The 86,256-nt window shown below is 40.9% G+C and carries 111 protein-coding genes, 2 tRNA genes and 1 pseudogene; 112 read left to right on the forward strand and 2 right to left on the reverse strand.

Features of this window, described 5'->3' with window-relative positions; translation table 11 throughout:
- Positions 1 to 113 precede the first annotated feature (113 nt).
- Positions 114 to 953: a DegV family protein gene (locus G5B11_RS00545; RefSeq protein WP_158420664.1), complete on the forward strand. Its 840-nt coding sequence runs from the start codon at positions 114 to 116 to the stop codon at positions 951 to 953.
- Between the two features lie 84 nt (positions 954 to 1,037).
- The gene (locus G5B11_RS00550) at positions 1,038 to 1,298 is read left to right on the forward strand and encodes a hypothetical protein (protein ID WP_158420665.1); all 261 of its coding nucleotides are present in this window, start codon (positions 1,038 to 1,040) and stop codon (positions 1,296 to 1,298) included.
- 296 nt (positions 1,299 to 1,594) lie between these two features.
- Here the strand turns inward: G5B11_RS00550 and G5B11_RS00555 are convergent, their stop codons facing one another.
- Complete coding sequence (locus G5B11_RS00555; protein WP_008705499.1) at positions 1,595 to 1,795, reverse strand: cold-shock protein; 201 nt, start codon at positions 1,793 to 1,795, stop codon at positions 1,595 to 1,597.
- Positions 1,796 to 2,190: 395 nt separating this feature from the next.
- Here G5B11_RS00555 and G5B11_RS00560 point away from each other — a divergent pair, with 395 nt between their 5' ends.
- The 4 genes from G5B11_RS00560 to G5B11_RS00575 all read left to right on the forward strand — a co-directional run bounded on the left by G5B11_RS00560 (position 2,191) and on the right by G5B11_RS00575 (position 4,029).
- Entirely contained in the window at positions 2,191 to 2,634 is a 444-nt protein-coding gene (locus tag G5B11_RS00560) for a hypothetical protein (protein WP_173726464.1), read from the forward strand.
- 149 nt (positions 2,635 to 2,783) lie between these two features.
- Positions 2,784 to 3,098 carry a DUF6431 domain-containing protein gene (locus tag G5B11_RS00565; RefSeq protein ID WP_173726465.1) on the forward strand — a complete coding sequence of 105 codons (315 nt, stop codon included), beginning with the start codon at positions 2,784 to 2,786 and terminating at the stop codon, positions 3,096 to 3,098.
- Between the two features lie 106 nt (positions 3,099 to 3,204).
- A complete protein-coding gene (locus G5B11_RS00570) occupies positions 3,205 to 3,642 on the forward strand; it encodes a hypothetical protein (RefSeq protein ID WP_330603020.1) in 438 nt (145 codons plus the stop codon).
- Between the two features lie 51 nt (positions 3,643 to 3,693).
- A complete protein-coding gene (locus G5B11_RS00575; RefSeq protein WP_173726466.1) occupies positions 3,694 to 4,029 on the forward strand; it encodes a hypothetical protein in 336 nt (111 codons plus the stop codon).
- 52 nt (positions 4,030 to 4,081) lie between these two features.
- Here the strand turns inward: G5B11_RS00575 and G5B11_RS00580 are convergent, their stop codons facing one another.
- A complete protein-coding gene (locus G5B11_RS00580; protein ID WP_173726467.1) occupies positions 4,082 to 4,258 on the reverse strand; it encodes a hypothetical protein in 177 nt (58 codons plus the stop codon).
- A 157-nt stretch (positions 4,259 to 4,415) separates the two neighbouring features.
- Here G5B11_RS00580 and G5B11_RS00585 point away from each other — a divergent pair, with 157 nt between their 5' ends.
- The 106 genes and pseudogenes from G5B11_RS00585 to G5B11_RS01110 form a co-directional block, all read left to right on the forward strand.
- On the forward strand, positions 4,416 to 4,658 hold the full coding sequence (locus G5B11_RS00585; RefSeq protein ID WP_173726468.1) for a hypothetical protein: 243 nt from the start codon (positions 4,416 to 4,418) through the stop codon (positions 4,656 to 4,658).
- 110 nt (positions 4,659 to 4,768) lie between these two features.
- A complete protein-coding gene (locus G5B11_RS00590) occupies positions 4,769 to 4,981 on the forward strand; it encodes a hypothetical protein (protein WP_173726469.1) in 213 nt (70 codons plus the stop codon).
- A 49-nt stretch (positions 4,982 to 5,030) separates the two neighbouring features.
- Complete coding sequence (locus tag G5B11_RS00595) at positions 5,031 to 5,393, forward strand: hypothetical protein (RefSeq protein WP_173726470.1); 363 nt, start codon at positions 5,031 to 5,033, stop codon at positions 5,391 to 5,393.
- A 60-nt stretch (positions 5,394 to 5,453) separates the two neighbouring features.
- A complete protein-coding gene (locus G5B11_RS00600) occupies positions 5,454 to 5,813 on the forward strand; it encodes a hypothetical protein (RefSeq protein WP_173726471.1) in 360 nt (119 codons plus the stop codon).
- 51 nt (positions 5,814 to 5,864) lie between these two features.
- Positions 5,865 to 6,089 (forward strand): hypothetical protein, encoded by a 225-nt coding sequence (locus G5B11_RS00605; RefSeq protein WP_173726472.1) that lies wholly within the window; start codon positions 5,865 to 5,867, stop codon positions 6,087 to 6,089.
- Positions 6,090 to 6,167: 78 nt separating this feature from the next.
- Positions 6,168 to 6,587 (forward strand): hypothetical protein, encoded by a 420-nt coding sequence (locus G5B11_RS00610; protein ID WP_173726473.1) that lies wholly within the window; start codon positions 6,168 to 6,170, stop codon positions 6,585 to 6,587.
- A gap of 546 nt (positions 6,588 to 7,133) precedes the next feature.
- On the forward strand, positions 7,134 to 7,382 hold the full coding sequence (locus tag G5B11_RS00615; RefSeq protein ID WP_173726474.1) for a hypothetical protein: 249 nt from the start codon (positions 7,134 to 7,136) through the stop codon (positions 7,380 to 7,382).
- 69 nt (positions 7,383 to 7,451) lie between these two features.
- Positions 7,452 to 7,528, forward strand: a tRNA-OTHER gene (locus G5B11_RS00620).
- Between the two features lie 38 nt (positions 7,529 to 7,566).
- Entirely contained in the window at positions 7,567 to 8,331 is a 765-nt protein-coding gene (locus G5B11_RS00625) for a DUF6353 family protein (RefSeq protein WP_173726475.1), read from the forward strand.
- Positions 8,332 to 8,345: 14 nt separating this feature from the next.
- A complete protein-coding gene (locus tag G5B11_RS00630; protein ID WP_173726476.1) occupies positions 8,346 to 8,501 on the forward strand; it encodes a hypothetical protein in 156 nt (51 codons plus the stop codon).
- Entirely contained in the window at positions 8,498 to 9,328 is an 831-nt protein-coding gene (locus G5B11_RS00635; RefSeq protein WP_244092873.1) for a DUF6353 family protein, read from the forward strand. The genes G5B11_RS00630 and G5B11_RS00635 overlap by 4 nt, the downstream gene beginning before the upstream one ends.
- Positions 9,329 to 9,390: 62 nt before the next feature.
- Entirely contained in the window at positions 9,391 to 9,627 is a 237-nt protein-coding gene (locus tag G5B11_RS00640) for a hypothetical protein (RefSeq protein ID WP_173726477.1), read from the forward strand.
- Positions 9,628 to 9,695: 68 nt separating this feature from the next.
- The gene (locus G5B11_RS00645) at positions 9,696 to 9,887 is read left to right on the forward strand and encodes a hypothetical protein (RefSeq protein WP_173726478.1); all 192 of its coding nucleotides are present in this window, start codon (positions 9,696 to 9,698) and stop codon (positions 9,885 to 9,887) included.
- A 10-nt stretch (positions 9,888 to 9,897) separates the two neighbouring features.
- A complete protein-coding gene (locus G5B11_RS00650; RefSeq protein WP_173726479.1) occupies positions 9,898 to 10,509 on the forward strand; it encodes a hypothetical protein in 612 nt (203 codons plus the stop codon).
- A 9-nt stretch (positions 10,510 to 10,518) separates the two neighbouring features.
- Positions 10,519 to 10,869, forward strand: coding sequence for a hypothetical protein (locus G5B11_RS00655; protein WP_173726480.1), 351 nt, complete (start codon positions 10,519 to 10,521; stop codon positions 10,867 to 10,869).
- A gap of 2 nt (positions 10,870 to 10,871) precedes the next feature.
- A complete protein-coding gene (locus tag G5B11_RS00660) occupies positions 10,872 to 11,810 on the forward strand; it encodes a DUF6353 family protein (RefSeq protein WP_173726481.1) in 939 nt (312 codons plus the stop codon).
- A 92-nt stretch (positions 11,811 to 11,902) separates the two neighbouring features.
- Positions 11,903 to 12,445 carry a hypothetical protein gene (locus G5B11_RS00665; RefSeq protein WP_173726482.1) on the forward strand — a complete coding sequence of 181 codons (543 nt, stop codon included), beginning with the start codon at positions 11,903 to 11,905 and terminating at the stop codon, positions 12,443 to 12,445.
- A 10-nt stretch (positions 12,446 to 12,455) separates the two neighbouring features.
- Positions 12,456 to 12,689, forward strand: coding sequence for a helix-turn-helix domain-containing protein (locus tag G5B11_RS00670; protein WP_173726483.1), 234 nt, complete (start codon positions 12,456 to 12,458; stop codon positions 12,687 to 12,689).
- Positions 12,683 to 13,216: a hypothetical protein gene (locus tag G5B11_RS00675; protein ID WP_173726484.1), complete on the forward strand. Its 534-nt coding sequence runs from the start codon at positions 12,683 to 12,685 to the stop codon at positions 13,214 to 13,216. Before G5B11_RS00670 ends, G5B11_RS00675 begins: the two co-directional genes overlap by 7 nt.
- Complete coding sequence (locus G5B11_RS00680) at positions 13,216 to 13,779, forward strand: hypothetical protein (protein ID WP_173726485.1); 564 nt, start codon at positions 13,216 to 13,218, stop codon at positions 13,777 to 13,779. The genes G5B11_RS00675 and G5B11_RS00680 overlap by 1 nt, the downstream gene beginning before the upstream one ends.
- Before the next feature lie 21 nt (positions 13,780 to 13,800).
- Positions 13,801 to 17,994: a DUF5906 domain-containing protein gene (locus tag G5B11_RS00685; protein ID WP_173726486.1), complete on the forward strand. Its 4,194-nt coding sequence runs from the start codon at positions 13,801 to 13,803 to the stop codon at positions 17,992 to 17,994.
- 40 nt (positions 17,995 to 18,034) lie between these two features.
- Entirely contained in the window at positions 18,035 to 18,514 is a 480-nt protein-coding gene (locus tag G5B11_RS00690) for a hypothetical protein (RefSeq protein WP_173726487.1), read from the forward strand.
- 2 nt (positions 18,515 to 18,516) lie between these two features.
- Positions 18,517 to 18,786, forward strand: coding sequence for a hypothetical protein (locus G5B11_RS00695; protein WP_173726488.1), 270 nt, complete (start codon positions 18,517 to 18,519; stop codon positions 18,784 to 18,786).
- Positions 18,787 to 18,850: 64 nt separating this feature from the next.
- Positions 18,851 to 19,135 (forward strand): hypothetical protein, encoded by a 285-nt coding sequence (locus tag G5B11_RS00700; protein ID WP_173726489.1) that lies wholly within the window; start codon positions 18,851 to 18,853, stop codon positions 19,133 to 19,135.
- A 212-nt stretch (positions 19,136 to 19,347) separates the two neighbouring features.
- On the forward strand, positions 19,348 to 19,593 hold the full coding sequence (locus G5B11_RS00705) for a hypothetical protein (protein ID WP_173726490.1): 246 nt from the start codon (positions 19,348 to 19,350) through the stop codon (positions 19,591 to 19,593).
- A gap of 52 nt (positions 19,594 to 19,645) precedes the next feature.
- Entirely contained in the window at positions 19,646 to 20,158 is a 513-nt protein-coding gene (locus G5B11_RS18990) for an LPD11 domain-containing protein (protein WP_244092874.1), read from the forward strand.
- A gap of 11 nt (positions 20,159 to 20,169) precedes the next feature.
- Positions 20,170 to 20,448: a hypothetical protein gene (locus tag G5B11_RS00715; RefSeq protein WP_173726491.1), complete on the forward strand. Its 279-nt coding sequence runs from the start codon at positions 20,170 to 20,172 to the stop codon at positions 20,446 to 20,448.
- Between the two features lie 54 nt (positions 20,449 to 20,502).
- Positions 20,503 to 20,697 (forward strand): hypothetical protein, encoded by a 195-nt coding sequence (locus G5B11_RS00720; protein ID WP_173726492.1) that lies wholly within the window; start codon positions 20,503 to 20,505, stop codon positions 20,695 to 20,697.
- A gap of 13 nt (positions 20,698 to 20,710) precedes the next feature.
- Positions 20,711 to 20,923 (forward strand): hypothetical protein, encoded by a 213-nt coding sequence (locus G5B11_RS00725; RefSeq protein ID WP_173726493.1) that lies wholly within the window; start codon positions 20,711 to 20,713, stop codon positions 20,921 to 20,923.
- A 6-nt stretch (positions 20,924 to 20,929) separates the two neighbouring features.
- Complete coding sequence (locus tag G5B11_RS00730) at positions 20,930 to 21,202, forward strand: DUF2829 domain-containing protein (RefSeq protein ID WP_173726494.1); 273 nt, start codon at positions 20,930 to 20,932, stop codon at positions 21,200 to 21,202.
- A gap of 17 nt (positions 21,203 to 21,219) precedes the next feature.
- Entirely contained in the window at positions 21,220 to 21,363 is a 144-nt protein-coding gene (locus G5B11_RS00735; protein WP_173726495.1) for a hypothetical protein, read from the forward strand.
- Positions 21,364 to 21,365: 2 nt separating this feature from the next.
- The gene (locus G5B11_RS00740) at positions 21,366 to 21,848 is read left to right on the forward strand and encodes a hypothetical protein (RefSeq protein WP_173726496.1); all 483 of its coding nucleotides are present in this window, start codon (positions 21,366 to 21,368) and stop codon (positions 21,846 to 21,848) included.
- Positions 21,832 to 22,014 (forward strand): hypothetical protein, encoded by a 183-nt coding sequence (locus G5B11_RS00745; RefSeq protein ID WP_173726497.1) that lies wholly within the window; start codon positions 21,832 to 21,834, stop codon positions 22,012 to 22,014. Before G5B11_RS00740 ends, G5B11_RS00745 begins: the two co-directional genes overlap by 17 nt.
- Positions 22,007 to 23,239 (forward strand): hypothetical protein, encoded by a 1,233-nt coding sequence (locus G5B11_RS00750; RefSeq protein ID WP_173726498.1) that lies wholly within the window; start codon positions 22,007 to 22,009, stop codon positions 23,237 to 23,239. The genes G5B11_RS00745 and G5B11_RS00750 overlap by 8 nt, the downstream gene beginning before the upstream one ends.
- A gap of 115 nt (positions 23,240 to 23,354) precedes the next feature.
- On the forward strand, positions 23,355 to 23,609 hold the full coding sequence (locus G5B11_RS00755) for a hypothetical protein (protein WP_173726499.1): 255 nt from the start codon (positions 23,355 to 23,357) through the stop codon (positions 23,607 to 23,609).
- Between the two features lie 74 nt (positions 23,610 to 23,683).
- A complete protein-coding gene (locus G5B11_RS00760) occupies positions 23,684 to 23,839 on the forward strand; it encodes a hypothetical protein (protein ID WP_173726500.1) in 156 nt (51 codons plus the stop codon).
- 391 nt (positions 23,840 to 24,230) lie between these two features.
- Positions 24,231 to 24,566 carry a hypothetical protein gene (locus tag G5B11_RS00765; protein ID WP_173726501.1) on the forward strand — a complete coding sequence of 112 codons (336 nt, stop codon included), beginning with the start codon at positions 24,231 to 24,233 and terminating at the stop codon, positions 24,564 to 24,566.
- Positions 24,550 to 25,074: a DUF5662 family protein gene (locus G5B11_RS00770; protein ID WP_173726502.1), complete on the forward strand. Its 525-nt coding sequence runs from the start codon at positions 24,550 to 24,552 to the stop codon at positions 25,072 to 25,074. The genes G5B11_RS00765 and G5B11_RS00770 overlap by 17 nt, the downstream gene beginning before the upstream one ends.
- Before the next feature lie 72 nt (positions 25,075 to 25,146).
- Positions 25,147 to 25,473 carry a hypothetical protein gene (locus G5B11_RS00775; RefSeq protein ID WP_173726503.1) on the forward strand — a complete coding sequence of 109 codons (327 nt, stop codon included), beginning with the start codon at positions 25,147 to 25,149 and terminating at the stop codon, positions 25,471 to 25,473.
- 249 nt (positions 25,474 to 25,722) lie between these two features.
- Positions 25,723 to 26,040, forward strand: coding sequence for a hypothetical protein (locus G5B11_RS00780; protein ID WP_173726504.1), 318 nt, complete (start codon positions 25,723 to 25,725; stop codon positions 26,038 to 26,040).
- Positions 26,037 to 26,288 carry a hypothetical protein gene (locus G5B11_RS00785; protein ID WP_173726505.1) on the forward strand — a complete coding sequence of 84 codons (252 nt, stop codon included), beginning with the start codon at positions 26,037 to 26,039 and terminating at the stop codon, positions 26,286 to 26,288. The genes G5B11_RS00780 and G5B11_RS00785 overlap by 4 nt, the downstream gene beginning before the upstream one ends.
- Positions 26,285 to 26,587, forward strand: a complete 303-nt coding sequence (locus tag G5B11_RS00790) for a hypothetical protein (RefSeq protein WP_173726506.1) — start codon at positions 26,285 to 26,287, stop codon at positions 26,585 to 26,587. The genes G5B11_RS00785 and G5B11_RS00790 overlap by 4 nt, the downstream gene beginning before the upstream one ends.
- A gap of 555 nt (positions 26,588 to 27,142) precedes the next feature.
- On the forward strand, positions 27,143 to 27,331 hold the full coding sequence (locus G5B11_RS00795; RefSeq protein ID WP_173726507.1) for a hypothetical protein: 189 nt from the start codon (positions 27,143 to 27,145) through the stop codon (positions 27,329 to 27,331).
- A gap of 191 nt (positions 27,332 to 27,522) precedes the next feature.
- Positions 27,523 to 27,936: pseudogene (locus tag G5B11_RS00800) on the forward strand (hypothetical protein); the annotation flags it as partial.
- Between the two features lie 406 nt (positions 27,937 to 28,342).
- Entirely contained in the window at positions 28,343 to 28,498 is a 156-nt protein-coding gene (locus G5B11_RS00805) for a hypothetical protein (protein WP_173726508.1), read from the forward strand.
- A gap of 82 nt (positions 28,499 to 28,580) precedes the next feature.
- On the forward strand, positions 28,581 to 29,150 hold the full coding sequence (locus G5B11_RS00810) for a DUF5688 family protein (RefSeq protein WP_173726509.1): 570 nt from the start codon (positions 28,581 to 28,583) through the stop codon (positions 29,148 to 29,150).
- 81 nt (positions 29,151 to 29,231) lie between these two features.
- Positions 29,232 to 29,438 carry a hypothetical protein gene (locus G5B11_RS00815; protein ID WP_173726510.1) on the forward strand — a complete coding sequence of 69 codons (207 nt, stop codon included), beginning with the start codon at positions 29,232 to 29,234 and terminating at the stop codon, positions 29,436 to 29,438.
- 76 nt (positions 29,439 to 29,514) lie between these two features.
- Positions 29,515 to 29,886 carry a hypothetical protein gene (locus tag G5B11_RS00820; RefSeq protein WP_173726511.1) on the forward strand — a complete coding sequence of 124 codons (372 nt, stop codon included), beginning with the start codon at positions 29,515 to 29,517 and terminating at the stop codon, positions 29,884 to 29,886.
- Positions 29,887 to 29,889: 3 nt separating this feature from the next.
- A complete protein-coding gene (locus G5B11_RS00825) occupies positions 29,890 to 30,090 on the forward strand; it encodes a hypothetical protein (protein WP_173726512.1) in 201 nt (66 codons plus the stop codon).
- A gap of 3 nt (positions 30,091 to 30,093) precedes the next feature.
- Positions 30,094 to 30,297 carry a hypothetical protein gene (locus G5B11_RS00830; protein ID WP_173726513.1) on the forward strand — a complete coding sequence of 68 codons (204 nt, stop codon included), beginning with the start codon at positions 30,094 to 30,096 and terminating at the stop codon, positions 30,295 to 30,297.
- A 1-nt stretch (position 30,298) separates the two neighbouring features.
- Entirely contained in the window at positions 30,299 to 30,565 is a 267-nt protein-coding gene (locus G5B11_RS00835) for a hypothetical protein (protein ID WP_173726514.1), read from the forward strand.
- A 229-nt stretch (positions 30,566 to 30,794) separates the two neighbouring features.
- On the forward strand, positions 30,795 to 31,037 hold the full coding sequence (locus tag G5B11_RS00840; protein ID WP_173726515.1) for a helix-turn-helix domain-containing protein: 243 nt from the start codon (positions 30,795 to 30,797) through the stop codon (positions 31,035 to 31,037).
- 73 nt (positions 31,038 to 31,110) lie between these two features.
- Positions 31,111 to 31,491 carry a hypothetical protein gene (locus G5B11_RS00845; protein ID WP_173726516.1) on the forward strand — a complete coding sequence of 127 codons (381 nt, stop codon included), beginning with the start codon at positions 31,111 to 31,113 and terminating at the stop codon, positions 31,489 to 31,491.
- A gap of 144 nt (positions 31,492 to 31,635) precedes the next feature.
- A tRNA-Ile gene (locus G5B11_RS00850) sits at positions 31,636 to 31,709 on the forward strand.
- A gap of 21 nt (positions 31,710 to 31,730) precedes the next feature.
- Complete coding sequence (locus tag G5B11_RS00855) at positions 31,731 to 32,021, forward strand: hypothetical protein (protein WP_173726517.1); 291 nt, start codon at positions 31,731 to 31,733, stop codon at positions 32,019 to 32,021.
- Positions 31,993 to 32,547, forward strand: coding sequence for a DUF2800 domain-containing protein (locus G5B11_RS00860; RefSeq protein WP_173726518.1), 555 nt, complete (start codon positions 31,993 to 31,995; stop codon positions 32,545 to 32,547). The genes G5B11_RS00855 and G5B11_RS00860 overlap by 29 nt, the downstream gene beginning before the upstream one ends.
- A gap of 2 nt (positions 32,548 to 32,549) precedes the next feature.
- Complete coding sequence (locus G5B11_RS00865; RefSeq protein ID WP_173726519.1) at positions 32,550 to 35,462, forward strand: helix-turn-helix domain-containing protein; 2,913 nt, start codon at positions 32,550 to 32,552, stop codon at positions 35,460 to 35,462.
- Positions 35,463 to 35,464: 2 nt separating this feature from the next.
- Positions 35,465 to 35,734, forward strand: coding sequence for a hypothetical protein (locus G5B11_RS00870; RefSeq protein WP_173726520.1), 270 nt, complete (start codon positions 35,465 to 35,467; stop codon positions 35,732 to 35,734).
- A gap of 311 nt (positions 35,735 to 36,045) precedes the next feature.
- Entirely contained in the window at positions 36,046 to 36,369 is a 324-nt protein-coding gene (locus G5B11_RS00875) for a hypothetical protein (protein WP_173726521.1), read from the forward strand.
- A complete protein-coding gene (locus G5B11_RS00880) occupies positions 36,362 to 36,784 on the forward strand; it encodes a hypothetical protein (protein WP_244092875.1) in 423 nt (140 codons plus the stop codon). Before G5B11_RS00875 ends, G5B11_RS00880 begins: the two co-directional genes overlap by 8 nt.
- A 20-nt stretch (positions 36,785 to 36,804) precedes the next feature.
- Positions 36,805 to 37,140, forward strand: a complete 336-nt coding sequence (locus G5B11_RS00885) for a phage head-tail connector protein (RefSeq protein WP_173726523.1) — start codon at positions 36,805 to 36,807, stop codon at positions 37,138 to 37,140.
- Between the two features lie 13 nt (positions 37,141 to 37,153).
- The gene (locus tag G5B11_RS00890; protein WP_173726524.1) at positions 37,154 to 38,074 is read left to right on the forward strand and encodes a hypothetical protein; all 921 of its coding nucleotides are present in this window, start codon (positions 37,154 to 37,156) and stop codon (positions 38,072 to 38,074) included.
- Positions 38,075 to 38,076: 2 nt separating this feature from the next.
- The gene (locus G5B11_RS00895; protein ID WP_173726525.1) at positions 38,077 to 39,840 is read left to right on the forward strand and encodes a terminase TerL endonuclease subunit; all 1,764 of its coding nucleotides are present in this window, start codon (positions 38,077 to 38,079) and stop codon (positions 39,838 to 39,840) included.
- An 18-nt stretch (positions 39,841 to 39,858) separates the two neighbouring features.
- Positions 39,859 to 40,365 carry a DUF7211 domain-containing protein gene (locus G5B11_RS00900; protein ID WP_173726526.1) on the forward strand — a complete coding sequence of 169 codons (507 nt, stop codon included), beginning with the start codon at positions 39,859 to 39,861 and terminating at the stop codon, positions 40,363 to 40,365.
- Positions 40,366 to 40,400: 35 nt separating this feature from the next.
- Positions 40,401 to 41,663 carry a phage portal protein gene (locus G5B11_RS00905; protein WP_173726527.1) on the forward strand — a complete coding sequence of 421 codons (1,263 nt, stop codon included), beginning with the start codon at positions 40,401 to 40,403 and terminating at the stop codon, positions 41,661 to 41,663.
- Positions 41,644 to 43,452 carry a caudovirus prohead protease gene (locus G5B11_RS00910; RefSeq protein ID WP_173726528.1) on the forward strand — a complete coding sequence of 603 codons (1,809 nt, stop codon included), beginning with the start codon at positions 41,644 to 41,646 and terminating at the stop codon, positions 43,450 to 43,452. Before G5B11_RS00905 ends, G5B11_RS00910 begins: the two co-directional genes overlap by 20 nt.
- A gap of 19 nt (positions 43,453 to 43,471) precedes the next feature.
- Entirely contained in the window at positions 43,472 to 43,777 is a 306-nt protein-coding gene (locus G5B11_RS00915; protein WP_173726529.1) for a hypothetical protein, read from the forward strand.
- Positions 43,778 to 43,792: 15 nt separating this feature from the next.
- The gene (locus G5B11_RS00920; RefSeq protein ID WP_173726530.1) at positions 43,793 to 44,131 is read left to right on the forward strand and encodes a DUF7253 family protein; all 339 of its coding nucleotides are present in this window, start codon (positions 43,793 to 43,795) and stop codon (positions 44,129 to 44,131) included.
- On the forward strand, positions 44,103 to 44,408 hold the full coding sequence (locus G5B11_RS00925) for a hypothetical protein (protein WP_173726531.1): 306 nt from the start codon (positions 44,103 to 44,105) through the stop codon (positions 44,406 to 44,408). Before G5B11_RS00920 ends, G5B11_RS00925 begins: the two co-directional genes overlap by 29 nt.
- Positions 44,409 to 44,421: 13 nt before the next feature.
- Positions 44,422 to 45,120 (forward strand): hypothetical protein, encoded by a 699-nt coding sequence (locus G5B11_RS00930; RefSeq protein ID WP_173726532.1) that lies wholly within the window; start codon positions 44,422 to 44,424, stop codon positions 45,118 to 45,120.
- Between the two features lie 80 nt (positions 45,121 to 45,200).
- On the forward strand, positions 45,201 to 45,641 hold the full coding sequence (locus G5B11_RS00935; RefSeq protein WP_173726533.1) for a hypothetical protein: 441 nt from the start codon (positions 45,201 to 45,203) through the stop codon (positions 45,639 to 45,641).
- 26 nt (positions 45,642 to 45,667) lie between these two features.
- Positions 45,668 to 46,225, forward strand: coding sequence for a hypothetical protein (locus tag G5B11_RS00940; protein WP_173726534.1), 558 nt, complete (start codon positions 45,668 to 45,670; stop codon positions 46,223 to 46,225).
- Between the two features lie 4 nt (positions 46,226 to 46,229).
- Positions 46,230 to 47,786: a GH25 family lysozyme gene (locus G5B11_RS00945; protein WP_173726535.1), complete on the forward strand. Its 1,557-nt coding sequence runs from the start codon at positions 46,230 to 46,232 to the stop codon at positions 47,784 to 47,786.
- A gap of 11 nt (positions 47,787 to 47,797) precedes the next feature.
- Complete coding sequence (locus G5B11_RS00950; RefSeq protein ID WP_173726536.1) at positions 47,798 to 48,175, forward strand: HK97 gp10 family phage protein; 378 nt, start codon at positions 47,798 to 47,800, stop codon at positions 48,173 to 48,175.
- Positions 48,172 to 55,413, forward strand: coding sequence for a peptidoglycan-binding protein (locus tag G5B11_RS00955; protein WP_173726537.1), 7,242 nt, complete (start codon positions 48,172 to 48,174; stop codon positions 55,411 to 55,413). Before G5B11_RS00950 ends, G5B11_RS00955 begins: the two co-directional genes overlap by 4 nt.
- A 2-nt stretch (positions 55,414 to 55,415) precedes the next feature.
- On the forward strand, positions 55,416 to 57,824 hold the full coding sequence (locus G5B11_RS00960) for a fibronectin type III domain-containing protein (protein WP_173726538.1): 2,409 nt from the start codon (positions 55,416 to 55,418) through the stop codon (positions 57,822 to 57,824).
- Between the two features lies 1 nt (position 57,825).
- Positions 57,826 to 58,914 (forward strand): hypothetical protein, encoded by a 1,089-nt coding sequence (locus G5B11_RS00965; RefSeq protein WP_173726539.1) that lies wholly within the window; start codon positions 57,826 to 57,828, stop codon positions 58,912 to 58,914.
- A gap of 6 nt (positions 58,915 to 58,920) precedes the next feature.
- On the forward strand, positions 58,921 to 60,789 hold the full coding sequence (locus tag G5B11_RS00970; protein WP_173726540.1) for a hypothetical protein: 1,869 nt from the start codon (positions 58,921 to 58,923) through the stop codon (positions 60,787 to 60,789).
- Between the two features lie 16 nt (positions 60,790 to 60,805).
- The gene (gene pilV / locus G5B11_RS00975; protein ID WP_173726541.1) at positions 60,806 to 63,319 is read left to right on the forward strand and encodes a shufflon system plasmid conjugative transfer pilus tip adhesin PilV; all 2,514 of its coding nucleotides are present in this window, start codon (positions 60,806 to 60,808) and stop codon (positions 63,317 to 63,319) included.
- 2 nt (positions 63,320 to 63,321) lie between these two features.
- Positions 63,322 to 63,585: a hypothetical protein gene (locus G5B11_RS00980; RefSeq protein WP_173726542.1), complete on the forward strand. Its 264-nt coding sequence runs from the start codon at positions 63,322 to 63,324 to the stop codon at positions 63,583 to 63,585.
- 2 nt (positions 63,586 to 63,587) lie between these two features.
- Complete coding sequence (locus G5B11_RS00985; RefSeq protein WP_173726543.1) at positions 63,588 to 63,893, forward strand: phage holin family protein; 306 nt, start codon at positions 63,588 to 63,590, stop codon at positions 63,891 to 63,893.
- The gene (locus G5B11_RS00990; protein ID WP_173726544.1) at positions 63,871 to 64,170 is read left to right on the forward strand and encodes a hypothetical protein; all 300 of its coding nucleotides are present in this window, start codon (positions 63,871 to 63,873) and stop codon (positions 64,168 to 64,170) included. The genes G5B11_RS00985 and G5B11_RS00990 overlap by 23 nt, the downstream gene beginning before the upstream one ends.
- Positions 64,171 to 64,302: 132 nt before the next feature.
- A complete protein-coding gene (locus G5B11_RS00995) occupies positions 64,303 to 64,485 on the forward strand; it encodes an excisionase (RefSeq protein ID WP_173726545.1) in 183 nt (60 codons plus the stop codon).
- A gap of 79 nt (positions 64,486 to 64,564) precedes the next feature.
- The gene (locus G5B11_RS01000; RefSeq protein ID WP_173726546.1) at positions 64,565 to 65,800 is read left to right on the forward strand and encodes a tyrosine-type recombinase/integrase; all 1,236 of its coding nucleotides are present in this window, start codon (positions 64,565 to 64,567) and stop codon (positions 65,798 to 65,800) included.
- A 241-nt stretch (positions 65,801 to 66,041) separates the two neighbouring features.
- The gene (locus tag G5B11_RS01005) at positions 66,042 to 67,337 is read left to right on the forward strand and encodes a dihydroorotase (protein WP_158420666.1); all 1,296 of its coding nucleotides are present in this window, start codon (positions 66,042 to 66,044) and stop codon (positions 67,335 to 67,337) included.
- On the forward strand, positions 67,330 to 68,259 hold the full coding sequence (gene pyrF, locus G5B11_RS01010; protein WP_158420667.1) for an orotidine-5'-phosphate decarboxylase: 930 nt from the start codon (positions 67,330 to 67,332) through the stop codon (positions 68,257 to 68,259). Before G5B11_RS01005 ends, pyrF begins: the two co-directional genes overlap by 8 nt.
- A 10-nt stretch (positions 68,260 to 68,269) precedes the next feature.
- On the forward strand, positions 68,270 to 69,052 hold the full coding sequence (locus G5B11_RS01015) for a dihydroorotate dehydrogenase electron transfer subunit (protein WP_173726547.1): 783 nt from the start codon (positions 68,270 to 68,272) through the stop codon (positions 69,050 to 69,052).
- The gene (locus G5B11_RS01020; protein ID WP_173726548.1) at positions 69,049 to 69,954 is read left to right on the forward strand and encodes a dihydroorotate dehydrogenase; all 906 of its coding nucleotides are present in this window, start codon (positions 69,049 to 69,051) and stop codon (positions 69,952 to 69,954) included. The genes G5B11_RS01015 and G5B11_RS01020 overlap by 4 nt, the downstream gene beginning before the upstream one ends.
- Before the next feature lie 20 nt (positions 69,955 to 69,974).
- Positions 69,975 to 70,649 carry an orotate phosphoribosyltransferase gene (pyrE, locus tag G5B11_RS01025; protein ID WP_173726549.1) on the forward strand — a complete coding sequence of 225 codons (675 nt, stop codon included), beginning with the start codon at positions 69,975 to 69,977 and terminating at the stop codon, positions 70,647 to 70,649.
- A gap of 15 nt (positions 70,650 to 70,664) precedes the next feature.
- On the forward strand, positions 70,665 to 70,817 hold the full coding sequence (locus G5B11_RS01030; RefSeq protein ID WP_173726550.1) for a hypothetical protein: 153 nt from the start codon (positions 70,665 to 70,667) through the stop codon (positions 70,815 to 70,817).
- Between the two features lie 38 nt (positions 70,818 to 70,855).
- Positions 70,856 to 71,329 (forward strand): VanZ family protein, encoded by a 474-nt coding sequence (locus tag G5B11_RS01035; protein WP_173726551.1) that lies wholly within the window; start codon positions 70,856 to 70,858, stop codon positions 71,327 to 71,329.
- Positions 71,313 to 71,627: a hypothetical protein gene (locus G5B11_RS01040; RefSeq protein ID WP_158420672.1), complete on the forward strand. Its 315-nt coding sequence runs from the start codon at positions 71,313 to 71,315 to the stop codon at positions 71,625 to 71,627. Before G5B11_RS01035 ends, G5B11_RS01040 begins: the two co-directional genes overlap by 17 nt.
- Positions 71,627 to 72,232 carry an HD domain-containing protein gene (locus G5B11_RS01045; protein ID WP_158420673.1) on the forward strand — a complete coding sequence of 202 codons (606 nt, stop codon included), beginning with the start codon at positions 71,627 to 71,629 and terminating at the stop codon, positions 72,230 to 72,232. The genes G5B11_RS01040 and G5B11_RS01045 overlap by 1 nt, the downstream gene beginning before the upstream one ends.
- A gap of 15 nt (positions 72,233 to 72,247) precedes the next feature.
- Complete coding sequence (locus G5B11_RS01050) at positions 72,248 to 74,266, forward strand: aminopeptidase (protein WP_173726572.1); 2,019 nt, start codon at positions 72,248 to 72,250, stop codon at positions 74,264 to 74,266.
- Positions 74,267 to 74,352: 86 nt separating this feature from the next.
- Positions 74,353 to 74,853, forward strand: a complete 501-nt coding sequence (gene purE, locus G5B11_RS01055) for a 5-(carboxyamino)imidazole ribonucleotide mutase (protein WP_173726552.1) — start codon at positions 74,353 to 74,355, stop codon at positions 74,851 to 74,853.
- An 18-nt stretch (positions 74,854 to 74,871) separates the two neighbouring features.
- Positions 74,872 to 75,897 (forward strand): phosphoribosylformylglycinamidine cyclo-ligase, encoded by a 1,026-nt coding sequence (purM, locus tag G5B11_RS01060; RefSeq protein ID WP_173726553.1) that lies wholly within the window; start codon positions 74,872 to 74,874, stop codon positions 75,895 to 75,897.
- The gene (purN, locus tag G5B11_RS01065; RefSeq protein ID WP_173726554.1) at positions 75,891 to 76,517 is read left to right on the forward strand and encodes a phosphoribosylglycinamide formyltransferase; all 627 of its coding nucleotides are present in this window, start codon (positions 75,891 to 75,893) and stop codon (positions 76,515 to 76,517) included. Before purM ends, purN begins: the two co-directional genes overlap by 7 nt.
- Positions 76,518 to 76,565: 48 nt before the next feature.
- Complete coding sequence (gene purD, locus G5B11_RS01070) at positions 76,566 to 77,840, forward strand: phosphoribosylamine--glycine ligase (protein ID WP_173726555.1); 1,275 nt, start codon at positions 76,566 to 76,568, stop codon at positions 77,838 to 77,840.
- Between the two features lie 14 nt (positions 77,841 to 77,854).
- Positions 77,855 to 79,048, forward strand: a complete 1,194-nt coding sequence (locus G5B11_RS01075; protein ID WP_173726556.1) for an FprA family A-type flavoprotein — start codon at positions 77,855 to 77,857, stop codon at positions 79,046 to 79,048.
- A 34-nt stretch (positions 79,049 to 79,082) separates the two neighbouring features.
- Positions 79,083 to 79,847 carry an SseB family protein gene (locus G5B11_RS01080; protein WP_173726557.1) on the forward strand — a complete coding sequence of 255 codons (765 nt, stop codon included), beginning with the start codon at positions 79,083 to 79,085 and terminating at the stop codon, positions 79,845 to 79,847.
- Positions 79,848 to 79,962: 115 nt separating this feature from the next.
- Positions 79,963 to 80,331: a GntR family transcriptional regulator gene (locus G5B11_RS01085; protein ID WP_158420680.1), complete on the forward strand. Its 369-nt coding sequence runs from the start codon at positions 79,963 to 79,965 to the stop codon at positions 80,329 to 80,331.
- A gap of 16 nt (positions 80,332 to 80,347) precedes the next feature.
- Entirely contained in the window at positions 80,348 to 82,810 is a 2,463-nt protein-coding gene (locus G5B11_RS01090) for an ATP-dependent Clp protease ATP-binding subunit (RefSeq protein WP_173726558.1), read from the forward strand.
- A gap of 118 nt (positions 82,811 to 82,928) precedes the next feature.
- Entirely contained in the window at positions 82,929 to 83,342 is a 414-nt protein-coding gene (locus tag G5B11_RS01095; protein WP_173726559.1) for an endosialidase, read from the forward strand.
- An 80-nt stretch (positions 83,343 to 83,422) separates the two neighbouring features.
- The gene (radA, locus tag G5B11_RS01100; RefSeq protein ID WP_173726560.1) at positions 83,423 to 84,796 is read left to right on the forward strand and encodes a DNA repair protein RadA; all 1,374 of its coding nucleotides are present in this window, start codon (positions 83,423 to 83,425) and stop codon (positions 84,794 to 84,796) included.
- Positions 84,797 to 84,912: 116 nt separating this feature from the next.
- Positions 84,913 to 85,167, forward strand: a complete 255-nt coding sequence (locus tag G5B11_RS19710; RefSeq protein ID WP_173726561.1) for a helix-turn-helix transcriptional regulator — start codon at positions 84,913 to 84,915, stop codon at positions 85,165 to 85,167.
- A gap of 273 nt (positions 85,168 to 85,440) precedes the next feature.
- Positions 85,441 to 86,256: RNA-guided endonuclease InsQ/TnpB family protein (locus G5B11_RS01110; RefSeq protein WP_173726562.1), on the forward strand; the 816-nt coding region annotated here is incomplete at its 3' end.

The following is an 86,256-nucleotide window of genomic DNA, read 5'->3' on the forward strand; positions in this document are numbered from 1 at the left end:
GAAAATAAAAAAAAAGGATAGAGTTTTCTAAAAAGACTTTTCAAATACAATATGATATGCTAATATAGATGTGGTATTCAATACTACATATTATGGAAAAGAGGACGATATAATTGAGCTATAAGATTGTGATAGATAGTTGCGGAGAACTTTTAGATGAATGGAAGCAGGATACCAGATTTGAATCTGTCCCTCTTACTTTGACTGTTGGAAATGAGAATATCATAGATGATAGTACTTTTGACCAGGCGGATTTTCTGAAAAAGGTGGCTGATTGTCCGGAATGTCCAAAGTCAGCCTGCCCATCACCGGAACGATACAGGAAGGCTTTCGACTGTGATGCGGATCATGTGTATTGCGTTACTTTATCAGCTGAGCTGAGCGGATCCTATAACAGTGCAATGCTGGGAAGAAGTCTGGTGGAAGAAAAACATCCAGGCAAGAAGATTCATATATTTAATTCTTGTTCTGCATCGGTTGGAGAAACCCTGATCGCATTAAAAATCCAGGAATGTGAAGAAAAGGGGATGGACTATAAGCAAACGATCGATACGGTAGAACATTATATTTCACAGCAGAATACTTTTTTTGTACTTGAGAATCTTGAAACTCTTCGTAAGAACGGGCGTCTTAGCAGGGTGAAGGCATTGGTTGCATCAGCACTGAAGATCAAACCTGTGATGGGTGCTACTCAGGAAGGTACCATATGTCAGCTTGACCAGGCAAGAGGTATGAATAAGGCTCTTGTGAAGATGGTAGAACACATTCAGGAAGTAACCACAGACAGTGTAAATCGCACATTGGCTATTTCTCATTGCAACTGTGCACAGCGTGCCCAGATGCTGAAGGAGGCTCTTGAGGAAAAAATGAACCTTAAGAAGATCCTGGTTCTGGATACTGCGGGAGTCAGCAGTATGTATGCCAATGATGGCGGGATTATTGTTGTTGTATAAGGTTTGAGGCTTTTCTTTTCTTTAAGAATGTGCTATAATATGCAGAAATAATATTTTGCAGTGAGCATATAAAGGAGATAGATTATGAGCCAGAAAAAAGTGGATGCTTACAAAGCTGAAAAAGCGAACCGTGAAAAAATCATGAAAAAAGAAAAAAGGGTTCTTCGTCTTGAGAAGCTGATTGCCCTTGCGTTTTGTATAGTTGCAGTTGTATGGATCGGATTTTCTGTATACAGCAAGGTAAATGAAGGCAAAGAAGAAGTAGTGGTAAATACTGAGATGGATACTTCCGCTCTGGATGATTACCTTTCCGGGATCGCTACTGACGCTGCTGATGCAGAATGATAATTGCCTGCTGATCGGATAGCAGCAATACCAGCAGAGCTTTGATACAGGCTGTAATGCGAATAAAGTTTTAATTGTGAAAGTACTGAACAATTACGAAATTATAAAGGATAGTGGATATGACAGAGATTTCTGCCGATTCCACTATCCTTTTTGGCTTTTATGCAATATATTTTTTGTATCCCGGACAACAAAAAGTCTCCGGAAATCCGGAGACTTTTGCTGCTATCAGAAAATATTAAAATTCTCTTTCTGCTGTTGGTCAGTACTCAATAGTATACAGGGTACAAAATTAATTATAATTTTGTAACGTTAGCAGCCTGCATTCCACGAGCTCCCTCGGTAAGATCATAAGTTACAGCCTGACCCTCTTCAAGAGATTTGAAGCCTTCACCGTTGATTGCGGAAAAATGTACAAATACATCAGCACCGTCTTCACCTGTGATGAATCCGTAACCTTTTTCAGCGTTGAACCATTTTACAGTTCCCTTGTTCATCTTGTTACCTCCATAAAAATAAAAAGTTAAAAGCAGTTCTGGCGAAAAAAATCACCAGATTTTACAGACTATATCATGTAATCATATAATCTCTAAAAACTAGTGATGATTTTACATTAATAATCCCTGACATGGTTTGATTATATATCCGGTTTTTCTAAATGTCAAGGATTAATAAGAAAAAGGGCTTTATTAAATGGTATTTTTCGTGTATTATGCAAAATTAATGATCGAAAAGCCTGTAAAAATAGGGATATTCATGATGCGAAAAGCTTCGTCAAAATGGTTTTACGAATTATTTACGAATTATATGCTCCGAATGCGTATTTTGCCAATTGAAATAGCCAGATGATAATAGTATAATATTAATAAAAATATTCAAGGAGGAATATGAAATGAAGAAAAGAATGATGTTTGCAGCTGCTGTTTTATCTATCGGTTTAATGGCCACTCCGATCAGTGCCGAAGACGTAACTGCAGGATTGGATTTAGACTCTATGAGTGTAGAAGACTTGGTGTTACTTAGAGACGCTGTCAATCAGAAGATTGGTGAAAAGGGTGGAGATAATATTTTACCAGAGGGAACATATGAGGTTGGGGTAGATATAAAACCGGGACATTATAAAGCATACTGTTGTCCGGGATATGATTTGGCTAATTTTAATGTTTATGAATCAAAAGAAGCATGTCAGGCAACTGATAATCCGATTCAGGATTCTGTAGGTATCGACGACCAGGATGCAGCTATGATAAATTTAGATGAGGGAGAATGGCTGACTGTTACGTGGGGTTCCGCCATAATTGAAGAAGTCAACGCTTCCTGGGCACCGGAAGAATAAAAATCAAATATTCCAAAGGACTTACATTCGTGTAGGTCCTTTTTTAATGCCTAAAATTATTACCAATATTTACCGGTTGAATATCATTTTTCTTCTTTTTATCATTATTTGCAGATAATATCTAAAATTATTTGCAGGAGGAACACAATATGGTAAATATTGGAAAAATATGCAACAACTGTAACTGTGAGTTGAAAAAGTACGATAAGGTATATCGTACCATTCGTGTGAAAGGCGGAGTTAAGATGAAAGTCAAAATCCAAAGGTATCAATGTCCAAAATGTAAACATATTTATCGAGAATTACCAGAGGATTTATACCCGCATAAACAATATGAATCAGAAATAATAGACGGTGTCGTAGAAGGACTGATTGATTCATCCACGCTAGGATTCGAGGATTACCCATGCGAAATGACGATGAAACGATGGCGAAAAGAGCATGAAGAATCTGAAGATGAATAATGGAAAAAATTACCACCGTAGTTGTTTTTTAATATTTCGATGTTCGTAATAGAATGAGCCTTGAAGGGAGGTACAAAAGAAATGATTATGAAACAGCTGAATCAAAATGAAAGGGGTGGTAAGGTTGGGAACTAGGATACGACCGGAAATTTCCAAGAAAAATCCTTATTGGCTAGAGAAGCACAGATACTATGAGTTGAAGCATTTCTGCCAGCAGTATCCAGAATGGCAAAAGATTTATGGAAATATTAATGGTTTATCTGCTTTTCCGAGAGATATGTCGATGGGGTCAAAATGGAAAAACATATCCAATCCGACGGAAAGAATTGCTATTATGCGAACTTATTATATGGATCGAATGGATATGGTGAAAGTCACGGCAGAGAAAACTGATCCAATCCTGGCTAAGTATATTTCTTTCGGCGTAATTAATGGATGGTCTTATGACGTGCTCAAAGCTAGATTAAATATTCCGTGTTGTAAGGATATTTACTACGAGATGTATAGAAAATTCTTTTGGCTGTTGGACAAGGAGCGGGAATGATTCGCACAAAAAACATTTGCTATTATGACTAAAAAAAAGGAGGTCGTAATTATGAATTACGAGTTGTTAGTTGATGACGTGAGAACGGCATCTAAAGAAGAATTGAAGAAACTTTTTTTTAAGGTCTGCGAGGCATCGAACGAGCGTTTTAAGAAGATCAACGATGATTTTCTGGAACGTATGGATCAGCTGGTTCGTGACTACAGAGCAGAAAATTTGGTGCTTCAAGAAGAGACTGATCATAGGTTTAAGAAGATCAACGAAGACTACGAGAAACGTTTAAATGCGGTACTTGCGGATCGGGAGAAAGAAACTTTGATCCTTCTGAAAGATCAGCAGTTCTTTGCTAATCTACTAATTAATGCGTTGAAAGAATACGACAAATAATAAGTCAGCCTTGAGGGAAACCGCATTATGCGGAATCCCTCTTTGGTTTTCTTTAGCGGTTTAATACAGTTCCTATTATTTTTGCCATTTTTGAATGTGCAGACTGGCGATCTGCAATAGCCTCTTCGAGAGTCTTATCTCCATACACATCTCTTACCTGGTCTTCGGTCCATATATCACCGAACTCTTCCATTTTCTCAATAAAGGTATTGATTTCAATCTGATTCATAATGCTTTTACCATCCTTCCTTATTTGGTGAGACAAATCATAACACCATAAAGTGTGTTTTGCAAGGGATATTTTTAATCTAGGTTAGCTTTTGGCTCGCATAAATTACATCTCCTGTTATAGAGATAAATAAAACTAATTTAAGGAGGATTTCAAAATGATTAATTTAAAAGCGATGCTAAATGCAGCAAACAGTAAATACTCAGCGTTGTTGGATACGCTGTACGGACAGAAAGCCGAGTCGGAGTCTAATGGAGATTACGATAAGGCCATACGTCTTGTACATAGTATGTACAACGACCAGGTAGAACTGTTAGCTCAATTGAGTGAGGCTGAAAAAGAAAATGAGAGAAAGGAGATGGAAGGCTTACAAATAGTTAGTTTTGTCAACAGAGATTGAGTCCTGGTCAAGGACTCTTTCTTTTTTTTTCTTCGTAAACAGTACGGAGGTTACGATTAAGGAAGCTATATTTATATAATAAAAATTTTTTATAAAGGAGGAAACAAAACATGTATTATCTTATTTTCTTAGGAGGAGTAATCCTTGGAACCATCCTCACAAACGCACTTTTCTACATGAAGTGCGGAAGAGGATATTTTACAGTAATTCCTTATGATGAAGACGACACCGGGTTTTATAAGGTGAATATTCGTATTCCATCAGATCAGGATTTGCTAAAAAAAGACAAGATCATCCTTGCAAAAGAAAATTCGCAGGATTAACAGTCTCTATTGTGGAACTATTGACTGAATTGAAAAGGAGGATTTCAAAATGGAAGAAGAAAAGACTTTGAAAGAAAAGCTGGAGGAGCAGTGGGTAAGAGAACTTACAGTGTTGGATGCGATGGACATCAATGACGAATGCTATGACATTCAGATGTCGAGGGTCGAGAATCTTGAGAAACTTATGGCTGATTTGGATAAGGCCGAAATGGAAGCTTCTACAAAAATGGAGCAACTGGAATCGGACAAGTCTGAACAGAAACGTAAGGGTAAACTTGAGATATTCAAAACCTCGGCACCGATCGTCGCGGCAGTCGTTATGGGGTTCGTGTCTATGGTGTGGGAGAAAACTGACACAATTACCTCTACAGCTGGGAAGTTGAGCCTTAGAGATTCGATTAGATTCAGATAGGTTCAGGACTAGGGGCTCGTTACATACGGGTCCTTTTAGTTTTGCTTTGAAGAGGATTTTATGAGATACCATTACGACAAGCCAGATCATTACACATCTATGTATGGACAGATTTATATTTGCAATCATCCGGTGTATAGCAGATGCACTTTGTATAAAATTGGCGACGATGGTCTGGCTGTTATTCAGCAAAGGTATGATACAAGGTCAAAATGTACATGGTGGACAGAAATAGATCCGTGGTTGGTGGATACTTTATATTTACATTCCGGATTCAAGAAGTTTTTTGATGAAAGATCTGGCGAATGCGAAGAAGGGTTATATCCAACAGTGAGTATCCGACAGATTATGTGGGCTTTGAAGATGAAACCAATTCCAAGAGAACGCTGGGAAACCTGTTTTGACCGTAGGGATATTTAGCGTGAAATACAGCTGCTATTATGAAAAAAAAAAGTTTATGGAGGATCTATCATGAAGAAAAATACATTAATGACACCGGAGACGATCAAAGAAATTGAGAGTTTAATTCCGGATCACGGAGAAGCACTTATACGATGGGGAGCTCAGTTACACCGAGACGGCATTGTAAAAGGAGGTATTGGCGCCGTAATTGGAATGGCAATAGGCTTGATCGCGGTGTCTGTAAAAGATTCATGGAAAAAAATCGATAACAACGAGGAGGAGGAGGAGTCCTAACAAGGGCTCTTTCTTTTTCGCTAAAATTACAACTCCTTTAATGAAAACAAACACGTTTAAATAAAGGAGGATTTTGTTATGTTGAAGAGAATGGTAATTATGATGGTAGCTGTTATTACAGTGGTTTTCGGAGCAATTGAGGTTAGCGCCGATGCTAGTGATATGACAGAGGCGAAATTGTTACTAATCGATGAGACAAAAAATGAGATCGAGAGATCTAATCGTGTTATTGAAGAGAAGGAACTGGATGATTCAAAGTATTATTCAGAACTGGGAGATATTGAGGAACGTTTTGACGGACTCGAAATCGACATTGAGCAGAAACTGGTTGTCAACGGTGATCTGTATATAATCGAATATGTATGCTCATACGACTACGATAATGTGGCGTATGATGTAGACAAAGTTTGGTTATACAGTGAACGGGATGATAAGTGGTTTTCTGACGATGACGATTTTGTGGATGTCGTCAACGCCAGATATCCCGAGATCTGGTAATATTTGGGAACTTCGGTTCCCTTTTCTTTTTCTTTTCGCATATTTTACATCTTCTTTAATGGAACAATAAAAAAGGAAAGGAGGTATAAAGATGATACTACTTATGACACTATTGATAGCGTTACTAATTGCAGCGGTTATTATCATCGCCGGTTTAGGTTTAGCCGGTGGGGTAACAATCGTGCTGTTTAGTGACGTAATCGTGTGTGTCGGATTGATAGTATTAGTCATCCGACACTTCATGAAAAAGTAGTTCTAAGCGGAGCCAACGTTGGCTCTTGCTTTTCGCATATTTTACAATTGCTTTAATGAAAACAATATTGAAGAAGGAGGTACAAAAAATGGCAGTAACGATTGCATTTCTTGCAGGGCTGTTAGTCTATTCATTATTGAAGTATTTTGAGTAGGCGACGGTTTTAGCAGATAGTATGTCGAGAGAGGTCAGAAATGGCCTCTTTCTTTTATTTTGTTTATTCGCAAAAATTACACTTACTATAATGGAACAATAGTGGTCTAAAAATAAAACGAATTAGGAGGATAAGGACTATGTTAAAAGAGACAAAAGAATTATGTGGAGTAATCGATGAGATTATGGACGTACTGAAAGGTGAATTTGATTTTGATACCGTTTGTGCTATGAACGATACAGATCTCAAATTTCTTCAGTTATCTGTCAAACTTATCGAGGCAACCAAGAATTTCTATATGGCTCAGGGACAGGAATTATGCAACATTTCGACAAGGTTAGATCAGCTGTTACCAGCCCGGGAGGCATCAAGCCCGGATGAAATTTGATGCAAAAAGGAGGGGTCGAACATCGACTCTTCCATTTTATTCGCTAAATTTACAATTCCTATAATGAGAGAAACAGACAGCTCAGCAGGTACGAGCGGTCAGACTTCGGTCTGAATGGTCGTGGGTTCGATTCCCACTCTGTTTCTTTTGCTTTTTATATTTTCACACGAAAAGGAGGATATTTATGAAAATTGCTGCAAAACGAAAGTCGGCTACTTTATTGACGATCTTCGGAGTGGTGGGATTGGTTGCTACTGCTGTATCTAGTGCCAGAGCAGCGCCAAAAGCTATCAAACTTCTCGAAGAAAAAGGGCTGAATAAAGAAACGTCTTTACTCGAGAAAGTGAAAATCGCAGCACCTGTTTATATTCCAACAGTTGCGATTGGCGTTTCGTCAGCTTTATGCATTTTCGGATCCAATATATTAAATAAGCGAGCGCAGGCTGGATTAATTGGTGCATACACGCTGATTGAGCAGACGCATCGTAGTTACCGGAGAAAAGTGCGGGAATTATATGGAGACGAAGCTGATCAAAAAATCGTAGAAGAATTAGCTATCGAACGAGCTGATAAAATATATGTTTCCGGTGCATATATAGGTCAGACTTGTGATTTATCGCTTGATGAATCTACGGGAAATCTTGTATTGTTCTACGATAACTATTCAAAACGATATTTTGAATCTACGGTGGAACAGGTCATTAATGCAGAATACCATCTCAACAGAAATTATATTTTACGAGGGTATTCGGTTTTGAATGAACTATACGATTTCCTTGGCTTAGAGCCAGTGGAGTTCGGAAATGACATGGGTTGGGCACCTACTGATGAGGGTGAGTATTGGATTGATTTCAATCATCGTAGAAGCACTCTTCCGAATGGGAAAGAGTTTTATATTTTGGAAATGCCATTTGGACCAAGATTAAACTATGACGATTATGATTGTTAAGGAGGATTATATTTATGAAAAACAGTAAGACTTTATTTACAGTGGTGAAATGGGCAGCGTGGATTGGAGCGGCTGTTTGTGGTCTTCTTGCAGATTGGGCTACAGACAAAGAATGTAAAGCAGAGTTTAATGACAGGATTGAAGAAATTGTATCCGAGGAGGAAGAATGATGGGAAAGGTAAATATTGGATCAATCTTTAGAAACTTTAGGAGAAAAGCGGCTAAACATAGTCCAGCGATTCTCACTGGTTTCGGTATTGCCGGCATGATCACAACAACAGTATTGGCAGTGAAGGCGACACCAAAAGCTTTATCTTTGCTTGATGAGGAGCGATACAGACAGAAAAGAGAGCTCGTCGACGAGGGTGTTGATGTAAAAGATCTCGAAGGGTTTAAATTAAAACCGGTTGATACTGTTAAGGTGGCATGGAAATGTTATATTCCAGCCGTAGTTTCTGGTTTCGCATCCACAGCTTGTCTGATAGGAGCAAATTCAGTACATACGAGACGGAATACAGCGTTGCTCACCGCTTATAATTTGGTTCAAACCACTTTCTCCGAATACAAAGATAAGGTAGTTGAAGAGATTGGCGAGAAAAAAGAGAAGACTGTCCGGAATAAAATCAATCAGGAACGAATCAAAAATGATCCACCGGTATCAAAGACTGTGATTGTATCCGGTAAAGGAGAACAGTTATGTAGGGATGGAGTGTCTGGAAGATACTTCTATTCCGACATTGATACAATCAAACGAGCGATAAATGCTATCAATCGTGAGATGACTTACGAAATGTATGTGTCATTGAGTGATTTTTATGACCAGATTAATCTACCGCATACGGACGTGAGTGATTATCTTGGATGGAATCTCGACGATGGTTTGGTGGATATTGATTTTGGGACATGCTTAGCTGATGATGAAGAGCATACAGGAGTACCATGCATCACTTTGGATTATTTAGTTGCGCCAAGGTACGATTATTCAAAGTTGATGTAATTCGCAAAAATTACATGGTGTTTAATGGGAAATACTAAAACATTCCAAAGGAGGATGAAAAAATGGAAAACGAAAAGATTATTGACATGGTAGAAGATGGAGAAATCGTGGAAACAAAATTCTCAAAGGTAAAGAGTTACATCAAAGGCAATTGGAAGAAGATCGCGGTAGCGGTCGGGGCAGTTGCAGTAGGTGCAATTGGATACACGTTTGGCAAGAATTCTGAAACGATTGTTTACGATCTTCCGCCAGTCGACGAATCCGATGACGTTGAAAATGCATCAACGCCTGAAGAATGAGATTATTTCTAAGAGAGGGATGCCTTTAACAAGGTGTCTCTCTTTTTTCTTTTCTAAGGGGTGATTGGATGACTAGATATGTATATGACGGACCGGTTATGGAGTTTGATACTTTACTTACCGACCGTTGGCATGGAGAGACAGTCGCAAAAACGAAAACCAAGGCAATGAGTAATTTAGCTTATCAGTTCAAGAAAAATCACGGTCGTCTTGCGACTGCAAAAATTACTTTGCCGGGGCAGATTAAAGAAGCATGTTAGGAGGAAGCTAATGGACGATTATACGCCAAATTCAAATCGCTTTAAAGAGCAGCAGAAAGAAAACGCTACACTTCCGGAGAAAAAAATCCAGCAGATCACTACTGGGAAAGTGCGAGTGAAAAAGAAATCAGAGATGAGTAAGTTTAAGGACGTTTTTATCTCTGAGGATGTATCTAACGTGAAGAGTTATATTTTCATGGATGTACTCGTACCAGCAGTGAAGAAAGCTATATCAGATATCGTGAGAGATGGTATCGATATGATTTTGTACGGAGATACCAAACGAGGCAATCGTAGCTCAAACGCATCTTATGTATCATATCGTGATTACTCTCGTGATCGCAGAGATGATTGCCGTAGTGGCAGTCGGAATAGATCCGGATATAGTTACGACGATATTATTCTCGAGACTCGTGGAGAAGCCGAGGATGTACTCACTCGTATGGACGAACTGATTGAGACTTACGGTGTTGTCAGTGTGGCTGACATGTACGATCTGGTAGGCAAGACCTGTAATTATACGGACAATAAATACGGATGGAAGAATATTCGCACAGCAGAACCGATCAGAGTTCGTGACGGATATATGCTTAAACTTCCAAAAGCCGGGCCAATTGATTAAGGAGGCAATATGGAATCTGTAGATTCTTATGTAAGTAATATTTTAAAAACTGAATATAGTGAAAAATTTGATGACATTAGGAGAAAGCTTGTCCTGCAGAGTTTCTTCAAGTATGGGAAAGCTTCTCAGAATTTTAAGGGCGGATACGTCGATGCAATCGGATCCTTAAAAAAATGTATCGCAAAATTTGAGGAAACTGGAAATCTCGAATATCTTGCCGATGCAGCAAATTACTGCATGTTTAGATATATGTTTCCGCAGGGAACTGAATATTTCAAGCACACTGATTCCGACGGCTCAGCTGGGATCGTTGGAATGTCCGTAAAAGAAATCGAAGAATTTAAAAAGGAGAACAAATAATAATGAAAAAATTTGATATTTTGACAAAGGCAAGCAGAAAACTTAACAAAACAACTTTCAGACTTCAGAAGCATAGCCCAGAGATCCTGGCTGTTGTTGGCGTAGTTGGAACAGTTGCAAGTATGATTATGGCTTGTAAGGCTACTACGAAGCTTAGCGAAATTCTCGATGAATCAAAAGATGCGGTCGATGCAATTCATAATGTTATCGAGCATCCGGATATTGTAAGCGATGAATATACCGAGGCTGACAGTAAAAATGATCTGGTTATTGTATACGCACAGACGGCAGTTAAGCTTGTTAAGCTGTATGCTCCATCTGTGATTCTTGGTGGCCTGAGTATTACTGCCATGCTCACATCTAATAATATTCTTAGAAAACGCAACATTGCTCTGGCTGCAGCATATACGGCGGTTGACAAAAGCTTTAAAGAATATCGTGGACGAGTAGTAGAGCGATTCGGGAAAGATTTAGATCACGAACTTAGATATAACGTAAAGGCGAAAGAAATCGAGGAGAAGATTACTGACGAAAAAGGCAAAGAAAAGACTGTGAAAAATACGGTTGATGTCATCGACGACGCTGGATTATTGGGAAGCCCTTATGCGAAGTTTTATGATGATGGATGCCTTGGTTGGACAAAGGATCCAGAATTAAATTTGATGTTTCTTCGTCGTCAGCAGGATGCAGCAAACGAAATCCTTAAAGATAAGGGACATATGTTTCTAAATGAGGTTTATGACATGCTTGGAATCCATAGAACATCAGCAGGTCAAATTGTCGGTTGGATCTACGATGAGAAAAATCCGATTGGTGATAACTATATTGACTTCGGTATTTATGATGTTAATAAGCCAAAGAATCGTGACTTTGTAAATGGAATTGAGAGGTCTATTCTTCTCGACTTCAATGTTGACGGAGTTATTTATAACTTGATATGAGGAATGGACGGAATTGGTACAGGTAATCTGTATAGAGATATATATGATTACCCTGAACTTTATTCATTATTAGAATTAGGAGGATATTTAGGATGTCAAATGATTTGGTAGGAACAATCATCGGAATTATCGGAGCTGCAGTCGGCCTTATTGGAATCGGGTATGGAATGTCCAAACGTGATAAAATGAATGACATTGCGAAGAAAATCGATAAATCTATCGATGATATTTCCGATGACCTTGACGTTTCTATTCCGGACGCCATTATCAACAAAGCTGTTGAAAAAGCAGCCGATAGAGAAGTTGAACGGAGAGTTAAAATCGCTGTGGCTTCCATCGAAAAAGACATGGAAAACAAAGTGACAAATGCAGTTAAGTCTCAGTTCAATGACATTAACCATAAAGTTAGCAAGAAGATTGCCATTCAGGTATCTAATCTTGATATGGGTGATCTCGAAAGACAGATTAGAAAAGATGCCAAAAAGAAAATTGCTGAGAAGTTTGACGACAAACTTGATGATATTTTAGAGGAATTCAACGATAACTTAGAAAATATTTCTAAAATATATTCAAGCATTGGCAATCGGGTGACGTCGTCAAATAATGATCGAGATATTAAAATCCGATTAGTTTAAGGAGGGTGCTATGACTGGGCGAGAGTTAATTATATTTATTATGGAGAATCATCTGGAAGACACGATTATATTTGACAGTGACGTTCTCCCTTGTCTCATGACGATCGATGAAGCAGCCATTGCATTAAACACGGGACGAAACACAGTCAAAGCCTTGTATGAAATTGGTCGTCTTCCGGGAGTTAAGATCGGAGACGAAACGTATATCGTCAAGTGTGATAATAAAAAGGAGAAAACATGCTGAAAAATTTATTGATATTTGCTGCGGGGGCCGTTATTGGCTCCGTGGCAACATGGAAACTTACGAAGGATAAATACAAAGCAATTGCTGATGAAGAAATCGAGTCAGTTAAAGAAACGTTTGCAAAGCGGAAGAAAAAAGAAGATATTGAAACTCCGGAACCAAAGTTTTCAGACGCAGATCTGAAAAAACTAAAGCAAACGATAACAACGAATGGATATAGAAATTATTCAAATATTGCAAAGGAGGAAGAACCTATTATGGCAAAACCTTATGTTATTTCACCAGAAGAATTCGGTGAGGCAGATTACCCAACCGAGAGCTTAACTTATTATGCTGATGGCATACTTACAGACGATCGCAACAATATTATTGAAGACGTAGAGCGAATGGTTGGTATGGAATCTTTAAATCATTTCGGAGAATATGAGGATGATTCTGTATTTGTAAGAAATGATGAACTTAGAACCGATTACGAAATTCTTTTAGATAATCAGCGGTTTTATGATACCGACGGAACGGAGGATTAATGAATGATCGTGATTTAATTGAAAATGATTATTTCAATTGGTTGAAAAACAAAGTGGCAAAAGATAAATTCTCATCCAAGATTTCATTCGACAAATTATTATTTCGCCTGCATTGTGTTCCATTCAAATGGACAATCGAACGTGATGAAAATCGAGCTAATGATGGAATTGCTTTACGATGGCGGTATGCGTGCGATGATGAAAATCGAAGTTACAAGGAAAGAATGCGTATAGACGATTTACTTTCCAGCAATCCATGTTCAATTCTCGAAATGATGATCGCTTTAGCAATCAGATGCGAAGAGCAAATTATGGACAACCCGAAATATGGAGATAGGACCGGACAATGGTTTTGGGGAATGATCATAAGTCTCGGACTTGGAAATATGGATAATCGTAACTTCGACATCAAGTATGTGAATGATATTCTGGAGAATTTTATTCATCACAGATATGATCCAACAGGTAAGGGCGGTTTATTTACCGTCCGAGACACTCGTTATGATATGCGTAGAATGGAAATTTGGAGGCAGCTTTGTTTATATTTGGACAACATAGGCTGATGAAAGGAGAATCAAAATGTAATGATTGATTTTATGAGGATCTCGACGCGGTCAAAGAAACAGGGCGTTGTCGAAATCTATCCAAATTTCATAATGACCAGATCATCAGATCTTATGATCAGAGGTGGTGATTTCTATGCGATTTGGATTGAAGAACGTGGGTTATGGTCAACCGACGAACAAGACGTTATCGACATGATTGACCGCGAGCTTCATGATTTTACAGATAACTATGCGAAAACACACATGGATACGTCATTTCATACTTTATATATGTGGGATGCCACGTCTGGTATGATTGACGATTGGCACAAATACTGTCAAAAGCAGTTGCGTGACAATTATCATCCACTTGATGAGGAATTGATATTTTCCAATGTGGTGACAAAGAAGACAGATTACGCTAGCAAAAAACTGTCATATCCTTTGGAGAAAGGAGACATATCATCATACGATAAGCTTCTTTCAACTTTATATTCTCCAGAAGAGAGACATAAGATCGAATGGGCTATTGGGGCTGTTGTGACTGGCGATTCAAAAAACATTCAAAAGTTCATGGTCCTTTATGGTGCTGCTGGAACAGGCAAATCAACGGTCTTAAATATTATACAAGCATTATTTGAGGGTTACTATGCGACTTTCGATGCCAAAGGGCTGGGTCAAAGTAGTAACTCTTTTGCGTTGGAATCTTTTAAGACTAATCCACTTGTCGCCATTCAGCATGATGGAGATTTATCAAGGATTGATGATAATACAAGATTAAACAGCTTGGTTTCTCACGAGCTTATGACAGTAAATGAGAAATTCAAATCGGCATATTCGACCAGATTTAATGCTTTCTTATTTGTCGGAACGAATAAACCAGTGAAGATTACGGACGGTAAGTCGGGTCTGATACGAAGGCTTATTGATGTATCTCCATCCGGAAATAAACTCACTCAGCGAGAATACAAAAACGCTATCGAACACATAAAATTTGAGCTTGGAGCTATTGCGTATCATTGTAGGGAAGTATATTTAGACGATCCTGGTAGGTACGACAATTACGTTCCGGTTATCATGCTTGGAGCATCTAACGATTTTTACAATTTTGTGATCGATAGTTTCAGCGTATTCAAGACAAATGATGGTACAAGTCTGAAGGCAGCCTGGGAAATGTACAAAGTTTATTGCGAAGAAGCCAAAGTCCTTTATCCATTTTCTCAACGCACATTTAAGGAAGAATTAAAAAACTACTTCCGTGAATTCGTTGAGAAGATAGATGGAGATTCGAGGATAAAGAATGAATACAAAGGTTTTCGCATTGATATTTTTGAAAAAGATATGAAAGGGATGAAAAACGAAAGTGATAAAACCAAGAATCAATGGCTTGTACTTGGAGAGTATGAATCGATATTCGACAAAGAGTCCGGGGAGTGTCCTGCACAATACGCAAAAGCAGACGAAACTCCGTCCAAACCCTGGGACAAAGTCACAACCAAACTCAAAGACATTGATACATCGAAACTTCATTATGTCAAGGTTCCAGAGAATCATATAGTCATTGATTTTGACTTAAAAGATGAATCTGGTAACAAATCACTTGAAAGAAATCTTGAGGCGGCGAGTAAATGGCCTCCAACTTATGCCGAGGTGAGCAAAGGTGGAGCCGGAATACATCTTCATTATTTATATTCTGGAGATTCATCAAAGCTTAGCAGAGTATATGAGGACGGTATTGAGATCAAAGTCTTTTCAGGCAAAAGCTCTCTGAGGAGAAAATTGACTTTGTGCACCGCCTTAGCAATCGCTACCCTCAGTTCTGGATTACCTTTGAAAGGAGAAAAAATGATAAGTTCGGATATTGTCCAAACCGAGAAGGGTATAAGGACAACGATCAAGAAATGTATCAGTAAGGATGTGCATCCTGGAACAAAACCCAACGTGGATTTCATATACAAGATATTGAATGATGCGTATGAATCCGGGATACACTATGATGTTTCGGACATGAAGAATGCAATATACGCATTTGCGGCAAGCAGCACCAACCAGGCTGATTATTGTATCAAATTGGTTGGAAAAATGAAATTCAAATCAGAAGAGAATATATCATCAATAGAAAGTTCGGAGAGTCCTTTAGTCTTCTTTGACTGTGAGGTTTTTCCGAACTTATTTCTTGTAAACTGGAAAGTTCAAGGTGAAGGAAATCCTATTGTCAGGATGATTAATCCAAGACCACAGGACATTGAAGAGCTTATTCGCTTCCGATTAGTCGGATTCAACTGTAGACGATATGATAACCATATGCTTTACGCATGTCTTATGGGATATAACAACGAACAGTTGTACAACCTATCTCAGAAGATTGTAAACACTAAAAAAGGAGACAGTCTCAAAGTTTTATTTGGAGAGGCTTACAATCTTTCTTATACGGATGTTTACGATTTTGCGTCTGCTGGAAACAAAAAGAGTTTGAAAAAACTTGAGATTGAAATGTCGTCAAAAGCGAATGATCCTACATCCAAGATGGATGACAGTCTCAGGAGAATGCTGAAATCCATAAAACACCATGAGCTTGGTCTGCCGTGGGATCAACCAGTTCCAAAAGAATTGTGGCAGAAAGTAGCTGAGTATTGTGACGATGACGTTATCGCAACTGAGGCGGCGTTCAATTACCTTGAATCCGATTGGATAGCCAGACAGATTCTTGCCGACCTTGCGGGTTTAACAGTCAACGACACCACTAACACACTTACTACCAAATTTATATTTGGTAACAACAAAAAGCCACAAGATCAGTTTCATTATCGGAATCTGGCTGCACCTGTCACTGAGATGGACGAGGATACGTACCAATTCTTATCTGAGGCATGTCCAGTAATGATGAGTCAGACCCATGGTGATGCTGGTTCATATCTTCCATATTTTCCAGGATACAAATATGAAAATGGCATATCTATCTATCGAGGCGAAGAAGTTGGAGAGGGTGGTTATGTATATGCCGAACCCGGTATGTATGGAAATGTGGCTCTTCTTGATGTTTCTTCAATGCACCCACACAGCACAATTGCAGAATGCTTGTTCGGGATAAAGTACACGAGAGCATATCGAGATATTGTTGAGGGACGAGTGTCAATCAAGCATGAGGCTTGGGACGAAGTAAATCATATGCTTGATGGTAAACTCACACCTTATATTCAGAAAGTAATTGATGGAGAAATGAGTTCTAAGGATCTTGCAAATGCATTGAAAACAGCCATTAACTCAGTATATGGTCTTACGTCAGCTAACTTCGATAATCCATTCCGTGATATTCGGAACAAGGATAATATCGTTGCGAAACGTGGTGCATTATTCATGATCGATCTGAAATATGAGGTACAGAAGAGAGGGTTTAAAGTTGCCCACATCAAGACAGACTCGATTAAAATTCCAGATGCGACGCCTGAGATTATCAAGTTCGTTATGGATTTTGGACAGAAGTATGGATATACATTTGAACATGAGGCTACATACGATCGTATGTGCTTAGTGAACAACGCTGTTTATATTGCAAAGTATAAAGATCCAGCTGGATGTGAAGCACTGTATGGTTATATTCCAGGTGATAACAAAAAGCATTCTGACGATCCATGGACAGCTACTGGTAAACAGTTTGCGGTTCCGTATGTATTCAAGACCCTTTTCAGCAGAGAGCCCGTTAGCATCAATGATATGAAAGAGACATTCTCTGTAAAATCCGCTTTATATTTAGACATGAATGAAACATTGCCAGATGTAAGCGCGTATGAAAAGGAAATGGATAAGTTAGAGAGCGATTACAAGAAAGGAAAGATATCCGATACGATATTTGAACCAAAAGCACTGGAATTGAGGAATAAGATTGTAGAGGGGCATGATTACAAATTCGTAGGAAAGGTCGGTGAATTTTGCCCAATCAAACCTGGCAATGGTGGAGGTATTCTGGTTCGAGAGCAGAACGGAAAATATTATGCTGCCACTGGTACGACTGGATTCAGGTGGCTTGAGTCTGAAATCGCAGCAACGTCAGGAAACGAAGAGTTTATTGATCGGTCATATTACGACAAGCTTGTGGACGATGCTGTTGATGCAATCTCTCAATATGGAGATTTTGAATGGTTTGTTTCAGATGACCCGTATGTATCACCACCACGGTTTGACGATTTTATGAATATCCCGGAGGGGTACGATGAAGAAATGCCGTTTATGTAATGGCAATTAATTTATATTTTAATGAAAAGGAGATAACATTATGAAACTTACATTTGCACCAAAAGGAATTTTACAGATTGACGACGCTAGAATCGCATATAGAAACTTTAGAGGAGAGGCAGGAAAGTATAATCGGGAGGGGGATCGCAACTTCTCTCTCATTATTCCAAATGAAGAAATGGCTGATGCTCTTGCTGAGAAAGGGTGGAATGTTAAAATCAAACCACCGAGAGATGAAGAGGATAGTGCGTTTATCACTCTTCCAATAAAAGTTAATTTTAATGACAAAGGTCCTCGTGTATATTTAAAAACCGGCGATCGTGTGAACAGACTGGATGAGGAATCGGTCGGTATGCTTGACGATATTGATATTTCCAGCGTAAGTATGGATGTAAGTCCGTATCACTGGGAGGTAAATGGGAAGACAGGAACCACAGCATATTTGCGGTCTATCGAGGTTGTTCAGGAGATTGATCGCTTTGCGGAGAGATATGCAGAAGAAGAGATTCCGGAGGAGTAAACATGGTGACAATGACAATAGAACACGAATTAAGACCGTGCTATGTGGTCGTTAAAAGAAATAAAAAAGAAAAAGGATTATTTCATGGATGGAATTTTGTAAGTAATGTTGTTGGACCTTCATTAATGATCGGTGGACATCCAGGCGGAGTCATTTCATATTGTACAGGACTTGTTGAACTTGAAGATGGTAGAGTTGTCGAGGTATTACCAACAAATTTAATTTTTGTAAAAGGGAGGTTTAATGATTACATTTGGGATGATGAGGAGTAATCGCATAAATTACAGCTCCTTTAATGGTACAAACCAATTATTTATATTTTAAAGGAGGAATAAGATGAATAATCAAATGGTGGTTTATACGGCAACAAAAGTGTTTAGAACAGCATTTAAAGGAGCTTTTGCAGCGGGCATGGGGTTTACTATCGGTAAAACTTTTGGCGGTTTTTGTACTGCCATCCTGGATGAAGGAGTATATAAAAGCGTCTTAAAGTTTTTGGCAGAAAAAGGTAATAAGCACGCACAAAACATCTGTAATGAGACAAAGATAAAGTATGCTAGTAAACAACCAGATGTTTCATCAGAAACAAGTAACAAAATTGGATTTACTGTAAATAATTAGTAGAAGGAGGGCTTCGAGGAAACTCGTTGCTCTCTTTCTTTTATGTTTATGAAAGTGGGTGCGATTGGTATGACGAATTGTGAAGCAGCTGATATTCTTAAATTTATGTTAAATCAATTTGTTTTTCCCAGGGGATGCGGTAAAACCCTGACACTTGCAATGTATCACGAAGCTATATTAAAGGCTATTTCTGTTTTGGAGGAAAAGAAGAGATGAGGCAGTTAGTTATATTTACCGATGAAGATTTGGACAATATGTTGAATCATCACGGAGTGATTCATATGAAAGCCAACAATGGGGAGGATTTTGAATTTATGTCTGAAAAACAGTATGAACGAATGCATCCTAAAGATCCAAAATGCCCATATAGCGATGTATTAAGGAAAAATAGTGATATTTGTGGGCTCATGGAATTCTGCAACGGTTGCGAATGGTGGAAAGATTTTATACAAAGATAAAAGAAGTTGTTAATCATGGAAGAGTTAGGTGTGATTTGAAAAAGGAGGGCATATGGATTTTAAAAGCTGGCTATATAAACGGGCAGTTGCTTATATTGGAAAATGCAATAAGAGATGGGAAGGCGAGGATGTTAGTTCCCATCTAAAAAACCTTAGGAGATTGACGTATCGGGATTACGACGGAAAGGCATATCTGAGTTATGGTGCTGATGCAGAATGGCAAAACTTTTCAAGGCATGAGGTACTCGATTACGCTATACAGAAATTAGCTATGTATGAAGATCGAAAGGAATTAATGCCCACTAAAAGGAGACGATTAACAATGGAAGACTGGTCTAAGAAAGAACCGAAATTCCGTTATATGTTATTGGACAGATTAAGACAAGATTGTGATTTCTACTTGCGAGTTGGAGGGTCAGCTAATTGCCTTTGGGCGGATAGTGAGAAAGAGCAGATTCAAACCATGATTTATATTTGGAATAGTTTCCCAGATGGCGATAAACCTGAATGGCTAACTATGGAACAGATTAAAGAGTTCGCTCAGAAGATGGGCGTTGATATTTGAAAGGAGAAAATATGAAGTATAAAACAAAACCAGTAGAAATTGAAGCTATTCAGTGGACTGGGTTAAATCTCGAAGAGATAAAGGCTTTTGTTGGAGAGTCGTTAATCTATAATATCATCGATACAGCATGGGAAGTTGGAAAAGGTAGACCTCATGTGCTTATGAAGATAAAAACATTAGAGGGCGACATGACTGCATCTGACGGAGATTATATCATCAAAGGCCTCAGAGGCGAATTCTATCCATGCAAGCCAGATGTCTTTGAAAAGAAATATGAATTAATAAACTAAACAACTAATGGATTGAAATATCCGTAGAGGAATATGAAAAAAGGAGAGCTGCTAGTGAGAGCTGACATTCACACATCAGTAAAACACGAAGAGTATACTCGACGTGATCCTAAAATTCAATGGCGTTTTGATATTCGGACAGCCAAAGAACTTTGTTATCCAAAAGAAGTAATCAAACGACTTGAGAATGAGCCGAGCCAATACAAACGACAAAATATTTTAACGGACGCTAGAAGAAGATTGCGTTGAGGAGGAATTGAATATGTCACAGCATGATGAATACGATAGAAACATTTTAAGAGCTCTACAGAAAATCGGAAAGCACCTTGAGAGCATTGATAAAAAACTTTCCATTCCAATTCTAAGAACTCTACAGAAAATCGAAAAACACTCTGAGAGCATGGATAAAGAACTTTCCATTTCACCAGAAAAGGTAGATTACGATGACAAAGAAAAATGCGTTGAGGAGGAATAAAAATATATGGATTTTGGACAGGCACTTAAAAAAGTAAAAAATGGAGAAAAAATTTTCCGTCATGGATGGAACGGTAAAGGAATGTTTGTAGTGTATCAGAAAGGATATCCGTCCGGCATTCCATGTAATCAGCAAACAGCTAAAGCTTGGGGACTTAATGAAGGAGATCTGTTTAAATGCGAACCATATCTGCAGATCAAAATGACTAATGGTAGCCATGCAATGTGGGTACCGAGTATCAATGATATTCTCGCTGAGGATTGGGAATATATTCACTGATTAGAGGAGTGATATTTATGAGTGACGGAACAAAAATTGTTATAGCCGGAATCATGGCTTATACGATATATAGAGTCGCGGGAAAGTGTACGGACGCTAGGATTGCAATTGCTGCAATGAAATGCGGAGTCACTATGAAATTGGAAGAAAAGGAGAAATGATTATGAAAGTTTATTGTTATTCATGTGCAAATAAAGACTGTAAGGAAACGTGCAGAACTTGTGTTAATGGTATCATTCACATGACAACAGACGGAGCTGAATATAGTTTGCCTTCGAATTACTCATGCGTTTATAAGCCTGTGCCAAAAGAATTACGGCAGAAGGTAGCGGAGTATTGTGACAACGATGTCCTGGCAACTAAAGTTGCGTTCAACAAATTATTCGGAACGGGCCTTACGGTATCACCACACCAGAAGGTCATGTCCAAAATCAAAAACGTTATCTTCAATGATCCGGCTACAATTGTATTTTGGAATGATGGCACTAAGACCGTTGTAAAATGCGGTAAGGATGACACATTTGATCCGGAGAAAGGTCTGGCTATGGCGATTTCTAAATACTTCTTTGATAATGCCGGATATTTCAATGATGTATTTAAGAAATGGATTCCAAAGAAAGGAGAAAGCGATGGAAAAGACCAGTGATTCATTAATTATAGGTTTTGATTCATCGGCGGGTAAGGACGGCACAGTTTTAATCGTGGGGCGTAAAAAACCCCGCGAAGCCGTCTATATTATAAATGCTTTCGATGGAGAAGAAGCTATTGAACTTTATAAAAAGTTGATTACACCAAAGGCGAAAAATGAGTAAAGATTTTCTCAGGGATTATCAGATGGACGCTGTGGATAAAATGTGTAATGGCTGTATCTTAAACGGAGGGGTCGGCTCTGGTAAATCCAGGACCGGCCTTTATTACTACTTCAAAGAGAATGGCGGTAGTTTTGTCAATCAGGATTTTGTGCCGATGAAGAATCCTAAAGACCTTTATATTATCACCACGGCTATGAAACGAGACTCTCACGAATGGGATGGTGAGCTTGCTAATTACCGCATGTCCACAGATCCTAATAAGAATGAATTATATCCTAGACAGACGGTCGTAATAGATTCCTGGAATAACATAAAGAAGTATGCCGACGTGACGGGTGCTTTCTTTATATTTGATGAGGATAGAGTCTGTGGCTCGGGAGCATGGGTAAAAGCATTCTTAAAAATTGCTCGGGGGAATAATTGGATAATTCTTTCCGCTACTCCTGGCGATTGTTGGGCTGATTATATTCCGGTGTTTGTGGCAAATGGTTTCTACAAAAACAAGACTGAGTTTTGTAGGGAGCACGTTGTATATTCTCGTTTCACGAAATGGCCACAAATTGAGAAGTATCTTAATACCGGTAGACTGATCCGATTACGGAATAAGATACTTATCGACATGGATTTTGTCAGGCATACGGTAGCACATCACATGGATGTATATACGAAATATGATATTTCAAAATATAAGGAAATTATCAGAAATCGTTGGAATCCATATATGAATGAACCAATCCAGCAGGCTTCACAGCTTTGTTATATTTTGAGGCGTGTGGTGAACGAGGATGAATCCAGAATCGTAGCACTGATGGAGATACTGGAGAATACACCTCGGGCTATTATATTTTACAACTTCGACTATGAACGAGAAATGCTTCTACATCTGTTTAGCGATGATGAGTATGTTGGATATGAGATTGCAGAATGGTCTGGACACGCACATATGCCTGTGCCGGATACAAAACGTTGGATTTACTTAGTTCAATATACGGCTGGTTGCGAGGGATGGAATTGCATCAAGACCGATACAATTATATTCTTCTCACAGAATTACAGCTATAAAGTTACTGAGCAGGCTTGTGGCAGAATAGACAGACTTAATAGTCCGTTTAAAGATTTATATTACTACCACCTCAAATCCAGGAGTGGAATTGACCTGGCTATAAGTAAGGCACTTGATAAAAAGAAGAAATTCAATGAAAGGAAGTTTGTAGGATGGACATGATGACAACACCTATGCTTGTGATTCTGGGATGGGCTTTAGGAATGATTGCTATGATATATTTTAAATCGCATAAATAACATCCACTATTATGAGAAAATCATAAGGAGGATGAAACATGTTAGACTATGAATATCTATTCTCCACCAATTTGCATACAAAATTAAAGGAGCGGATCCAAGGAGGAATTTTCGTTAAAGTTAATTGGGACGATGTTCTGGTTGTTAAGATCAAAAGACATGATGAAAACAACTTTGAATATTCGTTTCCAAACTTTAGCAGTAAAATCCTTAATGGGTTCACTACCGATTACGCAGCGTATGAGGTGGAAAGTGAATATCGGAGATTTGTTTTAAAACAATTCTTCAGATGATATTTTCGAGCAAGAGACTTAGCGAACAATACGTTGAGTCTTTTGCTTTTTCTTTTGATAAGGAGAAAAAACTTATGGAATACGAATACAAAGAGGTTTACTTTCACGAGTATTGTAAGACTTGTAAATATAGAGATGTACCGGACGTAAAGGATCCATGTAACGAATGTTTGGATCATCCGGCAAATCTGCACTCACACAAACCTGTTATGTGGGAAGAAGCGGATTGATATTTTAATTTGTTGGTAAGTGGTGGCACACTTTCCATATATGTAAAAGCTACTGTGTTCGCTGAGTTTAAACATTGATTATGGATGTATTATTGTTCCTCGGACTGTTTGACCTATATGCTAGAGAACCGCACTGGAATGTGGTATCTCTATCATATTTGGCACTGATGTAATGCATAAAGCAATAACAGACTCCGGCAACAATGATAGAAAGATTTAATGTTTTGGACGATGGTATATAAGGAATAAAACGATTCTGAGTGACGACGGGGTCGTTGGTTAAATTATTATTCATGGGCAAATACCTCCTTTGAAATAATACAGTAGCTTTTACGTTTGAATATTATCGCAATGCGTGTGAAAATGCAACACTTTTTCAGGAGGAAAACATATGAAACGCAAAACCTTTGAGGATGGACTTCAGAGTAATTTGAAACTCGATCCCGCTAAGCGATACGAGATTATTCATCAATCAGTTAAAAGTGATCCATGGAAATTGAAATGTATGATTTGCGTGGAAGAGCTTGCTGAATTGCAGCAGCGTATTAGCAAACAGGTTAGAGAATTTGACGATAAGGTTGGTCTTATGGAAGAAATGGCGGATGTTTATATTTGCCTGAGCTTCCTTGAGCAGATATTCAACATCAAACCTGATGAAATGCAGAAAGCAATTGACGTGAAATTATTAAGAGAAAAAGGGAGATTGGAAGATGAGTTTTCAGTATGATCAGTATTTAGAGCAGCACAGAGGGAATGTTCGTAGAGCATACGAATGGATATGCGAAAATTTACCCGAACTTTCGAATGGTGATTTATCAGCAAATTTCCAAATTCAATTCGAGCACGACGCATCGAAAAATAATTCTGATGAATACGACGCTTACGATGCATATTTTTATGGAAACAATCGTTCTTATCGGGTCATGAAGGATTACCAGGTAGCTTGGTTGTTACATCTTCACCGTAATCCACATCATTGGCAGTATTGGGTATTGATCAATGATGATCCTAAAGAAGGCGAAGTCATTCTTGAAATGCCATACTATTATATTCTTGAGATGATTTGTGATTGGTGGTCATTCAGTTGGTCACAGGGAAAATTAGACGAGATATTTAACTGGTACGATGAGCATTCTAAGTATATGAAGCTGGCGCCTAAAACGAGAAAGACTGTTGAGAATATATTATCGCGTATCAAAGAAAAATTGGACGAGATCGAGCATGAAACTAGATAATTATACTCGCTATTTTCACAAACCCTTTAATGAAACCTAATGACAAAGTCCAAAAATGAAAGGAGAATAATTATGGGCTATTTGGAGGAAAAAAGTAAATTGAAACAACGTATAAAAGAAACCGAGAAACAGCTTAACGAGCTTCACGAACTTGAAATGTGGATGGAGTATAAAAGCGATATCCCGTTTTACTTGTTGAGCGAAAATGCTGAATACATGAGAATCATGGAAGAGCAGAAAAAACTTAACAATGAAATATCGGGATACAAGAAAACTCTGTCCGATCTTGAAGAGAAGCGGAAGGCTGAGCATTCGGTTGATCCGTATGTTCCAATGGATTTGGTTGACCTTGAAATAACTATAAAGGTCAAAGGAAATATTGGCGGTCATTTGATTTAGGAGCAGAAGACTCAGCGTAGAAATTACGTTGGGTCTTTTTGTTTTTATATTTAAGGAGGATATTTTAAATGTTCAAAATCGTAGATGACACTATGTTAAGATGTCAGATGTGTCCAAACTTTATTCCCATAATGGACACGACAGTTTGTTATACCGATGACAAAGCATTAAAGACTTACGTTAAGGTAAGGTGTGAGCATCATGAATTGTGTAGGAGTATTGAAAAATATTTACTGGAGGACTGTAAATATGGAAGAGAATAAGCTTGATACTCTCGATGAGATGATCGGTAAAATATACTCGGATGTTGTGGAGACATATGAAGAATTTATATTTCAGACTGTGAATAACTGGCTGTCAAAAAATTACATGACGGTTGTCAGCAAGAAAGAATTAATAGGTGCTGTAACCTTATACAGGACTATTAATGAATACGGTCTTGATATTGATCAATTAATGATCTCTGCCAACGCATATGTCGATGGTTATTCGGCAGGTCGTAAAATTGGACGTCAAGAAGTTATTAAAAAAATGACTGATATATTTAAGGAGGATACCTGCAAATGATCTTATACGTAGTTCATGGAAATACCTATTACGACGGATACGGATATATTGAAAATATATTCGGTATCTATACGAAAAAGGATGAGGCGGAATCCGCTAAAGATCTAATAATCAAAGAACTTTATGAAAAAGAAATTGCAAGGGGCTGGATGTCCGTCGTTGAGGATGTATCTGATATTGAAGTGGAAATCCGGGAGATCGAAGCTAACAAAATTGTAAATATCGAATTGGGAGGGTATTGCGAATGATTAAATTAGAAAATGTGGTTCTGGCGAGCCCGGAGCAGATGGAGTTTATTATTCAAGGTATGAGAAATCCGATGAATAGCTGGGAGAAGAGTGATAGTGAAACTTGGATTGATGCTTTTAATAATGGTGGATATTCTATGCCAACGGCAACTGCAGTAGATGAAAACATTCCAATGTTTAAATTAGGTTCAAATGACCACTCTCTCATGCAGCGGCTCTCCAACGCAGGTACGGAACATCGAAAGTATATGAGAATGATGCCGGTGTATGTGAGAATTACGGCACCATTGTATTGGTAGTTCTTTCTGCCAATGAAACACTTTGCCTAGTTATCGCTAGGGGTCACATTTTGTGGCTAACGGGGAACCACCCATTGGAATCCCGTGGGAAACATTTCAAAAATATATTTAGCGAAAAAAGCATCTCCTATAATGAAAGGAGTGATTTATATGAGTAACAAACCAATATACGACACTTTGGATTGTATGAGACTTATAAAAAAGAAATATCCGTGGATACCTATATGTATTATACGAAGAGTTCTTTTTGCAGAGGAATTATACATGCACAAGATCGGAATAATTGATTGGTTGCCAGATTTAAATGCTTGGCATTATAAGAAGAAATAAAGATTAAAGGCTCAGAGTAAAATCTGAGTCTTTCTCTTTTATATTTTTGAAATGAACCTGTAGAGGCTATCCCCTATGCCTTCTGGGCGGGGGAGTAGGGCTACTATTGATACGTAGCTGGGTTTTAGGAAACGAAGCCCATGAAAATCGAAATGGTGTCCTATTGTTTTATATTTGTGTGTTAGCGAAAAATGCATATCCTTTAATGAAAGGATGGTGATATTTATGGCAAGAAAATATATTGTTAAAGCGACTAAGTACGGAAGAGACTGGAAGAAAATAGGAGAGGGCATTGAATTTTTAGAAGATAATAAAAAATATCGACTAGAATTTCATGCTGATGGATTAATCCAGGCTATCCGAGCAAAAATAGCGTTTAAACAAAATAAAAGATTTAAATATTACACTTATTGAGAGAGAGAGGGGGGCTCAGCATTATTGCTGAGTCTTTTCTCTTTTATATTTGTGTGCGAAAAATATGGTGGATTTATATTTTACAGAAAGGGAGTGATAAGATGGTTAATGCATATTTAAGGGCAGACCTTTAAATAACTGTTTAAAACACACAAAAAAAAAACAATAGTAAAAGATAGTCCATTAATGGGAAAGAATTTGATACTTACAAAGTTGGTACTGTTGCAAACTCTTGCAGTACGATGCACAAGATTGCGGAGAAAGAATTTACGCTGGAGGATTTTAGTTGTGAGCATTTAACTAAAGAAAACGATGTACACCATATTGATATGGTAGCCTGGCTCCAGAAACAAATTGATTTTTTGAATGTATGGAGAAGAACCTATCTTGACGTAAAAGACTCTAAAGTTAGTGCATCCTCTGCTAAAAAATACTGGTGGCAGATGATTCAGCTTCTCCCGAGCAGTTATAACCAGACCCGTAATGTTATGATGAATTATGAGGTGCTGGCGAATATTTACAAACAGCGGCATAGTCATAAGCTGGACGAGTGGAGAGAGTTCTGTAAATGGATTGAGAGTCTTCCGTATAGTGAGGTGATTATTGGATTCAAAGAATACGACACTGTTGAGTATGCTAAGGAGCATCCGGATTTTGCAGATCGCATTAAAGATGCTGTGGACAAAATGACAAAAAGTGTCCATTGCGAAAACAAATCAGAAGAGGACGAAAATAATGTTTGAGTTGATAATGAGATGGGTATTGATATTTGGTTTTTGTATGGAATTTCTAAATGCATATGGTTATGCCAAATCGAAAGACCATGACCGTGTAATCATAGCCTGCACTCTTATGATAGTCATTGTGCTTGGTATTATACGGATGGATTTATTGTAAGATATTTAATTAATCGCGAAATAAACTTGGCCTATAATGAAAGAGTAGTGTATAATGTTTATATATTAGCTCTTATCATAAAAGAAAGGGCTTGCTCGAAAAGGAGGCAGGTAAATGGAAAGTGACATGAGAGAATTTGTTGCATTCAGTAGGAAACTTTTAAGGAGTCTTAAAGAGATTCGTGAGTTGCTGAGTAAAGGAGATAAAGAAACTGCTTTACGAAAACTCGATGAATTGATTGATGACACTCAGAAGGATATTGAAGCGTAACGGAAACCTATTTCACCGGAAAGGACCTGTGGTCTAAAGACTGCAGGCTCTTTCTTTTTTTTTATGAAAAGGAGGATTAACGATGAAAAACGTATTCGACAATTACGAAGCTGCTAGACCGTATATAAGAAGATTTATATTTGACCCTGATTTACGACCGGAATTTTTGAAGAATAGACTGGCGATATCCAGACATGGTAAATTGTGTGCGATCTATATAATTTATATTCCGCATCCAGAAGATGATACCACTTCATTGCAATGCATCAGTGAACGTATGTTGAAGAGATGGGATATTTCTTTAGACACATTAATTAAGGACGTATGCGATTCCGAACTTGAACAGGTTCATATTTTCAACGGAATTTCTTTTGGTGAAAATTTATATTACTACAGTAAAAAGTTTGACGATTGGGATATACTGTGCCTGACAAATACGGATAAGCAGTTTGGAGCGAGCTTGATATTAAATAAAGCGATTCGCCAGGGAATTGGGGAGATTGTTGGTGGACATTTTATTGTGCTTCCGTCATCGGTCCACGAGGTAATGATCATAAGAGATGCAAATGAAGATCTTGATTATTTTTATGACATGCTTGCGGAGTTCAATGCAAACCCAATGATTGTTAAGCCCGAAAGATGTTTTATGTAATACACCTTTTTGGTGTAGTAAAGATGGTGAAATGATGATGGATTTAAAACTTGCAAAAGAAGATATTGAGGAGGATTAATTATGGATTTTTCAGATTTCTGTTTATATGCAGCATTGTGTGTATTGAGATTTATTCTTGTATACGGTTTTGCGATGAGTATTCTAAATCGTATCTGCGAATGTGTAGAGCATTGTGCGGACGCCAAAGCGTTTGGTGCAGCCGTAATAAAAGATAAAATCAATAAAATCGAAGCATCCGGCGGAACTGTAATTAAAGAGGATTGTTGATATTTTTACTTGTGGGTCATGGCATTATGCTGTGGCCCCTTTTATTTTTGTTTTATCTTGATCGGAGGTATTGGCGATGGGACGGGCAGAATTACGCAGGGCTGAAAGAGAGAAGAGAAAATCTGAGACAGTTACATATAACTTAACAAGGGCACAATTAGACGCTTTTGTCCAGGAACAGATTGGATATAGGATAAAAGAAGCTAAAGAAGAGGCTACGTCTGAAGCTATTAATCAAGCAATAGCTTTGCTACTTACATTGCCATTGGAAGTATTGATGGATCATTATTGGCCGAAATCGTATGCGAAACGATTGCCGGGGTTTGTGGATAAGGTGATTGAGTATTATGAGATGTGGCAGGACGGAAAACTTGATATGGATAAAATGAAAGAAGATTTATGGCAGTACGGCGGAGTACGTTTAGAGCCGGAGAAAGTGGAGGGTTGAGATATGGCAGCAGCAATGAAGTGCGATAGATGTGGAAAATATTATGACGATAATGAGGCAACAAGGCAGGGAATAACAAATATCAGTGATAGTACAATAATCGCAATAAAGTATGTATATCGTAATATATCTGTTAGACGATTTGATTTATGCGATGATTGCGTACGAAAACTGAAGGATTTCATGATGATGAAAGAGGGTTGAGATATGGGTAAGCATAGAAATAAGAATAAAGAAGGATACGATGATCCGACCGCAAACTTTGCTGTATACAGAGCAGATAAAGATATTGCTTATAAAAGATTCAAGAAGACAATGAAGGATCTTCGTGATATTTGTGCGATGAACGGATTTGCGTTGGAGGGACGAGTGGTTCTCCGGGATAAAACCAACGGTCGTGTTTGGAGATAACATGCAGAAAAAGAGAGGTAGACCGAAGAAGATTGATAGTAAAACTGATGGATATCGGCTGAGAATGAGTAAAGAAGAACGCTATTTGCTTGAGAAAATATGCCAAAATGAGGGCTTATCGAAAGCAGATGTGTTCCGAGCACTCATAAAAATTGGGTACGATATGTCAAAAAATGGGTCATTTATTGGATATCCAGAAAATCGAAATGACGATTATGGAATTATTGGATATCCAGAAAATAGGGACGATTTTGAAGATGACCTTTAATTATTGGATATCCAAAAATAAAAGTGTGAATTATTGGATATCCAAAAAATCGGGTAAAAACGCCTATTTTGGCGATTTTTGGGCTATTTTGAGGTAAAAATTGATATTTTGTGTGATACGGATGTACACCCCCTTATTGTTAATACGCGAAAAAATATATAATTATATATATTAATAATGGTAGGGTGTACACCTGTGTCACATCTACAAGAACGGAGATAAAATGCAAATGAAAGATGTTATAAGCGAAGTTGAGTTTATTGATATTTTTGCGGATAATTTAAGAGACATTATGAAAGATGCAAAAATTGGTCAAAGAGAGTTGGCAGAAGAAGCACATCTTACAAGAGAAACAATTAACCGATATTTAAACAAGAAAACGATGCCGTCATTACGAGCACTGATAAATATCTGTTATGTTCTCAATTGCGATTTGTACGATATTTTACCAGCTTGCAACATGATTAAGTAGATGTTTATATTTTCAAAAATTATGTGGGCGCTTGGTTTACAGGCGCTCTTTCTTTTGTGGAGGAATAGCAAATATGTCCAATAATTTTTGTACAAAAAGAAATGGGGTTCCAGTTGTGATATTTGAAACGGGAGAAGAATTTAATTCCATACAGGCATGTGCTGATTATATTAATGCTGATCCAAAATGGGTCGGTAAAGTGGCAAGAGGTGAACCAGGTTACAATACATGTCATGGATACCATATAGTTGCGATCGATAGACTTCCAGAGTTTCGAGCATCTATTGATATTTTAGGACGACCGGGAACATCTGTAAAAATTTTAGAATCTGGAGAAGAGTTCCGATCAGCAAGAGAGTGTGCGAGGTCTATAAATGGAGATCATAAAAGTGTGTTGAATGCCGCACGAAAAAAGAGACGGTATAAAGAAAGACATTTCAGGATTATTTCATGATATTTTTAGAATTCCCCAAAAGATTACGGGCGAAAATTACATAGACTGTTATAGGGGAAGAGACAGAACGGTTTTAAAAACTGATTCTGTCTTCTTTTTATATTTGGAACGTACCAGAATGCTTTTCGAACTTCTGGCTTTCTCGGATCTTTAGCTCAGTTGGTTAGAGCGACCGGCTCATAACCGGTAGGTCGTTGGATCGTACCCAACAGGATCCATCTCTATGACAGGAGGATGTTATGAAAGAGAACAAGTTTCAGTCTGATCTGAAAAAAGAAATCAAGAAGAGGTTTCCTGGATGCATAGTTACCAAACTTGACTCCTCTGATATTCAGGGGATTCCAGATCTACTGGTATTATACAAAAACAAATGGGCAGCACTCGAAGTTAAAAAAGATGCAAGTGCCAGTAAAAGACCAAACCAGGAATATTATGTTGCACGCATGAATGAAATGTCATTTTCAAAATTTATATTTCCAGAGAATAAGGAGGATGTGTTAAATGAACTTCAACAAGCATTCGATACTTGAAGGAACTCACGCCCCATTCGGAGCGAGTCAGTCAAGTTGGCTGAGGTATTCAGATGACAAGGCTTTGGATGTATACAAGAATCTGCAGGCAAAGATGATGGGAACGAGACTTCATGCTTGGGCTAAAGAAACTATTGATTTAGGTATAAAGCAACCTAGATCAAAGAAAACGTTGTATGCATATGTGAATGATGCAATCGGGTTCAAGATGGACACCGAGGTTGTTTTATATTATTCAGACAACTTCTTCGGAACTGCTGATAGTATTTCATTCCGAGATAACTTTTTAAGAATACATGATTTGAAAACTGGGAAGACGCCAGTCCACATGGAGCAGCTTGAAATATATGCTGCTCTTTTTTGTTTGGAGTATAAAGTTCGTCCAGGCGATATTGATATGGAATTGAGAATTTATCAAAACGACGAAGTGATTGTTTTTAATCCTACTGCCGAAGACATTTTACCGATCATGGATAAGATTGTTCATTTAGATAAACTGTTGAAATCGTTGAATGAGGAGGTATAAAAATGAGTTCAATAATCGAAGAAATGGAATCGTACTTAGGCTGTGGCGAAGACGAATACTTAGCTCATTATGGAATGCCTCGTCGAAGTGGGAGATATCCATGGGGTTCTGGAAAAGAACCGTTTCAATCGAGTCTTGATTTTCTTGGTCGTGTAGAGGAAATGCGTAAGAAAGGTTTCAAATACACTGATGAAGATGGAAAGACATGGACAGGAGATAATGCTATTGCAAAATCTTTAGGATACAATTCTACAGATTTTAGAACAGTATATGCAATCGCCAAAGATGAGCGTCGATCATACGATGTGGCAAGAGCTCAGTCTTTAAAGAAAGACGGATTGAATACCAGCCAGATTGGTAGAAAGATGGGGATCAACGAGTCGACTGTTAGATCTTATCTGAATCCAAATTCAGAATCTAGGATGAAGCAGGCCAGAGGTACCGCTAATTATTTAAAAGAGCAGGTCGACAAAAAGAAAATGGTCGACGTTGGTGTTGGTGTCGAGAGAGAGTTAAACATTTCAAAAGAAAAACTTGATCAGGCGTTATTTATATTGCAGGCAGAAGGTGGATATAAAGTTTACGGTGGTAGATTTTCTCAGGCGACGAACAAGGGGCAAATGACAACGCAGCGTGTATTATGCGTTCCCGGCACTCAGCATAATGAGATATATGACCTCGATAGAGTCAAAACGCTAAAAGATTATATTTCGAGAGATGATGGAGCAACTTTCGAGAAAAAATTTCATTATCCAGAAAGTTTGGATTCCAAAAGACTTCAGATTCGATATGCAGAGGATGGCGGTATAAACAAGGATGGTCTTGTTGAATTGAGGAGAAATGTTCCAGATCTTTCTCTTGGAGAATCGTCCTATTCTCAGGTTCGTATCATGGTTGATGGAAAGCGATACATCAAAGGTATGGCTGTTTATTCGGATAATATGCCTGATGGTGTCGATGTTATATTTAACACCAACAAAAGCAAAGATGTTTCTAAGATGGATGTTCTCAAGAAAATTAAAGACGATCCAAACAATCCATTTGGCTCAGCCATTAAAGATTCTGAGCAGGGTGGACAATATTGGTATAACGACCCTAAGACTGGTCAGAAAAAGCTTGGTTTAATAAACAAACGTGCCGATGAGGGTGATTGGTCTGATTGGAAAGATGCTCTTCCGTCACAGTTCTTATCAAAGCAATCCGTATCTATGGCCCAAAAGCAACTTAATATCGCAAAAGCGGATAAGCAGTTGGAATTTGATGAGATCATGGCTTTAACCAACCCCACTGTTAAGAAATACTACCTGAACAAGTTCGCTGAGAGTTGTGATTCGGCGGCTGTACATTTACAGGCAGCTGCGTTACCTGGGCAGAAATACCACGTTATCATACCAATGAACTCGTTGAGCGATAAGGAAGTGTATGCACCGAACTATGAGAACGGAACAAAGCTGGCGTTAATCAGGTATCCACATGGCGGAACTTTTGAGATACCAATACTTACAGTTAATAATAAAAACCGAGAAGGACATGAAATCTTGGGCAATATTCCAAGAGATGCTGTCGGTATAAATCATAAAGTTGCCGAAAGATTATCGGGTGCCGATTTCGATGGAGACACTGTAATGTGTATTCCTACCCACGATAAAGAAGGTAAAGTCAAGATCACTTCTACCCCACCACTTAAAGGTCTGGAGGGATTTGATCCCAAGATGGAATATGGTGGAACAGTCAAGATAGGACGAGACGGCAAAGAACATTACTATCGTAACGGAAGAGAGTATCAGTTAATGAAAAAGACTGATACGGAAATGGGTAAAATTTCAAATCTGATTACAGATATGACGCTTCTTGGAGCTGACGAGAATGAATTAGCTCGTGCTGTTAGGCACAGTATGGTGGTTATTGATGCTGAAAAGCATAAATTGGATTACAAAGACAGTGAAAAGGTAAACAACATTGCTGCTCTGAAAGTTAAGTATCAGGGTAAAAAAACAGGCGGAGCATCGACCATTATTTCCAGAGCAAAGGGGCAATACGAGGTAGATAAACGACAGGGATCCCCACGGATAAATCTAAAAGGGCGCCCAGATTACGATCCGTCTCGACCAGAGGGAGCGTTACTGTGGAAGACCGCCGATAAGTTGGAATACGTAAAGAAAATACGCAATCCAGAAACTGGTAAATGGGAAGAACAAACAAAGCTTAACAAAAAAACTGGCGAATTGGAACCAGTGATTGGATATAGAACGCAGAAGAGTACAAAAATGGCCGAAACTGACGACGCCTATAAACTTGTATCCAAACAAAGACATCCCATGGAACTGGTATATGCAGACTATGCAAACTCAATGAAAGCTATGGCTAACCGGGCTAGAGTCGAATTATCCAAAGCAGGAAAGATCGCATATGACAAGAATGCAAAACAGATCTACAAAGATGAAGTAGATAGCCTGGAGAAAAAGCTTAATAAAGCTGAGATTAATGCGGTTAGAGAGAGAGCTGCACAGAGAATGGCTAATGTATCAACGAAGAAAAAGATCGAAGCAGCAGAGGCTAACGGTGAAACTCTTAAAAAGAAAGATGTTAAGAAAGCTAGTCAGCAGGCTCTAACCAGAGCACGTGAGGAAGTTGGGTCTTCATCAAGAAGAGAAAGAAACATTCCTATTACTGACAAAGAATGGGCTGCCATCCAGGCCGGAGCAATCAGTGAGGCCAAGCTTATTAGGATACTGAACAACAGTGATCCAGACATTCTTAGAGAGAAAGCAATGCCGAAGACTACGAAAGAACTTTCGAGTTCAAAGCAGAGCAGAATCAAAGCAATGTCTAGCACATACACAATGCAACAGATTGCAGACAAACTTGGCGTATCAACATCTACAGTTTCTAAGTATTTGAAAGGAGGAAAATGATTATGGCATCAGACTGCAGACTAACAACTATCGACAATCCATATGATCCTTTTGATCAGTTTCCTCAATGGTTTCTATTTGATGTAGAAAACGGATACAACACGTGTTCCAGACTTGACAGAGTATCTCACTATACTGACGACATGAGCGAGAAAGAAGTTGACGAAGAACATGAAAGAGCTGTTGATGCAATGATTCGATATGATTTTCTCAATATTTATAAAAAAGTATACAGAAAAGATAAAGAATCAAAAGAAAGAGCCCACTCGTAGGGTATAGAAATGTTTAAAACATAGGGGGGGGTCGTGAAAAATACACCCCCTCCTTGCATCGCGGCGGTCTTTATATTTTCCCCGGAGGGAATTTTCTGAAAAACATTTCGACTTGTATTTTCCCCCAACGTATTCTTTCCACACTTACACGAGTTCACGAGACTGGATGGCGAAATGAAATCCTCCTTTTCGCGTGCATATATAGAATGTAAGTCACTTCATTTTACTGCCCTCCTGTCAGAATATCCGGTTTCGTGAATTCTTTTAAGTGTGGAAACTACGTCTAAACATAATCAAAAGGAGATGAGAACATGGCTAAAAGTAAGACGACGGAGCCCACAACGAAACGGCGTCCGGCGTTGACGCCAGAAGCAAGGGAAAAACAATTAATTGCATTGGCGGTGGATTTAGCCGAAAAGCAACTTATCGAGGGAACTGCCTCATCGCAAGTAATATCTCATTTTCTGAAGCTTGGTTCATCAAAAGAGACACTTGAAAAAGAAAAACTTGAAGAAGAAAACAAACTTCTCCGTGCCAAAACCAAGGCTCTTGAATCGGGTGATGAAAAGAAGCAGTTATACAAAGATGCGATTAATGCAATGTTGAGATATGCAGGGGTTGACCGAGATGAATGAAATAATTAGGACATATTCAGAATTAATTCGTCTTCCAACATTTCTTGAAAGATACGAGTATTTGAAACTTGACGGTTTGGTTGGGAAGGATACCTTCGGTTTCGATCGGTATCTCAATCAGATATTTTACAAATCTAAAGAATGGCTGTCGATTCGTGATCATGTAATCGTCAGAGATAACGGATGCGATCTTGGAATTCGTGATCGTGAAATTCACGGGCGAATTCTAATCCATCATATAAATCCTCTGTCTAAAGAAGATATTCTATCCAGAAGCGATCTGCTACTAAATCCAGAGTATTTAATTTCTACTACAAAATCCACACATGATGCAATACATTACGGAAAAATTTCAAAAGAAGATGTTGAGTTAATCGTGAGAACTAAGGGGGATACATGCCCTTGGAAAAAATAGCACGATGAAAGGAATTTATTATGACAAGCATATTGAATTCAATCAAAAAGATGATCGGTATTCCAGAAGATTATCAGCATTTCGATGCCGACATTATTATGCACATAAATTCTGTTCTGATGATACTTACTCAACTTGGCGTTGGACCGGATGACGGTTTTGTGATAACCGGGGCTAATGAACAATGGTCCGATTACATTACTGATTCCAAAAAACTTGAGGCTGTGAAATCTTACATATACTTGAAAGTCAGGTTACTGTTCGATCCACCTACGAGTTCAACCATAGTTGACAGTTTCAACAGACAGATTAACGAACTTGAATGGCGCCTTAACGTGCAGGCGGAATCCAAATAAAGGTGGTGAGAATATGGTAAACAGTTTGTATCTAAGCCATCATGGTGTAAAAGGTCAAAAATGGGGAATTCGACGATTCCAGTATAAAGACGGTAGCTTAACGCCTGCTGGACAAAGAAGAGCGGCGAAGATGCGTACAGCATACACTCAATTGACCGGGAAGAAATTACGAAGTCATCCGGAAAGTTTAAAGAAAAGCAGCGACAAAAGTAAGTCAGGCGGAAAAACAAGTGACGCCGATGATCAGATCACGAAACTGAAGAAACAGAAAGAACTCCTTACAGCAAAGAAAGACGTTCTGGAGTTACAGAATAAAATTAGCGAACTTACCCCAAAGAAAGTTTCAGCCGGAAAGAAATTTATTGAGAAGTTCGGCCCGACCATAGCCAAAAATGTATGGGAGGGAGCTCTCAAGAATAATGTCAACAAATGGATTGAGAATAAATTGGGGTTGAAAGTTCCTGAGTCGGAATCAAATAAACTTGCCAATAAAGCAAAGGATATGCAGAATCGTTATAATTCACTAAAGTATGAAAACCTGATCAAAGAAGAATTAAATAAACGAAAGAAAAATCAGGGAAACACCAGTGACAAGACGAACAGTGACAAGACGAACGGTGAAAAATCTCCCAATAGCGGATCAAACAAATCCAGCAAACAAAATGAACAGAAATCGGAATCGAGAGGCGGTCAATCGTCTAAGACATCTGACGGCACTAAGTCTTCAAAAACGGAGGAGTCAAAGACTGAAAGATACACCGGAACGGTTGAAGGTAAAGGTACGTCTCATGTCGATCCACGTAAATATTATACGGTGGATGCCGATTATCGTGATGTGAAATCTTCCAATACTAGCAGCGGCGAGAGATTCATAAGCGGATTACTCGAAAGCGGAGCCGGTATACTTAGACTGGAAGATAAAAGGATGGGTTAATCATGGCATTATCGAACACGGCCACCCCGATATATTATGGTCGTTTTAGGGAGGCTGTACTTCGTGGAGAAATACCCGTATGCGAAGAAATATCTTTGGAAATGAATCGAATAGATGCACTAATTGCAAATCCTGGTGTTTGGTATGACGATCAAGCAATCCAGGGTTTTATTGATTATTGCGAAAATGAACTTACTTTAACCAATGGTGAAGATCTTCATTTATTAGATTCGTTTAAGCTTTGGGCTGAGCAGATCTTCGGTTGGTATTATTTCGTCGAACGAAGTATTTATGAACCATCCGCCGATGGTAGGGGTGGGCATTACGTTAAGAAAACCATCAAGAAACGACTAATTCACAAACAGTATCTAATAGTTGCTCGAGGAGCAGCTAAGTCAATGTATGCTTCCTGTATACAAAATTACTTTCTAAATGTTGACACATCTACAACTAATCAAGTTACAACGGCGCCGACTATGGCTCAGGCAGAAGAAGTTATGTCACCTATACGTACTTCCATAACCAGAGCGAGAGGACCGTTATTTCAATTTCTCACAGAAGGATCTTTACAAAACACCACAGGTTCAGAAGCAAACAGAGTAAAACTCGCATCCACGAAGAAAGGCATTCAGAACTTTCTCACTGGATCATTACTTGAAGTTCGTCCGATGACAATCGATAAGCTCCAGGGATTGCGAGTTAAAGTAGCCACAGTAGACGAATGGCTTTCTGGAGACATCCGGGAAGATGTTATCGGTGCTCTGGAGCAGGGTGCTGCCAAAGAACAAGGATCCGGAACCGATAACGATTATCTGATCGTGGCGATTAGCTCTGAAGGAACTGTGCGAAATGGAAGTGGCGATACAATCAAAATGGAGTTGATGAAAATCTTAAAAGGCGAGTATAGCGCCCCGCATACTTCCATTTTTTGGTATCGTCTGGATTCAATCGATGAAGTCGGAAAGCCGGAGATGTGGTTAAAGGCTAATCCGAATCTTGATAAAACTGTCACGTATGAGACTTACCAAGATTCTGTAGAAAGAGCCGAGCAGGCTCCAGCAGCAAGGAATGATATTCTTGCAAAACGATTTGGAATTCCAATGGAGGGCTATACCTATTACTTCACATACGAAGAAACACTACCTCATAAAAAAAGAGAATATTGGCAGTTGCCATGCTCAATGGGCGGGGATTTATCTCAAGGAGATGATTTCTGCTCATTTGTATTTTTATTCCCTTTATCCGGAGGTGCTTTTGGTATAAAGACCCGAAATTACATCACTGAACTTACCCTTAACAAACTTCCAACTGCTATGCGGATGAAGTATGAAGATTTTTTGAAAGAGGGAAGTCTCATTGTTATGCCGGGTACGGTGCTCGACATGATGGAGGTTTATGAAGACCTTGACAATTTCATTTCTGAAGTTGGATACGACGTGCGTTCTTTTGGTTTCGACCCTTATAACGCCAGAGAATTTGTTGAGCGATGGGAACGAGAGAATGGGCCATTTGGAGTCGAAAAAGTAATACAGGGAGCTAAGACAGAGTCAGTTCCATTAGGAGAGTTGAAGAAGTTATCCGAAGAAAGAATGCTTCTGTTTGATGAAGAGCTTATGACTTTTACGATGGGAAACTGCATCGTCATGGAAGATACAAATGGTAATAGGAAACTTTTAAAGAAGCGATATGAAGCAAAGATCGATGCTGTTGCGGCTATGATGGATGCTTTTATAGCGTTCAAGCTTAATCGAGAAGCTTTTGAGTAAGCAGAAAGGTGAACGAACATGAATCAAAATGAACTCATGCATTATGGCGTTCTAGGTATGAAATGGGGTGTACATAGAGCAAGTAAAGCCGCGCTAAAAGCCAAAACACCCGAACGATATGCTTCAGCGATAAGATCGTTGGATAACCATAGAACAAAAAGTGTTAAAAAACTTAACAGACTTGAGAAAAAAGCTCCAAAGTTGGATCGAAAATACAACAAAGCTATCGAAAAGACAGATGTAAAAAGTGCACGGTTAAATGCAAAGTCTGCCAAATATGAGCGAAAAGCCAATAAGAGGTTTTTCACAACAGATAGTGCTATAGCACGTAATTCGTCAAAAGCTGCTAAGTATTACAGTAAAGCGGCATCATTAGAATCGAAGAGTGCCAAAGCTAAATCTAAATACGCCAAGAATAAAAGATTGCGTGAAGTATATAGCCAAGGTATTAGTGACATAGATACTGCCAAATTAAATGCCGGAAAAAGATATGTTGAATTATTTGCGAAAGAGGCGATTGCTTAAATGATTAAACGACATGTCGGAGAGGAAAACAGAAAATGGGATTAAACCTAGGAGCCAGGCTGAAACATGCCTATAACGCATTTACAAACCGTGATCCGACAGGATATTACATATCGATCGGACCTGGATATAGTTCTAGGCCTGACCGCCCAAGGATGAGTCATGGGAATGAAAAATCTATAGTAACGTCAATTGTCAATCGTATTGCATTGGATGTGGCAAGTGTTGAAATCCGTCACTGCCGACTGGATGACGACGGACGTTATATTGAAGAAATCAATTCGGGTCTGAATAAATGCCTAAAGCTGGAAGCCAATATTGATCAGACATCCAGGGCGTTTATCCAGGACCTTGTTATTTCTGCCTTCGATGAAGGGGCAGTGGCAATCGTACCAGTGGACACGACCCTGAATCCAGAAGTAACAGATTCCTGGGATGTACAGTCTATGAGGGCTGGAAAGATATTGGAGTGGTATCCGGAGAAAGTTCTTATCCGGGTGTACAACGATCGAACCGGGGAGAAGGAAGACATCTTACTGCCAAAGAAGCAGGTTGGTATTTTTGAGAATCCTTTGTATACAGTATTCAACGAGCCTAACTCCACCATGAAAAGACTGGTGAGGAAATTGAGTTTGCTGGAGGTGACAGACGAACGAACGGCATCCGGAAAATTGGATTTGATCATTCAGCTTCCATATGTGGTGAAAACGCAAACTCGCAGGGAGCAGGCGGAGAATCGAAGAAAAGACCTGGAAGACCAGCTTGCGGGAAGTAAGTATGGAGTCGCCTATATCGACGGAACTGAGCGAGTCACACAGCTAAACCGTTCAGTAGAAAACAACCTGATGAAACAGATCGAATATCTGACCAACATGCTTTACAGCCAGTTGGGCATCACCCAGTCAGTGCTTGATGGCACGGCTGATGAGAAAACGATGCTTAATTACACCAACCGCACGGTTGAGGCCTTTGTCTCAGCGATTGTCGATGAAATGAAGCGGAAGTTTCTTTCCAAAACGGCAAGATCCCAGGGACAGTCAATTGAGTATTTCAGGGATCCGTTCAGGCTAGTTCCGATTGATAACATTGCGGAGATAGCGGACAAGCTTACCCGAAATGAGATTATGACCTCAAATGAGATAAGACAAAAGATTGGAATGAAACCATCTAAAGATCCGAAGGCAGACGAGTTGCGTAACAGAAACATCAGTCAGTCGAAGGAAGAAGTGAAGGTGGATGAAGAGATGATCAAAAACAAAGAAGGAGGAAACGGTCAAAATGGAAAAATCCAAATTTGATTTTGGAGGCTATGCCACGAGAAACGACCTGCTGTGTACCGATGGCAGGACTATCCGGCAGAATGCTTTCAAAGGTAATGACGGTGCCGAAGTTCCGATTGTATGGAACCACGAGCATAACGATGTGAATGCCGTCCTGGGACATGCGATCTTAGAAAACCGGGATGACGGTGTGTATGCCTACGGAGTATTCAATGATGCACCGCAGGGTATAACCGCAAAGAAATTAGTAGACAACGGAGATGTGCGTGCTTTATCGATTTGGGCTAATGACCTCAAACAGATTGGTAACGATGTGATCCACGGAAGCATCAAGGAATTAAGCCTTGTTCTTGCAGGGGCAAATCCTGGTGCTTACGTGGATTTTGTTATGGCACACGGTGACGGGGAAGAGGATACCCTCTATGCGTCATATGACGAAAACCTCACAATTTTCCACTCAGCTGATCAGGCTGAAGAAAAAAAACAGGAGGAGAAAAAGATGGAAGATAATGACAAAAAAGATGGTGAAAAAACTATTCAGGACGTCCTCGACACATTTAACGAGGATCAGACGAAAGTTCTTAACTATATCGTTTCTAAGGCATTGGCCGAAAACGGTGAAGAAGATGATGAAAGTGAAAAGAAGGGAGATAACGAAGATATGAAGCACAACGTATTTGAAAGAGACGACGCTCAGCAGGGTAACATCCTTTCTCATTCTGATGAGATGGGGATTATCGAACTTGCAAAACAGGGAAGTGTTGGAAGCCTGCAGCAGGCTATGAGACTGTATGCAGAAGAACAGTCAGGCACATTAGCACATGGCGTATTCGACAATGAGGTCGAAGCTCTGTTCCCAGAGTACGAGCTTCTCGAGAAAGGCGAACCGAATACTCTCGAGAGAGATCAGTCTTGGATCGACGCTGCAATCGCAAAAGCTCACAAAGCACCGTATTCCAGATTACGTACAAGGAATGCAGACGCACGTATTGCAGAGCTCAAGGCGAAGGGCTATCAGTCAAAAGGCGATTACAAAAAAGAGGGAGCACAGATCAAGCTGCTTAGCAGAACAACTGATCCACAGACCGTCTATATCAAAGACACGATGCATCGGGATGACATTACTGATATCACCGACTTCGATGTAGTGGCTTATCAGTGGAGAATGATGCGTCACGTTCTTAATGAAGAACTTGCTATGGCAATGATGGTCGGTGATGGACGTGAGGACGGAGATCCAGACAAAATCCACGAAGAGCATATCAGACCTATCTGGACTGACGATGAGCTTTACACAATTCATGCCGACGTGGATATTGAAGCAGCTAAGACAAAGTTACAGGGCACAAATACCGGGGCTAACTTCGGCGATTCTTATATATATGCGGAAGCTATTATCGAATCCGCACTGTATGCAAGAGAGCAGTTCAAAGGTTCTGGAGTTCCGGACATGTACTGCACACCACATCTTCTCAATGTGATGCTTCTTGCAAGAGATCTCAATGGTCGCCGTATTTACACTTCCAAAGCAGATCTTGCTGCCGCCCTTAATGTTGGTGAAATCCATACTGCAGAGCAGTTTGAGGGACTGGTTAGAACCGATAAAGCAGGAAAGAAACATAAGCTTCTCGCACTGTTTGTAAATCTTAACGATTATACAATTGGTGCTACTCGTGGCGGTGAGATCACTAAATTTGAGGATTTCGATATGGACTTCAACAGATACAAATATATGCTGGAGACTCGTCTGTCCGGAACCCTTACTAAAGTATATTCTGCGATTGCTCTGGAAGAGCCGCAGGCGTGATTGAAGGAGGTTGAACAATATGGATAAAATTTTTATGAGAGCTGACGACACAAATGTGGCAGCAAGAAAAATCTATGTGAAAAGCGGAGATGCTTATGCCTATGCCGATAAGGCATGTAAGACAAAGATTAAAGCAGATGTCTTGATGGATGTTTTCGTAAAGGGAGCAATCATCATCGATGGAACTTCCCAGTATAAACCAGTAAGTGCAGATCTCACATCCGCCGGTGTAGCATCTGTTACATACATTAAATCAGTAAAAGGATCCGGAAGCACTGCTACTGCAACTCCGACTGTACTTCAGTCCGAGGAGTATACTGCCTAATAAGGATGATGAAACATGAGTAAATGGTTCGGAAAGATTGGTTACAATAGTAGTCATGAAGAAGAAGCCGGCGTATGGGTCGATTCCATCACCGAGCGAGAATATTATGGCGACGTGATCAGCGACAGATGGAGGAGACAAAATTCCGGAGAGGTTAATGATAACATAAATCTCTCAAACACCATCAGTATTGTAGCCGATCTGTACGCCTACCAAAATTGCAAGGACATGGTTTACGTCGAAATAAGGGGTACTAAGTGGAAAGTCTCGGACATTGATATGAGTCAATATCCGAGGCTTATTTTGTCTATAGGAGGGGTTTGGAATGAAAACACGTCTGGAACTTCAGAGTAAGCTGGAAGAACTGCTTGGTTTCAGGCATGTTTACTACCAGCCTCCTGAATCGGTCAAAATGGAATATCCGGCAATACGATATTCCAAATCTATGATCAGGAGTCAAGAAGCTAACAACGGTACCTATATCGAAAACGAACGGTATGAAATTACCGTGATCGACAAAAAACCAGACAACCCGGTTATTAAAAAGTTACTGGCGCTCCCACATTGTGGATATGAGCGTCAATACCGGGCTGATAATTTAAACCACGATGTATTAACAATTTATTTGTAAGGAGGAATTCCATATGGGCGAAGACAATAAGAAGAAAATTAAATGGGATCAGGTTGGAGAAAAATTATATGAGATTGGTGTTGACAGGGGCGTATTATACACCCAGGAAGGTGGCGTATATGGCGCAGGTGTTCCGTGGAATGGTTTAACTCAGGTGACTGAGAGTCCATCCGGAGCAGAAGCTACAAAATTGTATGCTAACAACAATCCTTACCTTACACTGCTTTCAAAAGAAGAGTGGGGCGGAACTATTGAAGCGTATACATATCCGGACGAATTTGTTGCATGTGACGGATCTGCTGAGATCATAAAAGGTGTTTCCATCGGCCAGCAGAAACGTAAGAGTTTCGGATTTACTTATCGTTCATTAATTGGAAACGATACAGACGGAGAATCTCACGGATATAAAATTCACCTCGTATACGGATGTATGGCGTCTCCTAGTGAGAAAACACGTGCGACTATCAATAATGATGTAGGTGTAGATCCGATGAGTTGGGAGATTTCCACAACGCCGGTAGCTGTTACAGATCATGATCCAACATCTACGATGGAGATCGATTCTACAAAAGTAACGGCCAAGCAGCTGGCTAAGATCGAAGAGATTCTTTATGGTAAAGACCCATCCAGCGAATCAGCAAATGATGGCGTTGCTCCGAGAATGCCATTACCGGATGAACTCATCACAATTCTCAACACAGTTACAGAATAATTACGCAGTCAAAAAAATATGCAGAAAGCCCATTCCTTAACTGGTTTGGGCTTTCTTTAAAGTGAAAAGGAGAAAAAATTATGTTAAAGAAAACAATTAATTACACAGATTACGATGGAAATCCACGTACAGAAGATCATTATTTCAATATTTCAAAAGCCGAACTTACCGATATGGCGATGACTTATCCGGATGGATTGGAAAACACTTTAAAAAGTATTATTAAAACGAACGATACAAAACGTATGTATTTATTCTTCAAAGATTTGATTCTGAAAGCCTACGGTGTGAAGTCACCAGACGGAAGAAGATTCATTAAGTCAGATGAAATTACAAAAGAATTCACACAGACAGAAGCTTTCAGTGTACTGATTGATGAGCTGATCAATGGGCAGCTTTACAACGATTTTATTTACGGAATTCTTCCTACAAATGGAATCGACAAAGAGGCAGCAATTAAAGAGGCTGAGAAGATTGTTGGAATTCCAATCGCCAATGATGCTGTCACTCCACAAAACTGATTTAGAAAAGATCGGAGGATACAGCGATGTTGCAATTAGTTATCCCAGCTGTCGTTGACAACTATTGGGATGAAGATAAAGAGGAGTTTATCGATGTAACTAAGGCAAAAGCGGCAACCATTCATCTTGAACATTCGCTAGTATCTTTGTCAAAATGGGAATCCATATGGCATAAATCATTTTTCTCGAAAGAAGAAAAGACGCCGGAAGAGATCATGAGCTACATAAAGTGCATGACACTCGATAAAAACGTGGATTCCCAAATATATGATCGCATCACCAAGGAAAACATTACGGAAATCATGGATTATATTAACAACCCCATGACAGCTACTACGTTTCCAAAAGAAAAGAAACAGAGCATAAACAATGAGCGAATCACAAATGAGCTGATTTATTACTGGATGGTTTCCTTAAACATACCGGTTGAGTTCGAGAAGTGGCATATCAATAGACTGCTTACTTTAATAAGAGTATGCGAAGTGAAAAATGCGCCATCGAAGAAGAGAAGTAAAGCCGATATTATGCGTAGCAATGCGGCAACGAACGCTGCCAGAAGAAAGATGTGGAATACGAGAGGGTAACGAGATGCTTAAAGGAATTGATGTAAGTTACCACCAGGGAAAGGTGGATTTCAAAAAAGTAAAACAATCGGGCATTGATTTTGTTGTTCTGAGATCCAGTTATCGCAAGACAGCGGATACAAAATTCTTTGAATATGTTAAAGCCTGTCGTGAAGCTGGTCTTAAAATTTTAGGCGTATATCATTTTATCTACGCCTTAAATGAAGATCAGGCGTTGGAAGAGGCAAAGTTCTGTCTGGCGCAGATCCGTAAGGCTGGGCTATCCAGAGATGTAATGGTGTTCGCGGATTTTGAGTACGATTCCGTAGCTAAAGCTAAGAAAGCAGGCGTTGTGCTCAGAGCAGAGCAATGCAACAAATTCACAACAATTTTTTGTGAGTACATGAAAGAAAAAGGATACACTGCAGGGATCTATGCAAATATCGATTTCTATAAGAACTGGTATGCGACGAATGTTATTAAACGGTGGCCAGTATGGCTGGCTGATTATTCAGGCGGTCCGGATTTCGATTGTATTATGCAGCAATTCACAAGTTCTGGAAAGGTGAATGGTATTTCCGGAAATGTGGATATGAACTATTACTATGGAAGGAGTCCGGAAACTGTGAGTAAAACAAGATCGAGACAGGCAGTTGTTGATTTAATCACTTCCTGGGAAGGAAGAAACGAAGCGGATGGAAGTCATAAGTACATTATAGACATTTACAATTCGTACACTGGCAAGTTACCTAGAGGCGTAAAGATGCAGTACGATTGGGCTTGGTGTGCATGTAGTTGGTCTGCAATAGCGATTAAGCTTGGATATACGGATATTATGCCAATTGAGATAAGTTGCAACGAATTGATTAAGGCTGCAAAAGAAATGGGATGTTGGGTTGAAAACGATGCCTACGTCGCAAATCCTGGAGATGGCATTGTATATGATTGGCAAGACAGTGGCATTGGCGATAACACCGGAGTGCCCGATCACATTGGAACCATCATCGAAGTATACAAAGATGCCGGATATTACGTTGTGATGGAAGGAAACTATAAAGATTCTGTCAAGAAACGGACCATTTCCTTCAATGGTAAGTATATTAGAGGTTTCATCACGCCTAAATACACCGATGACTCTATTGTTCAGCCACAGCAAACTTCCAAGAAAGACGTGAATACAATTGCTAGGGAAGTAATCTCTGGTAAGTGGGGCACTGGTTCTGCTCGTAGGACTGCTTTGGAAGCGGCTGGATATGATTACACCAAGGTTCAAAAACGTGTCAATGAAATTCTTAACAGTACCGCTTCTTCGACAAAGAAAGAAGTGACAGCTACCTGCTTAGCCAAGTGGTTTAATGCGGAAGTAGCTGGGACATACACAGTAAAGGCGTCTGGCGGTCTTTATTGCAGGAATGATGCCGGAACAAACAAGAAAGCGCTAGTTCTTATACCAAACGGAACAAAGGTTCGGTGCTACGGATACTACAGCAAATTTAATGGGGTTCGGTGGTTATATGTGCAGTTTACATTAAACGGTATTAAATACACTGGATTCTGTTCAAATGTGTATCTGAAAAAATAGGAGAAAAGCTTATGATAAGTTTCAGACAAAAGGGCGATTTCTCGAAGCTTTCCCGATACATCGAAAAAGCTAGAGAGGCCGCAAAGATCGGCATACTTGATAAGTACGGCCGTGAAGGAGTGGCAGCCCTGGCGTCTGCTACTCCTGTCAAGACTGGTAAAACAGCTAGTTCTTGGGTGTATGAGATAAAACGTCAAAATGGATCCGTTTCAATAGTATTCAAGAATACAAACATAGTGAACGGTGTTCCAATCGCCATCATATTACAGTATGGACATGGAACAGGAACCGGAGGCTGGGTCGAAGGAAGAGATTACATCAATCCTGCGATTCAGCCTATTTTTGACGAAATTGCAAATAAGGCTTGGCGGGAGGTGACTAAAGCATGAGTAATGTTGTCGACGAAAGAGTTGTGGAGATGCGGTTTGACAACCAGCAGTTTGAGAAGAACGCTAAGGAAAGTATGTCAACCATCGACAAACTAAAAGACAAGCTCAAATTTGACAATGTCGCTAAAGGAATGGGAGCTGTTGATGATGCTATAAAAAAGGTCGACTTTTCCAAAATGTCAAACGGGGTTGAAACCGTTCAGGCTAAATTTTCGGCATTAGAAGTAATGGGCGTTACTGCTATAGCAAATATAACCAATGACGCCGTTAATGCTGGAAAAAGAATTGTATCGGCATTAACCATTGATCCGATTAGCTCTGGTTTCAAAGAATATGAAACACAGATTAATGCTGTACAAACAATTCTAGCCAATACATCAAACAAAGGAACCACCCTTGATCAGGTTAATCAGGCATTGGATGAGTTGAATCATTATGCTGACTTGACTATTTACAATTTTACAGAGATGACCAGAAACATTGGTACGTTTACCGCAGCTGGCGTTGATTTGAACACATCTGTGTCAGCCATTCAGGGTATTGCTAACGTTGCAGCCATTTCAGGTTCAACGTCACAACAGGCATCCGTAGCGATGTATCAGCTTTCACAGGCATTGGCCGCTGGAAGTGTAAAGCTTCAAGACTGGAACTCAGTTGTAAATGCCGGTATGGGTGGTGAAATCTTTCAGAACGCTTTGCGTGAAACGTCCGAATTACTTGGCACGGGTGCCGAAGAAGCAATTAAAGCCGAGGGATCATTCAGAGAGTCATTGTCAAAGGGATGGCTTACCGCCGAAGTATTGACCGAAACGCTCAAGAAGTTTACCACATCCGGAGCAAATGAGTATGTGGCAAAATACACCGGTTTGTCTAAAGAAGCGGTCAGTGCAGCTCTTGATGAAGCGAAAGCACAGTATGGTGAAGCCGATGCTATTAATGAAGCATCGAAAGCTTTGGCTGAGAAAACCGGTAAGAATGAAGAAGAAATCAAATCCATCTTGAACATGGCGAAAACGTCAGAAGATGCTGCTACTAAAGTTAAGACATTCTCTCAGTTGTGGGATACCTTAAAAGAAGCGGCCCAATCAGGTTGGACACAGACTTGGGAAATTCTTATCGGAGACTTTGAAGAATCGAAAGAACTACTCACATCTATTTCTGATGCCGTAAGTAATGTTATCAACAAGATGTCTGAGCGAAGGAATAATATACTCGAAAGTGCGATGACGTCTAGCTGGGACAAGCTTATTCATAAAATTAACGAAGCTGGGGCTACAACTGAAACTTTCGAGGATAAGTTAAAGCAGACGCTCGAAAAACATGGAAAAAATGTTGACGACTTAACGAAAGAATATGGTTCTCTTCAGAAAGCATTCCAGTCTGGCGCGGTATCTTCGGATTTGCTAAAAGAAGCGATTGATGGACTAAGCGGATCTTTAACTGATTTAAGTGGCATTAAGGATACTTTGAAATTTGGATCAACAGGTGACGATGTTAAGAAAGCACAGCAGGCTTTGCTCGACCTGGGGTACACATTAGATAATTTTGGTGTTGATGGAATTATCGGAAGTGAGACAACAGCCGCGATTAAAGCATTCCAGGAAGCAAATGGATTAACCGTTGACGGAATCATCGGACCCGATACACTTTCTGCATTACAAGGAGCATCCTCATCTTCGTTTGAACTGAAGGAAAATGTTGACGACCTAATAGCAGGTGTGGATAAGCTTGGTGGAAGAGAAGCATTAATCGAATCGTTCAAAAACATTATCAAAGCAATTGGTGAAATTCTTGCACCGATAAAGGGTGCGTGGGAAGAGATATTTCCACCGAAAACAACCGAAGAGGCTGCTAATCAGCTTAAATCACTAATCGACAAGTTTCATGATTTTACTGAGACTTTACATATAAGTGATGAAACTGCCGGAGAAATTAAAGATACCTTTAAAGGATTATTTGCCATTTTGGATATTATTCGGTCAATTATTTCCGGAGGAGTTAAAGCAGCATTCAGTGGGCTGAAGACAGTTTCTGGAGCACTCAAAATTGATATACTGGGGATCACTGCAAGTGTCGGAAGAGCAATTTCAGCATTCCGGGACTTTTTATTTAGCAATAATCTGATAACCTCCGGTTTTAAATTGTTGGGTGAGGGCATTAAAACTGTCGTAAAAGCGTTCCAGGATCTATATAACTGGTTCATACAGATACCGCAGGTACAGAGCTTCTTTGAGAATTTAAAGAATATAGATTTAACGGAAGTCGGCACAAACATCATCGCAGGATTAAAAAATGGTCTTAGCGGAGGAATCTCTGCTATTCCAGGAATGATGATCAATCTCGGCACGAGTATAATTAATGCGATAAAAGATGTATTAGGTATACACTCGCCAAGTACCGAAATGGAGAGCGTTGGAGAGTTCATTATCGAGGGTTTGGTGAACGGACTTCATAATGGATTTTCGAAAGTTGTCGAAGTCATCAAGGATTTAGCGACTAAAGTAAAAAAGACTTTCAATGATGTTGACTTTGAAAAAGTATTTGAAGTCGGTATGAGCATAGGCTCAATGACCATCATCAACAAAATAGCCAAAGCAATTAAGAATTTTTCAGAGCCATTTGAGGGGTTAAACGATATTTTTTCAGGTACTGGAGATGTTCTGGAATCTGTCAGCAAAACTATCAAGAAATCCACAAAATCTGTGAATAAAATTCTTAAATCGGTTAGTGGGCTGATTAAAGATCTTGGTAAGTCATTAACCAGACTTTCAAAGAGCTTTTCAAAAGTTCTAAAGGCTTCTGCATTTGAGAAGAAAGCTAACGGTATAAAGAAATTGGCCGTATCTTTACTGATTCTCGTTGGAGCATTGTATATTCTTGCTCAAATCGACACTGACACATTGTGGAATTCCGTCCTCGTATTAGGCGCATTGGCAGGCATTCTCGTTGGTTTAGCGTTGGCGATGAATAAGGTTGAGGGTGCGTCAGCATCATTGAGCCTTAAAGACAAAGGAATAAATATAGAAGGTCTTAAAGCTGGATTAGTCGGAATTGGTATGGCGCTGCTTTTGGTGGCTGCAACGGTTAAGCTAATGGGCTCTATGGATCCTGAAGAAGCGATACGTGGATTCATCGGACTTGCCGGTATTATTGCAGCAATTTCAGCAGTGTTTATAGCGTACGGCTTAGCTGTGCGTGGGAAAGCCGCAAAGAATATTGACAAAGCCGGAAAAATGATCAAGAAGATGGCATGGACAATGTTACTTATCATTGGCGTGATAAAGTTGGTGGGCTTTCTTAAAGCTGAAGAAATCATTAAAGGTGCTGCTTTCATGGCCGGCTTCATCGTTTTCGTCGGTCTTTTAAGCCTTGTTACGAGAAAGTCCGGGAAACATATCGATAAGTTAGGTGGCATGTTGGTCAAAATGGTTATCGCAATGGCCTTATTAGTTGGTGTTGTAAAACTAATTGGCAAGCTAAGCTTAGGCGAGATGGGGAAAGGTGCACTTTTCGCAGCTGGTTTTCTCCTGTTTGTCGTAGCCTTGAAGAAAGCTGTGACTACCACGAATAGTGGAGAAATGGCCAAGCTTGGCGGCTTACTTCTCTCCATGTCCGTAGCTATGGCATTGATGGTTGGCGTTGTAGCACTCGTCAATCTCATGTCTGTAGGCGAGCTTATCAAGGGCGCAGCCGCGATTGTCGTGTTCGGTGCACTGATGATCGCAATGGTCAAATCGGTAAAAGATATAGGTCCGGACGCTCCGAAGATGGCGGCAACACTGATCGCAATGTCTACTGCAATCGGAATTATGGCAGGTATAGCCGTACTCCTCAGCATGGTAAAAACAGAGGATTTAATTAAGGGTATCGCTGCCGTTGGTGCGTTGAGTGCTATTCTTGCGCTGATGATAGTTGCCACGAGGGGAGCGCAGAAATGCGTTGGTAATATCGTAGCGATGACTGTCGCTATCGGCGTCATGGTCGGTGCTCTGGCAATATTGTCGCTTATTGAGCCAACTCGTCTGGCTGGAGCAGTAGCAGCCCTTGGAATCATGATGGGTATGTTTGCTCTCATGACAAAAGCATCCGGTTCTACGAATGGCTCCATTAAATCGGTTGCGAGTATGCTTCTTGTGGTAGTTGGACTCGCAGCTGTCATTTATGCGCTTGATAAGCTGGATTGTAAAACTACTTTAAAGACTGTTGTTTCATTATCAGTCTTAATGCTGGCGTTGGCCAAAGTTACAAAGATTGTAGCAAAAGCCGGAAACGTAAGCAAATCAGCGATGGTGTCAATGGCCGTCATGGCAGGCATCATGCTTGGCGTTGGAGTTGTTCTTGGGATACTCAATAAGTTTGACCTCAACACTTCTCTTGAAACTGCGATTGCGTTATCTACAGTGATGATTGCTCTGTCTACAGCAGCACTTATCGCAAGTAAGATAGGGGCAATTGGATCTGCTTCGGTGACTGGTGCGGGGAAGATGATTCTCATGATTGCGGGAATAGGTACGCTTCTCACAGCTGTCGCTGGATTGATTGGACTTATTCCAGGAGCGGAGGAGTTCTTGGATAAGGGAGTCACAATTTTAGCAAAAATCGGAACCGGCCTTGGCGAGTTCTTCGGCAGTATCATCAGTGGTTTTGCAACCGGTCTTACGAACGATCTTCCGAAGTTAAGTGAAAATCTTACTAAGTTCGTCAACGGTTTCAAAGACATAGACAGCTCCGCTTTAGCTGGAGTGAAGACTTTAGCAGACGTTATTCTTGAGGTCGCTGGTGCTGAGATTTTAGGAGGCATCTCAAGATTCCTTAATTTTGGCATGAGTCCAATGGAGTCTTTTGCTAATGAGATTGGCATATTTGTGGATGCTATGAGTGAAGTTTCCGATAAACTTAGCGGAAATAATATTAATGTTGCTGCTTTAACCGGCATTGCAATGATTGGTCAAATATTCGCTAGTTTGCAGAAAAATATCGATCCGAGCGGTGGGCTGAAACAGCTAATCACTGGGTCAAGAGATTTGGGCGACTTCGGCGAACAGATTAAGAAATACGCGAGACAGATCAATATTGCAGCAAAAGCTGTATCTAAAATTTCTGCTGACGGACTTACTAACCTTGGTGCCATTGCTACCATAGGTACTGCATTTGCGGATTTACAGGGTAGTATACAGTACACCGATGGGTTAGTTACCAAATTAGCGGAAAAAGATCTTGGTTCTTTTGGTGTGCAGATAGCAAAATATGCGTTGAATATGACTATCGCAGCCGCAGCTACATCTATTATTTCTGCTGACGGACTTACTAACCTTGAGGCCATTGCTACTATAGGTACTGCGTTTTCGGATTTGCAAGGGAGTATACAGTACACGGATGGATTAGTTACAAAATTAGCGGAAAAAGATCTTGGTTCTTTTGGCGGACAAATTTCTAAATATGCTTTTAATATGGCAGCAGCTGCTTTGGGTGTTGCTCTCATACCTGACAACGGATTAAATAATTTAACAACCATCGCCGATCTTGGTACAGCATTCTCGGATTTGCAAGGGAGTATACAGTACACGGATGGGTTAGTTACTGCACTTAAAGAGAAGAAGGATCTTGGTTCGTTCGGTAAACAGGTTGCTGAATATGCTAAAAGCATAAAAGACGCTTCGGATGAACTTGGTAAAGAAAAGATCAACGAAGATGCTATACAGTCAGCAGCTAACGCGGGAACATTTCTCTCAGACCTTCAAAAAGCTCTTCCAAAGGAAGACTGGTTCGATGGATCTATTGATCTGGGTACGTTTGGTAATCGTATAGAATCATTCGGTCAAGCCATCGGCACTCTCGATGATTTTTCAAAATCTGCCAACATGGAGAATATGCAAAAATCCGTGGAACTTGGCGAAAAGATGGCTAAGCTAGCACAGAGTTTAACTGGTATCACCGTAGCTGAAACGGATCAGTGGCAGTTTATCAGGGATTTTGGGCAGGCAATAAGTGACTATAATGATAAAATATCCGGAATAAATATCGGTGATTTATACACGTCATCTCAAACGGCTGTAAACCTAAAGACTATTCTGGATGGGCTTGGTAATTTCGACTCTGGCGCAGTGGACAATTTCAAAATCGACCCAATTGGTCAGAAGCTCAAAACATATTCGGAAAACGTTTCTGGTATTGATGCACAGAAAACGACAGCGTCAATCGCTATAGCGGTAAAGCTTGCAACATTCATCAATGGATTATCGTCCATCGATACAAGTGGGGTTGGTAGATTTACTGATTCCGTATCATCTCTTGGCGATGCTCAAGTGGATAAATTCACAAACGCCTTTAACGATAAAGGAAGCGAGGCAACCAAAGCCGGAAGCTCACTCGTGACTTCTCTCAGTAAAGGAATATCGTCCAAGTCCCCAAGTCTTACACGTTCTGCATCAAACATCATCACCGCAATTCTGCGAACTATCTCAGGCAAAACTCAGAATTTCAGAACAGTGGGAAGTACATTAATGAATACTTTCGCTAATGGTTTGACGGCTCGTAGACCACAGGCTGTGGATTCAATGTCAAGAAGTGCTAACGCTGCGATGAAAGCGGTACGAGATAATTTTGATGGTTTTAAAAGCGCCGGTATTTATCTCGGCGATGGTTTCGTACAGGGAATCAATGCTAGACAGAAACTGGCGTATGACGCAGGTTATGCTCTTGGTCTAAAAGCAAAACAGGGCGAAGCCAAAGCGACCGCAACCCATTCACCATCGAGAGAAATGATTAAAGCCGGTAAATACTTTGGCGATGGTCTGGTTATTGGTATCAATTCGAGAGAAAACGCTGCCGAGAAAGCTGGCGGTTCACTTGGAACTGTCGCTACTAAAGGCGTTTCTAACGCTATTAGCAGAGTTAGTGAATTGATCAGTTCCGGTATGGATTCGACACCTACAATTCGTCCTGTTATGGATTTAGGTAATGTCCAGACCGGTATCGACGCAATTAGCGGAATGTTCAACAATACATCGTTTGATGCATCGGCAAACATTGGCGCCATCGGTTCAATGATGGATGACAGACGTCAAAATGGAGTAAACGACGATGTTGTGAATGCAATCGAACGACTAAATAAAGGTCTTAGTGGTCTTAATAGACCATCTTATAACATCAATGGGGTTACGTATGATAACGGCAGCGAGATTTCCGAAGCTGTCGAAACACTCGTACGTGCCGCACGGATAGAAAGGAGGCGATAGGATTGGCTAAAGCAGTACCAATAATAAAGACAATTGACATACAAGCGAATACCAGTAGGACTGTGTTCATTCAGTGGACTTGGGCGAAGAATAAAGATACGAAAGAGTATACCGTTACCTGGCAGTACGGCACCGGACAGAATGTGTGGTTCGACGGATCTTCAAGTACGGTTAAACCGGTTGGCAACAACAAAGCGGTTCAGGTCAATACCTACACTGCCCCAGATAATGCATTGTATGTCCGGGTACGGGTAAAGGCCACGGCAAATACCACAAAGAAGACTGTGTCGACCGGAACCAAAGGTAAGACAAAAACAACCACGGTACCCAAATTTACAGCGGTTTCCTCAGGATGGAAAACCCTGTCTTTTAACACCGTTAAGCCAGAGCAGGCTGATATACCAACTGTAACGGTAAACGAATTTAACAAATGTCAGTTGGACATCACCCTTACCAACCTGGACCCATTGTGGACTGCCCAATACGTACAGTTCAAGGTTGTAATCGACGATTCACCTCTAGCTGATAACAAGGAATCAAATACAATACCGATCACATGGGTTAATGGGAAAGGTAACGTAACTTGGACTTATACAATGAGTCCTGGGCATCGATATAAAGTTTGCTGTCGTGGTAAACGGAAAGCTCAGAGTAACGATGATTCCGACTATGGTTATTGGTCGGATTACACAGACAATTTCTATGCGCCTCCAGAAGTTCCGCTACAGATGCCTTTACTGGTTGCAAAATCAAAGACGTCGTTACAAATCCAATGGACCGGCGTATCTAATTGCACCGGGTATGACATTCAGTATGCTACAAAGAGGGAGTATCTGGAAAACAATTCAAACGAAGTGCAAAGTGTATCGTCCGAAGGGACTGACACAACATATATCTTAACTGGTTTGGAATCTGGTCAGGAATATTTTGTAAGGGTTCGGGCGAAGAATAGCGCTGGCGAATCCGGTTGGTCTTACATTGCGTCGAGGATTCTTGGAAGAGATCCTGCCGCTCCAACAACATGGTCCTCCTCAACTACCGGTATGGTTGGGGAGGATATTTTATTGTATTGGGTGCACAACGCTCAGGATGGATCAAGTCAAACGAAAGCCGAACTCGAATTGACTATTAATGGAGCGGTGCAGCCGACAATAACTGTACCGAACAATCGTGGCGAAGATGACAAAGATAAGACAAGTGTTTACACGCTTTCCACTAACACATATAGCGAGGGTGTTAAGATCAATTGGCGAGTTAGAACTGCCGGTATTACTAATGAATATGGCGAGTGGTCAGTATCGAGAGAAATCAACATATATGCAAAGCCAACGATGATCTTAACATTGTATGACAGTCAAAATACCGGAATTAACACGATTACGGAATTGCCTTTCCACGTAAAAGCAGTGACAGGTCCTAATACACAAGCTCCGATTGGATATTACATTTCCATCAAGGCAAAGACATCTTACGTTATCTCAGACTATGCTGGAAACGATAAGATTGTTTCCGAGGGTGATGAAGTTTATGGGAAATATTTCGACATAACATCTGTTCTCGACGTTTTGATCTCTGCAGGAGATGTGAATCTGGAAAACGGAGAAGAGTATACGCTATCAGTCACTGCTTCTTTAAATTCTGGGCTGACTGTTGAATCGTCAGTGTCTATAACAATAAATTGGTCTGATAACGGTGAGTATATTCCAGAAGCTAGTGAATTGACATATCTTCAGGATGAGTATGCAATGCTTATCCATGCGTATTGCACGAACGAAGACGATACTCCGGTGGAAGGGGTTATGTTATCGGTATACCGAGTTGAACCTAACGGGAATTTGATTGAAATAGGCTCGAACCTTCAAAATGGAACAACAGTTCTCGATCCTCATCCGTCTTTGAATTATGCAAGTTATCGTATAGTGGCAATTAATTCAACAACAGGTATTGTTGGTTATGTTGACATGTTTCCGTACGAAATAGGAGAAGATGCTGCAATTATTCAATGGAATGAGAAGTGGCCCGTATCAGTGGAATACGACGAGCAGGGAGATTTGACGATTTATGAAGATTTTCAGCAAGCGGACACATTGGTGCTTCCGTATAACCTGGATGTTTCGGAAAAGTCAAGCCCGGATGTTTCCTTGGTGAAGTACATTGGACGTAAGTACCCCGTTAGTTATTACGGTACTCAGCTTGGAGATTCTCAGTCCTGGAAACTGGATATTGTGCGAGATGACATCAACACGTTGAACATGCTTAGAAGATTGAAAGATTATCAGGGTGATGTATATGTTCGAGAACCATCCGGAAGCGGGTGCTGGGCAAACATCACCGTTTCATTTAGTCAGACCCATTGCGAAACAACAATTCCGGTAACAATCGAAATCACACGAGTAGAAGGAGGTAAGTAATATGCCTGATTGGACAAAACCAATGTCGCAAACCTTTGAATACTACGTGGTCGATCCCGGAACTTGGAAAGATAAGACACGTCTAACAACCATCAAGACTTGTACGATCGAAAGAGACTCAAGTGCTGACACGCTCGGGTCTGCAAGCATCGAACTAACGGACAATAACAATGAGTTTTCAAACATCGTTGGAAGGAATCGGGAATGTTATGTCCGGGTATACCTTGTGACCGGTCAAAATGGAATTTCTGAGAAGTTCCCGTTAGGGACATTTCTCATCCAAAGCACCTCTACAAGCTTTGATGGGATGGTTAAAACGACACCTATCGAAGCGTATACGCCATTGCTCGAGATGAAAGATGTACCACCACCAATCGGATATTCAATTCTGAAAGGCGCAAACATCATGACAAATGCTTACCGCATTGTGAGAGAGCAGACTCGAGCACCGGTGGTGGAGCCGACATGTTCCGAAACGTTGTATTCGGATTTCGTTGCCGAGGAGAGTGATACGTGGCTTTCCTATACAAAAGATCTCGTCGCAAATGCAAAATATGAATTAGGTCTTGATGAATTGAGCCGTATCTTGTTCTTACCAGTTCAGGATACGGCTTCTTTACAGCCTGTCACAACATTCGATGATGATAATAGCTCAATTCTATATCCTGAAATCAGTACAAGTCATGATTTATATGGAATCCCGAATGTGGTGGAAGTTGTGTACTCGAAACACAACGAGAACTTCTCAGCTCGTGTAGTAAACGATGATCCCAATAGCCCGATATCTGTCCAGAACCGTGGCCGGGAAATTGTTTATCGAGAGACAAATACAGATTTCGCAGGAACGCCTACCAATCTTCAGATACAAAAATATGCAGAAGGACTTTTGAAGAGTAAATCATCTGTGGAATTTACGGTTTCATATTCGCATGGTTATTGTCCTGTGAGGGTTGGCGATTGTGTCCGATTGAACTATGAACGGGCTGGCATCGTTAATGTGAAAGCCAAGGTTATAAGCCAATCTATATCATGTACCCCTGGATGCAAAGTAACGGAAAAAGCAGTTTATACGGAACGATTTTGGGGGTGATGAGATATGGGCTTACCAGTGGATTTAATATCCGAATTTGTTAAGATAACAAACGATAAAACCGAAAAGAGGCAGGAAAGTACATTATATGGCACCGTCAAAATTGTAGGAGATCAGGTCTTCGTTAAGTTTGATGGTGCCGATGTTCTTACTCCGGCTGTCACAACGGTTACAGCAAAAGACGGAGAAAGAGTCTCCATCCTTTTAAAGAATCATACGGCTTTAATCACTGGCAATATGACAGCACCCTCAGCGAGAAATGAGGACGTTGTTGAACTTACTGCAGCGATTGGTGTTTTTGACGTTTTGATAGCGAACAAAGCAAGTATCAGTGATCTTGAAGTAGAGAGAGGTCGCATTGATACTTTGGTTTCAGAAAATGTCACGATTAAAAATCAGCTGACGGCAAACGCTGCTAGTATTGGCGAACTCAAGGCTGATAACGCCACCATTAAAGAAACCTTAACGGCTCAAAATGGTGATATTGAAAATCTGAAAACCAAAAAACTGGATGCTGAAACTGCTGAAATTACATATGCAAAAGCGGAAGATTTTAAAGCTTCAAATGCTGAGCTATACAATTTAAAAACAGCATATGGTAATTTTGAAAATTTGACATCTGAAAAGTTTACGGCATACGACGCTAGCATATCGAAATTGAATACCAATGTTGCTGAGATAATCGAACTTCAGGCCGGATACGCAACCATCGGTACAGTGAATGCGCTCGAGGGTAGGATTAAAACGATAGAATCGAATTATCTGAAGACCGGCGATTTAGAGGCAGGATACGCTAAGATTGATTTTTCAAACGTTAGCGTGGAATGGATTGAAGACGGTAAGATTAAAAAAGGTGCTATCGGGTCAGCTGCGATACATGACGGTGCGATAACAAACGCAAAAATTGCTGATGCAACAATCGAAGCGGCGAAGATTAATTCAGTTAATGCCGACAACATTACAGTTGGTACGCTCAAAACTGAACGTCTTCTCATTGCTGACGGAGATGGCGGATATTCTATCGTTAAAGCAATCAACATGGCAAATGGTGTAGCAGAGGCAGATGCGAACGGCACGAAGTTCGAAGCTGCGTCCATCGAAGTGGTTGACTTGTCAGCTTTCCGGGCAAAAATAGCAGGGTTTGAAATGAGTAATTCTGCTATTTATATCGGGAAAGAATCCATCAATGACGCACATAGCGGAATTTATATTTCAACGACTGGGTTTGGTATGGGCGACGCCTCACTAACCGGTTCTAACGAATCGCCATTGCAGGCATACCCCGACGGAAGCTTTAAACTTGTTGGAAAAAATGGAAGTTTTGACTTTAATGGTGTTCTTGGAAACTTGGAGATTAATGCATCAAAGATTTTACTTAAATCTAAAGCCGTGGCTACAGAAGATTCAGTTACAGATGTAAGTAATAGGGTGAAAACCGCAGAGAGCCAGATTGAGCAGAATGCAAACGAGATCGTACTTCGGGTGAAAAGATCTGAGTTCGACGATTTGTCTAGTTCGATTGAGCAAATTAACTCGTTTATTTCAGACATTCAAGGATGGCAGTACCGATGGGATAAAATCCTTAACCGTTCAAGCGCATCTCCTGAAACTCACACGGATTATATTTCATTCGTGAACGGCGATATTATTCTTGGTGAATCGTCAAGTAAGCTGAAACTCAAATTGTCAAATGATTCAATCCAGTTTAAAGGTGGTGACAGCAATTTTGAGATAACGCCGGATGCAGACACCACGGCATGGATTACCGGGAGAAAACTCAATATTGGAGCCGGCGAGATACATAAGTTATTGAAAATAGGACGTTTGCAGTTCGTTCCGAGACGAAATGGGAATATGTCATTAATTTTGGCTTGAAAGGAGGGGTGATAACATGGCGTATAAATTGGTGTTTGATAATAATAGAAGCTATGAAACAGATAAATCGTATACCTTTGAAGTTGAATCGTTCGGCGACGTAACGGGACTTACATATACGATTACCTGTATGATTCCTTCTTCAGTTAATCATGGAGTTTTTCAATTTAAGAAAACTATTGTGGAAAATTCAACCACAACAGGTGTTATAAAATGGACATTATCCAGTGACGATTTCGGTCCATTTATAACAAATTCGTTCACGTGTTCCGCATGCTTTGGAATAGTTACACGTGATGTAAAAGGTGCGATCATCGAACCTAAATTGTCATATTTCACACTTAAAATGAATCCGAAAATATACCCAAAGATTTCGAACGTCAAAATGGAATTGACAGATGCATTTCAAGGCAAAAGCTTATCAAATGTTACAGAACATGTGATTTCGTTTGACGTTGCCGGAACATATGGGGCATCACAAAACATAACCGTAGAAGTTGACAGAAAAGTATATTCTAAAAGAATTGAGTCATCGTTATGTGGAGGTAATGAGACAGTTTCATTCGACCTTGGAACGCTAACGTCCTCACAGAATAATGGAGAATTGAAATCCATAAGTGTAAAGGCTGTTGATTCGCGAGGAAATACACATGAGGCCAATGAAACAGTTACGGTGTACAAATACGAGTATCCTATTCCGGCATCTGACTGCCACGTGGCATGGGGTGAGGGTGACGATATTGATAAACCATATTTGACTTTCGGATGTACCTTTCAGGAAAATGTAGCTGGCGTGGCAAATAGCATGGTGTCGATCAATGTATATTTGAATGATTTGACTACCGTGTTGGTTGACGTGTTTGGACACACATCACCGAACGTTATTCCAGGGACTTATGATATAGGGGAATCATATGTTTTCCGTGTCGAATTTACTGATAAGGTGGGGACGACAGTCGGTTATTACGATTTGATGCGGCAACTTGTGGTCATGGATACGTCCGCTGACGGAAACATGGTTAGCTTTTTTCAAGCAGCATCAAATTCAGCTAATGGTACGAAATTTGGTATATTTGCGGATAAAACACAGATCGGGGATAATGACAAAAGACATGTCATTTTAGATTCAGATGGCGTAAAATTTTATGCCAATACTGATACCGATTCGAGATTAGCTGCAAGTATTAGCGTTGGGTACAATGACGACGGTACCGCAAAAACACCTCTATTATCGGCGTATACTTTCGGAAAACGAAAAACAAACACCGTCGAAAGAAGTTTCTCTTTTGTTGAGGGAGATGGGAATGAAGCTAGCGGGTACGCATCTCATGCCGGAGGACAAGGGTCTATTGCTCATGGTATGCTTTCGTACGCCTTTGGTGATGGAGTTGTATCATATCAAAATGGTCATTTCGCAGTCGGAAGTTATAATGTAAGCGATAAAAATGACACAACCGGAGCTAAGAAAATATTTTCAGTTGGCAACGGCGCAAACAATGATACTCGAAGTGATGCTTTTGTAGTGAAGAATAGCGGTGATGTTGTTGTTCAAAAGGATTTGTCCGCAGCAACAGCGTCAATTAGTGGTGCCATAACTGCGAATACCGTATATACCGACAATTGGTTTCGATCAAAAGGATCTACTGGATGGTATAGTGAAGACCATGGCGGCGGTTGGTACATGATAGACGACCAGTGGATTCGAGCTTATAATAATAAAAATATTGTCACCGGCGGAATTATTCAGTCAGGGTTCGAATTTAGCGCGTGCAGAACTACTGATTGGAGATTCGGATGTGGAACCGGAACGGGGGATACAAATCAATTCGGATTTTATGATACAACAAATGGATTGCATTGTACGATTGTCAGTTCCGATCATTCATTCAGACTTAATGGCGAATATTGGTGCAATCGTGGCGGGGCTAGTTGGGCATTTGGAAGTATAACGGGAACAGGTGATGCACATCTATTCAGCTTTTATGATGTCAATACAAACCTAGTTCCATTATCGATAGCTGGTGCTACAGGAGATATATATGTTGGACAAAATAGGAGTGGTGCCAATGTTGGTATTGTAATCGGACCAATGGCTGCCGGAAATAGAGCATATCTCTATAGCAGCGCCGATTATCCCGGGGCTCTTTGGATCCAGACAAGGTATAACGGAAACTGGGTGTGGTATAGCTTGGCGCAAGCATGTTCTAAAGCGTTGTCTGATATTCGTTTGAAAACTGACATAAAAGAACCAGAAGTTGCTAACGCCATGGATGTGATAAACACTATGCAGCTCCACTCTTTTACAAGAAAAGATTCTCATGAAAAATATAGAATTGGTTTCATCGCCGATGAATTGGAGCAGATTGATCCCACGCTTACCGATGGCGGAGGAGAGGTTGACGGACATCCATACTACAAATCAGTAAATGAATTACAAGTGACTGCATACGTAGTAAAAGCATTGCAAGAATTAAACGAGGAATTAAATAAGGTCAAAATGGAACTTTCAAGTATAAGGAGGGCTAAATAAAGATGAAAAAAGTAGTTGCTAAAAAACCAGTAACAGTTGCTAAACCAACTCTTGTTGCGAGAAAAGAATTTGCAGATAATCTCATTAAACTTATTAATGATTCAGGTCTACCATTGGTTGTCATACAGCCAATCATGGACGACGTAGCCGAAAATGTTCGTAACACATTAACTCAGCAGTATCTGAATGAAAAAGCTACATATGAAAAAGCACTTGAAGAATCTAAAAAAGAGGCGGATGCTGAATCCGCAGAAAGCGAGGCGTAAATATGGATTTCACTAAAATTTTAACAGATCATTATGCAGTTGTGGTTGTGTTGGCTTGTCTTATTTTGGGATATTTGATCAAGCACACCACTTTCTTGAAAAAGATCCCGAACAATGATATTCCGGCGATCTTGGCTGTTGTCGGAGCAGTCCTCAATTGTGTGGTTAATGGACCGGGCATTGAGATGGTTGTCTATGGAGCATTTATGGGACTGGCTTCAACTGGTTTACACCAGGCATTTAAATCATTTATAGAAGGAAAATCCACCGAGGAGGATGCTGCCGATGGGGTTCACGATATCGAGTGATCAGCTGATTTGGTTTTGTACACTTGTTGCGGGGCTATGGGGCTTATGGAAAATCATAAAAGAGGTCCGAAAACCGAATCAGGATTTGAAAGATGTTGTCGCAAAGCATGAACGATTGTTAGCAAATGATGATCAACGCATGAAAGAGTTCGAGAACTCAAACCGGATGATTTTACAATGCTTGCTAGTGATTATTAATCATGATATTACCGGCAACGGAATTGATCGTATGAAAGAGGCTCGAGACGAGCTTCAGGATTATTTAATAAATAAATAGAAAGATGTGCCCGGGGTATTCAAATACGAGTGCTCCGGGTATTTTCTGCGATACAAACATCGCCTTTTTGTTTTCCGTATCCAGGTTACAGAAATATTCCTTATTATGAACCTCAGAATGGAGGTGTATTAAATGCAGGATAAAGTATTGTTATCTATATCTGAGGCTTCGGAACTTTTCGGGATTGGTCAACATCGATTACGAAAAATAGTCGTTGATGATTATAACTGCGTGTATCATTTGACTGTTGGGCGAGTCATTAAAATCAAGAGAAAGCCTTTTGAAGAGTTTATAAATAACGCTGAGCAGGTATAATATCGACAAAGTTTTCCGAGTGTGTTATTATATTTATGCATTCGGAGTCACTTATTGTTTAATAAGGAGGATTTCGATAATGGCAAACAAAACTATGAGTGAGAAACACAAGCCCGCAAGAAAATCTCTTCGGGTGAATGAGTATTACAATCCTAAAACAAAACGGTATGAATATCGGTATACAGATACTTTCGGAAAGAAGAGAGTGATTAGTTCATATCGTTTGGAGGCGATGGACCAAGTACCAAAAGGAAAGAGGGTGGGGAAGAGTTTAAGAGAAAAAGAGGCCGAGATACAATCGTTATTAGAGAACGATATTAATATAGATGGTTCTAAGTTGACTCTTATTGAGCTTCTGAATGAGTATCTCGAAACTCTATATAATAGAAAAGAACTGAGATATAATACAAAACGATCCTACGATCACGTAGTCAAATCATTAGAACAGCATAAACTTGGTCATATGGAGATTGGAAGCGTAAAGCCAGTTCATTGCGAAAAATGGCTAACCGATATGAAGAAAAAATATCGAGGATCAACCTTGCATATACAAATAACTCTAATAAAACGAGCGTTCGAGTATGCCGTTGATTATGACTATGTGGTTAAAAATCCTTTTAGACGAATTTATACAGATACAAGCGATAGCAAAGTAATGGGAGCACTGTCCATAGAAGATATGAATCGTTTTCTCGATTTTTGCAAAAACGATCCTCGCAGCGCACATTGTTACGAGATACTTTATATTTTGTTTTGGACTGGGCTCAGAGTATCCGAATTGTGTGGATTAACTTTAGATAATATAGACATGGAGAGGCACTTGATAAGAGTGGAGAAACAGCTTCAGTTCATTAATCGTGTACATGTGGTTTTAAACACTAAAACTACGAATGGGATACGTACTATTCCAATGACTGATGGTGTCTACGAATGTTTTAAAAAAGTGCTTGATAAGCGATATGTGAATGGTGGTATTGAGCCGGTTTGTTACGATCAAAATGGCAATGCTTACGATGGGTTTGTTTTTCTTGGTGCGAGGAAGCATAACACTATTGTTCGTTCATCCGTTTCAGAATATTTAGAAAATTGCATTAGACGATACAATGCTGCAAACCCAGACAAACCAATTCGTAAATTTGAAGCACATACGTGTAGGCACACTTTTGCGACTAACATGCAAGATTTGCCTCCGAAAACTTTACAATCTATTTTGGGACATAGTGATATTCGTATGACAATGAATCGTTATGTGAGTGCAAAAAACGAAGAACAGCAATTAATCGAGGTTAATGCGATTGCGAATAGCTTGGCGTAATGAGAGCTGTTTTACGAATTAAATACGAATTATCGGCAAAACGAGAAGTAATGAGAAGTAATAAAAAGTAATGAAAAGTAATTTCAAAACGATCAAATAATTGTACATATTGCATGAAAATATTGAGTTTTATGAAGAAAAAAGACCAAATGGACATTTTCGTGTATTATGTAACTTAGAGTATTTTGGAATAACTCTGTGAATGGAATGAAAACAGGCAACTCAGAAGGGAGAGATCTGAATGGGTGTTTTGATCCGTGGCGGTCGTGTGATCGACGCAGCGACAAATACCGATAAAGTGATGGATTTATACCTGGACGATGGTGTGATCCAGGAGATTGGCGAGAACTTGCAAAAAGCTGATGCAGGGGATCGGGTCATTGATGCGGATGGGCTGGTGGTAATGCCAGGTATAGTTGATCTTCATGTACATTTCCGGGATCCAGGCCAGGAGTATAAAGAAACGATTGAGACAGGATCCAGGGCTGCAGCCAGAGGCGGAGTGACTACTGTGGTGACAATGCCCAATACCACACCGGTGATCGATGAGCCGGATCGAGTAAGGTATGTACAAAATAAAGCTGCACAGCTTTCACAGATCCATGTGCTGCAGGCTGGAGCCATGACCAGAGGAGAACAGGGCAAAGAGCTTTCTGATATTAAAGGAATGGCAGATGCAGGAGTACCGGCTCTTTCCGAAGATGGTAAATCTGTAATGGATGCAAAGCTTTGCAAAGAAGCCATGACAATAGCAGCAAGATGTGACCTGCCGGTGCTGGATCACTGTGAAGATATTGACCTGCGTGGGAACGGGTGTATGAATGATGACGAGAATGCAAGAAGACTTCGGCTTCCAGGCATTAGCAATGCAGTAGAAGATGTGATCGCTGCAAGGGATATTATCTTGGCATGCGAGACAGGAGCCAGGCTGCATCTCTGCCACTGTTCCACCAAGGGGACAGCTTTTATGATGAAGGCACTGTCAGAGGCTGGGATCACCAATGTAACCGCAGAGGTGTGCCCTCATCATCTGATCCTGACATCTGATGATATTCCATCTGATGATTCTAATTATAAGATGAATCCACCCCTTCGCAAGAAGGAGGATGTGGAGGCTTTACGTGAAGGATTGAAGGAAGGATATATCCAGGCCATCAGTACAGATCATGCACCTCACAGCCAGGAGGATAAGAATGGATCTATGAGAAGTGCGGCATTTGGCATTGTAGGTTTGGAGACAAGTCTGCCACTGATTTATACACATCTTGTGGAAACAGGAGTGCTTACATTGGGCCAGCTTGTGGAAAAGATGTGCCTGAATCCGGCAAAAATCCTTGGTTTGGACTGTGGCACGATCCAGAAAGGACATCCTGCGGATGTGATCCTTGTGGATATAGAGCATCCTTATAAGATAGACAAAAATAAATTTGCTTCAAAAGGCAGGAATACACCTTTTGATGGATGGGAAGTAAAGGGCAGGGTTCTTTACACCCTGTGTGATGGAAAGATTATTTACCAGGAGGAAGATCATGATTGACAAGCTGATTACCAAAATCAAGAAAACAGGAGCACCAATTGTAGTAGGACTGGATCCTATGCTGAATTATATTCCGGAGCAGATCAAAAAAGATGCTTACCAGGAATTCGGAGAGACTTTGGAAGGGGCTGCAGAGGCAATCTGGCAGTATAATAAAGGAATCGTAGATGAGGTTTATGATCTGATCCCTGCAGTGAAGCCACAGATCGCTATGTATGAGCAGTTTGGTATTCCGGGACTTGTAGCATACAAAAGAACCATTGATTATTGCAAATCTAAAGGGCTTGTGGTGATCGGCGATATTAAAAGAGGAGATATCGGATCCACATCTACTGCCTATGCAGTAGGACATCTGGGCAAAGTACAGGTTGGAAGAAAGTCCTATGCAGGTTTTGACGAAGATTTTGCTACTGTAAATCCATATCTTGGAACAGATGGTGTAAAGCCTTTTGTGGATGTATGCAAGGAAGAGAAAAAAGGTATTTTTGTTCTTGTGAAAACATCCAATCCTTCCAGCGGAGAATTTCAGGACCGTCTCATTGATAAGCGCCCCTTGTACGAGTGGGTTGGCGAAAAGGTGGATCAGTGGGGCAAGGATGCTGTTGGTAAAGAGGGGTACAGCTATGTTGGAGCTGTCGTAGGAGCAACCTATCCGGAGATGGGCAAGGTTCTTAGGAAGCTGATGCCGAAAACTTTTATCCTGGTACCTGGATATGGTGCACAAGGCGGTAAAGGCAAGGATCTGGTTCACTTCTTTAACAAAGACGGACTTGGCGCTATTGTGAACTCTTCCAGAGGAATCATTGCTGCTTACAAGCAGGAGAAATATGCATCTTTTGGTGAAGAGGGATATGCACAGGCTTCCCGTCAGGCTGTGAAGGATATGATCCTGGATATTAGTACAGCACTTGAGGGAAGATAGGGGAAAGCATATGAGTAAAAAGACAAAAGAAATCTGTACAGTAGTCAGCCAGGAATGCATAGGCACAGATATATACAGCTTGTGGATCCAGACAGAAGAGATTGCTTCGGAAGCAGTACCAGGGCAGTTTGTATCCCTGTATTGTAAAGATCAGAGTAAGCTTCTGCCAAGACCGATCAGTCTGTGTCAGATCGACAGGGAAAAGGGCAGGCTAAGACTTGTTTACAGAGTAACAGGACAAGGTACTGGTACAGAAGAGTTTTCCAGATTACAGCCAGGAGATACCATTCCTGTACTTGGGCCTCTCGGTAATGGTTTTCCCCTTGGGGAAGCAAAAGGGAAAAAAGTTCTGCTTATGGGCGGTGGTATCGGGATCCCACCTATGCTTCAGACTGCAAAAGAGACAGAGGCAGATGTGACAGCTGTACTGGGATACAGGGATCAGCTGTTTCTTGATAAAGAGTTTCAAGATTATGGAAAGGTTTACGTGGCTACAGAGGATGGCTCTGCCGGTACCAAAGGAAATGTTCTGGATACTGTCAGAGAAGAGCAGCTTGCAGCAGATGTGATCTTTGCTTGTGGACCAAAGCCTATGCTTCGAGCTATTAAAGCGTACGCGCTGGAGCATCAGATTCCCTGCTGGATTTCCATGGAAGAACGTATGGCCTGTGGTGTAGGAGCATGTCTTGGCTGTGTATGCCAGTCTACAGAAGTGGATGACCATTCCCATGTGCATAATAAGCGGGTATGCAAAGATGGACCTGTATTTCTCAGTACGGAGGTAGAATTATGATCAATACAAAAGTGACTCTGGCTGGGGTGGAACTTAAAAATCCTGTAATGACTGCCTCCGGAACATTCGGATCCGGCAGTGAATACAGTGAGTTTGTGGATCTGAACAAGCTTGGGGCAGTGGTGACCAAGGGAGTGGCAAATGTGCCCTGGCCAGGGAATCCGGTGCCGAGGGTAACAGAGACTTGTGGCGGCATGCTGAATGCCATAGGCCTTCAGAATCCGGGAATTGATGTTTTCTGTGAGCGGGATATCCCATTCCTTAAGAATTATGATACAAAGATTATTGTAAATGTATGTGGCAGGTCTGTGGAAGATTACTGCCAAGTAGTGGAACGGCTGGCCAGTGAGCCGGTGGATATGTTGGAAATCAATGTTTCCTGCCCCAATGTGAAGGAAGGCGGCATTGCTTTCGGGCAGGATCCAAAGGCTTTGGAAGCTATTACAAAAGAAGTGAAGAAATATGCTGCCCAGCCTGTGATCATGAAGCTGAGTCCTAACGTAACAGATATTACGGTAATGGCAAAAGCGGCAGAAGCAGGGGGCGCAGATGTAATATCCCTGATCAATACACTGACAGGCATGAAGATCGATATTAACCGGCGTACATTTGCCCTGGCTAATAAGACCGGCGGTATGTCTGGCCCTGCAGTAAAGCCTGTGGCTGTACGTATGGTATATCAGGCAGCCCATGCAGTAAAGATCCCAGTGATCGGTATGGGAGGGATTGCCACAGCAGAGGATGCCATTGAGTTTCTGATGGCAGGTGCAACTGCCGTATCGGTAGGTACTGCTAATTTCTTTAACCCTTATGCTACGATCCAGATCGCAGAAGGGATACAGGCATTTATGGAAAAACAGAAGATCCATGATCTTGGTGAGATCATTGGATGTGTGGAATAATATGGAGGAATCAGATTGCTATGGAAAGATATAAACAGGAATTTATTGAATTTATGATTGATTGCAATGTGCTGAAATTCGGAGATTTTGTTACAAAATCAGGAAGAAAGACCCCTTTCTTTGTAAATACCGGATTTTATAGAACAGGCGCACAGCTTCGCAAGCTGGGAGAGTATTATGCAAAAGCCATCCATAACAAGTTCGGACTGGATTTTGATGTACTGTTCGGACCTGCTTATAAGGGGATTCCCCTTACAGTAGCAGCTACTATGGCTATTAGCGAAGAATACGGGAAGGATATCCGTTATTGTTCAAACCGTAAAGAGGTAAAGGATCATGGAGATAAAGGAATCCTTCTTGGCAGTCCGATCCAGGATGGGGACAAGGTGGTGATCATTGAGGATGTTACTACTGCAGGCACATCTATCCAGGAAACACTTCCTATTATCAAGGCACAGGGCGATGTAAATCCCATCGGTCTGGTTGTATCTGTAGACCGCATGGAACGTGGTCAGGGAACAAAAAGCGCTTTAAAGGAGATCCAGGAGAAATATGGACTTGAAACAACTGCCATTGTTACCATGGCAGAGGTGGTAGAGCATCTGTACAATAAAGAATATAAAGGAAAAGTGATCATTGATGATACATTGAAAGCTTCCATTGACGCATATTATCAGCAGTATGGCGCAGAATAAAAGGAGGTTTTGACCATGAATGAAAAAATATATAAGACTATGTCTGCTACAGGGGTTTCCAGTCTGATTCTTGGTATTATTACTGCAATAGCGGGGGTTGTTACCGGAGTTCTGATGATCATTAATGGCGCAAGGCTTCTGAAAAGAAAATCAGAAATCCTGCTGTAATACAAATTTCAGGCAGGACTTTTAGGCAGGGGATAATATTGAAAAATGAAACAAAGCGTATGATCAGACAAGGCGGGGTCATTTTATTTGGAGTATATGTGATCCTGCTGATATACTTCCTGTTCTTTTCTGAGTCTTACGGCAGAGTTGCAGACGCAGAACGGATATACCGGTATAATCTTATACCGTTTGTGGAAATTCGCAGATTCTGGGTTTATCGCAGGCAACTGGGTACTTTTGCATTGTTTACCAATATATTTGGAAATGTGATCGGTTTTATCCCTTATGGATTTATCCTTCCTGTGATCACAAACCGTATGAGAAGCGGTTTTCTTATTATTTTTTCGGGATTTTCCATAAGTCTGACAGTGGAACTGATCCAGCTGGTGACAAAAGTGGGCTGCTTTGATGTGGATGATCTTATTCTGAACACACTTGGATCAGCGGTAGGCTATGGGTGCTTCCTGATCTGCAATCATATCAGGAGAAAATACTATGGCAAGAAGATATAGATATTCATTTACAAAGAAAAAGGAAGCTGGAAAAGGGAAGGTCTCTGTTACTATGGCAGTGATCTCCCTGATCCTGTTTTGTGGGGCAGTGACTGCAGCTTTTCTTCTGGAAGGTCAGTATGGATTTGTAACTGGCGGAGTATGTTTATTTGCAGCACTTTTGTCTATTTATGGATTTATCATGGGACTGCTCAGCTTTTCAGAGGCTGGCAAAGGCCATAAGACAAGCATTATCGGATCCATCACAAACGGGATTATTATGATTCTCTGGCTTGGGATTTATCTGACAGGAGTATAATGATCAGTATGGATGACAGATTAAAAGAACAGATAGATTTTATTCTTGAGATTGATAAAATGAAGGAGATCCTGCGGCAGAATTATCTGGCAGACGGATCAGCAAGAGAGAATGACGCCGATCATTCCTGGCATCTGGCTATGATGGCGCTTATCCTCAGTGAATACTCCAATGAAAAAGTGGATGTGACACGAGTGGTGCCTATGGTTCTGACCCATGATCTGGTAGAGATCGATGCAGGAGATACTTATGCATATGATGAGGCTGGGGCTCTTACCAAGGAAAAAAGAGAAAAAGCAGCAGCTGACCGGATCTTCGGTATTCTTCCTAAGGAACAGGGCACATGGATGAGAGGGCTGTGGGATGAATTTGAAGCCTGCAATACACCGGAATCCAAATTTGCCCATGTGCTGGATAACAGTCTGCCTTTATTTTTAAATCATGCAGCCGGTGGGATCAGCTGGAAGGAACATAAAGTAAAAAGAAGCCAGATCTATAAAAGAAACCGTATTACAGGAGATGGATCAGCAAAGATCTGGGAATATATGCAGGAACTGATCCAGGAGAATATTAATAAAGGAAATATCATAGACGATAGGAGTTAAAAGTTGGACGAGTGGATGATAGAAAGATATGAGTTGGCCAAAATGAGAGTTTCTCAGATACCGGGAGAACAGGCTGTGGCACAGCCATATCTGGATTTTTTTCAGAAGGCAGCAGATTTTCTTATAAAGACCATACAGATCATGGATGATAAAGGAGATGGCCTTTCTTTTGAAGCATTAAAAGAAAGAAACCAGATGCTATATCAGGATATTTCAGGTGATAATTATAATGTAAGCTATGGAAACCCGTCCTATGCAAAGAAAATGCTGGGAGAATATGGCAGGGATTTCACTTTTCTTTATGGAGAATTAAGAGGAGCTATTGTTTATGCCCATGAGAAGGATCTTTGGGAGATGACAGTGGCTCTGGAATTATTCCTGGAAGTATATTCCGCTTTTGACCAGGAAGAAATACCGGAAGAAAAAGTGGTTCGAAGGATTTTGTATTCCTATGTAAATGATTACTGCCAGGATATGATGGAGCACCATGTACGCAGTTCCCTGGATCCGGAAATGGATTTTGCAGTAAAGATCATCATGGAAGCAGACCTTTCAGATTTGTCTTATCTTTACAGATTCGGAGAATATATTTCCGAAAACGAGCTGGGCAGTGCCAGATTTTTGAATACCCTTCCTCAGGAAGAGATCGATGCAATGGCAAGAACTTATACAGAAGGATACAGGATCGGTTTTATTAATGGAAGAAAAGATATTACCAAAAAGAAAACCGTAAATATCCGGTACAATCTTGGATTTGAAAGAATGGTACGTTCTGCAATTTTACAGTTCCGCAAGATGGGGTTGGAGCCTGTGATCTATCGTCACACGCCTCATGTTGCCTGTAAAAGAGGCAGCAGCCGGATCGGATATACCGGCGGGGTCATTAATCCTCAGTATGATTATGATCACAGACAGGATTATGCGCTGTTTCTTGATGGGGAGTACCTTCAGAAAAGGCTGCGGGCACTCCAGAATGCATATGAACAGTATAAGGATCTGGCAGCAGTGCACGGAGGTCCAGCAGTGATCGAGACCTTTGGAGAAGCACCTTTTTCACCGGAAAGCAAGCCGGAAGCATGGAGTCTTAGTGAGGCACAGCATAAGCTGGATCTGGAATTGACCAATGAGTCCGGGCAGATCGTAAACCGCTATATCCACGGAGACGAACGCAGCTTTACGATCATTGCCTATCCGGTACCAGAGATCGGTACTGATTATTCTGACATTTTCAGAGAGATTGTAAAGATCAATACTCTGGACTATCAGGCTTACCAGAAGGTGCAGCAGAAGATCATAGACACTCTGGATACCTGTGAGTGGGTGGAGATTAAGGGGAAGGGAGACAATGAGACAGATCTCCTGATCCATCTTCATAAACTGACAGATCCAAAAACACAGACCAACTTTGAAAATTGTGTGGCTGATGTGAATATTCCTGTAGGTGAAGTATTTACTTCTCCTGTGCTTGCAGGAACCGGTGGGATCCTTCATGTGACTAAGGTTTATCTGAATGGACTGCAGTTCCGTGATCTGAAGCTGGTCTTTGATTGTGGCCAGGTGATCGATTATACCTGCAGTAATTTTGAGAATGAAGAAGACAACAGAAAATATATAGAGGACAACATCCTGTTTCATCATCCGAAGCTTGCTATGGGTGAGTTTGCTATTGGTACTAATACCACTGCTTACGTAGCTGCCAGAAAATACGGGATTGAGGACAAGCTTCCTATTCTGATCGCAGAGAAAATGGGACCTCATTTTGCAGTGGGGGATACCTGTTATAGCTGGGCAGAGGATACACCGGTGTATAATCCGGATGGAAAAGAGATTATAGCAAGGGATAATGAAATTTCAGAAATGCGTAAAGATGATGTATCACTGGCATATTATGGTTGTCACACAGATATTACCATCCCTTATGAGGAACTGGGCAGTATCCGGGTGATCCAGGATGATGGTGATATGGTTTCCATTATTGAAGACGGCCGTTTTGTTCTGGAAGGAACAGAAATGCTGAATGAGCCATTTTGCTGACAAATACAAAGAATCCCTTTTCCTGGTTGACAGAAAAAGGGATTCTTAGTAGAATTTACGGTTAGAAAGGCTGAGAGGAGAAGAACATGTCAAAAGTAGGAATTGTAATGGGTAGTGATTCAGATATGCCTGTCATGAAAAAGGCAGCTGATATTCTGGAAAAACTGGGAATTGATTATGAGATGAGGATCATTTCCGCACACAGAGAACCGGATGTGTTTTTTGATTATGCAAAATCCGCAGAGGAGAAAGGGTTTAAGGTCATTATTGCAGGAGCAGGAATGGCAGCCCATCTTCCGGGAATGTGTGCTGCAATATTCCCTATGCCGGTCATTGGTATTCCGATGCATACCACATCTCTTGGAGGCAGGGATTCCCTGTACTCTATCGTACAGATGCCTTCCGGCATCCCGGTGGCTACTGTTGCCATTAACGGCGGCGCAAATGCGGGCCTTCTGGCTGCGAAGATCCTTGCTACGTCAGATCCGCAGCTTTTAGACAAACTGAAAGCATACAGCCAGGAGTTAAAGAGTCAGGTAGAAGCAAAGGACGCAAGACTTCAGGAAGTAGGATGTAAAGAATATTAATCTGGGAGGAAGAGAAAAATGGATTACAAGAACGCAGGAGTAGATATTGAGGCAGGGTACAAGTCTGTAGAACTGATGAAACAGCATATTGCAAAGACCATGCGCCCGGAAGTGCTTGGAGGAATCGGCGGTTTTTCAGGTGCCTTTTCCATGAGTGCTTTCAAGGATATGGAGGAGCCTACTCTGGTATCAGGTACAGACGGCGTAGGTACCAAGTTAAAACTGGCATTTATTATGGACCAGCATGATACTGTTGGTATTGACTGTGTTGCTATGTGTGTAAATGATATTGCCTGTGCAGGCGGGGAGCCTCTGTTCTTCCTGGATTATATTGCCTGCGGCAAGAACTATCCGGAAAAGATCGCGCAGATCGTGAAAGGTGTTGCAGATGGCTGCCAGCAGTCAAATGCTGCTCTTATCGGCGGTGAGACTGCAGAAATGCCTGGATTTTATCCTGTAGATGAATATGACCTTGCAGGTTTTGCTGTGGGTGTTGTAGATAAAAAAGACCTGATCACAGGAGAAGCCTTAAATGCAGGAGATGTACTGATCGGTATGGCATCCTCAGGCGTTCACAGCAATGGTTTTTCACTTGTGCGAAAAGTATTTGACATGACTAAAGAATCTCTGGATACCTATTATGATGAGCTTGGCACTACTCTTGGAAAGGCTTTGATCGCTCCTACCAAGATCTACGTAAAAGCATTAAAGAGTATTAAGAATGCTGGCGTCCGTGTACATGCATGCAGCCATATCACAGGCGGCGGTTTTTATGAGAATGTTCCCCGTATGCTGAAAGAGGGTACACGTGCAGTGATCAAAAAAGACAGCTATCCTGTACCGCCGATCTTTGGCCTTCTTGCTCGTACAGGCGGTATTGAAGAGAAGATGATGTATAATACATATAATATGGGACTTGGCATGGTTGTGGCTGTAGCTCCGGAAGATGTGGATAAGACGGTAGCCGCTATCAAAGAAGCGGGAGAACAGCCATATGTAGTAGGCCATATTGAAGCCGGCGAAAAAGGAGTAACATTATGCTGAAGGTAGGCGTTCTGGTATCCGGAGGCGGCACCAACCTTCAGGCGATCCTGGATGCTCAGGATGCAGGGAAGATCACCAATGCCCAGGTGGCACTGGTGGTCAGCAACAATGCAGGGGCATATGCATTGAAGCGTGCCCAGGATCACCAGATCCCTGCAGTATGCATTTCCCCAAAAGATTATGATACAAGAGAGGACTTTCACCAGGCGCTCCTTAGAACGCTTCAGGAAGCTGAGATCGATCTTGTGGTTCTGGCAGGATTCCTTGTGGCCATTCCATCTTCTATTGTGGAAGCATTCCCTAACAGAATCATCAACATCCATCCGTCTTTGATCCCTTCTTTCTGTGGTGTTGGCTATTACGGCCTTCATGTGCATGAAGAAGCTTTGAAAAGAGGGGTAAAGGTTACAGGCGCTACAGTTCATTTTGTAGATACAGGTACCGATACCGGCCCGATCATCCTGCAGAAAGCAGTGGATATTGAACCGGACGATACACCGAAGACACTTCAGCGAAGAGTTATGGAGCGGGCTGAATGGAAGCTTCTTCCAAAGGCCATCCAGCTGATCGCAAATGGCAGGGTCACAGTGGAGAACGGAATTGTAACCATCAGTGAATAATAAGCAGACATAAGAAGCAGTGTCCCAAAGGGACAACAGGAGGATACAATGAAGGTATTAATCGTTGGAAGCGGCGGAAGAGAGCATGCCATTGCCAGGAGCGTGGCAAAAAGTCCAAAGGTAGATAAGATTTACTGTGCGCCAGGAAATGCAGGGATCGCAGAGCTGGCAGAGTGTGTTTCCATCGGAGCTATGGAATTTGAAAAACTGGCTGATTTTGCACAGGAGAATCAGATCGGTCTGACAATTGTTGGAATGGATGATCCGCTGGTTGGCGGTATCGTGGATGTTTTTGAAAAAAGAGGACTGGCAGTGTTCGGACCAAGGAAGAATGCTGCGATCCTGGAAGGTTCAAAGGCTTTTTCAAAGGATCTGATGAAAAAATATCATATTCCTACAGCTGCATATGAGAATTTTGATGATCCGAAGAAAGCATTGGATTATTTGAAAACGCAGGCAAAATTCCCTATTGTACTGAAAGCAGACGGACTGGCACTTGGAAAGGGTGTACTGATCTGCCAGGATCTGACAGAAGCTGAGGCCGGTGTGCGTGAGATCATGGAAGATAAGAAATTTGGCAATGCAGGCAATACCATGGTGATCGAAGAGTTTATGACAGGCCGTGAGGTATCTGTTTTGTCCTTTGTGGATGGCAAGACTATTAAGACTATGACTTCTGCACAGGACCACAAGAGAGCCTGTGACGGGGATCAGGGACTGAATACAGGCGGCATGGGCACTTTTTCACCAAGTCCGTTTTACACAGATGAAGTAGATGCATTCTGCAGAAAATATATTTATCAGGCAACTGTAGATGCCATGGCAAAAGAAGGCCGGGAATTTAAAGGCATTATTTTCTTTGGCCTTATGCTTACAGAGGATGGGCCAAAGGTACTGGAATATAATGCCAGATTCGGAGATCCGGAAGCCCAGGTGGTACTGCCCAGAATGAAAAATGATATCATTGAGGTGATGGAAGCCTGCATTAATGGTACTCTTGATCAGGTAGATCTGCAGTTTGAAGACAATGCAGCAGTATGTGTGGTTCTGGCAAGTGAGGGCTATCCTGTAAAATACGAAAAAGGAATTCCAATCCAGGGCTTTGAGAATTTTAAGGACAAAGACGGATACTACTGTTTCCATGCAGGTACAGCCTTTAAAGATGGACAGATCGTAACCAACGGAGGCCGTGTGCTGGGCATCACAGCAAAAGGAAAAGACCTGAAGGAAGCCAGAAAGAATGCTTATGAAGCGACAGAATGGATTCAGTTTGCTAACAAGTATATGCGTCATGACATTGGAAAGGCCATTGACGAGGCATAAAGGAGCGAATGGGGATGTATTGTACTAAGAAAGTTACAGAAGATTTATACTGGGTAGGTGCCAGCGACAGAAGACTGGCCTTGTTTGAAAATATGTATCCGATCCCAAGAGGGGTTTCTTATAATTCTTATGTGCTTCTGGATGAGAAGACTGTACTTCTGGATACAGTGGACAGATCTGTAAGCGGACAGTTCCTGGAGAATCTGGAGCATGTGCTGGCAGGGCGCAGCCTGGACTATCTGATTGTGAATCATATGGAACCAGATCACTGTGCACTGATTGCTGATATTGTACTTCGTTATCCGGAAGTGAAGATCGTAGGAAATACAAAGACCTTTGGTATGATCCGCCAGTTCTTTGATCTTAATGTAGACAGCCGTGCTGTTATGATCAAAGAGGGAGATACCTTAAGCACAGGAAAGCATACCTTGTTTTTTGCTATGATCCCTATGGTTCACTGGCCGGAGGCAATGGTTACATATGACGCATACGACAAAGTACTGTTCAGTGCAGATGCATTTGGTACCTTCGGAGCTTTAAATGGTAATATTTTTGCTGATGAGGTAGACTTTGAAAACCAGTGGCTGGAGGATGCAAGACGATATCTGACTAATATTGTGGGAAAATACGGTGCACAGGTGCAGGCTGCATTAAAGAAAGCTCTTACCCTGGATATCCAGATGATCTGTCCGCTTCATGGCCCGGTCTGGAGAGAAAATCTTGGCTGGTTTATTGACAAATACCAGAAGTGGAGCACATATACACCAGAGGATCATAATGTGCTGGTTCTTTATGGCTCTATCTACGGAAATACAGAGAATGCAGCTGCTGTCCTTGCCGGTAAGCTGGCTGATGCAGGGGAGAAGAATATTGCAATGTATGATGTTTCTGTTACAGATCCTTCTTATCTGCTGTCTGAAGCATTTCGTTGTGACAGGATCATATTTGCATGCCCTACCTACAATGGAGGTATATTCCCTAAGATGGAGACACTTCTTCATGAACTGAAAGCTCACAATTTCCAGAATCGTAAGGTGGCTGTGTTTGATAATGGTACATGGGCTGCCACAGCCGGGAAGCAGATTCGTGAGATGCTGTCCCAGATGAAGAATATGGAGATCATGGAGCCATGTCTCTCTGTGAAGTCTGCATTAAAAGCAGACCAGCTGGAAGAGATGGATAAGATTGTAGAATTTATGGTAAGATAAGCAGTGTGCAAATCACTGCCGGAAAGGATAAGAAATGGGAAACAAAGCAGATGCAGTGAAAGAACTGCAGAATAGGGACGTTGTATTTGTAGCTTATTCACAGGCTACAAAGCTTCCATATGTTACCTGTGATGAGGAAAGCTTTAATGACCAGGCATGGGTATTTTCCACAGAAGAAGGCATTAAAGAATTTGGAAAGAAAAAACTGGAAGATAAAATCCTTCTGATGGGAATGAAGTACGAAAAAAAGGATTTCCCCAGATTTTACGGAACATTGTATGCCATAGGTGTTAATACTGTGATCTGGGCAGATGGGGAGGACCGTACAGAGGTAGACCTGACGGATATTGCAAAACAGGCAGATTTAAGCAAGCTGGAGCCTGCCAAAAGGCCTTTGTTTAATTCTACCCTTCAGCTGTCAGGAATTTATTTTATGCAGGAGCTTCGCCGTCCTGTGAAAAAGGAAGAACGGAAGAATATGCGCGAACTGGAAGAAGAGTTGATCGCAAACCTTCTGAAATCTGACTTCCTGATCGCTATGGACAAGGATCCGGAGGATCCTCATAAGGTAAATATCCCATTCCTGAAGAATAAAGAAGGGGATGTGCTTCAGCCTGCATTCTCTGATATTATGGAGTTTGAGAAATTTGCCAAGGGCAAAAAGCTGCGTGCAGCCAGAGTGCCTTTTGCAAAGCTGCCGGATGTGCTGATTCCACAGGCAAAGGCAATGGTAGTAAATCCAATGGGAATTAACCTGATCCTTGATAAGGAACAGCTGAATAAGATCCTGAAACGGTAAAGAAAGCTTACCTGTGAAAAGGGGTGCTGCCAAATGCAGCATCTCTTTTTTAGTCTTTTCAAATGCCGGGATTTGTGCTAGTATAGATATAACAGTAACACAGGAGGCAGAAGCAGTGATCATAGAGATTAATTTTAACAGTGATGAAGCTATATATATGCAGCTGACTAATCAGATCATTATGGGGATTGCTACATCAAGACTGAAGGATGGAGATGCACTTCCATCTGTGCGGCAGCTTGCAGATACCATCGGGATCAATATGCATACAGTGAACAAAGCATATGCATTGCTGCGCCAGGAAGGCTTTGTATCCATTGACAGGAGAAGAGGGGCAGTGATCTGTGTAGATGCAGATAAAGTGAAAGCACTGGAAGAAATGAAAGAAAAGCTTACCGTTGCACTGGCCAGGGGAAGCTGCAAAAATGTAACAAGACAAGAAGTGCATCAGCTGATTGATGAGATTTTTGACGAATATATATAAGTTCAGGAGGACATTTATGGATAACAGATTTACCAGACAGGCAGAAAATGCCCTCGCACTGGCGGAGGATGTGGTTAAGGATCTTAATCACGGATATATAGGGACAGAGCATATCCTTTTAGGACTTCTGGCAGAGAAGGAAGGTGCTGCAGGGAAAGTTCTGGAGGAATTCCATGTAGAGCCAAAGAAGCTGCTGGATCTGATACAGAAGTTGATTGCACCTCCTGCTGAAAGCAGAAATGTGCAGATTAGGGAAAAGCATTACAGTCCACGTGCAGAAAGAGTGATCCAGGAGGCACTGGATTTGGCAGAGGAGATGCAGGAAGGACCGGCAGGTACTGAGCACCTTCTACTTGCACTGCTCAGGGAGACGGACTGTGTGGCCACCAGACTTCTTTATACCCTTGGGATCAACATCCAGAAGCTGTACAGTGCAGTGCTTACAGCTATGGGATATGAAGGAGATCTTCAAAATGACAATTTGGGATCAGGCAAGGCCGGTTCCATTGGTAATGGATCAGCCACACCTGTCCTTGACAAGTACAGCAGGGATCTGACAGAGCTTGCGGCAGAAGGCAGGCTGGATCCTGTGATTGGACGGGATAAGGAGATCGGCCGTCTGATCCAGATCTTAAGCAGAAGGACTAAGAATAATCCATGTCTGGTAGGTGAACCAGGAGTAGGTAAGACCGCCATTGCAGAGGGGCTTGCACAAAGGATCGTTCTGGGGATGGTGCCGGATACAGTGAAGGACAAACGGGTGGTTGTACTGGATCTTTCCGGCATGGTTGCAGGAAGCAAATACAGAGGTGAGTTTGAAGAAAGAATCCGGGGTGTTGTAGATGAGGTACGGGAGCACCAGGGAATCCTGTTGTTTATTGACGAGCTTCATACCATTATCGGAGCAGGGGGAGCAGAAGGTGCCCTGGACGCATCCAATATCCTAAAGCCTTCTCTTTCAAGAGGAGAGATCCAGATCATCGGAGCAACAACTCTGGAAGAATATAGAAAATATATTGAGAAGGATGCGGCTCTTGAAAGAAGATTCCAGCCAGTGACTGTAGAAGAGCCTACAGAAGAAGAAACTTTTGAGATCTTAAAAGGCCTGAGACCTTATTATGAACGACACCATAAGGTGAAGATACAGGATGATGCACTTAAGGCAGCAGTTGAAATGTCCATCCGGTATATATCGGATCGTTTTCTGCCGGACAAAGCCATTGATGTGATCGATGAAGCAGCTTCAAAGGTTCAGCTGCAGGGGTTTCAGACTGCTCCTGAGCTGGAAGAAATGCAAAGGCAGATACAGGAATTGATCCAGGAGAAGGAAGATGCAGTAAAGGCCGGCGATCTTGGGAAGGCGGGAGAGATCCAGAAAAAGCAGAAGGAGCTGGAAGCTTCTTTTGAAAAACGAAAGGAAAAAGCACAAAAGGCAGCCAGAAGAAAACAACTGTTGGTTGATGAAAAGACGGTGGCGGATATTGTATCCCAGTGGACGAAGATTCCTGTGCAGAAGCTGACAGAAGGGGAAAGTAAACGTCTTGCACGCCTGGAAAAGGAACTCCATAAGAGGGTGATTGGACAGGAGGAAGCTGTGGCGGCAGTATCCCAGGCAGTAAAAAGAGGACGTGTAGGACTGAAAGATCCTAATCGCCCTATTGGTTCTTTTCTGTTCCTTGGACCTACCGGGGTTGGTAAGACAGAATTGTCCAAAGCACTGGCAGAGGCTGTATTTGGCAGTGAGCAGGCCATGATCCGGGTAGATATGTCTGAATATATGGAGAAGCACAGCGTATCTAAATTGATCGGCTCCCCGCCAGGATATGTAGGATATGAAGAGGGTGGACAGCTTTCCGAAAAGGTTCGGAGGAATCCATACAGTGTGCTCTTGTTTGACGAGATTGAGAAGGCACATCCGGATGTATTCAACATTCTTCTTCAGGTGTTGGATGACGGACATATTACAGATGCCCATGGCAGGCGTGTGGACTTTAAACAGACGATTATTATTATGACTTCCAATGCAGGTGCACAGGCTATTGTTGAACCAAAGCGATTAGGCTTTATCTCAGACGAGGATGGAAAAAAGGATTATGAACGGATGAAAGCCGGAGTTATGGAAGAGGTACGTAAGATCTTTAAACCGGAGTTTCTTAACAGGATCGATGAGATCATGGTATTCCATACTCTGAAGAAGGAAGATATTCAGAAGATCGTTTCCATTCTTCTGAAAAAACTGGAAAAAAGGTGCCAGGAGCAGATGAATATTACCCTTCGGGTAGCTGCTTCTGTAAAAGACTATCTTGCAGAATCAGGATTTGACAGTAAGTATGGGGCAAGGCCTCTTCGCCGGGCGATCCAGACAAAGATTGAGGATCTGCTGGCCAATGAGGTGCTGGAAGGCAGGATTCATCAGGGGGATCTGATTTCCGTACAGATGAAAAACAAACAGGTTCATTTTACAGTGAAAAAAGGATAATATTTCACTTAAGAGACTGGTCAAAAAAGAGGATTTATTATATAATCAGAGCATCGCCGGAGAAGTATTTTTATCACCGGCTGGATCAACAAAAGAGTCTTAGGGAGGACATAAAGTCATGGCAGTAGTAAAAGAACTGATCCGCACAGAGGACAATGGCACTATCAGTTTTGGAGATTATGAACTGAGCCAGAAGTCAAAATTATCAGATTATCAGCATCAGGGCGACATGTATAAAGTAAAGACATTTAAAGAGATCACAAAGCTTGAGAGAAATGGCATGTTTGTTTATGAGTCAGTACCAGGCACAGCAGTGTTTGACTTGAAGCAGGATGGCAGTATCATGAGCTTTACTGTAGAAGGTGCAGAAGACGCACAGATCACAGTAGAGATGGAAGCTGAGACCAGATATGAGGTTTTTATTAATGATGCCAGTACAGGTGTTGTTGAGACCAATCTTGGCGGCAAGCTTTCTTTCAGTGTAGAGCTTGGCAATGCAGCAAAAGTGGCTGTAAAGATTGTAAAAAGATAATCAGAGACAGGTTCAGATCAGGCAAGCTGATTGGTAACCAGAAGAATAAGTAAGTTGAATTAAAGAATTTAATTAAAAGAATGAAGAATAAAAAGATTGTATTTTTTTGTCAGGAATGCGGATATGAGTCTGCAAAATGGATGGGGCAGTGTCCTGGGTGCAAGGCCTGGAATACCTTTGTAGAGGAGCCAGTATCCACAGTCAGGAAAAGTACCGGAGTAACAGCCGGCAGACTGACAGGCAGGGCAGAGCCAATGCTTCTGAAGGATATCCGGCTGGACGAAGACGAAAGAAAAACAACCGAGATAGGGGAATTAGACAGAGTGCTTGGCGGTGGTATTGTGCCAGGCTCTCTGGTTCTTGTGGGTGGAGATCCGGGTATCGGAAAGTCCACCCTTCTTTTACAGGTGTGCAGGAATCTTTCTCAGGATGGTAATTCTGTCCTGTATATATCAGGAGAAGAGTCCTTAGGACAGATTCGTCTGAGGGCCAATCGGATCGGTACCTTTAATGACAAAATGCAGCTTCTGTGTGAGACGAATCTGGATACCGTCCGTCAGGTGATGGAAAGGCTGAAGCCTGAGGTGGCCATCATTGACTCGATACAGACTATGTTTTCGGAGGAGGTTGGCTCTGCCCCAGGCAGTGTTTCCCAGGTAAGAGAGTCTACCAATGTGCTGATGCAGATCGCTAAGGGGCTTGGGATCACGATTTTTATTGTAGGTCATGTAACAAAAGAAGGAAATGTGGCAGGACCCCGTGTGCTGGAGCATATGGTAGATACAGTCCTTTATTTTGAAGGGGACAGACATGCTTCTTATCGTATCCTTCGGGCAGTGAAGAACAGATTCGGTTCTACCAATGAAATCGGTGTTTTTGAAATGAAAGAATCAGGACTTCAGGAAGTGGCCAATCCATCCGAATATCTTCTGGATGGCCGGCCTGAGAATGCTTCCGGGTGTGTAGTGGCCTGCTCCATGGAAGGGACAAGACCGATCCTTGTAGAGATCCAGGCACTTGTATGCCAAAGCAATTTCGGGATTCCCAGAAGGACTGCAGTAGGGACGGATTTTAACAGGGTAAACCTTTTAATGGCAGTTCTTGAGAAGAAGGTTGGCCTGCATCTGGCTTCCAGTGATGCCTATGTGAATATTGCAGGCGGAATGAAGATGACAGAACCGGCCATTGACCTGGGGATCTGCCTTGCCATTGTTTCCAGCGTGAAGGATATTGTAATTCCTGACGGTCTGATGGCTTTTGGAGAGATCGGGCTTTCTGGAGAGGTACGTGCAGTGAGTATGGCAGGCCAAAGGGTAAAAGAAGCGAAAAAGCTGGGGTTTGACACAGTGATCCTGCCGGAAGTGTGCAAAACCTCTGTGGAGAAGCCAGAAGGGATTCAACTGGTGTTTGTAAAAAGGATCCAGGACGCCATCACTTATATTATGAAAAAATAAAAGAAATCAAGGGAATATTGAAAATTTAGGAAATCCATCTGAAGAGCAGTATCTTTGGATGGATTTTTTATATCTGCTGGGAGTCAATCCCCCAGCTGATATAGACGGCTATTTCGTTGCAGGATCTTGCAGAACGGCAGTTATTTATGAATGCGTCCTATCTGAGTCGGCTTTTTAAAGCTACTACAGGAGAGACTTTTTCTAAATATTTACTTACAATGCGTTTGAAGGAAGCAGCCGAATTGCTTAAAAATAGCGGCTTACGCATCAGCGAGATTGGCGAGTATGTTGGATTTAGGACGATAAGCGGGAATCCTCGGCAATTCAATTACCGAGATGAAAGCGTAGAATTGTGCATATCTGCACATTGAAATAATATAATAATCCCTTTACCCTTTGATATTAATGCCGTAACCGGCATACAACTAGTCGAAAATATGTTTGGCTTTTATTGTATGTTTCCAGGTGTTATGTTATACTATATGTATGAAAGAAAATCTAATACATTATAGAACTTGTGTATGTAATATTAACTACCATATGGTATAGTCAGTGAAATACCGGCGGAAGATATTAACACCAGATATAAATCAGGGTGGAGTGTAAAGCTCCATCTGCATAGCTGTCTGAAGGAGGGGAGAGGAATGCTGCTGTCACATAAAACATCCATAAAGATCAGTCAGGAATATTCCAATATCATAGGACATATGTGTTATGCAGCATCCAAACTCTGGAATATCTGCAACTATGAACGCCATCATTATAAAGAACTGGGACTGGAAAAGTATCCTGACTGGTATTATCAGAAAAAAGCACATAAAGGAGATCTGTGGTACAGACAGCTACCGTCACAGACAGCGCAGGAGACCTGCAAGCAGCTGGACAAGGCATGGAAATCTTTTTATGTCCTGAAAAAGACCGGAGGGATCAAAGATCCAAATCCGCCACGTTTTAAACAGGACAATATACCGGTCACATACATGCAGATGGGGATCCGGCATGAGAAAGGCTCAGACCAGCTGCGGCTGTCCCTGCCAAAGGATCTGAAAAGCTATATGGAAGAAACCTACGGAATCCATGAAAAATTTCTATATCTTGAAAATAAGATTTTCAGGGACATGGATCAGATAAAACAGCTGCGGATTTATCCGCCGGAAAATGGAAAATGTGACCTTATTGTTATCTATGAGATTGAAGAGCCGGAACAGCTTTCCCAGAATGGACATTATTTATCGATTGATCTTGGACTTCATAATCTGATGACCTGTTATGATTCTGGAAATGGCAGGACTTTTATCCTTGGAAGAAAATATCTTTCCCTGGAAAGATACTTTCATAAAGAAATCGCCAGAGTGCAGTCTGTATGGTATGCGCAGCAATCGGAAAAAGGGATAAAATATCCAAGATCATCGAAACATATCCAGAGACTTTACAGGAAAAAGCAGAATACAGTGAAGGAT

The sequence above is a fragment of the Blautia glucerasea genome (assembly GCF_013304385.1).
Taxonomy (GTDB): domain Bacteria; phylum Bacillota; class Clostridia; order Lachnospirales; family Lachnospiraceae; genus Blautia_A; species Blautia_A ammoniilytica.

What these genes read in the sequence shown, in the direction of transcription:
- G5B11_RS00550 (WP_158420665.1), top strand. Translation starts at nt 1,038, where the DNA reads ATGAGCCAGAAAAAAGTGGATGCTTACAAAGCTGAAAAAGCGAACCGT.
- G5B11_RS00555 (WP_008705499.1), bottom strand. Translation starts at nt 1,795, where the DNA reads ATGAACAAGGGAACTGTAAAATGGTTCAACGCTGAAAAAGGTTACGGA.
- G5B11_RS00560 (WP_173726464.1), top strand. Translation starts at nt 2,191, where the DNA reads ATGAAGAAAAGAATGATGTTTGCAGCTGCTGTTTTATCTATCGGTTTA.
- G5B11_RS00565 (WP_173726465.1), top strand. Translation starts at nt 2,784, where the DNA reads ATGGTAAATATTGGAAAAATATGCAACAACTGTAACTGTGAGTTGAAA.
- G5B11_RS00570 (WP_330603020.1), top strand. Translation starts at nt 3,205, where the DNA reads ATGAAAGGGGTGGTAAGGTTGGGAACTAGGATACGACCGGAAATTTCC.
- G5B11_RS00575 (WP_173726466.1), top strand. Translation starts at nt 3,694, where the DNA reads ATGAATTACGAGTTGTTAGTTGATGACGTGAGAACGGCATCTAAAGAA.
- G5B11_RS00580 (WP_173726467.1), bottom strand. Translation starts at nt 4,258, where the DNA reads ATGAATCAGATTGAAATCAATACCTTTATTGAGAAAATGGAAGAGTTC.
- G5B11_RS00585 (WP_173726468.1), top strand. Translation starts at nt 4,416, where the DNA reads ATGATTAATTTAAAAGCGATGCTAAATGCAGCAAACAGTAAATACTCA.
- G5B11_RS00590 (WP_173726469.1), top strand. Translation starts at nt 4,769, where the DNA reads ATGTATTATCTTATTTTCTTAGGAGGAGTAATCCTTGGAACCATCCTC.
- G5B11_RS00595 (WP_173726470.1), top strand. Translation starts at nt 5,031, where the DNA reads ATGGAAGAAGAAAAGACTTTGAAAGAAAAGCTGGAGGAGCAGTGGGTA.
- G5B11_RS00600 (WP_173726471.1), top strand. Translation starts at nt 5,454, where the DNA reads ATGAGATACCATTACGACAAGCCAGATCATTACACATCTATGTATGGA.
- G5B11_RS00605 (WP_173726472.1), top strand. Translation starts at nt 5,865, where the DNA reads ATGAAGAAAAATACATTAATGACACCGGAGACGATCAAAGAAATTGAG.
- G5B11_RS00610 (WP_173726473.1), top strand. Translation starts at nt 6,168, where the DNA reads ATGTTGAAGAGAATGGTAATTATGATGGTAGCTGTTATTACAGTGGTT.
- G5B11_RS00615 (WP_173726474.1), top strand. Translation starts at nt 7,134, where the DNA reads ATGTTAAAAGAGACAAAAGAATTATGTGGAGTAATCGATGAGATTATG.
- G5B11_RS00625 (WP_173726475.1), top strand. Translation starts at nt 7,567, where the DNA reads ATGAAAATTGCTGCAAAACGAAAGTCGGCTACTTTATTGACGATCTTC.
- G5B11_RS00630 (WP_173726476.1), top strand. Translation starts at nt 8,346, where the DNA reads ATGAAAAACAGTAAGACTTTATTTACAGTGGTGAAATGGGCAGCGTGG.
- G5B11_RS00635 (WP_244092873.1), top strand. Translation starts at nt 8,498, where the DNA reads ATGATGGGAAAGGTAAATATTGGATCAATCTTTAGAAACTTTAGGAGA.
- G5B11_RS00640 (WP_173726477.1), top strand. Translation starts at nt 9,391, where the DNA reads ATGGAAAACGAAAAGATTATTGACATGGTAGAAGATGGAGAAATCGTG.
- G5B11_RS00645 (WP_173726478.1), top strand. Translation starts at nt 9,696, where the DNA reads ATGACTAGATATGTATATGACGGACCGGTTATGGAGTTTGATACTTTA.
- G5B11_RS00650 (WP_173726479.1), top strand. Translation starts at nt 9,898, where the DNA reads ATGGACGATTATACGCCAAATTCAAATCGCTTTAAAGAGCAGCAGAAA.
- G5B11_RS00655 (WP_173726480.1), top strand. Translation starts at nt 10,519, where the DNA reads ATGGAATCTGTAGATTCTTATGTAAGTAATATTTTAAAAACTGAATAT.
- G5B11_RS00660 (WP_173726481.1), top strand. Translation starts at nt 10,872, where the DNA reads ATGAAAAAATTTGATATTTTGACAAAGGCAAGCAGAAAACTTAACAAA.
- G5B11_RS00665 (WP_173726482.1), top strand. Translation starts at nt 11,903, where the DNA reads ATGTCAAATGATTTGGTAGGAACAATCATCGGAATTATCGGAGCTGCA.
- G5B11_RS00670 (WP_173726483.1), top strand. Translation starts at nt 12,456, where the DNA reads ATGACTGGGCGAGAGTTAATTATATTTATTATGGAGAATCATCTGGAA.
- G5B11_RS00675 (WP_173726484.1), top strand. Translation starts at nt 12,683, where the DNA reads ATGCTGAAAAATTTATTGATATTTGCTGCGGGGGCCGTTATTGGCTCC.
- G5B11_RS00680 (WP_173726485.1), top strand. Translation starts at nt 13,216, where the DNA reads ATGAATGATCGTGATTTAATTGAAAATGATTATTTCAATTGGTTGAAA.
- G5B11_RS00685 (WP_173726486.1), top strand. Translation starts at nt 13,801, where the DNA reads ATGATTGATTTTATGAGGATCTCGACGCGGTCAAAGAAACAGGGCGTT.
- G5B11_RS00690 (WP_173726487.1), top strand. Translation starts at nt 18,035, where the DNA reads ATGAAACTTACATTTGCACCAAAAGGAATTTTACAGATTGACGACGCT.
- G5B11_RS00695 (WP_173726488.1), top strand. Translation starts at nt 18,517, where the DNA reads ATGGTGACAATGACAATAGAACACGAATTAAGACCGTGCTATGTGGTC.
- G5B11_RS00700 (WP_173726489.1), top strand. Translation starts at nt 18,851, where the DNA reads ATGAATAATCAAATGGTGGTTTATACGGCAACAAAAGTGTTTAGAACA.
- G5B11_RS00705 (WP_173726490.1), top strand. Translation starts at nt 19,348, where the DNA reads ATGAGGCAGTTAGTTATATTTACCGATGAAGATTTGGACAATATGTTG.
- G5B11_RS18990 (WP_244092874.1), top strand. Translation starts at nt 19,646, where the DNA reads ATGGATTTTAAAAGCTGGCTATATAAACGGGCAGTTGCTTATATTGGA.
- G5B11_RS00715 (WP_173726491.1), top strand. Translation starts at nt 20,170, where the DNA reads ATGAAGTATAAAACAAAACCAGTAGAAATTGAAGCTATTCAGTGGACT.
- G5B11_RS00725 (WP_173726493.1), top strand. Translation starts at nt 20,711, where the DNA reads ATGTCACAGCATGATGAATACGATAGAAACATTTTAAGAGCTCTACAG.
- G5B11_RS00730 (WP_173726494.1), top strand. Translation starts at nt 20,930, where the DNA reads ATGGATTTTGGACAGGCACTTAAAAAAGTAAAAAATGGAGAAAAAATT.
- G5B11_RS00735 (WP_173726495.1), top strand. Translation starts at nt 21,220, where the DNA reads ATGAGTGACGGAACAAAAATTGTTATAGCCGGAATCATGGCTTATACG.
- G5B11_RS00740 (WP_173726496.1), top strand. Translation starts at nt 21,366, where the DNA reads ATGAAAGTTTATTGTTATTCATGTGCAAATAAAGACTGTAAGGAAACG.
- G5B11_RS00745 (WP_173726497.1), top strand. Translation starts at nt 21,832, where the DNA reads ATGGAAAAGACCAGTGATTCATTAATTATAGGTTTTGATTCATCGGCG.
- G5B11_RS00750 (WP_173726498.1), top strand. Translation starts at nt 22,007, where the DNA reads ATGAGTAAAGATTTTCTCAGGGATTATCAGATGGACGCTGTGGATAAA.
- G5B11_RS00755 (WP_173726499.1), top strand. Translation starts at nt 23,355, where the DNA reads ATGTTAGACTATGAATATCTATTCTCCACCAATTTGCATACAAAATTA.
- G5B11_RS00760 (WP_173726500.1), top strand. Translation starts at nt 23,684, where the DNA reads ATGGAATACGAATACAAAGAGGTTTACTTTCACGAGTATTGTAAGACT.
- G5B11_RS00765 (WP_173726501.1), top strand. Translation starts at nt 24,231, where the DNA reads ATGAAACGCAAAACCTTTGAGGATGGACTTCAGAGTAATTTGAAACTC.
- G5B11_RS00770 (WP_173726502.1), top strand. Translation starts at nt 24,550, where the DNA reads ATGAGTTTTCAGTATGATCAGTATTTAGAGCAGCACAGAGGGAATGTT.
- G5B11_RS00775 (WP_173726503.1), top strand. Translation starts at nt 25,147, where the DNA reads ATGGGCTATTTGGAGGAAAAAAGTAAATTGAAACAACGTATAAAAGAA.
- G5B11_RS00780 (WP_173726504.1), top strand. Translation starts at nt 25,723, where the DNA reads ATGGAAGAGAATAAGCTTGATACTCTCGATGAGATGATCGGTAAAATA.
- G5B11_RS00785 (WP_173726505.1), top strand. Translation starts at nt 26,037, where the DNA reads ATGATCTTATACGTAGTTCATGGAAATACCTATTACGACGGATACGGA.
- G5B11_RS00790 (WP_173726506.1), top strand. Translation starts at nt 26,285, where the DNA reads ATGATTAAATTAGAAAATGTGGTTCTGGCGAGCCCGGAGCAGATGGAG.
- G5B11_RS00795 (WP_173726507.1), top strand. Translation starts at nt 27,143, where the DNA reads ATGGCAAGAAAATATATTGTTAAAGCGACTAAGTACGGAAGAGACTGG.
- G5B11_RS00805 (WP_173726508.1), top strand. Translation starts at nt 28,343, where the DNA reads ATGGAAAGTGACATGAGAGAATTTGTTGCATTCAGTAGGAAACTTTTA.
- G5B11_RS00810 (WP_173726509.1), top strand. Translation starts at nt 28,581, where the DNA reads ATGAAAAACGTATTCGACAATTACGAAGCTGCTAGACCGTATATAAGA.
- G5B11_RS00815 (WP_173726510.1), top strand. Translation starts at nt 29,232, where the DNA reads ATGGATTTTTCAGATTTCTGTTTATATGCAGCATTGTGTGTATTGAGA.
- G5B11_RS00820 (WP_173726511.1), top strand. Translation starts at nt 29,515, where the DNA reads ATGGGACGGGCAGAATTACGCAGGGCTGAAAGAGAGAAGAGAAAATCT.
- G5B11_RS00825 (WP_173726512.1), top strand. Translation starts at nt 29,890, where the DNA reads ATGGCAGCAGCAATGAAGTGCGATAGATGTGGAAAATATTATGACGAT.
- G5B11_RS00830 (WP_173726513.1), top strand. Translation starts at nt 30,094, where the DNA reads ATGGGTAAGCATAGAAATAAGAATAAAGAAGGATACGATGATCCGACC.
- G5B11_RS00835 (WP_173726514.1), top strand. Translation starts at nt 30,299, where the DNA reads ATGCAGAAAAAGAGAGGTAGACCGAAGAAGATTGATAGTAAAACTGAT.
- G5B11_RS00840 (WP_173726515.1), top strand. Translation starts at nt 30,795, where the DNA reads ATGAAAGATGTTATAAGCGAAGTTGAGTTTATTGATATTTTTGCGGAT.
- G5B11_RS00845 (WP_173726516.1), top strand. Translation starts at nt 31,111, where the DNA reads ATGTCCAATAATTTTTGTACAAAAAGAAATGGGGTTCCAGTTGTGATA.
- G5B11_RS00855 (WP_173726517.1), top strand. Translation starts at nt 31,731, where the DNA reads ATGAAAGAGAACAAGTTTCAGTCTGATCTGAAAAAAGAAATCAAGAAG.
- G5B11_RS00860 (WP_173726518.1), top strand. Translation starts at nt 31,993, where the DNA reads ATGAACTTCAACAAGCATTCGATACTTGAAGGAACTCACGCCCCATTC.
- G5B11_RS00865 (WP_173726519.1), top strand. Translation starts at nt 32,550, where the DNA reads ATGAGTTCAATAATCGAAGAAATGGAATCGTACTTAGGCTGTGGCGAA.
- G5B11_RS00870 (WP_173726520.1), top strand. Translation starts at nt 35,465, where the DNA reads ATGGCATCAGACTGCAGACTAACAACTATCGACAATCCATATGATCCT.
- G5B11_RS00875 (WP_173726521.1), top strand. Translation starts at nt 36,046, where the DNA reads ATGGCTAAAAGTAAGACGACGGAGCCCACAACGAAACGGCGTCCGGCG.
- G5B11_RS00880 (WP_244092875.1), top strand. Translation starts at nt 36,362, where the DNA reads ATGAATGAAATAATTAGGACATATTCAGAATTAATTCGTCTTCCAACA.
- G5B11_RS00885 (WP_173726523.1), top strand. Translation starts at nt 36,805, where the DNA reads ATGACAAGCATATTGAATTCAATCAAAAAGATGATCGGTATTCCAGAA.
- G5B11_RS00890 (WP_173726524.1), top strand. Translation starts at nt 37,154, where the DNA reads ATGGTAAACAGTTTGTATCTAAGCCATCATGGTGTAAAAGGTCAAAAA.
- G5B11_RS00895 (WP_173726525.1), top strand. Translation starts at nt 38,077, where the DNA reads ATGGCATTATCGAACACGGCCACCCCGATATATTATGGTCGTTTTAGG.
- G5B11_RS00900 (WP_173726526.1), top strand. Translation starts at nt 39,859, where the DNA reads ATGAATCAAAATGAACTCATGCATTATGGCGTTCTAGGTATGAAATGG.
- G5B11_RS00905 (WP_173726527.1), top strand. Translation starts at nt 40,401, where the DNA reads ATGGGATTAAACCTAGGAGCCAGGCTGAAACATGCCTATAACGCATTT.
- G5B11_RS00910 (WP_173726528.1), top strand. Translation starts at nt 41,644, where the DNA reads ATGGAAAAATCCAAATTTGATTTTGGAGGCTATGCCACGAGAAACGAC.
- G5B11_RS00915 (WP_173726529.1), top strand. Translation starts at nt 43,472, where the DNA reads ATGGATAAAATTTTTATGAGAGCTGACGACACAAATGTGGCAGCAAGA.
- G5B11_RS00920 (WP_173726530.1), top strand. Translation starts at nt 43,793, where the DNA reads ATGAGTAAATGGTTCGGAAAGATTGGTTACAATAGTAGTCATGAAGAA.
- G5B11_RS00925 (WP_173726531.1), top strand. Translation starts at nt 44,103, where the DNA reads ATGAAAACACGTCTGGAACTTCAGAGTAAGCTGGAAGAACTGCTTGGT.
- G5B11_RS00930 (WP_173726532.1), top strand. Translation starts at nt 44,422, where the DNA reads ATGGGCGAAGACAATAAGAAGAAAATTAAATGGGATCAGGTTGGAGAA.
- G5B11_RS00935 (WP_173726533.1), top strand. Translation starts at nt 45,201, where the DNA reads ATGTTAAAGAAAACAATTAATTACACAGATTACGATGGAAATCCACGT.
- G5B11_RS00940 (WP_173726534.1), top strand. Translation starts at nt 45,668, where the DNA reads ATGTTGCAATTAGTTATCCCAGCTGTCGTTGACAACTATTGGGATGAA.
- G5B11_RS00945 (WP_173726535.1), top strand. Translation starts at nt 46,230, where the DNA reads ATGCTTAAAGGAATTGATGTAAGTTACCACCAGGGAAAGGTGGATTTC.
- G5B11_RS00950 (WP_173726536.1), top strand. Translation starts at nt 47,798, where the DNA reads ATGATAAGTTTCAGACAAAAGGGCGATTTCTCGAAGCTTTCCCGATAC.
- G5B11_RS00955 (WP_173726537.1), top strand. Translation starts at nt 48,172, where the DNA reads ATGAGTAATGTTGTCGACGAAAGAGTTGTGGAGATGCGGTTTGACAAC.
- G5B11_RS00965 (WP_173726539.1), top strand. Translation starts at nt 57,826, where the DNA reads ATGCCTGATTGGACAAAACCAATGTCGCAAACCTTTGAATACTACGTG.
- G5B11_RS00970 (WP_173726540.1), top strand. Translation starts at nt 58,921, where the DNA reads ATGGGCTTACCAGTGGATTTAATATCCGAATTTGTTAAGATAACAAAC.
- pilV (WP_173726541.1), top strand. Translation starts at nt 60,806, where the DNA reads ATGGCGTATAAATTGGTGTTTGATAATAATAGAAGCTATGAAACAGAT.
- G5B11_RS00980 (WP_173726542.1), top strand. Translation starts at nt 63,322, where the DNA reads ATGAAAAAAGTAGTTGCTAAAAAACCAGTAACAGTTGCTAAACCAACT.
- G5B11_RS00985 (WP_173726543.1), top strand. Translation starts at nt 63,588, where the DNA reads ATGGATTTCACTAAAATTTTAACAGATCATTATGCAGTTGTGGTTGTG.
- G5B11_RS00990 (WP_173726544.1), top strand. Translation starts at nt 63,871, where the DNA reads ATGGGGTTCACGATATCGAGTGATCAGCTGATTTGGTTTTGTACACTT.
- G5B11_RS00995 (WP_173726545.1), top strand. Translation starts at nt 64,303, where the DNA reads ATGCAGGATAAAGTATTGTTATCTATATCTGAGGCTTCGGAACTTTTC.
- G5B11_RS01000 (WP_173726546.1), top strand. Translation starts at nt 64,565, where the DNA reads ATGGCAAACAAAACTATGAGTGAGAAACACAAGCCCGCAAGAAAATCT.
- G5B11_RS01005 (WP_158420666.1), top strand. Translation starts at nt 66,042, where the DNA reads ATGGGTGTTTTGATCCGTGGCGGTCGTGTGATCGACGCAGCGACAAAT.
- pyrF (WP_158420667.1), top strand. Translation starts at nt 67,330, where the DNA reads ATGATTGACAAGCTGATTACCAAAATCAAGAAAACAGGAGCACCAATT.
- G5B11_RS01015 (WP_173726547.1), top strand. Translation starts at nt 68,270, where the DNA reads ATGAGTAAAAAGACAAAAGAAATCTGTACAGTAGTCAGCCAGGAATGC.
- G5B11_RS01020 (WP_173726548.1), top strand. Translation starts at nt 69,049, where the DNA reads ATGATCAATACAAAAGTGACTCTGGCTGGGGTGGAACTTAAAAATCCT.
- pyrE (WP_173726549.1), top strand. Translation starts at nt 69,975, where the DNA reads ATGGAAAGATATAAACAGGAATTTATTGAATTTATGATTGATTGCAAT.
- G5B11_RS01030 (WP_173726550.1), top strand. Translation starts at nt 70,665, where the DNA reads ATGAATGAAAAAATATATAAGACTATGTCTGCTACAGGGGTTTCCAGT.
- G5B11_RS01040 (WP_158420672.1), top strand. Translation starts at nt 71,313, where the DNA reads ATGGCAAGAAGATATAGATATTCATTTACAAAGAAAAAGGAAGCTGGA.
- G5B11_RS01045 (WP_158420673.1), top strand. Translation starts at nt 71,627, where the DNA reads ATGATCAGTATGGATGACAGATTAAAAGAACAGATAGATTTTATTCTT.
- G5B11_RS01050 (WP_173726572.1), top strand. Translation starts at nt 72,248, where the DNA reads ATGATAGAAAGATATGAGTTGGCCAAAATGAGAGTTTCTCAGATACCG.
- purE (WP_173726552.1), top strand. Translation starts at nt 74,353, where the DNA reads ATGTCAAAAGTAGGAATTGTAATGGGTAGTGATTCAGATATGCCTGTC.
- purM (WP_173726553.1), top strand. Translation starts at nt 74,872, where the DNA reads ATGGATTACAAGAACGCAGGAGTAGATATTGAGGCAGGGTACAAGTCT.
- purN (WP_173726554.1), top strand. Translation starts at nt 75,891, where the DNA reads ATGCTGAAGGTAGGCGTTCTGGTATCCGGAGGCGGCACCAACCTTCAG.
- purD (WP_173726555.1), top strand. Translation starts at nt 76,566, where the DNA reads ATGAAGGTATTAATCGTTGGAAGCGGCGGAAGAGAGCATGCCATTGCC.
- G5B11_RS01075 (WP_173726556.1), top strand. Translation starts at nt 77,855, where the DNA reads ATGTATTGTACTAAGAAAGTTACAGAAGATTTATACTGGGTAGGTGCC.
- G5B11_RS01080 (WP_173726557.1), top strand. Translation starts at nt 79,083, where the DNA reads ATGGGAAACAAAGCAGATGCAGTGAAAGAACTGCAGAATAGGGACGTT.
- G5B11_RS01090 (WP_173726558.1), top strand. Translation starts at nt 80,348, where the DNA reads ATGGATAACAGATTTACCAGACAGGCAGAAAATGCCCTCGCACTGGCG.
- G5B11_RS01095 (WP_173726559.1), top strand. Translation starts at nt 82,929, where the DNA reads ATGGCAGTAGTAAAAGAACTGATCCGCACAGAGGACAATGGCACTATC.
- radA (WP_173726560.1), top strand. Translation starts at nt 83,423, where the DNA reads ATGAAGAATAAAAAGATTGTATTTTTTTGTCAGGAATGCGGATATGAG.